Source organism: Streptomyces sp. NC-S4, from assembly GCF_054353315.1.
The window spans coordinates 559,906-675,248 of record NZ_CM135937.1; the positions used below are offsets into that span (position 1 = coordinate 559,906).

General features: G+C 73.7%; 38 protein-coding genes (1 of these 38 running past the window's edge). 18 read left to right on the forward strand and 20 right to left on the reverse strand.

All coding sequences use genetic code 11. The annotated features are described in order from the left end of the window. Positions 1 to 102 precede the first annotated feature (102 nt). From ACXNSR_RS02665 to ACXNSR_RS02680, 4 genes are all read left to right on the forward strand, one after another. Positions 103 to 732 carry a flavodoxin family protein gene (locus tag ACXNSR_RS02665; RefSeq protein ID WP_458640510.1) on the forward strand — a complete coding sequence of 210 codons (630 nt, stop codon included), beginning with the start codon at positions 103 to 105 and terminating at the stop codon, positions 730 to 732. Positions 733 to 765: 33 nt separating this feature from the next. Next, positions 766 to 1,659 carry an SDR family oxidoreductase gene (locus ACXNSR_RS02670; RefSeq protein ID WP_458640511.1) on the forward strand — a complete coding sequence of 298 codons (894 nt, stop codon included), beginning with the start codon at positions 766 to 768 and terminating at the stop codon, positions 1,657 to 1,659. A 337-nt stretch (positions 1,660 to 1,996) separates the two neighbouring features. Then, entirely contained in the window at positions 1,997 to 2,557 is a 561-nt protein-coding gene (locus tag ACXNSR_RS02675) for a hemerythrin domain-containing protein (RefSeq protein WP_458640512.1), read from the forward strand. Between the two features lie 192 nt (positions 2,558 to 2,749). Further along, positions 2,750 to 3,253, forward strand: a complete 504-nt coding sequence (locus ACXNSR_RS02680; RefSeq protein ID WP_458640513.1) for a hypothetical protein — start codon at positions 2,750 to 2,752, stop codon at positions 3,251 to 3,253. A 351-nt stretch (positions 3,254 to 3,604) separates the two neighbouring features. On the opposite strand, the gene ACXNSR_RS02685 is transcribed toward ACXNSR_RS02680, so the two are convergent. Together ACXNSR_RS02685 and ACXNSR_RS02690 are read right to left on the reverse strand one after the other, a co-directional pair. After that, positions 3,605 to 4,396 (reverse strand): anti-sigma factor antagonist, encoded by a 792-nt coding sequence (locus tag ACXNSR_RS02685; protein WP_458640514.1) that lies wholly within the window; start codon positions 4,394 to 4,396, stop codon positions 3,605 to 3,607. 92 nt (positions 4,397 to 4,488) lie between these two features. Further along, positions 4,489 to 4,851, reverse strand: a complete 363-nt coding sequence (locus ACXNSR_RS02690) for an AsnC family transcriptional regulator (protein ID WP_458640515.1) — start codon at positions 4,849 to 4,851, stop codon at positions 4,489 to 4,491. A 176-nt stretch (positions 4,852 to 5,027) separates the two neighbouring features. Between ACXNSR_RS02690 and ACXNSR_RS02695 the strand changes: the two genes are divergently transcribed. Beyond that, positions 5,028 to 7,010 (forward strand): SpoIIE family protein phosphatase, encoded by a 1,983-nt coding sequence (locus ACXNSR_RS02695; RefSeq protein WP_458640516.1) that lies wholly within the window; start codon positions 5,028 to 5,030, stop codon positions 7,008 to 7,010. A gap of 37 nt (positions 7,011 to 7,047) precedes the next feature. On the opposite strand, the gene ACXNSR_RS02700 is transcribed toward ACXNSR_RS02695, so the two are convergent. From ACXNSR_RS02700 to ACXNSR_RS02715, 4 genes are all read right to left on the reverse strand, one after another. Further along, the gene (locus ACXNSR_RS02700; protein WP_458640517.1) at positions 7,048 to 8,232 is read right to left on the reverse strand and encodes an alcohol dehydrogenase catalytic domain-containing protein; all 1,185 of its coding nucleotides are present in this window, start codon (positions 8,230 to 8,232) and stop codon (positions 7,048 to 7,050) included. Between the two features lie 14 nt (positions 8,233 to 8,246). Further along, positions 8,247 to 8,384, reverse strand: coding sequence for a hypothetical protein (locus ACXNSR_RS02705; protein WP_458640518.1), 138 nt, complete (start codon positions 8,382 to 8,384; stop codon positions 8,247 to 8,249). 292 nt (positions 8,385 to 8,676) lie between these two features. After that, entirely contained in the window at positions 8,677 to 9,318 is a 642-nt protein-coding gene (locus ACXNSR_RS02710) for an endonuclease (RefSeq protein ID WP_458640519.1), read from the reverse strand. 254 nt (positions 9,319 to 9,572) lie between these two features. Further along, positions 9,573 to 10,022, reverse strand: a complete 450-nt coding sequence (locus ACXNSR_RS02715; protein WP_458640520.1) for an SRPBCC family protein — start codon at positions 10,020 to 10,022, stop codon at positions 9,573 to 9,575. 396 nt (positions 10,023 to 10,418) lie between these two features. Between ACXNSR_RS02715 and ACXNSR_RS02720 the strand changes: the two genes are divergently transcribed. The 4 genes from ACXNSR_RS02720 (at position 10,419) to ACXNSR_RS02735 (ending at position 12,985) form a co-directional block, all read left to right on the forward strand. Next, the gene (locus tag ACXNSR_RS02720; RefSeq protein WP_458640521.1) at positions 10,419 to 10,736 is read left to right on the forward strand and encodes an STAS domain-containing protein; all 318 of its coding nucleotides are present in this window, start codon (positions 10,419 to 10,421) and stop codon (positions 10,734 to 10,736) included. A 299-nt stretch (positions 10,737 to 11,035) separates the two neighbouring features. After that, the gene (locus ACXNSR_RS02725; protein ID WP_458640522.1) at positions 11,036 to 11,731 is read left to right on the forward strand and encodes a HemK2/MTQ2 family protein methyltransferase; all 696 of its coding nucleotides are present in this window, start codon (positions 11,036 to 11,038) and stop codon (positions 11,729 to 11,731) included. 25 nt (positions 11,732 to 11,756) lie between these two features. After that, positions 11,757 to 11,945, forward strand: a complete 189-nt coding sequence (locus ACXNSR_RS02730) for a CDGSH iron-sulfur domain-containing protein (protein WP_458640523.1) — start codon at positions 11,757 to 11,759, stop codon at positions 11,943 to 11,945. Further along, positions 11,942 to 12,985: an iron-containing redox enzyme family protein gene (locus ACXNSR_RS02735; protein ID WP_458640524.1), complete on the forward strand. Its 1,044-nt coding sequence runs from the start codon at positions 11,942 to 11,944 to the stop codon at positions 12,983 to 12,985. Before ACXNSR_RS02730 ends, ACXNSR_RS02735 begins: the two co-directional genes overlap by 4 nt. Positions 12,986 to 13,171: 186 nt before the next feature. Here the strand turns inward: ACXNSR_RS02735 and ACXNSR_RS02740 are convergent, their stop codons facing one another. The 4 genes from ACXNSR_RS02740 to ACXNSR_RS02755 form a co-directional block, all read right to left on the reverse strand. Next, positions 13,172 to 14,152 (reverse strand): helix-turn-helix transcriptional regulator, encoded by a 981-nt coding sequence (locus ACXNSR_RS02740; RefSeq protein WP_458640525.1) that lies wholly within the window; start codon positions 14,150 to 14,152, stop codon positions 13,172 to 13,174. A gap of 344 nt (positions 14,153 to 14,496) precedes the next feature. Continuing rightward, positions 14,497 to 15,855, reverse strand: a complete 1,359-nt coding sequence (locus ACXNSR_RS02745) for an AI-2E family transporter (RefSeq protein ID WP_458640526.1) — start codon at positions 15,853 to 15,855, stop codon at positions 14,497 to 14,499. 182 nt (positions 15,856 to 16,037) lie between these two features. Further along, positions 16,038 to 16,511: a hypothetical protein gene (locus ACXNSR_RS02750; protein ID WP_458640527.1), complete on the reverse strand. Its 474-nt coding sequence runs from the start codon at positions 16,509 to 16,511 to the stop codon at positions 16,038 to 16,040. 284 nt (positions 16,512 to 16,795) lie between these two features. Next, positions 16,796 to 17,308, reverse strand: coding sequence for an AAA family ATPase (locus tag ACXNSR_RS02755; protein ID WP_458640528.1), 513 nt, complete (start codon positions 17,306 to 17,308; stop codon positions 16,796 to 16,798). Between the two features lie 569 nt (positions 17,309 to 17,877). On the opposite strand from ACXNSR_RS02755, the gene ACXNSR_RS02760 reads away from it, so the two are divergent. Then, positions 17,878 to 19,044 (forward strand): metallophosphoesterase, encoded by a 1,167-nt coding sequence (locus tag ACXNSR_RS02760; RefSeq protein WP_458640529.1) that lies wholly within the window; start codon positions 17,878 to 17,880, stop codon positions 19,042 to 19,044. A gap of 181 nt (positions 19,045 to 19,225) precedes the next feature. Then, entirely contained in the window at positions 19,226 to 20,317 is a 1,092-nt protein-coding gene (locus ACXNSR_RS02765) for a GNAT family N-acetyltransferase (RefSeq protein ID WP_458640530.1), read from the forward strand. Between the two features lie 400 nt (positions 20,318 to 20,717). Here the strand turns inward: ACXNSR_RS02765 and speB are convergent, their stop codons facing one another. Both speB and ACXNSR_RS02775 read right to left on the reverse strand, forming a co-directional pair. Beyond that, positions 20,718 to 21,707, reverse strand: coding sequence for an agmatinase (speB, locus tag ACXNSR_RS02770; protein WP_458640531.1), 990 nt, complete (start codon positions 21,705 to 21,707; stop codon positions 20,718 to 20,720). A 34-nt stretch (positions 21,708 to 21,741) separates the two neighbouring features. After that, positions 21,742 to 23,298: an acyl-CoA carboxylase subunit beta gene (locus ACXNSR_RS02775; protein WP_458640532.1), complete on the reverse strand. Its 1,557-nt coding sequence runs from the start codon at positions 23,296 to 23,298 to the stop codon at positions 21,742 to 21,744. 483 nt (positions 23,299 to 23,781) lie between these two features. Between ACXNSR_RS02775 and ACXNSR_RS02780 the strand changes: the two genes are divergently transcribed. From ACXNSR_RS02780 to ACXNSR_RS02795, 4 genes are all read left to right on the forward strand, one after another. Beyond that, positions 23,782 to 26,748 carry a helix-turn-helix transcriptional regulator gene (locus tag ACXNSR_RS02780; RefSeq protein WP_458640533.1) on the forward strand — a complete coding sequence of 989 codons (2,967 nt, stop codon included), beginning with the start codon at positions 23,782 to 23,784 and terminating at the stop codon, positions 26,746 to 26,748. Continuing rightward, a complete protein-coding gene (locus ACXNSR_RS02785; RefSeq protein ID WP_458640534.1) occupies positions 26,729 to 27,652 on the forward strand; it encodes a metallophosphoesterase family protein in 924 nt (307 codons plus the stop codon). The genes ACXNSR_RS02780 and ACXNSR_RS02785 overlap by 20 nt, the downstream gene beginning before the upstream one ends. Continuing rightward, positions 27,649 to 28,344, forward strand: coding sequence for a 4'-phosphopantetheinyl transferase family protein (locus ACXNSR_RS02790; protein WP_458640535.1), 696 nt, complete (start codon positions 27,649 to 27,651; stop codon positions 28,342 to 28,344). The genes ACXNSR_RS02785 and ACXNSR_RS02790 overlap by 4 nt, the downstream gene beginning before the upstream one ends. A gap of 222 nt (positions 28,345 to 28,566) precedes the next feature. Further along, positions 28,567 to 30,228, forward strand: coding sequence for a flavin monoamine oxidase family protein (locus tag ACXNSR_RS02795; protein ID WP_458640536.1), 1,662 nt, complete (start codon positions 28,567 to 28,569; stop codon positions 30,226 to 30,228). Positions 30,229 to 30,316: 88 nt separating this feature from the next. Here ACXNSR_RS02795 and ACXNSR_RS02800 read toward each other — a convergent pair whose 3' ends face one another. The 3 genes from ACXNSR_RS02800 to ACXNSR_RS02810 all read right to left on the reverse strand — a co-directional run bounded on the left by ACXNSR_RS02800 (position 30,317) and on the right by ACXNSR_RS02810 (position 33,276). Next, positions 30,317 to 31,729, reverse strand: coding sequence for a class I adenylate-forming enzyme family protein (locus tag ACXNSR_RS02800; RefSeq protein WP_458640537.1), 1,413 nt, complete (start codon positions 31,727 to 31,729; stop codon positions 30,317 to 30,319). A gap of 249 nt (positions 31,730 to 31,978) precedes the next feature. Next, positions 31,979 to 32,623, reverse strand: coding sequence for a thioesterase II family protein (locus ACXNSR_RS02805; protein WP_458640538.1), 645 nt, complete (start codon positions 32,621 to 32,623; stop codon positions 31,979 to 31,981). A gap of 80 nt (positions 32,624 to 32,703) precedes the next feature. Beyond that, on the reverse strand, positions 32,704 to 33,276 hold the full coding sequence (locus ACXNSR_RS02810) for a sugar phosphate nucleotidyltransferase (RefSeq protein ID WP_458640539.1): 573 nt from the start codon (positions 33,274 to 33,276) through the stop codon (positions 32,704 to 32,706). A 338-nt stretch (positions 33,277 to 33,614) separates the two neighbouring features. Between ACXNSR_RS02810 and ACXNSR_RS02815 the strand changes: the two genes are divergently transcribed. The 3 genes from ACXNSR_RS02815 to ACXNSR_RS02825 all read left to right on the forward strand — a co-directional run bounded on the left by ACXNSR_RS02815 (position 33,615) and on the right by ACXNSR_RS02825 (position 36,701). Further along, the gene (locus tag ACXNSR_RS02815) at positions 33,615 to 34,655 is read left to right on the forward strand and encodes an ABC transporter ATP-binding protein (protein WP_458640540.1); all 1,041 of its coding nucleotides are present in this window, start codon (positions 33,615 to 33,617) and stop codon (positions 34,653 to 34,655) included. Further along, a complete protein-coding gene (locus tag ACXNSR_RS02820; protein ID WP_458640541.1) occupies positions 34,652 to 35,512 on the forward strand; it encodes an ABC transporter permease in 861 nt (286 codons plus the stop codon). The genes ACXNSR_RS02815 and ACXNSR_RS02820 overlap by 4 nt, the downstream gene beginning before the upstream one ends. Before the next feature lie 268 nt (positions 35,513 to 35,780). Continuing rightward, positions 35,781 to 36,701, forward strand: coding sequence for an ACP S-malonyltransferase (locus ACXNSR_RS02825; protein ID WP_458640542.1), 921 nt, complete (start codon positions 35,781 to 35,783; stop codon positions 36,699 to 36,701). A 71-nt stretch (positions 36,702 to 36,772) separates the two neighbouring features. Here ACXNSR_RS02825 and ACXNSR_RS02830 read toward each other — a convergent pair whose 3' ends face one another. From ACXNSR_RS02830 to ACXNSR_RS02850, 5 genes are all read right to left on the reverse strand, one after another. Continuing rightward, positions 36,773 to 53,551 carry an SDR family NAD(P)-dependent oxidoreductase gene (locus tag ACXNSR_RS02830; RefSeq protein WP_458640543.1) on the reverse strand — a complete coding sequence of 5,593 codons (16,779 nt, stop codon included), beginning with the start codon at positions 53,549 to 53,551 and terminating at the stop codon, positions 36,773 to 36,775. 67 nt (positions 53,552 to 53,618) lie between these two features. Further along, positions 53,619 to 76,085: an SDR family NAD(P)-dependent oxidoreductase gene (locus tag ACXNSR_RS02835; protein ID WP_458640544.1), complete on the reverse strand. Its 22,467-nt coding sequence runs from the start codon at positions 76,083 to 76,085 to the stop codon at positions 53,619 to 53,621. Positions 76,086 to 76,124: 39 nt separating this feature from the next. Next, positions 76,125 to 85,742, reverse strand: coding sequence for a type I polyketide synthase (locus ACXNSR_RS02840; protein ID WP_458643543.1), 9,618 nt, complete (start codon positions 85,740 to 85,742; stop codon positions 76,125 to 76,127). 96 nt (positions 85,743 to 85,838) lie between these two features. After that, the gene (locus tag ACXNSR_RS02845) at positions 85,839 to 101,948 is read right to left on the reverse strand and encodes an SDR family NAD(P)-dependent oxidoreductase (protein ID WP_458643544.1); all 16,110 of its coding nucleotides are present in this window, start codon (positions 101,946 to 101,948) and stop codon (positions 85,839 to 85,841) included. Between the two features lie 61 nt (positions 101,949 to 102,009). Continuing rightward, positions 102,010 to 115,343: the 3' portion of a type I polyketide synthase gene (locus ACXNSR_RS02850; protein WP_458643545.1), read on the reverse strand. Its footprint extends 2,299 nt past the window's final position; only the last 13,334 of its 15,633 coding nucleotides appear in the window; its start codon lies beyond the right edge, outside the window — the gene reads right to left on this strand; it ends in the stop codon at positions 102,010 to 102,012.

The window sequence follows — 115,343 nt, forward strand, 5'->3', positions numbered from 1 at the left end:
CCGGTACGGACACCAGGAGCCCCTCGCACCGACCGGCCCCCGACAGGCGTGCACCACCACGGAACAAGGGATACGGCTTGACCATCGGGGTAGCCGGATCACATGGACACCACCACCGAAACCACGCCGCTGCGCGCTGTCGCGCTGGTCTGCACGCTGTCCCCGTCGCCGGAACGGTCCAGCTCGCAGTTGCTGGCCGAGCAGACCATGGCTGCCCTGGCCGATCACGGCGTCACCGGAAAGGTGGTCCGGATCGCCGACCACGACGTCAAGCCGGGCGTCGGGGTCGACATGGGAGACGGGGATGCCTGGCCGGAGATCCGGCAGACCATCCTGGGCTGCGACATCCTGGTCCTGTCCACGCCGATCTGGCTCGGCCACCCCTCCAGCATCGCCCAGCGCGTCCTGGAACGCCTCGACGCCGAACTCGGCGAGAGCGACGACGAGGGCCGCATGCTCACCTACGGCAAGGTCGCCGCGGTGTGCGTCGTCGGCAACGAGGACGGCGCCCACCACGTCAGCGCGGAACTCTTCCAGGGCCTGAACGACGTCGGCTTCTCCCTCGCACCGAACGCCGTCACCTACTGGGTGGGCGAAGCCATGCAGGGCACCGACTACCAGGACCTCGACAAGACCCCCGAGAAGACCGCCGCCACGACGGCCACGCTCGCCGCGAACACCGCGCACCTGGCGCGCCGCCTGAAGGCCGCGTCGTACCCGCCCTCTACCTGACACCCGCCACCGGCCGTGCCGAAGGAGACCGCGATGCCCTCCAACGAGCAGGCACATCTCACCGACCCCGTGGGGATGCACCCCCGGCCCCCGTTTCCCGAGCAGGATCAGGACCACCCCGGCTCGACCGAGGCGATGGATCCCCGCCCCGACCACGGCGAGGACACCTATCAGGGCCACGGCCTGCTGCACGGCCGCAGGGCGCTGGTCACCGGAGGGGACTCCGGGATCGGCCGGGCCGTCTGCCTGTCCTTCGCACGGGAGGGGGCCGACGTGGTCTTCACCCACCTGCCCGAGGAAACCGGCGAGGCCGAGGAGACCGCCCGCCTGATCCGCCGAACGGGCCGCACAGCGGTGGCCGTCGCCTGCGACATCCGCGACGAGGGCGAGTGCACCGCCCTCGTCGACAAGGCAGTGGGCGAGCTGGGCGGCATCGACCTGCTCGTCAACAACGCCGCCTACCAGATGGCCCAGCCCGACGGGATCGAGGCGATCACCACTGCCCAGTTCGACAGGGTGATGAAGACCAATCTGTACGGGATGTTCTGGATCACCAAGGCCGCGCTGGCGCACATGCCGCGTGGAGGCTCGGTCATCAACACTGCCTCCGTGCAGGGCTACCAGCCCAGCCCGCACCTCCTCGACTACGCCATGACCAAGTCCGCGATCATCTCCTTCACCCACGGCCTCGCCCAGATGCTCGCCGAGCGCGGCATCCGCGCCAACGCCGTGGCACCGGGACCGGTATGGACCCCGCTGATCCCGGCGACGATGCCCGATCCGACGAAGTTCGGCGAACAGTCGCCCCTGGGCCGGCCGGCCCAGCCTGCGGAAATGGCCCCCGCCTTCGTCTTCCTCGCCTCCGACCAGGCCTCCTACATCACCGGTGAGATCGTCAACGCCACCGGTGGAACGCCCCTGCCGTGACTCCTGGCCCCGAGTTCCGGCTGCTCGTCGGCATCGAGTGCGACATCCTCGAGGACGGCTCACGCGACCGGGACGCTGAGCAAGCCTCCGCCGCGGACTGCCGCTTCGCCGTGGATACCGACGCCCATGCCCCTGGAAGCAGACCGGTTGATCACGACCGGCCGCTCGGGCGGCTGCGGACCAGCAGAACCGGTCGGCCTCGAGGCGCCCGGCCGCACAGGGCGGCTGGCCCTCCATAGGGGTGAGTCGCCCCGTCCGGCCGGGCGCCTCGAGGTCCGGCGGGGAACCCATCGGGTCGGGCCGGAGCGGCCCGACCCCGAACACGCACGGAGACGGCATGGGACACGGTGGAAATGTGATCAACGAGCTGATGACCGACCACCGGGAGGTGGAGGAGATGTTCGGCCGTCTCCAGGCCATGACCGGCACCGGGCAGGAGCTCCGCGACCTCATCGACGAGATCACCATCGAGCTGGTGCGGCATTCGGTCGCCGAGGAGCAGTACCTCTACCCGGCGGTACGCGAGCACGTCCAAGGCGGCGACCGGATGGCGGACAAGGAGGTCGAGGACCACAGCCGCGTCGAGAAGATCCTCAAGCAGCTCGAGAAGATGAGCACCGACGACGCGCAGATGAGTCCGCTCCTGCAGCAGCTCATGGACGAGGTCGCCGCCCACCTGCAGGACGAGGAGAGCAACCTCTTCCCGATGCTGCAGCGCGCCTGCACGCCGGAGCAACTGGACGATCTCGGTGACAAGATCCGCCGCGCCAAGGCCATGGCGCCCACCCGCCCGCACCCCGCCGCACCGAGCAGCCCCACGGCCAGCAAACTCCTCGCACCCGGTGCCGGCCTGGTGGACCGGGCACGCGACTTCGTGACCGGCCGCGGCAAGTCCTGAACCCTCACCCGCGGCGGCGGGCCCGCACGTACGGGTGCGGGCCCGCCGCCCCGGACGGACGGTGACGTGCGTCATGCCGCACGCCCGCAGCATCCGGCTACCCTGGTCGCCCACGAGCGGAGCGGCGCAGCTTCGCGCCGCAGCTCGCAAACCCCCACGGGCCAGGGCGAGCACGCCCCCGAGGAAGCCGCCGTGTCCTCCGACCTCACACCCGTCATAGCCGCCGGCACCCGCTGGCTCCTGACCGCCTTCCCACCCGCACCGGGCGCGTTCAGCCGCGCCCTGGCCGAGGCCCAGGCCCGGCAGGCCGTCACCCTTGCCGCCGCCCTGCGGTACCCGACCCCGCTCGACGTGCAGCTCCTGCACCTCCTCGGCCCGGGCGGAAGCGCCCGGCTGGACTGGCTGACCGGCGCCGATCACGGCAGCGACGCCGACGCCGGCTGGCGGACCTGGGTGGACGAAACCGTCGTCAGCTGGGCCGCCTGTCTCCTCGCCGCCCCGTCCCTCGCCACGGACGCCCACCACCTGGTCGACCGTGGCCAGGCGGGCGAGATCACCCGCCTCACCCGCCCCGGCGACCACGAACACGACGCCGCACCCTTGCTGCGCCACCCCGACCTGCTCGAACCGGTCGCCGCTCTGCACCGGGAACCACTGCTGGACCTGCTGGACAAGGAGAACGCCACTCTGGGGTAGGGCAGGCTTTCACCACAGGGCACGTGGAAAGCCGCCGCCGGCCTCGCGCAGGTGTGCGGAATCCACGTCGGGGATCCCCGACGCCGACACGCCGGCAGCGCTGTGCAGAGCGTGCTTGAACCGACGGGCGGCACGGACGCGCGCCGGCTGGCCGGTCCTCGCCCAGCAGGCCGTCGGACTCGGATTACGGGCGGCGTTCTCGATCCCCCTGGACTCGGCCGCTGTGACGGTGGGGACGCTCGATCTCCACCGGGACCGCCCCGGCCCCTTCTCCGAACGCGTCCTTCGCCTTTCCCGCGGCCGACGCGATCACCACCGCCCTGCTCGCCATCTGCCGAGATCGGATCGGGCCTAACGAGGCGGGAGCGCGGTCCGACCTGGGACGTCCCTTCCGGCTCTGGCTGCGCCGGCCATCCGCGCGGCAGCGGCAAAGTCCTGCAGACGGCGGAGCAGTCGGGTGGGCCTGCCGCCGGTGTCGGCAGGCGGATCCCCTTCGTCGGCGAGGTCCAGGACCTGCCGGGGCTGGGGCTGCCAGTTGTAGGCGAAGAACGCGATGCCACGACCATCCAGACGGCGGACGAAATCGAGCAGGCCGTGCAGGCCCACCACGTCGAGGAAGGCCACGTCCCGCATGTCGCAAGCCACCACGTCGGCCCCGTCGAGAGCGGACTGCACCCCCTCAAGGGCGGATTGAGTGTCCGTGCAGAGGGCACCGGCGGGCGTGAGGTGCACGGTCGGCCCGTAGCGCCTCACCTTGATCTGCAACTCCAGTGCGTCAGCGGGCCAACCGTGGACCGTGAGCACCTCATCGGCCCCGGTGATCCGCAGCAGGCGTGCGACGGGGCGGCTGAGCGCCGTGAGAGCGAGTGATTTCCCTGCCTGCTGGGCCTGCCGGTCCAGGTCCAGCAGAACGTGCAGACCCGAGCTGTCACAGAAGGTGACAGCGGTCAGATCGACGTCAAGTCCGCTGGGGCCCTCGGACAACGCCGCGGTGAGTTCCTGACGCAGCCTGCCGGCGTCGTCCATGTCGATCTCACCGCTCACCCGGGCCAACACCCGCTGGGGTCCCGGTTCTACGACCACGGCAAGGACGCTGTCAGCGTGGTCCGCGCCCGTGGGCGGGAGTTCGGGATCAGAGGTCACGGCCTTACCCCTTGCAACATCCCGATGGAGAAGAGGCCTGGCAGGGCAAGGTACTGGACAGCGCGGACCGCGAGCCGCCTGCTGATCGCGGATCAGCCGCGCGGATCGCGCTCACTGCGGTCACCATGTGCGGGAGGTGGTCCGGTTGCCTGTGCCCTTCGGTCCAGGTCGACCAGTAGCTGCAGGAGGTCGGCAACCGGATGGTGCCCCTCGGCCGGATGACGGAAGAGGGTTCCGGAAGTCACCTCGTAATGATTCCGGCGGCCGTTGCGTACCCGTGTGAGGTATCCGGCGTTCTCCAGGTCCGCGACGATGGCCTGAGCCGCGCGTTCGGTGATGCGGCAGGTCCCGGCCATGTCTCGCAACCGCGTCTCCGAGTCCCCGAGGATCATGGCGAGGATCCGGGCGTGGTTCGTGACGAACGTCCAGTTGGTCCGATGTTCCATCGGCTCCATGTCGGAATTATACGATTCGCGATTCAGGATTCGCCAGACCGGAATCCCGGCACGTGTTTCCGTGCCGCACCGATGGAGGCCTCGCCCGTTGGTCTGCGTGCCTCGGTTGCCTCAACGCGGGGCCGTCCGGCCGGCCGTAGGTGCTTTCGCGACGGGGATCGTGCCATGCTCCTTGTGTGACGGAGGAACCGCAGGGTCCCCGGACAGGTGATGAGCTGCGGACGATGGCGAAGGTCGTGGCCCGGCTGAGCGCCGAGCTGACCCTTGTGAAGGACACCGTCGCGGCCGCTGCGGTGATCGAGCAGGCCAAGGGCGTACTGATGGTCACCCACCGGTCGAGCGCCGAACAAGCCGGCGAGGAGCTGGCCGAACGTGCCCGAGCGGGCAGCCGTTCCCTCGCCGAGGAGGCCCGGCTCGTCCTCGATCGTCTTTCCTCCGCCCTTCTGGACGGTCCGGACCCGGGCCACGCCGCGGAGCGGGTTGGGTCGGACCTTTTCTCCTCGGCCCGCTACCGCAACGGAAGCTCCCCGCCCCCGCCCTCTGCGCCTGCGCCGGAGGGCGGTCACGCCTGGTTTTTGGCGCCTCGGACAAGGCGGCGTCCTCCACTGCGGCGGCGACGGCCACACCTGCTCATGGCGCAGGAGTTCCTGGACGCGCTGTCCGGTTCGGTCACCCTGCTCACTCCCGTACGCGGCCGCGGCGGAAACGTGGAGGACTACCGCATCGACGCCGCTTCACCGGAGGCCGTCGACATCGCGGGGCGTACCGGAAGGGAACTGGTCGGGCTGCGCGTGCTGGAGGCGTACCCGACGGTGCTGGGCACCGAGCTGTGGGACGGCTACCGCAGCGCACTGGAGACGGGCACCGTCTGGACCGGCGCGCCGTTCGAGTACGAGGAGATCGTCGCCGGCATCCCTCGTCTGTCCCGCTTCCAGCTCCGGGCGGCGCCCTCGGGCGGACGGCTGGTCGTGTCGTGGGTGCGACTCGACGCCGGGGAACGCGAACAGCATCGCAACAGGGTCATGCAGCGGCTGGGCAACCTGGGCTGGGCCGACTGGGACCTGGTCACCGACACGATCACATGGTCCGAGCAGGTCTACACGATCTTCGGCCGGAACCCGGCCGAGGGCCCGATGACGCTGGAGGAACTCCCTCGCCACGTGCCCGCGGACGACCTGCCGGCGCTCGGGGCGAACGTGCAAAGGCTGCTCGGTGAGGGCCGGCCCATCGACCATGCCTTCCGTATCCTCACCCCGGCGGGCGTGCGGCACCTGCGGATCGTTGCCGAGGCCGAGCGCGACGCGGAAGGCAACCCCGTCGAGGTCCACGGCTTCTTCCAGGACACCACCGCCACCAGGAGCATCGAACACGAACTCCTCGAACGACAGCTCGCCGCCACGGCCCAGCGCATCCAGCTCAACGCCGAACGTGACCTGGCGGCGCGCCTGCGTCGCGCTCTTCTCCCCCTGCCGCAGCAGTCACTGCACGTGGCCGACGTCCACATCGATGTCGTCTACCAGCCCGTCCACCAGGGCCTGAACGTCGGCGGCGACTGGTACAGCGCCATCGAGCTCCCCGACGGCAGTCTCTTCGTAGTGGTCGGGGACGTCGCCGGCCACGGCATGGGTTCAGTGGGCACCATGGCGCAGCTACGGTTCACCGCCAAGGGTATGGCCGTCACCGGCACGCCGCTGACCGGCATCCTCAGCCGGCTGAACCTCCTGCTACTGCACTCCGGCGACAGCCTCACCGCCACCGCCACCGTGATCATGGCCCGCTACCAGCCTGAGACTCGTACCCTGACCTGGGCGCGGGCCGGCCATCTCCCGCCACTCCTGGTTCGCGGCGGCCGCGCCCGCTACCTGGACTCGCCGGACGGCGTACTCCTGGGCGCCACCCGCGATGCCCGGTACACCGAAGCCACCCTTGCTCTGGAAGAGAGCGACGAGCTGTTCCTCTACACGGACGGCCTGATCGAAAAGCCGGAAGAGGATCTCGGCGAGAGCCTCACTCGGCTCGTCGCCGCGGTCATGGCCACACCCGCACCGCGTCGTGACCTCGACGACCTGGTGACCGCCCTTGGCGTCCCAGGCGAGCCACGGGACGACGTGTGCGTGCTGCGGATCACCGCCGGCCGCTCCAGCGGGCAACCGCAGTGAGCCATCGGGGCTCGACGCTCCCTGCCCGGCTCGGTCGTCAGGGATGGAAGAGGACCTTCACCATGTGGTCCTGTTTCGTCTGGAAGTCCGCGTACGCCTGCGGGGCGTCGTCCAGGGACAGGTGGTGGGTGGCGAATCCTTCGTCACCGAGGGGGTCCCCGTCGGTCAGCAGCGGCAGGAGGTCGTCGACCCACCGGTGGACGTTGGCCTGTCCCATGCGCAGCTGGATCTGCTTGTCGAACATCGTGAGCAGCGGCAGCGGATCGGCGGCACCGCCGTAGACACCGGACAGGGAGATGGTGCCGCCGCGGCGTACGAGCTCGATGGCCAGTCTCAGGGCCGCCAGGCTGTCCACGCCGGTCTTCTTCATCAGCGCCGAGGCCATGGCGTCCGGAAGCAGGCCGGTCGCGGTCTGGGCCGCCCTGGCGCCGACACCGCCATGGGCCTCCATGCCGACAGCGTCGATCACGGCGTCCGGGCCGCGCCCGGCAGTAACGCCGCGAACCGCCTCGACGAGCTGATCTCCGTACGCGGACAAGTCGAAGACCTGTACGCCGTGTCCGGCCGCGCGGGCGAGCCGTTCGGGCACCAGGTCGATGCCGATCACTTTGCCGGCTCCTCGATGAGCGGCGATACGGGTGCACATGTCGCCGATGGGCCCGAGCCCCAGGACGGCCACGCTGCCGCCGGGCGGGACGTCGGCGTAGACCACGGCCTGCCAGGCTGTCGGCAGGACGTCCGACAGGTAGACGAACCGCTCGTCCGACGGCCCTTCAGGAACACGGATCGGGAGGGTGTCCGCGAAGGGGACGCGCAGGTACTCGGCCTGCCCGCCGGGCACCTGCCCGTAGAGCTTGGTGTAGCCGAAGAGGCTCGCACCGCTGCCGTGCTCGTGGACCTGGGTCGTCTCGCACTGCGAGTGCAGACCCCGCTCGCACATGAAGCAGGTACCGCAGGAGACGTTGAACGGCACGACGACCCTGTCGCCCACCCTCAGGTCCCGCGCCCGGGGCCCCACCTCGGCCACGACTCCCATCGGCTCGTGTCCCAGGATGTCCCCGGCGTCCAGGAACGGCCCGAGGACCTCGTACAGATGCAGGTCCGATCCGCACAGGCCCGTCGTCGTCACCTTGATCACGGCGTCAGTGGGTTCGACGATCTGTGGATCCGGAACAGTTGCCACCTCGATCTTGCGGCGGCCCTGCCAGGTCACGGCTTTCATCGTGCCTCCTCCGGTCACGCGGCATCGCGATGTCGCGGTCGGTGAGCATGCCCTTCAGAAGTTGATCGCTGCCGCTTGGCCGCGTCGAGGATGTTGTCGTCGGCACCGATGCAGGTGGCGTCCGGCGTCATGATCTCGCGTGCAGTAGTCACGGTGTCTCCCGGGGTTCGATCGGCCACGCGGTCGGGCCCGGCGGGCCTGGTATCCAAGCGCCTGCCCTCCGCCAGCCCCTCCAAGCAGCTCACGCCCGGCGAGGTCCGGGAGCGGGCCTTCCGCCGGGTGGGCCCCGAGCCGGTCGCGAAGGTCGCCTTCACCGAACGGACCACCGCCGCTACCTGGAACTGCGCGATGAGAGGCCGCGCACGAGGTGGTCCGCGAGCAACCGGCCGGGACGGCCCGCTGACCCCGAACCCGGGGCTACGGATGCACCCGAGCCACGTTCGGTCAGTCCGCTTCGCCCAGGTCGTCGGCGGCTTCTCCGGAGAGTTCTACCCGTACCAGGGCGGCTGCCAGCTGCGGCAGTTCCTCGGCGGTGACGAGCCCTGCCAGGCGCTCCGGCGTCGTGGGGAGCCCCAACCGACCGGCAGCGCGGCGCGCACGGCGGTCGAACGACGGGCGGAGCTCGGGCCACAGGCCCTGTGCCTCCCGGCAGAAGATGTCCGCCCCGACGGGCCCGATTCGCGGGACGTCCTGCAGCAGCTCGCGTACCCGGTCCGGGTCGCCGCCCGCTTCGTCGCGCAGCTGGCGCAGGTCTCCTCGGTATTGGTCGAGGATGAACTCGGCCCCCGATCCCAGCGCGGTCGCGGTGCTCTCGTCGTAGCGGCGGTAATGGGCGCGGCCCAGCGCGTCCACCCGGTCCTGCCACGAAGCGGCCTGCATGGCCCGCGGTGTCCGCATACCGGCCACGAACAGCTCTCGGGCTGCGGCCACGGCGATGTCGGCCTTGATCCGGACCGAGAACAGCACGCACAGGGTCAGCAGGCGGTACAGCGGCGCGGGGGTGTTCCGCAGCCGGATGCCCGCTTCCGCGGCGTAGGTGTATCCATACGCCTCCATCAGGCGCTTCGTCGTATCCGCGCGGGTCATCGACTTCTCCCGGATGTTTGTTCGCGGATCATCTGCCAACCGCCCCAAATCGCTCCCGCAGCAGCCGAGTCGGCGTCGCCGCACCAAGGTCCGGACCGTTCCCGGACCAGCGCCTCCGTCCCGTCCGGATCCGTCCTCAAGCCGTCGGTGGCCACGCGGGTCGGACGGCTGCGCGCGCGGGGCGCCGGCGCGGCGTGCCGACGGGGCCGTGCAGCATCGGCGGACGCTGTGTGCGCGGCCCCGCCGGTTCGATGTCAGACCTGGCCGCGCCATGCGCCGGTGGCGGATCCGCGGTCCTCGATGAAGTGCTTGAAGCGCTTCAGGTCGCCCTTGACCTGACGGTCGACGAAGCCGAGCTTGTCGCCGATGTTCTCCGCCATCCCTTCGGGGTCGAAGTCCATCATCAGGGTGACCTGCGTATGGGTCGGGTCGATGGGCTCGAAGGTCACCAGGCCCGACTGTTCGGTCTCGCCTCCCACGGAAACCCAGGCGACCTTGGTGTCGGGGATCTGCTCGGTGATCTCCGCGTCGAACTCGCGCTCCACACCGGAGATCTTCGTCACCCAGTGCGTGAGCGTGTCCGTGCGCTGCTCGATCCGCTCGACGCCGCCCATGAACCGCGGGAACGACTCGAACTGCGTCCACTGGTCGTAGGCGGTTCGGACCGGGACGTCGACCTCGATGGATTCCTTGACCTGCGACATGTTCAGCCTCCTGGGTGTCTGGTGTGCGAGTCCGAGCCAGCCCGTCGCTCGGCGGCGAGCGGTCACTGGGTCGGGCATTTCATCGGTGCCCCTCACCGACGCGCCTGCCCCACCCCACGAACGGCACACACCGAACGAGCCGTCTTGCTGGACCGCACGGTCCGCCCCGCCGGCCCGCTCTGCGGAATGCGTACGGGGCTGGAGCCGTGCGTCGACCCCGTCGGGCTGCGGGGCTCTGCGCGAACTGGCCGGGGGTTCGCGGACGGTGCGGGGAACGGCGGCCCCGGCCGGCGATGCCGCACGACGAACACGTGATCTTCGTTTCCCGGCTGTCGGCGGGCACACGGCGTCCCCTACGGTCGCTGTGAGCAATCCACTCGTGTGCTGGGAGACATCGTGATCACCCCCAAGGTGACGGTCGGGACCGACGCAGCCGGTGTGCGGCTGGTCGTCTGCTCCGGCGAGTTCGATCTGGACAGCGCGGGGCTGCTGGTGGAGGTCTGCGAAGAAGCCGCCCCGGCGGAGCGTCTGATCCTCGATGTCACCCAGGTGACGTTCGCGGATTCAAGCTTCCTCAACGCCTTGATCCGGCTGCGGAACGATCGCCCGTTGGCTCTCCGGGGTCCCCTGCCGAAGCAGTTGTACGGGGTGATGGAAATGACGGGCGCCCTGCCCTTGTTCGAGATCCGCGACAGCACCGGCCGTACTCGCTGACGCTCACGGCGGGTGTCGCCCGCGCCACTGTGGGCGACCGCTGACGTCGTCGGAGCTCGCCGTCGCGGTGGTGGCCCCGTCGGTCGATTCCGGCACGACAGATCGGCGGCGCGGTCCAGGTCGGGACGGCGAGGTCGTGCTGCCCGGGCGGCATGTCGGCGGACCGATCGAACCCATGGGAGGGGTCGCCCGGTCGTGGATAGCGCGCCGGTGTACGGGTAGCCGCCTCAGCGAACCACCAGCCACACCGTGCGCGCCGTCGGCACCGGCAGCGCACGGCCGACCCCGGGAGGTCACCCATGGCGTCCGCACTCATGGCGGCAGTGACGCCTCCGCCCGCCCGCCTGTACGTCCCGCCCGGCGTCTACCGCCCGCAGGCCGACACGGGGCTTCTCGCGCGGGCCCTCGCACACGAGGGCATCGGCCCGGCCACGGACGTCATGGACATCGGAACCGGATCCGGTGTCCTCGCGCTCCTCGCCGCCTCCAGGGGCGCCCGTGTCACCGCGGTGGACGTCTCCTGGAGGGCGGTGGCGGCAGCCCGCCTGAACGGCATCCGCCTCGGCCTGCCCCTGCGGGTCCTGCACGGCGACTTCGCCGCCGTGAGCCCCGGCAGGCGCTTCGACGTCGTCGTGGCCAACCCCCCGTACGTCCCCTCCCCCGTGGCCGGCCCGCCCGGTCCCGGCCCGGAACGTGCCTGGGACGGCGGCGACACCGGCCGCCGGATCATCGACAGGATCTGCGCGCGGGCAACGGCGCTGCTGCGCCCCAGTGGTGTCCTGCTGATGGTCCACTCCGCCCTGTGCGGTTCCCGCACGACGGTGGAGCGCCTGCGCCTGGCAGGGCTGTCGGCGCAGGTCACGATGCGGGCTGTCGTGCCGTGGGGGCCCGTGCTGCGTTCCCGTCGGGCCTGGCTGGAGGAGCAGGGACTCGTGGGCGCCGACGAGGACCGGGAAGGGCTGGTGGTCATCCGTGCCGAACGATCCTGCTCCTAGGCCGTCTGGGACGCGGCGGGTCCGCATGGAACGAGGGGGCCCGGTGGTGGTGGAGGGGCCCGTCGAGGTCGTGCTGGAGGACGGCACGGTGGCCCGTTCCGACCGGTTCGCGGTGGCACTGTGCACCTGCCGCCGCAGTCGCACCTTTCCGTGGTGCGACACCAGCCACCGCCGGCGGGAACACCGCGGCCCGGCCGAAGGAGACCGCCCGTGAACGCGAACCTTTCCGCCACGGCCCGCTCCGCACCGGTACTGGTCGGGGGACGGGGTGACCTCTCGTCCGCGGTGGTCGAGTCCCTGCGCACCGGACGGCCGCCCGTTCGCGACCCTGCCGCGCTCCTGAAGACCGACCCGTGGGCCGAGGACCTGCAGCTCGCCCTCCACCTGCTCTACGAGCTCCACTACCGCGGCTTCGCGGGCGTCGACGACGACCGCGAGTGGGATCCGGACCTGCTCCGGATGCGCCGGGCGCTGGAGACCCGCTTCCTGCACGCCCTGCGGACCGACCTCAAGGACGCGCCGCGCTCTGCCGAGGCGGCTTTCGCGCCCCTCCTCGTCGAGCCCGTCGACCTGTCGGGCAGCGTCAGCCGCCACCTGGAGACGGACGGCGAGCTGTGGCAGCTGCGCGAGTACGCTGCCCTGCGTTCGCTCTACCACCTGAAGGAGGCCGACCCCCACCTGTGGGTCGTCCCCCGGCTGACGGGCCGCGCGAAGGCGGCCATGGTGGCCGTCGAGTACGACGAGTTCGGCGCGGGACGGGCCGAACGCATCCACGCCCGGCTGTTCGCCGCGCTCATGACGGACCTCGGCCTGGACACCTCGTACGGTGCCCACCTCGACCGGGCGCCCGCGGTGCTGCTGGCCACCGTCAACCTGATGTCCCTCTTCGGCCTGCACCGCGCCCTGCGGGGGGCTCTGGTGGGGCACTTCGCCTGCGTCGAGATCACCTCGCCGCCCGGATCGCGCCGTCTCGCCGCGGCGATGCGCCGCTGCGGCGCCGGGCCGGCGGCCGAGCACTTCTACGCGGAACACGTCGAGGCCGACGCCTTGCACGAACAGGTGGTCCGCCACGACGTGGTCGGCGGCCTCCTCGCCGAGGAGCCCGAACTGGAGCCGGACGTGGCGTTCGGCTGCGCCGCGACCGTCATGCTGGAGGACCGCCTGAGCACGCACCTCCTCACGGCCTGGGCCGAGGGACGCTCGGCCCTGCGCTGCCCTGAGGGTGGCGGCGGTGGCACCTCATGCCCGGAGTGAGAGCCTTGAGGAAGACCTGGCCCGGTTGACCTCCCTGTCGGGCCTGCACGGGGTCCTCCGGACCGCGCTCGCGGTGATCCTGCGCGACGAGGGGCCGCGACACGGCCGCCCATGGGGACCGCCTCGTCGTGGTCCGAGCTCGGCCCGCTGTGGCCGACGGGGTCGCGGCAGCACAGGACTGATCCGTCAGCGGCCGACCAGCGTGTCCCGGGGCAGGACTCCGTACGCCGCGCGGTAGGCGGCGGCGAACCGGCTCTGGTGGTGGAAGCCCCAGCGGTGGGCGACGGCGGTCACCGTGTCCCGGGCGGGATCCGCCGCGATCAGCTCCTCGTGCGCCAAAGCCAGGCGCACGCGGCGCAGGTGGGCCGTCGGCGTGGTGCCGAGGTGGCGTCGGAAGGCGTACTGGAGTGCCCGGGGGGTGACGCCGGCGGCCGCGGCCATCTCGGTGAGTCCGATCTCGGCCTCGGGGTGCGACTCGATGAACGCGACGGCCCTGCGCACGGTTTCGGAGGTCGCGTCACGGCCGTCCGCGAGGACCCGCTCGGGGCCGGCGTCGGTGGGGAAGACCGTCAGGAGGGTCGCCGCGAGGAGCCTGGCGACTGCGTCGACCACCAGCGGCGCACCGTCCGCCGGGAGGGCCAGGACGCTCGTCTCCGCATAGTCGACGGTGCGTTTCCACTGGGCGGCCATGGCCGGGGAGACGGGTGTGAAGCGGGTGAAGCGCAGCGGGCGGGGCTGCTGCCCGGCCGGATGTCCCGCGAGTTCCCTCACCAGGGCGAGCGGTACGGTCACGGCCCGCAGCTCGGCGGCGTACACCCGGCCCGCGTAAGGGAGGTGTGGCTGGGAGATCGCCAGGACGTCTCCCGGGCCGGCGTCGGTGACGTCGTCCTTGCACTCACGCGTCATACGGCCTCCGACGACGTGCGTGACGGCGACGGCTCCGAGCGGGTCGGTGGCGTAGGAGTACTCGGTCGGCAGTGCCAGCGTGCTGAGCGACAGGGAGCCGACGCTGGTGCGCGCGTAGCTGAACGGGCTGTGGGGCGTGGGGCTGCTCATGCGCAGGCTCGTCCCGTACGAGGCCCTCAGCCAGTCGCGGGCGACGTCCACTTCGGTGGTACGGAAGCTGCTGCGCCGACTCGAGGCGGCGGTCTGCGGCTGCTGTGACACGGCGATGGGCGTCCTCTCGTGCGACGGGCGCGGCGGCGGAGGACCCACGCGGCTTCAGCCTATCCACCGGAACGGGCCCCGCGTGCGCGTCCGCTCACCGGAGCACGAACCGCCCGGCCCACGGCGTACGGGCAACAGCTCCGAACGCACGGGCAGCCGGGGTCCGCGGCCATGCGCGCACCGGCCACGACCGCTTCGGCCGGGCGGCGCAGGGACAGCGAGCCGGGCGCTGGGCGCGGCGGCGGCCGAGATGGTCCTACGCGGAACACGCCGGGGCCGACGCCCGCCGACGTTCGCTCCGTGGCGTCGAGCCGCCACTCGGGTACGTGGGCCTGCCCGGCGGGTTACCCGTCGGCGGCCGGGGGCCCGGGCGCGGGTTCTCCGGCGGCGACGGGAGCCTCCGGCCCCGCCGGCGTCACCGACGGCGTGGGCTGCCCCGGTTCCGGGTCCGGTGGCGCATCCGGTTCGGCTCCCTGTCCGGGCGCCGGCCCGTCGTCCTCGCCGGAATGGGACCGGAGGTGCGTGATCACCGTGTTCGCGACGGCCACCAGCGGGACGGCGACGACCGCTCCGCCGATGCCGGCGATGAGCCCTCCGGTGGCGACGGACAGGGCCACGGCCAGCGGATGGATCCGGACGGCCCGTCCCAGGATGAACGGTTGCAGGATGTGCCCTTCGATCTGTTGGACGAGGAGCACCACCAGCAAGGTCATCAAGGCGGTGAAGACGCCTTGGGTGACCAGCGCGACGATCACGGCGAGCGCACCGGAGGCGATGGCGCCGATGAGCGGTACGAAGGAGGCCAGGAAGATCACTACGGCGATGGGTACGGCGAGGGGGACTCCGAGGAAGTAGATCCCGACCCCGATGAACACCGCGTCGATCAGGGCGACGATCAGCGTGCCGCGGATGTAGGCGGTGAGCGTCCGCCAGGCCGGCCAGCCTGCTCCGGCGACTCGGGGCCGTACGGCGACCGGGAGCAGCCTCAGCGTCCACTCCCAGACGCGTCGGCCGTCGTACAGCAGGAAGAGCGTGACGAACATCGCCAGGAGCATGCCGGTGATGACCTCGATCAGGACGGTCACTCCCTGCAGACCGGTCGAGGTGATCTCGCCGGCGCTGGTGCCGATGGCGTCGCTCACGCGCTCGGTGACGTCATTGATCTGCTGCTCGGTCACGTGGAACGGGCTGTTGAGGAGCCAGCGTTTCAGTTCCTCGACGCCTTCCTGGAGCCGTTCGGACAGGCTGTCCAGATTGTCGAGCACCTGCCATACGACGAACCAGCCGATCAGTCCGAGCGCGAAGAACCCGCAGAGCGCCGTGGCGAGGGTGGCGAGCCCCTGAGGGAGTCCCCGGCGGCGCAGCCGGGCGACCGTCGGCTGGAGCAGCGCGGTGATCAGCAGCCCGGCGACGAAGGCCAGCGCAACGAGCCGAACGGATCCGATCACCCGCATGAGCACCCACACGGCGGCGGCGAGAACCAGGAACCGCCAGGCGATTTCGGCCGCGACCCGCATACTCCAGGGCACCACACGGGCAGGGTCCGGGGCGCGCTCCCGCACCTGGGCGGGGTAGAGGCGCGCCGTCCGTTGCCGTTCGGCCACCTCCTCGGCGTCGTGGCGGGCCAGCGCGCGTTCACGCTGCCTCTCCAGCTCGGTCGCGGCACCCTTCGCCCGGCTGAGCAGGTCACGGATCCTGGACATCCTGGGACCTCCCTCCGCCCCGATGGACCGTCTACCCGCGTTTCGGGGTGGTCAGACGACCGGTTCGGTGGAGGTGTTCCGGCGACGGCATCGCCCTGTGTCTGCCGTGACCAGCCACGAAGACGTCGACGGCGACGAAGCAGGCCCCGGCCGCGGGCATCCGTTGCCGGGCAGGACAGACCTCACGTGCCGGGCTCGGAGTCCCTCGGGGTTCCGGGCGGGCGGGCGGTGTGATCGGGGTGTCCGGCCGTGCGGCGCGCCTCCTTCATCTCCGCCTCGTACAGGTGGTCACGGCCTGCCACCAGGGTCTCCCGCGCCTGTCGTTCGAGGCTGCGGAACGGCTCGTAGTAGGTGCGGTTGTACTCCTCGACGATCTGGAAGGTCCAGTGGCCCGGAATCACGTTGCGCCCCAGAACCTCTTCCTCGACCCGGTCCGCCCATGCCGCCTGACCGGCTTCCCTGAGCAGGTGCACCGCCCGGTCCAGCTCGAGGTCCGCCGTCCCGGTCAGCTGGTGGAATCCATAGAGGTGTCCGCGCGCCCTCTCGACCGTCTCCAGCGCCTTCGACAGCGATCCCAACGCCTCCACGGTGGCATCGCCGACCCCTTCGGGCCGTTCGTGGGCGCGGTCCGGGCCGTCTGCATCGCTCGTGGGCATTCCGTGGACATGCCCCTCCGCGCCCGCCGGGTAAGCGCCGTCGGTGTCACGTCCGCCGAAAGGACCAGCGCCCCGGAAGCGGCGGGATCCCGAACGGGCCGAGATTCCGGGAAACGGTGCCACCTCGGACACTCTGAAGGCTTCCGGAACGCCCCGCCTGCCGACTACGCAGCGTTGGAGGTGATGCGTGCGTCCCGGTGCCCGGGCCCCCGGCCGTGTCCGTGGGCCGCGGAGCCTCCGCCGGGAAGCAGAGCATCACCGTCCTTTCCCACGCACCGGCGTGGTCACTTCCGCGGTCGGTCGAACTGTGCCCGGGGACCGCCGTCCCGGGAGGTGCGGTCGAGCAGGACGAGGGAGGTGAGTCCCTCCACTGCTGCCGATCCGTCGCCGTCCACCGAGGACAGGAGTCTCGCGAGACCTCTTCGGTGTGTGGCGAAGACCCGGCGTGAGGTCAGACGCCGTCGAGCGTGCTGGCCCGACAGGGCCTCCTGGAAGCCGACGTCGAGCAGAACCATGTGCAGGGGTCGCCCGGCTCGGTCGGCGTTGCCGGCGAGCCATCGGCGCATCCAGGGCCTGCTGCCGCAGTCATGGACCAGCAGCGGATGCTCGCGCCGGATCTCCGTACGTATCCAGTGCATGTGCCTCAGCCGGGCCCAGGGCTGGTACATCCGGTAGGGAAGCCAGGGGGGCATCACCGCCTGGTGCGCCGCGCGGGTGGCGCGGGGGTCGACCACCGTGGCGAGAGGCGCCCAGGCATTGAGCAGGGTGCTTTTGCCGCTGCCGGGAAGGCCGGCCACGACGACGACCGCGTTGTGCGGGAAGGACAGCCGGACGCCTGACTCTTCCTGGCCCCGCAGATCGACAATGCCTTTCGGACGTATGGGGTCAGCGGCGCGTCGCTCTCGGGCGACCGGGGCCGTCGTCCCCTTCCCGCTCGCGAGACGCGTGACAGGGGCCTGGTCCTCGCGGCGGGACCGTTCCCCGACCCGCTGCACGTCCGGCTGCCGTTCTATCGAGTACTTGATGGTGATGGGTGGCTCACTTTTTCGCGGCTGATGAGGGTGGGGACCCCGTGGAAGGTGCTGTTCTACCGCGACGGATCTTGGTGGGGCCGACCGGGCGAAATGGCTTCCTGCTGACGCTTCAGCATGCCTCACACGGTGGATCCCGGTGTTCAAAGGGGGGCAAAGAAGGTCACCGGCGGCCGGGCCGCGGGGCGGACTCACGACCGTCCGACCTCCATGCCGGGAGGGCCCGGACTCACTCGCCGTGATGCGTTCATCCCCAACTTCCCTGTCGACACCGTGCAGTCGAACGGACTTGCCACCGTGAGGCGACCGCCCGTTCGACGTCCACGGAGATGGTGATGACGCGTTTCAGGGCACGGATACTCGGCGTTGTCGCGGCTGCCTTGTCGGTCAGCCTCGTAGCGCTCCCCGCAGCCGCGGCCGACCGGTCCGCTCCAGAAGCGAAGGCGCTGGAGAACTTCAGCATCGTGGTCCTCCCCGACACGCAGTACTCGGCGGAGAGCTTCCCGCAGGCCTTCAACTCCCAGGGCAAGTGGATCAAGGAGAACACGGTCGCGCGGAACATCAAGTACGCGATCCACGAGGGCGACATGGTCGACGACTCCGATCAGCCCCATCAGTGGACCAACGCGACCAGTGCGATGGGACAGCTGAACGGCACGACCCCGTACATCCTCGGGGTGGGCAATCACGACATGGACGCGATGCCGAAAGGCCAGAACCCTGCCGTGGTGCGCGACGCGGTGGCCTTCAACCGCAACTTCCCGCGCAGCGCCTTCTCGAACCTTCCGTCGTTCGGCGGCACCTACCCGGCCGGGCAGAACGACAACAGCTTCCACATGTTCTCGGCCGGGGGCACGAACTGGCTGATCCTCGCGCTGAAGTACGCCCCCACCGATGACGAGATCGCCTGGGGCAACAAGGTGATCTCCGACCACCCGGACCGCCAGGTCATGATCGTGACCCACGCCTACCAGAACGGCACGGTGAAGGACTCCGTCGGCCAGAAGCTGTGGACCAGGATGGTCAGCAGGCACCCCAACGTGGCCATGGTGTTCTCCGGCCACTACGTGAACCAGGGGGTGATCGTGGAGAAGGGGGTGAACGGCAACACGGTCCACCAGATCCAGGCGGACTACCAGAACCCCAGCACGCTCGGACCGAACAGCTACCTGCGGATCCTCGAGTTCAACCCCACGGCCAAGACGGTCGGCGTGCAGACCTACTCGCCGTACCTCAACAAGAACCTGACCGATGGGAAGAACCGGTTCACGCTCCGGAACGTGAGCTTCCCGCGCGCAGGTCGCGGGGGCGCATCGGCGATGCTCGCTCTCTGCGGGAGCCCGGCAGGCGGGTGCGTCTCAGCAGTGGCTGCGTACGGCGCCGGCAGTCGAACACTCGGCGGAGCCGCTTCCCGCCGTTCCAGTGGGTCCTGCGAACCCCGTCGCAGTCACCCCCACGCGGCTGTGTCTCCGCCGCTGCCTGATACTCCGACAGTCGTTTAACACCGCAGGGCGCCATCACACACCTGGCCCGGCCGCGGCCAAAGCGGTCGGCAGGACCAGCCCCGAGGCTCGCAGAGACCTTCGGGGCCGGGTGGTGCGTCCCGGCGTGGCCGCAGCGCACGACTCGTGTGCTGGCAGTCGGTCAGGGCCCGGTGAGTTCTTCGACGTATCAGGAGCCGTAGTGACCGTTCAAAGCATCGACGTGATCCGCCCCACGGAGCTGACCCCGGCCGATCTGGAGTTGTGGGGCGAACTGCGGGCCAGTACGGCGCCCCATGCCAACCCCTTCATGAGTCCGGAGTTCTGCCGGACGGTCGGCCGTGTCAGGCAGGGTGCCAGGGTCGCGGTCGTGCGCCAGGACGGCGAGCCGGCCGGATTCTTCCCCTTCGAGCGGGGCAGGTGGGGCCGCGGCCGTGCCATCGGCCTGGGCGTGTCCGACTGCCAGGGGGCCGTGCTGCGCCCCGGTACGGTCGTGGACCCGCACCAGCTGCTGCGTGCCAGCTCACTGTCCGTCTGGGAGTTCAACCACCTCGAAAGCGGTCAGGACCTGTTCCTGCCGTTCGCCACGGGGCGGTTCGCCTCGCCCGTCATCGACCTCGCGGGCGGCTACGCCGACTACGAGACCCTGCTCCGGGCCGGTTCCCGCACCTTCCTGAAGGCGACCCGGGCACAGGAACGCCGCCTGGCCCGGCAGGCGGGGCCTCTGCGCTTCGTGTTCGACGAGCGCAGTCCGGCGGTGCTGCGGACGCTGATGGCGTGGAAGTCCGCCCAGTACCGCCGCACGGGCCGGCGCGACCGGTTCGCCCAGAACTGGATCAACAACCTGGTGACGACGCTCGCCACCACGCGGACACCGTCCTGCTCGGGCCTGCTGTCCGTCCTCTACGCGGGCGGACGGCCCGTCGCCGCACACTTCGGTCTGCGCTCGCGCACCGTGCTGTCGTGCTGGTTCCCCGCCTACGACCGGGACTTCGCCACGTTCAGTCCCGGACGCGTCCTCTACCTCCGGATGATCGAGGCGGCCGCCGCCGCCGGGATCGACATGCTCGATCTCGGCAGGGGCGACGCCCCCTACAAGGACTCCCTCAAGACACGGGAGCTGACCGTGCACGAGGGTGCGGTGCTCCGGGCCGGGGCCGGGGCAGCCCTGCACTGGCTCAGCCACGAGCCGCCACGCGCCGCCCGGGGGTTCGTGCGAGAGCGCCCGCACCTCAAAGCCGCAGCCCTGCGCACCTTGGCCACGGTCGGCAGGATGCGTGACCGCCACCCGTGAGCACAGCGCTGGAGGCTCCGGTCCGGAGCATGCTCTGGCCACCGAGCGGGAACGCCCGCACAGAGTCGCGACGCTCTGCGGCCGGTCCCCATGGAGCACGCGCCCGGCATGAACTCAATGAACGAAAGGATGACTTGAGCCCCCGCGGCGGGCATGGTCTGGGGACAGGCGTTCACCGATGCCGGAATCACTCGTTCACTGCCCGGATCCGGGCAGGGCATTGGCCTGGAATTCGGCGGCATGACCGCGCTGGTTCAATTTCCGTCTGCGCTCGGCACAAGATTTCTTGGAATTTTAGTAAACACTCCCTCATCCTGCATGACGCCCCGGGCAGGAATAGGGTAATGACCCGGCCGGCCAAACGGCCGGTCGGGTTAATTCACGCATGCGAGCGCGGCGGCTACTGCGTTACGCCCCAGCGGACCGGGGCGATCTGCTTGGACATGATGGTGATCAGCTCGTACGCGGCATGGGACGCCGCAATCGAGGTGATTCCCGCGTGGTCGTACGCCGGCGCGACCTCCACGATGTCGGCGGAAACCAGGTGGCAGTCCGACAGACCGCGCAGGATCTCCAGCAGCTCGCGCGAGGTCATGCCGCCGGCCTCGGGCGTGCCGGTGCCGGGCGCGTGCGCCGGGTCCAGGACGTCGATGTCGATGGAGACGTACAGGGGCCGGTCGCCGACCCGTTCGCGCAGCTGCTGGGCGATCTCGTCCACCCCGCGCCGCATCACGTCCGCCGAGGTGACGATGCCGAAGCCGAGCTTGGCGTCGTCGTCGAGGTCCTGCTTGCCGTAGATCGGGCCGCGCGTCCCGACGTGGCAGAGGGCCGAGGTGTCGACGACGCCCTCCTCCACGGCCCGGCGGAACGGCATGCCGTGGGTGTACTGCTGGCCGAAGTAGTCGTCCCAGGTGTCCAGGTGCGCGTCGAAGTGCAGGACCGCCACCGGACCGTGCTTCTTGGCCACGGAGCGCAGCAGCGGCAGCGCCACGGTGTGGTCGCCGCCCAGCGTCATCAGCCGGGCACCGCCCGAGAGCAGCTCGTCGGCGGCGGCCTCGATCGTCTCCACCGCCTCGGCCGCGTCGAACGGGTTGGCACTGATGTCACCGGCGTCCGCGACCTGGCTGAAGTGGTACGGGTAGACGTCCTGCGCCGGGTTGTAGGGGCGCAGGGTCCGCGAGGCCTCACGAATGGCGTTGCCGCCGAAGCGCGCTCCGGGGCGGTACGTGACGCCGCCGTCGTACGGGATCCCGACCACGGCGATGTCCGCCTTCTCCACCTGGTCCAGGCGGGGGACGCGGCCGAACGTGGCCTGACCGGCGAAGTGGAGCGTCCGGTCGGTCTCGGTCGGCGGCAGCGGCGGAGTCACTCCGTTGGGCTGGGCGGTCATGGTGCGATCAGTGCCTTTCCAGGGTACGGCGGGGTCACATCGGGGGGTTGCCGTGCTTGCGCTGCGGCAGATCGGCGTGCTTGTTGCGGAGCATCGCGAGGGCGCTGACGAGCACCTCGCGGGTCTCGGCGGGGTCGATGACGTCGTCGACGAGGCCGCGCTCGGCCGCGTAGTACGGGTGCATCAGCTCGGCCTTGTACTCCTTGACCATGCGTACGCGCATGGCCTCGGGGTCCTCGGCGTCCGCGATCTGCCTGCGGAAGATGACGTTGGCCGCGCCCTCGGCGCCCATCACGGCGATCTCGTTGGTCGGCCAGGCATAGGTGATGTCGGCACCGATGGACTGGGAGTCCATGACGATGTACGCGCCGCCGTAGGCCTTGCGCAGGATCAGCGAGATCCGCGGGACGGTGGCGTTGCAGTACGCGTACAGCAGCTTGGCGCCGTGGCGGATGATGCCGCCGTGCTCCTGGTCGACGCCCGGCAGGAAGCCGGGGACGTCCAGCAGCGTGATGATCGGGATGTTGAAGGCGTCGCACATCTGGACGAACCGCGCGGACTTCTCGGAGGCCTCGATGTCCAGGACGCCGGCGAGGTGGGCGGGCTGGTTGGCGACGATGCCGACGACCTGGCCGTCCATCCGCGCCAGCGCGCAGATGATGTTGCGGGCCCAGCGCTCGTGGATCTCCAGGACGTCGCCGTCGTCGACGAGTTCCTCGATGACCTTGTGCATGTCGTACGGGCGGTTGCCGTCGGCGGGCACCAGGTCCAGGAGGACCTCGCTGCGCCGGCCGGCCGGGTCGGACGTCTCGTGGACGGGCGGGTTCTCGCGGTTGTTGGAGGGGAGCATCGAGATGAGGTAGCGGACCTCGGAGATGCAGGTCTCCTCGTCGTCGTACGCGAAGTGCGCCACGCCCGAGGTCTCGGCGTGCACGTCGGCGCCGCCGAGGCCGTTCTGGGTGATCTCCTCGCCGGTCACCGCGCGGACCACGTCCGGGCCGGTGATGAACATCTGCGAGGTCTCCCGGACCATGAAGACGAAGTCCGTCAGCGCCGGCGAGTACGCGGCGCCGCCCGCGCACGGGCCGAGCATCACCGAGATCTGCGGGATGACGCCCGAGGCCCTGGTGTTGCGCTGGAAGATGCCGCCGTAGCCGGCGAGCGCGGAGACGCCCTCCTGGATACGGGCGCCGGCGCCGTCGTTGAGGGAGACCAGCGGGGCACCGGCCGCGATGGCCATGTCCATGATCTTGTGGATCTTCGTGGCGTGGGCCTCGCCCAGAGCGCCGCCGAAGATACGGAAGTCGTGCGCGTAGACGAAGACCGTCCGGCCCTCGACCGTGCCCCAGCCGGTGATGACACCGTCGGTGTAGGGCTTCTTGTTCTCGAGGCCGAAGCCGGTCGCCCGGTGGCGGCGCAGCTGCTCGACCTCCCTGAAGGAACCCTCGTCGAGGAGCAGCGCGATGCGCTCGCGCGCCGTCAGCTTGCCCTTCGCGTGCTGGGCCTCGGTCGCACGGTCACTCGGTCCACGCCGCGCCTGCTCGCGCAGCCCGCGCAACTCGGCCACTTTCCCGGTGAGGTTCGTCGTCATGTGCCCTCTCGACCCCGGCCCCGCGGATGCGGGCGTCATCGGTTCGCGCGGACCTCCAAAGGGCCGCTCCCCCGCCATTAAACGAGCGGCCGACGCGGCTTCTCCACCGCCTCCGACCCCTATTCTCCGCGCGGCCACCCCTAGAGCGGAAACAGCCGAATCCACACGCATTTGAGGTTTCCTTGAGGTTTCCGATCGTGACGAAACGGAAGGTGGCGGATTTAGTTGAACCGGCCACGTCCTGGTTCCGTGCGACAGGAGAAAGGACTGCAGGCGGGCGACCCGACCAAAGTTGGTACAGTTCAATCAACCTGCCGAACGGGAAGTATCGGTCTGCCGTTTGACCAACGGTGAGCGCTGAATTCCAGGCGCTCCTCGGGCACCGTCTTCCTGTAGGTGCGGCAACTCGAAGTGAATAGCCATGTCATGCCATGAGACCGACATGCGACGTTTCTTATCTCTCTCGGGGAGGCTTCCACAGCCATGTTGGTGGAGCGGGATGAACAGATCGCCAAGCTGACCTCCTGGGTGACCGGCGCCGCCCGGTCCCACGGAACCGGACACGGAGCCGCGTACGGAACCACACTCGCCGGCCCTCCCGACGACCTCACCACACCCGGCCGGACCGCCGTGATCAGCGGCCCGGTCGCCTCGGGCAAGACGGCTCTGCTGCACCGCGTGCTGGAGCGGACGGCCGACTCGGGCGTCCGGCTCCTCAGCGCGGTGACCTCCGCCGCCGAACAGGACATCCCCTTCGGCGTGGTGGAGGAACTGCTGCGCGACACCGCGGACACCGCGGGCCCCCTCCCGTTCCACGGGCCGGCCGGCACCGAGGACCTCGTCCCCACCCAGACCCTCATGGCGTTCCACGCCCGGCTCGCCGGCCTCGCGGCGCGCGGCCCCGTCCTGATCGCCGTCGACGACGTGCAGTACGCAGATCCGCATTCCCTGCACTGCCTGTTGTACGCCCTGCGCCGTGCTCGCAGCGCGGGGGTGGGCCTCTCGCTGATGGTCACCCGGGGCCCCGACGCGGGCGCGACCCCGCCGCGCGTCCTGGAGGAGCTGCTCCGTCAGATCGAGGGGCCGCGCATGCGGCTGCGCCCGCTCAGCGTCCGGGGAGTCGAGGTTCTGCTGGCCCACCGGGCCGCGGAGACGGACCGTTCGGCCGCCCACGCGAGCGCACCCGCGCCCACCGCCCGGCTGGCCGCCGCCCTGCACTCGGCCACCGGGGGCAACCCGTTGCTCGTGCGCAGCCTCCTGGACGACCACGACCCCAGACGGCGGGGCGCGGAATCGGACGAGAGACCGTTCCAGCCGGGCGACCGGTTCGTGCGGGACTCACTGATCTGCATCCACCGGACGGGCGTCGACGGCCTGCGGGTCGCACAGGGCATCGCACTGCTCGGCGGCTCGGGACCGCTGTCGTTACTGGCCCGGCTGGTGGAGGCCGAGGAGCGGACGGTGGAGGAGGTGGTGACCGCTCTCGGTGACGCGGGCGTCCTCCGGGGCTCGCGCTTCTGGCACGGCGCGGTACGGACGGCGGTCCTGGAGAGCCTGGACGACGACGCCGTGGCCCGGCTGCGCCGGCGCTCCGCTCGGCTGCTGTACGGGGCCGGGGCGGCGCCGATGGCCGTCGCCGCACACCTGCTGGACCTCGGGCCGGGCGTTCCCGACGAGGAGTGGGTGCCGGGGGTGCTGAGCGACGCCGCACACACGGCGCTGGCCTCGCAGCGCGTCGGATTCGCGGTGCGCTGCCTGCGGCTGGCCGAGGAATGCTCCTCGGACCAGCGGGAGCGGATCCAGCTCCGGTCGAGCATGGCCAAGTTCATATGGCGGGTCAACCCCTCCGCCTGGGCGCACGAACTGCGGCCGCTCAACGCGGCGTTGCACGAGGGTTCGCTCCCGGTCACGGAATCCCTGCGGCTGGTCGGCGACTTGCTGTGGAACGGCTGGATCGACGACGCGGCTACGGCGATCCAGCACGCCCTGGAGGGCTGGCCCGCGAACCCCGATCCCGCGATGACCGCCGAGCTGCGCAGCGTACGGCTCGTGCTGGCCTCCACGTACCCCACGCTGCTGGACCGGCTGGACGGCGCGCTCGGCCCGGCCTGGGACGGCGCGCTCGTCCCGGTCCGGGACGGCGCGGCGCAACCCACGGGTGCCGCCGAGGACGGCATCCTGGCCGCGATGGGGGCGTTGCACGGCGTCCTGAGCTCGGGCACCGGCGCCCCGGCGTCTCCCGGCGGCGCGGCCCCGGGCGTACGGGACCGGGCCGCGGCGGACGAGCGGCTCACCGAGAACGCCGAGCGGATCCTGTCCGGGACCCGCCTCACGGAGGAGACGCACGTCACCGTACGGGCGTGCCTTCTGGCCCTGCTGTACGCGGAGCGGCTGGGCGCGGCGACCCTGTGGACGGACCGGCTGCTGGAGGAGGCCGCCGAGCGCGGCGCGCCCGGGTGGACCGCGGTCATGCAGGCGATGCGCGCGCACATGGCGCTGCGCCGCGGCGAGCCGGCCCAGGCGCGCCGGCTGGCGGAGGAAGCCCTGGAGCAACTCCCGCCGCACGGCTGGGGCGTGGGCATCGGCATGCCGCTGTCCGCGCTCATCAAGGCGCGGACGGCGATGGGCGACCACGAGGCGGCGGCGGCCCTGGTGGACCACCCCGTGCCCGAGCAGATGCTGCTGACCCGCTACGGCCTCCACTTCGTCTACGCGCGTGGCAGACATCAGCTCGCCACCGGACGGCACCACGCGGCGCTCACGGACTTCATGACCTGCGGGCGGCTGATGCGCGAGTGGAACATGGACCGGGCGGGCATGGCGCCCTGGCGGGTCGGGGTCGCGGAGGCCTCGCTGGCCCTGGGCAACCGCGACCAGGCGGAGCGGTTCGCGAGGGAGCAGCTCGCCGAGGACCCCGGACCGCGGGTGCGCGGCCTGGCCCTGCGCGTCCTGGCGGGTACCCGGCCGCTGCCGGAACGGCCCGCCCTGCTGGACCGGGCCGTGGCCCTGCTCCAGGAGGAGGGCGACTCGTACGAGCTGGCCCGGGCGCTGACCGACCTCGGAACCGCCTACGAGCGGCTCGGTGACACGGCGCAGGGCAGGACCTGCACCCGGCGGGCGGGGCGGATCGCCGAGGCGGGCGGGGCCCGGGACCTGTCCCAGCTCCAGGCCGAGCAGCCCTCGCGGAGCGCGCCGCCGTGGCCCGCGGCCGCTCCGGCGCCGGGCCCCGTGCGGGCGCAGCCGGCCGCGGCGTCCACCCTGACGGACGCCGAGCGCCGGGTGGCGGCGCTCGCCGCGCACGGGTACACCAACCGGGAGATCGGCGCCCAGCTGTTCATCACGGTCAGCACGGTGGAGCAGCATCTGACACGGGTTTACAGGAAGATCAATATCACTCGTCGTCAAGACCTCCCGGTCAGTTGGGACATCGATGTCGCGCATACTGCCTGATCCCGCCGCCCAGCCCGCGCCCGCCACCGCCGGAGCCTCGCCCGCCACCGCCGCGGCCGGTCCCCGGTTGCTCGCGGTGAGCGATCTGCACATCGGGATGGCCGACAACCGGCCCATCACCGAATCCCTCGAGCCCACCCACCCGGAGGACTGGCTGCTCGTCGCCGGCGACGTCGGCGAGCTGACCGAGGACATCGAGTGGGCACTGCGCCTGCTGGCCGGGCGCTTCGCCAAGGTGGTGTGGGCTCCGGGCAACCACGAGCTGTGGACCCCGCGCGAGGACGCGGTCCAGGCCCGCGGCGAGGAGCGCTACCGGCACCTGGTGGAGCTGTGCCGCGGGCTGGGAGTGGTCACGCCCGAGGACCCGTGGCCGGTGTGGCGGGGACCCGGCGGCCCGGTGGCCGTCGCCCCGCTGTTCCTGCTCTACGACTACACGTTCCGGGTGGCGGGCACCACGACCAAGGAGGAGTCGCTGGCCCGGGCGCACGAGGCCGGCGTCGTCTGCACGGACGAGTTCCTCCTGCACCCCGACCCGTACCCGAGCCGGGACGCCTGGTGCCGGGCCCGGGTCGAGCTCACCCTGCGCCGGCTGGAGGCGCACGACCCGGCGGTGCCGCTGGTCCTGGTCAACCACTTCCCGCTGGTCCGCCAGCCCACCGACGTGCTGTGGCACCCGGAGTTCGCCCAGTGGTGCGGCACCGTGCTCACCGCCGACTGGCACCGCAGGTTCCGTACGGCCGCCGTGGTCTACGGCCACCTGCACATCCCCCGGACCACCTGGTACGACGGGGTGCGGTTCGAGGAGGTGTCGATCGGCTACCCCCGCGAGTGGCGCAAGCGCGGCCACCCCAAGGGCCTGCTGCGGCAGATCCTGCCCTACACCGAGGAAGAGCCCCGCACGTGATAGAGACCCTGCTGCCCGAAGAGGTGCGCGCGAGCGAGGCCTTCGGGCCGGACGGCTCGGCGGTGCTCCACCCCGAGGAGGCCGTTCTGGTCGCCTCGGCGACGGAGGAGCGGCGCGAGGAGTTCACCACCGTACGCGGCTGCGCCCGCCGCGCGCTGGCGGCGCTCGGGCTGCCGCCGACGCCCGTCCTGCCGGGCAGGCGCAACGTGCCGCAGTGGCCCGCGGGCGTGGTGGGCAGCATGACCCACTGCGCCGGCTACCGGGCCGCCGTCCTGGCCCGGGACACCGATCTGGTGGCGGTCGGCATCGACGCCGAGCCCGACCTGCCGCTGCCCCGGGGAGTCCTGGAGTCGATCGCCCTCCCCCAGGAGCTCGTCTGGGCCCGCACCCCGGTGACCGGTGCGGCCCGGCTGTGCCGGGACCGGCTGCTGTTCAGCGCCAAGGAGGCCGTGTACAAGACCTGGTACCCCCTGGTGGGCACCGAGCTGGACTTCGACGACGCGGCCCTGTCCTTCCGTACGGACGAACACCTCCCGGCCGGGGGTCCGCGGCGCGGCACGTTCCGGGCCCGGGTCCTGCGTCCGGGGACCGCTCCCGACGGGCGGCCGGTGACGGAGTTCACCGGCCGCTGGCTGGCGGAACGCGGCCTGGTCGTCACCGCGATCGCGGTGCCCGCCCGCCGGGCCGCGTAGGGCGGGGGGCGGGGCGGGGTGGGTCACCCGGGTCGGTAGGGGTTGTCCGGTTCCGGCGCCGCTGCGTAGCGTGCGAGGACCGGACCGACTGTGCACGGTGTACCAGGGCGCGTGGCTCTCCCCGCCCGCCGGGCCCGCTGCGTCGCCGCGTCGCCGGCCGCGCCCGGCTCGTCTCCGGTTCCCCCTGGAAGCGATGTCGAACCGGCTCGAGAGGTACTCCAGATGACATCAGCAAGCCCGGCCCCGACCACCATGCTCGTGCCGGACTTCCCGTTCTCCTACGACGGCTGGCTGCGCCACCCGGCGGGCCTGGGCTCCCTGCCGCCCGGGCGCGCCGGGACAAGCGTGGCCGTGGTGGGCGGCGGGATGGCCGGACTGACCGCCGCCCACGAGCTGATGCGGCTGGGCCTGCGCCCGGTCGTATACGAAGCGGACCAGCTGGGCGGCCGGATGCGATCGGTGCCGTTCCCGGGGCAGCCCGGCTGTGTGGCGGAGATGGGCGCGATGCGCTTCCCGGTGTCGGCCCGCGCGCTGTTCCACTACATCGACCTGCTGGGGCTTCGTACCGGCCCCTTCCCCAACCCGCTGGCGAAGCACACCCCGAGCACCGTCATCGACCTGGGCGGCGTCCGCCACACCGCCCGCGCCGCGGATCAGCTGCCCGACGTCTACCAGGAGGTGGCCGAGGCCTGGGAGAAGGCGCTCCAGGAGCGGGCGGAGCTGTCCACGATGCGCGACGCCGTCCGGCGGCGGGACGTGGAGACGCTCAAGCACGTCTGGAACCGGCTGGTCCGGGAGTTCGACGACCAGTCCTTCTACGGGTTCCTCGCCACCAGCGCGGCGTTCCGGTCCTTCCGGCACCGGGAGATCTTCGGGCAGGTGGGTTTCGGCACCGGCGGCTGGGACACCGATTTCCCCAACTCGCTGCTGGAGATCCTGCGCGTCGTCTACACCGAGGCCGACGACCACCAGGTGTCCATCCTCGGCGGCTCCCAGCAGGTGCCGCGCGGCCTGTGGGAACGCCGGCCGGGTGACTGCGCGCACTGGCCGGCGGGGACCTCGCTGGCCTCCCTGCACGGCGGGGCCGCCCGGCCCGGGGTCCGTTCCGTGCGGCGCGACGGGGCGGAGTTCACCGTCACCGACGCCGACGGGCGGCGGGACCGGTTCGCCGCCGTGGTCTACACGCCGCACGTGTGGACGCTGCTGAACCGCGTGGAGACCGATCCGGATCTGCTGAGCGCACCCCTGTGGACGGCGGTGGAGCGGACCCACTACATGGGCTCGTCCAAGCTGTTCGTGCTGACGGACCGGCCGTTCTGGCGTGATGTCGATCCGGGCACCGGGCTGCCGGTGATGAGCATGACGCTCACCGACCGGATGCCGCGCGGCGTCTACCTGTTCGACGACGGCCCGGACCGCCCGGGCGTGATGTGCCTGTCGTACACGTGGAACGACGACTCCCTGAAGATGGCGACGCTCAGCGCGCGGGAGCGGCTGGACGTCCTGCTGGGGAAGCTCGCGGCCATCTATCCGGGGCTGGACATCCGCTCGCACGTGATCGGTGAGCCGCTGACCATCACCTGGGAGACCGAGCCGCACTTCATGGGCGCGTTCAAGTCGAACCTGCCGGGCCAGTACCGCTACCAGCGCAGGCTGTTCACGCAGTTCATGCAGCGCGGGCTGCCGCAGGCGCAGCGGGGCTTCTTCCTGTGCGGCGACGACGTGTCGTGGACCGCCGGTTTCGCGGAGGGCGCCGTCACGACGGCCCTGAACGCGGTGTGGGGCGTACTGGACCACCTGGGCGGGACGACCCACCCGGACAACCCCGGCCCGGGTGACCGGTTCGAGGAGCTGGCGCCCGTCGAACTGCCCTACGACGGCTGACCGTCGCCACGGGCACGGCGCGCATGACGCGTGAAGGCGCCCCCGCCGCAGGGCGGGGGCGCCTTCACCGTGCCGTCGGGACGGCCGGTCAGGCCTGCTCGGCGGCGAGCGCCGTCAGCGCCTTCTTGTCGGGCTTGCCGTTGCGGTTGAGCGGGAACTGCTCCAGCACGACGACCTTGTTGGGCTGTTCGAAGGCGGGCAGCAGGGCGCACAGCCGCTCCCGCCAGTGGGCGGAGTCCCGCATCTCCTCGTCCTCGACGAAGAAGACCAGCTGCGAGCCGCGCAGTTCGTCCGGCAGGGGCACGATCCGGGTGGGGCAGCCCTGTGCGGCCACCTTCCGCTCGATGAGCTCGGGGTAGAGCGTGTAGCCCATGCGGTGCACGGCGAACTTCCGGCCCAGGACGTGCAGGTTGCCGCCGGCGTCGAGGTGGCCGAGGTCGCCGGTGGCCTGCCAGCCGGTGGCGTGGGCCGGTACGACGGTGCCGTCGTCGGACACCTGCCCCTCGAGGGCGTCGGGGGTGTCGACCTGGATCTCGCCCGTCTCCCCCGCAGGCAGCTCGCGACCGTCCTCGTCGACGATGCGCAGCCGGATGCCCTCCATGGCGCGGCCGCATGCGACCGGGTTGTCGAGGGTGGCGAAGGAGATGTTGCCGAGCTCCGTGGAGCCGTAGCTGTCGAGCAGCGGCAGCCCGAACTCGGCCACGTACTGGTCCACCAGCGGCGCGTCCAGTGGAGCGGCGCCGACGCAGAACATGCGGGTGTCGGCGAGGTGGGCGCGCAGCGCGGCCTTGCGGGTGACCAGGCCGAGGATGCTGCGGTAGCTGGACGGGGTCGCGTCGATGACCGTGACCCCGGCGTCGCGTGCCATGCGCAGGGCGCGGTCGAGACGGCGGTAGGGGGCGATCACCAGGGAGCAGCGGGTGAGCCAGGCGATGAGCACCATCGACAGGCCGTACTGGTGGGCGAACGGCAGCAGCGGCATCAGGACGTCGTCGGCCCGGTGCCCGACCTGGTCGGCGTTTCGCTGGAGGTTGCGCAGGAACGAGGCACCGGACTTCACCACGCCCTTGGGGGATCCGGTGGAGCCGGAGGTCCACATGATGAGGCCGTCGGGAAGCTCGCCCCAGGCGTCGAAGGACAGGGCCTCGGCGGTGGGCTCGTGGTCCGCGACGGCGACCATGAGCTCGTAGAGGTGGATGGGGTCGGCGTCGGGGTAGATGGGGGTCTCGTCGTCGACGAAGGTGACCTTGACGCCGGTGCGCAGGGCGATCCGGCGGGTCTCCTCCACGTGTTCCTGCTGGTCGACGAGGACGATCGAGGCGCCGACGTGCATGAGCGCGTACAGGACGCACACGTAGCCGGCCGAATTGCCGGCCTTGAGCATGACCCGGTCGCCGAGGCCGACGCCGCGTTCGCGGATCGCCTCGGCCACCCGGAGGGCGTCCTGTTCGAACTGGTCGACGGGCCGTACCGAGTCGGCTGAAAATATCTTCGCGGTCATCGGTCGCACAATGTCCTTCCTCTGGGCCGTGACACGGCCGGGCGGCGTGCGGTGCGCCGGGCCGGCGGTGGTTCGGGGCCCGTTCAGGGGTGGGTCGCGGGAATCGCGAACTTCACAAGGGATGTGGATTCGGCCGGTGCCGCCCCGTTGGGTTCGTGCGGTGGGGCCGCCTCGGACACAGGTCTCCACCCCCGCACGCTAGGCAGCCGTCCGGAGGGCGGGTACCCCTGAACGACCCCTGGGGGCCCCTCAGTCCGGGTCCGGTTCACCGAGCGAGATCAGCTGGTCGTGGACGATGTTGACCACCTCCCGGCGGTGCGACTTCAGATACCCCTGGGCGCCGGGGAACACCTCCAGGTCGAAGCTGCCGGACGTGCACCGCCGCCAGCCGCGGACGCCCGCCGGCGCGGCGCGCCGGTCGTGCTGGGCGGTCAGCGCGACGACCCGGCAGCTGAGGGCGGGCGGGCCGAGGCTGCCGCGGTGTCCGGGTGCCGTTCGCCCGGAGACGAACAGGGTCAGCGGGGCGCCGTACGTCTCCCGCTCCAGCCTGCATCCCACCGCGTAGGCCAGTTCGGCGCCCGTGCGGTGCCCGAAGAGGGCGAACGGGCGGTCGGTCCAGCCCCGTACCGCCTCGAAGACCTTGTCGGCCAGTGACTCGCATGCCGCCGGATCGAGTTCCTCCTCCGCCGACAGGAAGGGGTACTGCACGATGAGCAGTTCCACGGTGGGCAGCAACAGCTCGGCCATGGCGAGGTAGCAGAGCGGGGAGTTGCGGGAACTCGGGAAGCAGATCATGCGGTAGCTGCTCGGGAGCGCGGGCTGCCGGATCTGGATCAGGCCAACCTCGTCGGGGGTGGCCTCCCCGGCGGGGAGCCGGCCGTACGCATGGGTCATGCTCCCTGGAACTCCGCCTCGGGTGGCGCCTCTGACTCGCGGGTCGGGCGTGTGGCCGGCTCCTCCTGAGTAGAGGGCCTTCATGAACGGAACTGCGCCTCGTCGTGGCCGCCGGCGGTGCCTGAGACGACCTCCAGGCCCTGGCCGGCCAGCCACCGCAGGACGTCGGTGATCTCCACCTCGCCACCGGCGGAGGGCTGGACGGCCTCGACGGCCCGGTGCACGGCGTCCGTGAAGAAGTACACCCCGGCCCGGCCGGGCACGACCTGCGCCGCCGGGCGGCGGCTGCGGAACTCCTCCAGCTGCTCGCCGATCCCGCCGGGGACCAGGGTGTCGCCCGGGAACGTCACGAAGTCGTCGTCACCGAGCCAGTGCCGCGCGGTGCGCACGGCGTGGGCCAGGCCCGGCGGCCGGTGCTGCGGGAGGTAGGTGACGCTCACGCCGAAGCGGGCGCCGTCACCGACGGCCGCGCGGACCTCGTCGGCGGTGTCACCGAGGACGATGCCGACATCGGTGATGCCCGCGTCGGCGACGCCCTCGATGGCGTGGAAGAGAGCGGGCTTGTCCGCCGAGTGGTGCAACCGCTCGGCGGACGGGGTGGGCGGGGGCCGCAGACGGGTGCCGGATCCCCCCGACAGGACGAGTGCTTTCACGGGGTCTCCTCGTGAAATGGTGAGGCGGGCGGAGCTGATCCGGCGCAATCACCCGACGATGCTATGAGCATGTTCGCCGGGACCGCAATGCATGATCACCCCTATTCCCCCCTAAAGCCCTTCCGCTTCCCCCTAGGCCCGGGGTCGGGCAAACAATGGCGCAATCCCTTGTGTTAGAAATGGCGCAAGCACATCATTTCCGCGTCCCATTCAGTCGGCGCCCGACGCGCGGCCGGTCACGCGATATTCCCTGCGCGGACCCGCCGGACCGCCGTTGCCGCGTCCCACTTGATTCGCAGGCAAAAATGAAATCTGAAAGACTCGTGGATTCCGCCGTCGTGGTCGATGGACTGGTCAAGAAGTACCGGGACCGTGACCGTCCGGCGGTGGACGGCTTGAGTTTCTCGGTCCGACGGGGTGAGGTGTTCGGCTTCCTGGGGCCCAACGGAGCCGGCAAGACAACGACCATCGGCATCCTCACCACCCGCGTGGCTCCCACCGCGGGGCGCGCCTTCGTACAGGGCGTGGACGTCGTGGCCCACCCCGCGCAGGCCCGCCGGGCCTTCGCCGTCGTCCCCCAGCGCAACAACCTCGACCAGTCGCTCACACTGCGGCAGAACCTGACCTTCCATGCCGGATACCACGGCATGGGCCGTACCGAACGGCGCCGGCTCGCCGACGAGTGCCTGGAGTGGGTGGGGCTCGGCGACCGCGGCAAGGACCGCGGCGACCAGCTCTCCGGCGGCCAGGCCCAGCGCGTGATGATCGCCAGGGCCCTGATGCACCGGCCCGACGTGCTCTTCCTGGACGAGCCGGCCAACGGACTCGACCCCCAGGCACGCCTGTTCATCCACGAGCGGGTGGCCGAGCTGAGCGGGCGCGGTGTGACCACCGTGCTCACCACCCACGACATGGACGAGGCCGCCCGGCTCTGCGACCGCGTCGGGATCGTGGACCACGGGCGGCTGCTCGCCCTGGACACCCCGCAGGCGCTCATGCAGAGCCTGAGCGGCACCGCCCTGACCCTCAGCGTGCGCCCGGCGGAATCCGGCGCCGTGGAGGTCGTCCGCCTGCTGGAGAAGATCGAGGCGGTGACACGGGTCGAACGGATCGAGCCCGGCCGCCCGGAAGGCCCGGGCGACTCGGGCGACCCGGGTGACCCGGGCGATTCCGCGGACGGCACGGCGCCGGACGCCGGGGACCCGGCCTCGGACGCGCCCGTACGGCTGCGCCTCTACAGCGACGCGCCGTCCGGTGCGGTGCTTCCGGCCGCCATCACCACCCTGACGGCGGCGAACTGCGACATCAAGGACATCAAAGTGGGCACCGCGACACTGGAGGACGTCTTCATCGCGCTGACCGGCCGGGAGCTGAGATGAGCACCGTCACCGCACCCGCCGTCGCACCCGACCCGGTCGCCGACTTCCCGCAGGAGCTGAAGCCCGCTCCGGCCGGCGTCCGCTCGGTGACCCGTACGTTCTTCTTCATCCTGTGGCGGGACGTCTTCGTCACCGGGCGCGAACTGGGCACTTTCCTCGCCCAGATCCTCGTGGAACCGTTCTTCATCCTGTTCGTCTTCGGCAAGGTCCTCGGTGACCTCGGCTTCACCGGCGGCAGCTTCCAGGCGGTCCTGCTGCCCGGCGTGGTGGCGCTCAACGCCTTCCTGGTGAGCCTGCAGAACACGGCACTGCCGCTGATCATCGACTTCTCCTGGAGCAAGGAGATCGAGGACCGGCTGCTGGCCCCGATCCCCACCACCCTGGTGGCGGTCGAGAAGCTGGTCTTCGGCATGCTGCGCGGCATCGTCGCGTCGCTGCTGATGATCCCGATGGGCTTCCTGGTCCTGGAGAACGTGTCCTGGCCGATGGACCGGTTCCCGGCCACCCTGGGCGTGCTGCTGATGGGCGCGCTGGCCGGCAGCACGGTGGGCCTGACGATCGGCACCCTGGCCCCGGCGCGGCACATCAGCATCGTCTTCGCGGTGACGCTGACCCCGCTGATGTTCACGGGCTGCACCCAGTTCCCGTGGCACGGGCTGGCGGACATCCGCTGGTTCCAGGTGCTGTGCGCCTTCAACCCGCTGACCTACGTCAGCGAGGGGATCCGCGCCCTGCTGCTGCCGCCCGGCGGTCCCGGCTCGATCCCGCTGTGGGTGGACCTGATGGCGCTCACCGCGGCGATCCTGATCTTCGGCGCGATCGGCATCAAGGGATTCCACCGCAGGGCCCAGGACTGACCCTGTTCCTCCGCTTCTCCTCCGGCCTCGTGCCCGGACCGGCGCACCCGCGCCCGGCCGGGTGCGGGGCCCTTTCTCGTCATCACCACCTCACACAGCCTCCACAGCATGTCCACCATCCCGTAAGCAAAGGTGTTCACGGACCATGACTCATTCTGATGCGATTGCCGCGACCGCTGCGACAGACTCCTCCGATTCCCGGACCGGGACCGCGATCGTATTCCCCGGCATGGGCCCCGCGTCGTTTTCCGAAGTCGGCAAATTCCTGATGCTCGACCCGTATGCGCGGGTCCGGCTGGCGGAGGCCGACGAGGCGCTCGGATATTCGGTTTTCGACCGTTTCCGTGACGCCGAGGAAGACTATTCCGTCGATTTCCAGATCGCCTTCCTGGTGAACTCGATGGCGCTGGCGGACCGGGCCGTCGACGCCCTCGGCGTCTCCCCCACCGTCTGCGCGGGGCCGAGCTTCGGCCAGAAGGCGACCGCCGCCTTCACCGGGTCGCTCTCCTTCCCCGACGTCGTCCGGCTGACCGCCGAACTGGCCCGCTGCGAGGAGGAGTACTTCTCCGGGGCGTACGAGGACGTGGTCACCCACTGCTTCGTACGCACCCCGCAGGAGCGCCTGGACGAGATCCTCGCGGAGTTCGACGACCGGGGCGCCTGGTACGACCTCTCCGGCCGCCTCGACGCCGGCTTCCACATGCTCTCCGTGCGGGAGAAGGAGCTCGACGCCCTGAACGCCGGCATCAGCGCGGCGGGCGGCTACTCCATGTACTCGATGCGGCCGCCCGTGCACGCGGCGGCCTTCTCGGCGCTGCGGCGCAAGGCGGAGGAGGAGGTCTTCGGCGCGTACGAACTGGCCGACCCCTCCCTTCCGGTGGTCGTCGACCACGACGGCACGGTCGTGCGGGACGCCGCCGGGATGCGCGAGATGATGCTGGACACCTTCGACCGGCCGATCCACTGGCCGGCCATGGTGGAGTCCCTCAAGGGGCTCGGGGTCGGCACGCTGTACGTGACCGGCCCCGACAGCCTGTTCCACCGGCTGGACGTCACGAAGCAGAACTTCGAGGTCGTCCCGGTGGGCCTGCCGAAGAAGCGGGCCCGCGAACGCGAGCGGGAGCAGGCGCTGGAGCGGTCCCGGGCGACCCGGGCCCGGCGCGCCGCCCCGGGGCCCGTGACCGCCTGAGGACGTGAAAAGGGCCGGGCCCCACCCCCTGGGGGGTGGGGCCCGGCCCTTTTCACGTCACCGGACCGGCCTCACACGGTGGCGTCCAGCCACTCCTCGACGGCTCCCGCGGTCGTCGTGGCGTGCTGCTCCATCATGGTGAAGTGGTTGCCCTCCACGTCCACGGCCGTGTGCTCCAGGTCCCAGTACGAACGCCAGTCGCCGGTCGCCGACCGCTTCCAGTCGAAGAACTGCTCCTGCGCCCGGACCAGCAGCGTCGGCGCCTTCACGGCCTCCGGCTTCCAGCCGCCGAACAGCCGGAAGTACGCGCCCATCGCGAGCAGCCTGCTGTCGTCGACCGGGACGTAGCTGCCCTGCCGCTCGTCCACCCCTTCCGACAGCCCGGGCTGGATGCCGATGATGGCGTCGTCGTCGTGCGAGTAGATGTCGACGAGGACCACGGCCTCCGGGAAGACCCCGGCGCTCTCCAGCCGGCCCGCCACCGCGTGGGCGAGCATGCCTCCCGAGGAGTGCCCGAGCAGGACGAACGGCTCTCCCTCCGCGTGCCGCAGCACCGCCTCGGCCTGGGCTTCGATCACCGCTTCGGCGGTCGAGGGCAGCTGCTCCCCGCGCAGGAAGCCCGGCGCGGCCATCGCGTGGACGTCCCGCCGGCCACGGAACGCGGAGGCGAACCGGGCGTACTGGTGCGGGCCCGAGATCGACAGGATCGAGGAGAAGCAGACCAGTCCGGGCCGCGTCCCGCCGCGCGAGAGCCGCACCAGGCTCGGCGCCTTGCGCAGCTCGGCCGCCGAGGCGAACGACGGCCGGAACCGCGACGCCTGCATGAGCAGTTCCATGAACTGACCTGACGCACCCTGCGTCCCCGCCTCCCGGAGCATGGCACCGAAGACTCCGGCACCGTCCTCGCCGTCCTGCCCGGCCGCACCGTCGGACCCGGCCGGGCCGCCCGGGACCCCGGCGAGCTCGGCGCGCAGCCGGGCGGCGACCAGGAGCGGGGTCGGGTGGTCGAAGAGCAACGTGGCCGGCAGTCGCAGGCCCGTCGCCGCGTTCAGCTGGTTGCGCAGCTCGACGGCGGTCAGCGAGTCCAGGCCGAGCTCCAGGAACTCCTGGGACTCCCCCACCGCGTCGGGCGAGGGATAGGCGAGTACCGCGGCGGCCGTGGCACGCACCACCTCCAGCAGCACCCGCTCCTGCTCCTCCTCCGGCAGCGCCGACAGGCCCGCGAGCCGTCGTGCGGCGGCGGACGCCGCCGCGTCGGCGACCCCGTGGGCGGCGGCCCTGCGCAGGCCCCCGCGCACAAGTCCCCGGAAGAGCGGCGGGAGACCCCCGGCGTCCGCCTGGGCCCGCAGGGGTGCGGTGTCCAGCCGCATGGCGACGAAGACGGTGCCGGTGCCCGTGCCGGTCAGCTCGCTCACCGTGTCGAACAGGGCCAGGCCCTCCTCGGAGGAGAGCGGGGCCAGTCCGGCGCGCGCCATCCGCTGGACATCGGCGTCCGTGAGGTCGCCGGTCATCTCGCTGCGCTGCTCCCACAGCCCCCAGGCCAGTGACACCGCGGGCAGTCCCGCCGCGCGCCGGCGCTGGGCCAGGGCGTCGAGGAAGGCGTTCGCCGCCGCGTAGTTGGCCTGCCCGGGGCTGCCGAGCGTACCGGCCGCCGAGGAGAACAGGACGAACGCGGCGAGGTCCAGGTCACGGGTCAGCTCGTGCAGGTGGAGGGCCGCGTCGACCTTCGGCCGCATGACCGCGTCGATGCGCTCCGGGGTCAGGGACGGTACGAGCCCGTCGTCGAGGTGGCCCGCCGTGTGGACGACGGCGGTGAGCGGGTGCTCGGCCGGGATGCCGGCCAGCAGCGCGGCCAGCGCCTCCCGGTCGGACGCGTCACAGGCGACGACGGCCGCCTCGGCGCCCAGCGCGGCGAGTTCCGCGACGAGTTCCGCGGCGCCGGCGGCGGCGGGACCGCGCCGGCTGGTCAGCAGCAGGTGCCGCACACCGCGTTCGGTCACGAGGTGCCGGGCCAGCAGGCTGCCGAGCACTCCGGTGCCGCCGGTGATCAGGACGGTGCCGTCCGCGTCGAGCGCGGCGGCGACCGGAACCTGGACCCCGGCGTCCGTCTCCGGGCGGGTGGCGGGGACCCTGGCCAGCCTGGCGGCGTGCAGGGTTCCCGCCCGGACGGCGAGCTGGGGTTCTCCGCTCGTCAGGGCGGCCGTGAGCAGCGGGGCGAGCTCCGCCGCGCCGTCGTCGTCGAGGTCGAGCAGCAGGAACCGGCCGGGGTTCTCCGACTGCGCGGACCGCAGCAGGCCCCACACCGAAGCGTGGGCCGGATCCGCCACGCCCTCGCCCGGCCGGGCCTCGACCGCGCCGCGGGTGACCACCGCCAGGCGGGCCCCGGCGAGGGTCTCGTCGGCCAGCCAGCTCTGGACGAGGCCCAGGGCGTCGTGGGCGGCCTGCCGGGCGGCTCCGGCGATGCCGGCCGCCGTGTCCTCCGTACGGTCCGTGCCGGTCGCGGCGTACGAGACGAGCACGGTGTCCGGCAGCGGCTTGCCGGCCGCCACCACGGCCGCGAGCACGTCCAGGTCCGTGTAGACGTCGGCGGTGATGCCCGCACCCCGCAACGTCGCCTCCAGCCCCAGGGTGTCGGTCCCGACCACGGCCCAGCGCCCGCTCGTGGGGGCGGGGGTCACGGCCAGCGCGGGCCACTCCAGCCGGAAGAGCGACTCGTGGAAGGTCGGCAGGGCCGAACGCAGCCGGGTCGGGTCGAGCTCCCGCAGCAGCAGGGACTCCACCGACACGACCGGCTCACCCTGCTCGTCGAAGGCCGCGAGGGACACGGCTCCGGATCCCGCGGGGGCCAGCCGCACGCGCAGCGCGCCCGCCCCGACCGCGTGCAGGCCGACGCCGGTGAAGGAGAACGGCAGCCGGATCCGGTCGCCGTCGCCCGGCGCGTCGTCCCCGGTGGCGAGGAAGGAGCCGAGCGCGAGGCCGTGCAGCCCCGCGTCGAGCAGCGCCGGGTGCACACCGAAGTGCGCGGCGTCGGCCTGCGGGCCCTCGGACAGCGCGAGTTCGGCGAACAGTTCGTCGCCGCTGCGCCAGGCCGCCCGCAGGTTGCGGAAGGCCGGGCCGTACGCGTACCCGATGGCGGCGAACTGCTCGTACAGGTCGGCCACCTCGAGCGGTTCGGCTCCTGCGGGAGGCCAGACCTCGGGCCCCGACACCCGCGGCGCGGTCGGCGCGTCCGCCGCTCCGAGCACACCGCCGGCGTGCCGCGTCCACGGCACCTCCTGGCCCCGCGCCCCGTCGTCGTCGCCGGTCTCGGGTCGCGAGTGGACGTGCAGCGTGCGCCGTCCCGCCTCGTCGGGCGCGGCCACCGACAGGCGGAGCTGGAGCGCGCCCTGCTCGGGCAGCACCAGCGGAGCCTCCAGGGTCAGCTCCTCGACGTAGTCGGCGCCCGCCCGCCGGGCGGCGTGCAGCGCGAGCTCCACGAAGGCAGTGCCGGGCAGCATGACGGTGTCCGCCGCACGGTGGTCGGCCAGCCAGGGGTGGCTCTGGAGCGACAGGCGCCCCGTGAACAGGAAACCGTCCGAGTCGGGCAGTTCCACGGCCGCACCGAGCAGCGGGTGCCCGGCCGACCCCAGCCCGGCCGAGGCCACGTCGCCGACCTGGCCGGCGGGCACGTCGATCCAGTAGCGGTCGCGCTGGAAGGCGTAGGTGGGGAGGTCGACGCGCTGGGCGCCGGTACCTGCGAAGACGGCGTCCCAGTCGACGGTCACGCCGTGGACGTAGGCCTCGCCGAGGGAGAGCCAGAAGCGTTCCAGGCCGCCCTCGTTGCGGCGCAGGGAACCGAGCACGGCGGCCTCGCGGCCGGCGTCCTCGGCCGTCTCCTGCATGCCGACGGTCAGCACCGGATGCGGGCTCGACTCGACGAACACACCGAAGCCCTGGTCGAGGAGGGTGCGGGTGGCCTGTTCCAGCTCGACGGTCCGGCGCAGGTTGCGGAACCAGTAGCCGGCGTCCAGCTCCGGCCCCTCGACCCACTCACCGGTGACGGTCGACAGGAACGGAACTTCGGCGGTGCGCGGGGCGATCGGGGCGAGGAGCTCGGCCAGCTCGTCCCGGAGCAGTTCCACCTGCGCGGAGTGCGAGGCGTAGTCCACGGCGATCCGCTTGGCACGGATCCCGTCGGCCTCGCACGCGGCGAGCAGCTCGTCCAGCGCCTGGACCTCACCGGACACCACGACCGAGGAGGGACCGTTGGCCGCGGCGACCGAGATCCGCTGCTCGCCCCAGGGGGCGATGCGTTCACGGACCGCGGCGGCCGGCAGGGGCACGGAGACCATGCCGCCCAGACCTGCCAGCACACGGCCGATGGCCTGACTGCGCAGGGCCACGACCCGGGCCGCGTCCTCGAGGGAGAGGATCCCGGCGACGCAGGCGGCCGCGATCTCGCCCTGCGAGTGCCCGATCACCGCGGCCGGACGCACGCCCGCCGCACGCCACACCTCGGCCAGCGACACCATCACCGCGAACAAGGCCGGCTGGACCACGTCCACCCGGTCGAGGGTGGGCGCGCCCTCGAGGCCGCGCAGGACGTCGGTCAGCGACCAGTCGGTGAAGGGCTCCAGTGCCTTCGCGCACTCGTCGATCCGCGAGGCGAACGCCGGGGACGACTCCAGCAGGCCCACCGCCATGCCGACCCACTGCGAGCCCTGACCGGGGAAGACGAACGCCGTCTTCCCGGTGCCCGCCGCGCCGCGCGTCACTCCGGCGGCCGCGGCCCCGTCCTCCAGCGCGGTCAGACCGCGCAGCAGCTCCTGCCGGTCACCGGCCACGACCACCGCGCGGTGGTCGAAGACGGCCCGCGTGGTGGCCAGGGAGAGCGCCACATCGGCGGACCTGAGCCCGGCCGCGCCCTCCAGGTACGTGCGCAGGCGGGCCGCCTGTCCGCCCACGGCATCCGCCGACTTCGCGGACAGCACGTACGGCAGCACCGGCACCGTACCGGTCTCGGCCGCGGTCACCACGGCCTCGTCCGGGGCCTGCTCGATGATCGTGTGCGCGTTGGTGCCGCCGATACCGAAGGACGAGACGGCCGCGCGGCGCGGGCGCCCGGTCTCCGGCCAGGGGGTGGCCGTTTCCAGGAGCGAGACCGCTCCCGCCGACCAGTCGACGTGCGGGGTGGGCTCGTCGACGTGGAGGGACTTCGGCAGGACGCCGTGCCGTATCGCCTGGACCATCTTGATGACGCCCGCGACACCGGCGGCGGCCTGCGTGTGGCCCACGTTGGACTTGATCGAGCCGAGCCACAGCGGCTGCTCGTCCGTGTGCTCCTGGCCGTAGGTGGCCAGCAGCGCCTGCGCCTCGATGGGGTCGCCGAGCGTGGTACCGGTGCCGTGCGCCTCGACGGCGTCGACCTCTGCGGCGGACAGACCGGCGTTGGCCAGGGCCTGGCGGATGACGCGCTGCTGCGAGGGGCCGTTGGGGGCCGTGAGGCCGTTGGAGGCGCCGTCCTGGTTGACCGCCGAGCCGCGGACCACGGCGAGGACCGGGTGGCCCTTGGCGCGGGCGTCCGAGAGCCGTTCGACGAGCAGCATGCCGACGCCCTCGCCCCACGCGGTGCCGTCCGCGGCGGCTGCGAACGGCTTGCAGCGCCCGTCGGAGGCCAGGCCGCGCTGGATGCTGAAGGCGATGAAGGTGCCGGGCGTGGCCATGACGGTCACGCCGCCGGCGAGCGCCATGTCGCATTCGCCGTTGCGCAGCGCCTGGACGGCGAGGTGGAGGGTCACGAGCGAGGAGGAGCAGGCCGTGTCCACGGTGACCGCCGGGCCCTCCAGGCCGAACGTGTACGAGACGCGGCCCGAGGCGACACTGCCCGAGCTCGACGTCCCCATGTAGCCCTCCAGGCCCTCCGGGGCCCGGTGCAGCAGGGTGCCGTAGTCGTTGTACATCACGCCCGCGAACACGCCCGTGCGGCTGCCCCGCATCGATGCCGGGTCGATGCCGGCCCGCTCGAACGCCTCCCAGGAGGTCTCCAGCAGCAGGCGCTGCTGCGGGTCGGTGGCCAGGGCCTCGCGCGGTGAGATCCCGAAGAACGTCGGGTCGAAGTGGTGCGCGTCGTGCAGGAACCCGCCGGTCGGGCTGTAGTCGGCGCCCGGCTGGCCGGGGTCGAGGATTCCGGCGAGGTCCCAGCCGCGGTCGTCCGGCATGGCGGAGATGGCGTCCCGGCCGTCCGCGACGAGCCGCCACAGGTCCTCGGGCGAGCGGACGTCACCGGGGAAGCGGCAGGCCATCGCCACGATGGCGATCGGCTCGTCGTCATGAACGGAGGCCGCGACCGTGGCCACGTCCGCTCCCTGGCCGCCGAGCAGTTCGACGTGCAGGTACTCCGCCAGGACCGTCGGATTCGGGTAGTCGAAGACGAGGGTGGCGGACAGGCGCACGCCCGTCGCCGCCGCGAGGCGGTTGCGCAGCTCCACCGCGGTCAGCGAGTCGAAGCCGACCTCGCTGAACGACCGCGCCGGGTCCACCGCTTCGGGGCCCGCGAAGCCGAGTACCGCGGCCACCTGGCCGCGGACCAGCTCCAGCAGGGCTCCCGGCCGCTGGTCCTGCGGCAGCGCGGCGAGCTTGCGCGCGAAGGCACCGCCGGCGGCCGTGCCGCCCCGGGCCGCACGGCGCGAGGGCATGCGGACGAGACCGGAGAGCAGGGGCGGGAGCAGTCCACCGCGTGCGGCGGTGCGCAGCGCGGCCAGGTCCAGCCCGACCGGCACCAGCAGGGCCTGCCCGGAGGCGCACGCGCTGTCGAACAGGGCCACGCCTTCGGCGGCGGTCAGGGCGACCACGCCGCCGCGGCCCATGCGCGAGACGTCGCCGGCGTCCAGGGTGTCCCCCATGCCGCCCACCTCGTCCCACAGGCCCCAGGCGAGGGACGTCGCTACCAGGCCCTGGGCCCGGCGGTGGGCCGCGAGGGCGTCCAGGAAGGTGTTGGCGGCGGCGTAGTTGGCCTGACCGGCACCGCCGAAGACACCGGCGGCGGAGGAGAACAGGACGAACGCGGCCAGGTCGAGGCCGGCCGTCAGCTCGTGCAGGTTCCACGCGGCGTCCACCTTCGGACGCAGTACCGCCGACAGACGGTCGGCGGTCAGCGAACCGACCACACCGTCGTCCAGGACACCGGCCGTGTGCACGACCGCCGTCAGCGGGTGCTCAGCGGGGATGCCGGCCAGTACGGCCGCCAGCGCGTCACGGTCGGCCACGTCACAAGCGGCCCACGACGCCTCGGCACCCAGCCCGGCGAGCTCCGCCGACAGGTCGGCGGCACCCTCGGCGGCGTCGCCACGGCGGCTGACCAGCAGCAGGCGCCGTACCCCGTGCTCGGTGACCAGGTGACGGGCGAACAGCCCGCCCAGCGAACCGCTCGCACCCGTCACCAGCACCGTGCCGCCGGCCGCCCACTCCGGATCGGAGCCGGCGACCGACGCACGCGCCAGCCGCGGCACCAGCAGCACGCCCCCGCGCACCGCCACCTCGGACTCGCCCGAGGCCAGGGCCGCCGAGAGCGCGTGCTCCACGTCGCCGTCGGCGTCGACGTCCACCAGGACGATCCGGCCCGGGTTCTCCGACTGCGCCGAACGCACCAGGCCCCACACCGAGGCGTGCACCAGGTCGGCCGGACCGTCATCCGGGGCGACGGTCACGGCGCCGCGGGTCAGGAACGCCAGACGCGCGTCGGCGAAGCGGTCGTCGGACAGCCACCGCTGGAGCAGCGTCAGCACCCGGCCCGCCTCGGCGTGCACCGCGTCGGCGACGTCCGTACCGGCGGGCTCCCGGCACGACAGCACCAGCGCACCCGGAATCGCGTCGAGATCGTCGAGGACCTGCGCGTCGGCCTCGTCCCGCATGACCCAGTCGCCGAAAAGCGCGTCCGACGGCATCAGTTCGCGCCACTCGACGCGGAACAGCGCGTCGCCGTGGCCACCGACCTGCCGGCCGAGCTGCTCGGGCGAGAAGGCGCGCAGGGCGAGGCTGTCAACCGAGGCGACGGGGACGCCTTCGGCGTCGGCGATCTCCAGACGCACCGCTTCCCGACCGGCCCGTGAGAGCCGTACGCGCAGGGTGTCCGCTCCGGTGGAGTGGACCGCGACCCCGGACCAGGAGAACGGCAGCCGCGGCTGGCCGGTGTCCTCCACGAGGGAGCCGAGCCCGATGGCGTGCAGAACGGAGTCGAGGAGCGCCGGGTGGATGGTGAACTGTTCGGCGTCCGGGCCCTGCTCGTCGCCGAGGCCGACCTCGGCGAACACCTCGTCGCCCTTGCGCCAGGCGGCGCGCAGGCCCTGGAACACCGGCCCGTAGCCGAAGCCGGATTCCGCGAAGCCCTCGTACAGCTCCTCGACGTCGACGGGCTCCGCGCCGACCGGCGGCCAGGCCGCGAGGTCGAACACCGGGGCCTCCTCCGCACCCGTGGCGAGGGTCGCGGTGGCGTTCCGGAGCCAGAAGGCGTCGTCCGCCGCCAGGCCGTCGCGCGAGTGGAAGGCGAGGGGCCGGCGGCCCGCCTCGTCGCGCGCCCCGACGGCGATCTGGAGCTCGACGGCGCCGTCCTCGGAGAGGACGAGGGGGGCGGCCAGGGTCAGCTCTTCCACCAGGTCGCAGCCGACCTGCTCACCGGCGCGCAGCGCCAGTTCGACGAACGCCGTACCGGGCAGCGTGACCGCGCCCATGACCACATGGTCCGCGAGCCACGGGTGGGTGGCGACGGACAGCCGCCCGGTGAGGAGCAGGCCGTCGGCGTCGGCCAGCATCACCGAGGCACCGAGCAGGGGGTGGTCGGCGGGCCGCAGGCCCGCGGCGGTCGCGTCGGCGGAGGACCCGACGGGGAGGTCGATCCAGTACCGCTCGTGCTGGAAGGCGTAGGTCGGCAGGTCGATGCTCCGGACACCGGTGCCCGCGAAGTACGACTCCCAGTCGACGGGGGCCCCGTGGGCGTGGGCCTCGGCGACGGCGGCCGTGAGGGCGGCCGTCTCGGGACGCTCCTTGCGCAGGACGGGGGCGAACGCCGCACCACGGGTGTCGTCGGTCAGGCAGGCCTGCGCCATGGCGCAGAGGACGCCGTCGGGGCCCAGTTCGAGGTACGTGGTCACCCCGGCCTCTTCGAGGGCGCGGACGCCGTCGAGGAAGCGGACCGCCTCGCGGGCGTGCCGGACCCAGAAGTCCGCCGAGCCCATCTCGTCGGTGACGAGGTCGCCGGTCAGGTTCGAGACGACCGGGATGCGCGGGGCGGCGAAGGTGAGCCCCTCCACCACCTGGCGGAAGGCGTCGAGCATGCCGTCCATGTGCGGCGAGTGGAACGCGTGGCTCACGGAGAGGCGCTTGGACTTGCGGTCCGGGAAGGCTTCCAGGACGGCGGTCGCGGCGTGCTCGTCACCGGCGACCACGACCGAGCGCGGACCGTTGATCGCGGCAATGGCCACCCGGTCGGTCAGCAGCGGCAGGACCTCGTCCTCGGAGGCTTCGAGTGCGATCATCACGCCGCCGCCGGGCAGGGCCTGCATCAGCCGGCCACGGGCCGCCACCAGCGTGCAGGCGTCGTCCAGGGTCAGCACCCCGGCCACGTGCGCGGCCGCGATCTCGCCGATCGAGTGCCCGGACAGGAAGTCCGGCTTCACACCCCACGACTCCAGCAGCCGGAACAGCGCCACCTCGACCGCGAACAGCGCCGGCTGCGCGTACTCCGTACGGTCCAGCAGGTCTGCGTCCGTACCGAAGAGGGCCTTGCCGAGGGGCAGTTGGATGCGTTCGCACACCGCGTCCAGCGCGGCGGCGAACACCGGGTGGGCCTCGTACAGCTCGCGCCCCATCCCGAGGCGCTGGCTGCCCTGGCCGGTGAACAGGAAGGCCAGCTTCCCGGCTCCGGCGGCGCCCACGGTGCCGCTCGTGATCCCGGCGGCGGACAGGTCGCCGTCCGCCAGCGCGGCCAGCGCGCCGAGCAGCTCCTCACGGGCTCCGGCGACGACCACCGCCCGGTGGGCGAAGGCCGCGCGACGGGTGGCCAACGAATAGGCCGTGTCGGCCGCTCCGGCCTCCGGCGTGTCCCGCAGGTGGGTCCGCAGTCGGGCCGCCTGGGCGCTCAGTGCGTCCGCCGACTTCGCGGACAGCACGTACGGCAGCAGCGGCTCCGTACCGGTCTCGGCGGCGGTCACCGCGGCCTCGTCCGGGGCCTGCTCGATGATCGTGTGCGCGTTCGTACCGCTGATGCCGAAGGACGAGACGGCCGCGCGGCGCGGACGTCCGGTCTCCGGCCAGGCCACCGGCTCCGTCAGCAGCTCGACGGCGCCCTCGGACCAGTCGACGTGCGGGGACGGCTCGTCCACGTGCAGCGTCTTCGGCACGGTCCCGTGACGCATGGCCTGGACCATCTTGATGATGCCCGCGACACCGGCGGCGGCCTGTGTGTGGCCCATGTTCGACTTGATGGAGCCGAGCAGGAGCGGCCGGTCATCCGGCCGGTCCTGCCCGTACGTGGCCAGCAGCGCCTGGGCTTCGATCGGGTCTCCGAGGGTCGTGCCCGTGCCGTGCGCCTCGACCACGTCGACATCGGTGGAGGCCAGGCCCGCGTTGGCCAGGGCCTGGCGGATGACGCGCTGCTGGGAGGGGCCGTTGGGGGCGGTCAGCCCGTTGGAGGCGCCGTCCTGGTTGACCGCCGAGCCGCGGACCACGGCGAGGACCGGGTGGCCCTTGGCGCGGGCGTCCGAGAGCCGTTCGACGAGCAGCATGCCGACGCCCTCGCCCCACGCGGTGCCGTCGGCGGCAGCGGCGAACGGCTTGCAGCGGCCGTCCGTCGCAAGTCCGCGCTGACGGCTGAAGGCGATGAAGGTGCCGGGCGTGGCCATGACGGTCACGCCGCCGGCGAGCGCCATGTCGCATTCGCCGTTGCGCAGCGCCTGGACGGCGAGGTGGAGGGTGACGAGCGAGGAGGAGCAGGCCGTGTCGACCGTGACCGCCGGGCCCTCCAGGCCGAACGTGTACGAGACGCGGCCCGAGGCGACACTGCCCGAGCTGGACGTCCCCATGTAGCCCTCCAGGCCCTCCGGGGCCCGGTGCAGCAGGGTGCCGTAGTCGTTGTACATCACGCCCGCGAACACGCCGGTCCGGCTGCCCCGCATGGACGCGGGGTCGATGCCGGCCCGCTCGAAGGCCTCCCAGGAGGTCTCCAGCAGCAGGCGCTGCTGCGGGTCGGTGGCCAGGGCCTCGCGCGGCGAGATCCCGAAGAACGTCGGGTCGAAGTGGTGCGCGTCGTGCAGGAACCCGCCGGCCGTGCTGTAGCTGGTGCCCTGCCGGTCCGGGTCGGCGTCGAAGAGGGCTTCGAGGTCCCAGCCCCGGTCGGCGGGCATGTCCGAGATCGCGTCCCGCCCGTCGCGGACGAGCCGCCACAGGTCCTCGGGCGAGCGGACGTCACCGGGGAAGCGGCAGGCCATCGAAACGATGGCGATCGGCTCGTCGTCGTGATCGGCGACGGCGACCGTGGCCGCGTCCGCTTCCTGACCGCCGAGCAGCTCGGCGTGCAGGTACTCCGCCAGGACGGTGGGCGTCGGGTAGTCGAAGACGAGGGTGGCGGGCAGCCGGACGCCGGTGGCGGCGCCGAGGCGGTTACGGAGTTCGACGGCGGTCAGCGAGTCGAAGCCGACCTCGCTGAACGACCGCGCCGGGTCCACCGCCTCCGGCCCGGCGAAGCCGAGCACGGCCGCGACCTGGCCGCGGACCAGCCCGAGGACGGCGCCGGCCTGCTGGTCCTGCGGCAGGGCGGCGAGCTGCCGGGCGAACGCGCCGCCGGCTCCCCGGGCTGCCCGGCGGGCCGGCATCCGGACGAGGCCGGACAGCAGCGGCGGGAGCATGCCGCCGCTCGCCGCGGCGCGCAGGGCTGCCATGTCCAGCTTCACCGGCACGAGCAGCGGCTGCTCGGCGGCGCAGGCCGCGTCGAAGAGGGCGAGGCCGGCCTCCGGCGCGAGGGCGCCCACGCCGCCGCGGTTCATGCGGTCGCGGTCGCCGTCGGCCAGGTCACCGCCCATGCCACCGACGCCGGTCCACAGGCCCCAGGCGAGGGACGTGGCAGCCAGACCCTGCGCCATGCGGTGGGCGGCGAGGGCGTCCAGGAACGTGTTGCCGGCGGCGTAGTTGGCCTGTCCGGCGCCGCCGAACACACCGGCGGCCGACGAGAACAGTACGAACGCGGAGAGGTTCAGATCCCGGGTGAGTTCGTGCAGGTTCCAGGCCGCGTCCACCTTCGGCCGCAGCACGGCCGACAGCCGCTCGGCGGTCAGCGAGCCGACCACACCGTCATCCAGGACACCGGCCGTGTGCACGACCGCCGTCAGCGGGTGCTCCGCGGGGATGCCCGCCAGTACGGCCGCCAGCGCCTCCCGGTCGGCGACGTCACACGCCGCCCACGACACCTCGGCACCCAGCCCGGCGAGCTCCGCCGACAGCTCGGCCGCCTCACCCCGGCGGCTCACCAGCAGCAGACGCCGCACACCGTGCCCGGTCACCAGGTGACGGGCGAACAGCCCGCCCAGCGAACCACTCGCTCCCGTCACCAGCACCGTGCCCTCAGTGGCCCACCCCGCGGTCGCGACCGCGGCCAGCGACGCACGCACCAGCTTCGGCGCCAGCAGCGCGCCACCCCGTACCGCCACCTCGGACTCGCCCGAGGCCAGCGCCGCCGACAGCCCTGCCTCGACGTCACCCCCGGCGTCGACGTCGACCAGGACGAACCGGCCCGGGTTCTCCGACTGCGCGGAACGCACCAGACCCCACACCGAGGCGTGCACCAGGTCCGACACGCCCTCGCCCGGTACGGCCTCCACCGCACCCCGCGTCAGGAACACCAGACGCGCATCCGCGAACCGCCCGTCGGCCAGCCACCCCTGCACCAGCTCCAGCACCCGACCCGTCGCCGCGTGCACCGCGCCCGCCAGGTCCTCGGCGGCCGCCTCCAGGCACGGCACGACCAGCGCCGCCGGAATCTCACCGCCCTCGGCCACGGCCACGGCCAGCCCGGCGAGATCCGCGAACACCTGCGGACCCTCGCCCAGCATCAGCCAGTCACCGGACGACTCGCCGGACGCCACCTCCGTCCAGGCCACGCGGTACAGCGAGTCCCCGAGAGCGCCGGTCTGCCGGCCGAGCTGCTCCGGCGAGAACGTGCGCAGCGCCAGACTGTCCACCGACGCGACGGGCGCACCCTCCGCGTCGGCGATCTCCAGCCGCACCGCTTCCCGCCCGGCCCGCGAGAGCCGCACCCGCACGGTGTCCGCACCGACGGAATGCACCACCACACCGGACCACGAGAACGGCAGCCGACCCTGGCCGGTGTCCTCCACCAGCGCACCCAGCCCGATGCCGTGCAGAACCGCGTCCAGCAGCGCCGGGTGGATCGTGAACGACTCCGCACCCGGCTCGGTCTCGTCGTCGAGGCTGACCTCGGCGAACACGTCCTCATCACGGCGCCAGGCGGCCCGCAGCCCCTGGAAGGCCGGCCCGTACCCGAAACCGGAGTCGGAGAGGCCCTCGTACAGGCCCTCCACGGGGACGGCTTCCGCCCCGGCCGGCGGCCACTCGGTGAGGTCGAAGCCGGGGGTGTCGCCCGCGCCTTCGGCCAGGAGCGCGGTCGCGTTCCGGATCCACGGCTCGTGGTCGGCCGCGCGGTCGTCGCGGGAGTGGAAGACGACCGATCGTCGGCCGGACGCGTCAGGTGCCGCGACGGAGATCTGGAGCTCGACGCCGCCCTCCTCGGGCAGCACCAGCGGAGCGGCGAGCGTGAGGTCGTCGACCAGGTCGCAGCCGACCTGCTCACCCGCCCGCAGGGCCAGCTCGACGAATGCCGTTCCCGGCAGCAGGACGGAGCCCATGACCCGGTGGTCGCCGAGCCAGGGGTGCGTCGTCAGCGACAGGCGCCCGGTGAGCAGCAGCCCGTCGGCGTCCGCCAGGGAGACCGAGGCGCCCAGCAACGGGTGGTCGGCGGACCTGAGGCCCACGGTGGTCACGTCCCCGCCGAGGGATCCGGCGTCGAGCCAGTAGTGCTCGCGCTGGAAGGCGTACGTGGGCAGGTCCACCTGCTCGGCGCCGGTGTCGGAGTGGAAGGCGTGCCAGTCGACGGCGATCCCGCGTACGTGGACCTCGGCGAGGGCGGTGGTGAGGGTTGCCGCCTCGGAGCGGCCCTTGCGCAGGGCCGGGACGAAGGCGACCGGGCCGGTGCCGTCGGCCAGGCAGGACTGCGCCATCGCGGACAGCACACCGGCGGGGCCGAGTTCGACGTACGTCGTGGCTCCGGCGGCCTCCAGGGCGCGGATGCCGTCGAGGAAGCGGACCGCCTCGCGGACGTGGCGGACCCAGAACTCCGCCGAACCCATCTCGTCCGAGACGAGCGCGCCGGTGAGGTTCGAGACGATCGGGATGCGCGGGGTCTCGAAGGTCAGCCCGGCGACCACCTGGCGGAAGGCGTCGAGCATGCCGTCCATGTGGGGCGAGTGGAACGCGTGGCTGACGGTGAGGCGCTTGGTCTTGCGGTCGGCGAACGACTCCGCGACGGCGGCCGCCGCGTCCTCGTCACCCGCGACGACCACCGAGCGCGGGCCGTTGACGGCGGCGATGCTCACCCGGTCGGTGAGCAGCGGCAGGACCTCGTCCTCCGAGGCCCCCAGCGCGATCATGACCCCGCCCGCGGGGAGGGCCTGCATCAGGCGGCCGCGGGCCGCCACCAGCGTGCACGCGTCCTCCAGCGAGAGGACGCCCGCGACGTGCGCGGCGGCGATCTCACCGATGGAGTGACCGGACAGGAAGTCGGGCTTCACACCCCAGGACTCGACGAGCCGGAACAGGGCCACCTCCACGGCGAACAGCGCCGGCTGGGTGAACCGCGTCTCGTCCAGCAGCGCCGCGTCATCCCCGAACAGGACTTTTTTCAGAGGCAGTTCGAGGTGCGGGTCCAGCTGGGCGCACACCGCGTCCAGCGCATCCGCGAACACCGGATAGGCCTCGTGCAGCTCTCGCCCCATCCCGAGGCGCTGGCTGCCCTGCCCCGTGAAGAGGAACGCCGTCTTGCCGCGCGCCCCGGCCACACCGCGTACGGCCTGGGCCGTGGCGGTGTCGCCCGACGCGAGCGCGGCGAGGTGGGCGAGGGCCTGATCCCGGTCGCCGGCCACGACGACGGCGCGGTGTTCGAGCGCGGCGCGGCCGGTGGCCAGGGTGCGGCTGACGTCCTGCGCCCGCTGGTCGGGGTGGGCGCGCAGGTGGGTGAGCAGGCGCTCGGCCTGTGCCCGCAGCGCGTCTTCGGTGCGGGCCGAGACGAGCCACGGCACGACGGGCGGCACGACGGCGCGGCGCCGCGCCTCCTGGCCGCCGGGCTCCTCGGTGGCGGTGTCGATGCCGGTGGCGGAATCGGCGGGCTCGGTCGAATCGGCGGGCTCAGCGACCTCGGCGGGCGCCGCTACCGGGGCCTGCTCGATGATCGTGTGCGCGTTGGTGCCGCTGATGCCGAACGACGACACGGCGGCGCGGCGCGGGCGGCCGGTCTCCGGCCACTCCACGGTCCGGTCCAGCAGCGACACGGCGCCCGCGGACCAGTCGACCTTGGTCGACGGCGCGTCCACGTGCAGCGTCTTCGGGATCCGGCCGTTCCGGATCGCCATGACCATCTTGATGACGCCGGCGACCCCGGCGGCCGCCTGCGTGTGCCCGATGTTGGACTTGACCGAGCCGAGCCACAGCGGCCGGTCCTCGGTGTGCTCCCGGCCGTACGTCGCCAGCAGCGCCTGTGCCTCGATCGGGTCGCCCAGGGTCGTACCCGTGCCGTGCGCCTCGACGACGTCGATGTCGGCGGCGGTGAGCCGCGCGTCGGCCAGGGCCTGGCGGATGACGCGCTGCTGCGAAGGACCGTTCGGGGCGGTCAGGCCGTTCGAGGCACCGTCCTGGTTGACGGCGGAACCACGGACGACGGCCAGCACGCGGTGACCGTTGCGCTGGGCGTCGGACAGCCGCTCCACGAGCAGCATGCCCGCGCCCTCGCCCCACCCGGTGCCGTCGGCGGCGTCCGCGAAGGACTTGCAGCGGCCGTCGAAGGACAGGCCTCGCTGCTTGCTGAACTCGGTGAAGGTGCCGGGGGTCGGCATGACGGTGACGCCACCCGCGAGGGCGAGCGAGCACTCGCCCTTGCGGAGGGCCTGCATGGCCAGGTGCAGCGTGACGAGGGAGGAGGAACAGGCCGTGTCGACGGTGAGCGCCGGACCTTCGAGACCGAAGGTGTACGAGACGCGGCCGGACGCGATGCTGCTGGAGCCGCCGGTGCCGAGGTAGCCCTCGACCTCCGGGGGTACGGCGCGCAGACGCGACGCGTAGTCGTGGTACATGACGCCCGTGAACACACCGGTCCGGCTGCCGCGCACGGAGGTCGGGTCGATGCCGGCCCGCTCGAGCGCCTCCCAGGAGGTCTCCAGCAGCAGGCGCTGCTGCGGGTCCATCGCCACGGCCTCGCGCGGCGAGATCCCGAAGAACTCCGGATCGAACCGGTTGGCCGAATGCAGGAAGCCGCCTTCCTGCACGTAGCTGGTTCCCCGCCCGTCCGGGTCCGCGTCGAAGAGCTGCCCCGTGTCCCAACCCCGGTCCGTCGGGAACGGGGAGATCGCGTCGGTCTCCTCGGACACCAGCCGCCACAGGTCCTCGGGCGACTCGACGTCCCCCGGGTAGCGGCAGCTCATCCCGATGATCGCGATCGGCTCCTGCTCCTCCGACTCGACCTCCTGGAGCCGACGGCGCGTCTCGTGGAGATCGGCCGTCACCCGCTTCAGGAAGTACCGGAGCTTTTCCTCGTTCATGCGTGCATCCCTTGTACAGAAGCCAGAAAGTCAGAGTCGTTGGAGGGGGCGGGGCGAAGTCGCCTCGTCATGAGATGCCGAACTCCTTGCCGATGAAGTCGAAGAGGTCGTCGTCGGTCGCGCTCTCCAGGGCCTCGGCCACGTCGGGACCGTCGGAGTCCGGGGCGGCCGTGGCCTGTTCACCGGCTTCGCTCCAGGCGGCCAGCAGCGCCTGCAGCCGCTCGGTGATGCGGTCTCGGCCGGCGTCGTCGGGCGTCGAGGTGACGAGCGACTTCTCCAGTCGGTCCAGTTCGGCGAGCAGCGGAGGTACGGCCGCCGCGCCGTCCTGCCAGAGTTCGTCCTTCAGGAACTCCACCAGCGCCGTGGGCGTCGGGTAGTCGAAGACGAGGGTGGCGGGCAGCCGGACGCCGGTGGCGGCGCCGAGGCGGTTGCGGAGTTCGACGGCGGTCAGCGAGTCGAAGCCGACCTCGTTGAACGACCTTGCCGGGTCGACCGCTTCGGGTCCGGCGAAGCCGAGGACCCCGGCGACGTAGGTGCAGACCAGCTCCAGCAGCGCCTCGTCCCGCGCGGCCGGCGAGAGCCCGGTGAGGCGCTCGCGCAGCTCGGCTCCACCGTCCGTATTGGCGGCGGTGGCTCCGGCGGCGCGGCGTGCGGGCGTGCGGACCAGGCCGGAGAGCAGCGGCGGGAGCATGCCGCCGCTCGCCGCGGCGCGCAGGGCGGCGAGGTCCAGCTTGACCGGCACCAGGAGCGGCTGCCCGGTGGCGGTGGCGGCGTCGAACAGTGCCACGCCTTCGGCGGCGGTGAGGGCGTTGACGCCACCACGGCCGAGCCGGGACACGTCCTCGGTGTCCAGGGTGCCGCCCATGCCGCCCGCTTCGGCCCACAGGCCCCAGGCGAGGGAGGTGGCTGCCAGACTCTGGGCCCGACGTTGGGCCGCCAGGGCGTCCAGGAACACGTTCCCGGCCGCGTAGTTCGCCTGACCGGCACCACCGAACACACCCGCGGCCGACGAGAACAGCACGAACGCGGACAGGCCCAGATCCCGGGTGAGCTCGTGCAGGTTCCACGCCGCATCCACCTTCGGACGCAGCACGGCCGACAGACGCTCGGCGGTCAGCGAACCGACCACACCGTCATCCAGGACACCGGCCGTATGCACGACCGCCGTCAACGGGTGCTCCGCGGGAACCGCCTTGAGTACGGCGGCCAGAGCCTCCCGGTCGGCCACGTCGCACGCCGCCCACGACACCTCGGCGCCCAGGCCCGTGAGCTCGGCCGACAGTTCAGCGGCCTCGCCCCGGCGGCTCACCAGCAGCAGACGCCGCACACCGTGCTCGGCGACCAGGTGACGCGCGAACAGCCCGCCCAGCGAACCACTCGCACCCGTCACCAGCACCGTGCCATCGGCATCCCACTCGGTGGCCGCGTCGGCAGCGACCGCCGCCCGCGCCAGCCTCGGCACCAGCACCGCACCACCCCGTACCGCGACCTCGGACTCGCCCGAAGCCACTACGGCGGGCAGAGCGCGGTAGGCGGCGTCCGTGCCGTCGGTGTCGGCCAGGACGAACCGGCCCGGGTTCTCCGACTGCGCGGAACGCACCAGACCCCACACCGCGGCGTGCACCAGATCGGACACGCCCTCACCCGGTACGGCAGGCACCGCGCCCCGCGTCAGGAACAGCAGGCGCGCGTCCGCGAACCGGTCGTCGGCCAGCCACTCCTTGAGCAACGCCAGCACCCGGCCGGTCGCCGCGTGCACCGCGTCCGCCACCTCGTCCTCACCGGTCACCGGGACCAGCGGGACACACACCAGCGCCGCGTCCGCGAGCGTGGCGAGCGCGCCGTCGTGGGCCTCGTAACGCACGCCCACCGCGTCGAGACCGGAGTGGCCGTCGCCGAGGAGGGCCCAGGGGCGCTGCTCCGACGCGGACACCGGGGTGAGCGGCACAGCCGTCCACTCGACTTCGAACAGCGACTCCGGACGACCGCCGCGCGCCGCGCCGATCTGCTCGGGCGAAACCGCCCGCAGCACGAGCGAGTCGACCGAGGCGACCGGTGCGCCCGCCGGGTCGGCGAGCTCCAGCGCGACGGCGTCGCGGCCGGCCGGGGCCAGGCGGACCCGTACTGCGGACGCGCCGGCCGCGTGCAGCCGGATACCGCTCCAGGCGAACGGGAGCCGTCCCTGGCCGGTCTTCTCGACGAGCTCGCCGAGACCGGCCGCGTGGAGGGTGGCGTCCAGGAGCGCCGGGTGGAGACCGAACCCATCGGCTGCCTCCGCGGTCTCCTCGTCCAGGCTCACCTCGGCGTACACCGCGTCGCCGTGGAGCCACGCCGAGCGCAGGCCCTGGAAGGCGGGGCCGTAGTCGAATCCGGCCGCGGCGAGGCCTTCGTAGAGGCCGTCGATGTCGACCGGTTCGGCTCCGGCCGGCGGCCAGACCGTGAGGTCGGCCGCGGGGGCCGGGGCGTCGCCGGTGGTGAGGACGCCGGTGGCGTGCCGCGTCCACGGCTCATCCGCGGGGCTGTCCTCGTCACGGGAGTGCAGCGACAGGGAGCGTCGGCCGGAGTCGTCGGCTCCGGCGACGGACAGCCGCAGCTGTACTCCGCCGCGCTCGGGGAGGACCAGCGGGGCCTCCAGGGTCAGCTCCTCCAGGACGTCGCAGCCGACCTGGTCGCCGGCGCGGATCGCCAGCTCCACGAAGGCCGTGCCCGGCAGGAGGACCGAGCCGAGGACTGCGTGGTCCGCGAGCCAGGGCTGGGTGGCCGAGGAGAGCCGGCCGGTGAAGAGGTACCCGTCCGAGTCGGGCAGTTCGACGGCCGCGCCCAGCAGCGGGTGGTCCGTCGTACCGAGGCCGAAGCCGGCGGCGTCGCCCGGGGTGTTCTGCGCGGTGGGTGCCGAGTCGAGCCAGTACCAGTCGCGCTGGAAGGCGTACGTGGGCAGCTCGACCTGGCGGGCACCGGTCGGGGCGAAGTACGCCGCCCAGTCCACCGCCGCGCCGTGGGTGTGGACGAGGGCGAGGGCGGTGCTCAGCGTCTCGGGCTCGGGGCGTCCGGTGCGCAGGGCGGGGGCGAAGCGGGCCCCGTCCTCGGTCAGGCAGTCCTGAGCCATCGCGGAGAGCACGCCGTCGGGACCGAGTTCGAGGTACGTCGTGACCCCGGCGTCCTCCAGGGCGCGGACACCGTCCAGGAAGCGCACCGCCTCGCGGACGTGCCGGACCCAGAACTCCGCCGATCCCATCTCGTCGGTGACGAGGGCGCCGGTCAGGTTCGACACCACCGGGATGCGCGGAGCGCCGAACGACAGCCCCTCCACCACCTGGCGGAAGTCGGCCAGCATGCCGTCCATGTGCGGCGAGTGGAACGCGTGGCTGACGGTGAGCCGCTTGGACTTGCGGTCCGGGAACGCCTCCACGACCGCCGTCGCAGCGTCCTCGTCACCCGCGATGACCACCGAGCGCGGACCGTTGACGGCCGCGATGCTGACGCGGCCGGTCAGCAGCGGCAGGACCTCGTCCTCCGACGCCTGGACGGCGATCATCACGCCACCGGCGGGCAGCTCCTGCATCAGCCGGCCGCGAGCGGCCACGAGTGCGCACGCGTCGTCCAGTGAGAGCACCCCGGCGACGTGCGCGGCGGCGATCTCACCGATCGAGTGACCGGCCAGGAAGTCCGGCTTCACACCCCATGACTCGACGAGGCGGAACAGGGCCACCTCGACGGCGAACAGGGCCGGCTGCGTGTACTCCGTCCGGTCCAGGACAGCGGCGTCGTCCCCGAACAGAACCTCCTTCAGCGGCAGTTCCATCCGCTCGCACACGGCGTCCAGCGCGGCCGCGAACACCGGGTGGATCTCGTAGAGCTCACGTCCCATCCCCAGGCGCTGGCTGCCCTGCCCGGTGAAGAGGAAGGCGAGCTTCCCAGCTCCGGCGGCGCTCACGCTGCCGCGCGTCACCGCGCTGTTGGCCAGGTCGCCGTTCTCCAACGCCTGCAGGCCGCGCAGCAGTTCCTCACGGTCACCCGCAACGACCGCCGCGCGGTGGTCAAACGCGGCGCGGCGGGTCGCCAGCGAGTAGGCCACGTCGGAGGCGTTCAGCTCGGCCGAGTCCTCCAGGTGCGCCCGCAGACGGGCCGTCTGGCCGCGCAGCGCGTCCGCCGACCTCGCGGACAGTACGAACGGCAGCACCGGCACACCATTACTCTCGGCGGCGGTCACGGCCGCCTCGTCCGGAGCCTGCTCGATGATCGTGTGCGCGTTGGTGCCACTGATGCCGAACGACGACACACCGGCCCGGCGGGGGCGGCCCGTCTCCGGCCACGGCATGTTCTCGGTGAGCAGCGTGACGGCGCCGTCCTCCCACTCCACGTGCGGGGTCGGCTCGTCGACGTGCAGCGTCTTGGGCAGGACCCCGTGCCGCATCGCCATGATCATCTTGATGATGCCCGCGACACCGGCGGCGGCCTGCGTGTGGCCCATGTTGGACTTGATCGAGCCCAGCCACAGCGGCTCGTCCGCCGCGCGCTCCCGGCCGTACGTCGCCAGCAGCGCCTGCGCTTCGATCGGGTCGCCCAGGGTCGTGCCCGTGCCGTGCGCCTCGACCACGTCGATCTGCTCGCTGGTCAGCCCGCCGGAGGCCAGGGCCTGGCGGATGACGCGCTGCTGGGACGGGCCGTTCGGGGCGGTGAGGCCGTTGCTCGCACCGTCCTGGTTGATCGCGGAGCCACGGACCACGGCGAGCACCGGGTGTCCGTTGCGGCGGGCGTCCGACAGACGCTCGACGAGCAGCATGCCCGCGCCTTCGGCCCAGCTGGTGCCGTCGGCGGCCGCGGCGAAGGACTTGATGCGGCCGTCGGCGGCCAGCCCGCGCTGGCGGCTGAACTCGGTGAAGGTGCCCGGCGTCGACATGACGGTGACACCGCCGGCCAGGGCCATGGTGCACTCGCCGCCGCGCAGCGCCTGGATCGCCCAGTGCAGCGCGACGAGGGAGGAGGAGCAGGCCGTGTCGACGGTGACCGCCGGGCCCTCCAGGCCGAAGGCGTACGAGACGCGGCCCGAGGCGATGCTGCCCGAGTTGCCGGTGCCGAGGTACCCCTCGACGCCGTCGGGCACGGAGGTGATCCGGGTGGCGTAGTCGTGGTACATCACGCCGGCGAAGACGCCGGTGCGGCTGCCGCGCATGGTGGCCGGGTCAATACCGGCCCGCTCGAACGCCTCCCAGGAGGTCTCCAGCAGCAGGCGCTGCTGCGGGTCCATCGCCACGGCCTCGCGCGGCGAGATCCCGAAGAACGCCGGGTCGAACCGGCCCGCGTCGTGGAGGAAGCCGCCGGAGCGGGTGTAGCTGGTGCCCTTGCCGTCCGGGTCCGGGTCGTACAGGGACTCCAGGTCCCAGCCGCGGCCCTGCGGGAACTCCGAGATGGCGTCGACGCCACCCACCACCAAGCGCCACAGGTCCTCCGGGGTTTCGACCCCGCCGGGGTAGCGGCAGCTCATGCCGACGATCGCGATGGGGTCGTCGTGGAGCGCGGCGCCGAGGGACGCGGGAGTGGCGCCGGCCGCGGCGGCCGCGGCCTCGTCCGCGGCCAGGGACAGGCCCAGTACCTCGGTCCTCAGGTACGCGGCGAGCGCGCCCGGCGTGGGGTAGTCGAAGACGAGCGTGGCGGGCAGCCGTTCGCCGATCGCGGCGCCGAGGCGGTTGCGCAGTTCGACGGAGGTCAGGGAGTCGAAGCCGAGCTCCTTGAACGCCCGGTCGGCCGGCACCTCGTCGGTCGAGGTGTGGCCGAGTACCGCGGCCACCTCGGCCCGGACCGTCTCCAGCAGGGTGGCTTCCCGCTCCTCGGCGGGCAGCGCGGACAGCCGTGTGCGGAGCGCGGACCCGTCGGCCGTGGCCCCCTGGCCCGCCGCCCGCCGCGCCGGTACGCGGACCAGGCCGCGCAGCAGGTCGGGAACCGGGCCGGTGCGCGCCTGGGCGCGGAGGGCGGCCAGGTCGAGCGGGAGGGGCACGAGCAGCGGCTCGTCCGTGCGGCGGGCCGCGTCGAAGAGGGCGAGGCCGGTCTCCGGTGCGAGGGCGCCGATGCCACCGCGGTTCATGCGGTCGCGGTCGCCGTCGGCCAGGTCACCGCCCATGCCGCCGACGCCGGTCCACAGGCCCCAGGCGAAGGACGTCGCGGCCAGACCCTCCGCGCGGCGGTGCGCGGCCAGGGCGTCCAGGAAGGTGTTGGCGGCGGCGTAGTTGGCCTGACCGGCACCACCGAACACACCGGCGGCGGAGGAGAACAGCACGAACGCGGACAGGTCCAGATCCCGGGTGAGCTCGTGCAGGTTCCACGCGGCGTCCACCTTCGGCCGCAGCACGGCCGACAGACGCTCGGCGGTCAGCGAACCGACCACACCGTCATCCAGGACACCGGCCGTGTGCACGACCGCCGTCAGCGGGTGCTCAGCGGGGATGCCGGCCAGCACGGCCGCCAGCGCGTCGCGGTCGGCGACGTCGCACGCCGCCCACGACACCTCGGCACCCAGACCCGCAAGCTCCGCCGACAACTCCGCGGCCTCGCCCCGGCGGCTCACCAGCAGCAGACGCCGCACACCGTGCCCGGCGACCAGGTGACGCGCGAACAGCCCGCCCAGCGAACCACTCGCACCCGTCACCAGCACCGTGCCATCGGCATCCCACTCGCTGGCCGCGTCGGCAGCGACCGCCGCCCGCGCCAGCCTCGGCACCAGCACCGCGCCACCCCGTACCGCGACCTCGGACTCACCCGAAGCCAGCGCCGCCGACAGTCCGTCCGCCAGGTCGCTCTCGGCGTCGATGTCGACCAGGACGAACCGGCCCGGGTTCTCCGACTGCGCCGAACGCACCAGGCCCCACACCGGAGCGTGCGCCAGATCGGACACGCCCTCGCCGGGTACGGCGGCCAGCGCGCCACGCGTCAGGAACACCAGACGCGCGTCCTCGGACCGCTCGTCGGCCGGCCAGTCCTTCAGGAGGGCCAGCACCCGGGCCGTCTCCGCGTGGACCGTGCCGGCCACGTCGCCGGCGGTCGGCTCCACGCACGGCACCACCAGCGCCGCGGGAGTCCCGTCGGCTTGGTCCAGCATCTGCCAGTCGTCGAAGGATCCGCCCCCGGCCGTCTCCGTCCACTCCAAGCGGAACAGGGCGTCACGCGTCAGGTCCGGCGCGGTGTCGAGCTGGTCGCGGCTGACGGAGCGCAGGGCCAGGCCTGCGACCGAGGCGACCGGTGCCCCGGTGGCGTCGGCGATCGTGAGGGCCACCTCGCCGTTGCGGGCGGTGGTCAGGCGCACCCGGAGCGCGGAGGCGCCGACGGCGTGCAGGGAGACTCCGGACCAGGAGAACGGGAGTCGTCCTTCGGTGCTGGCGGCGTCCTCGGTGCGCAGTCCGAGCGCGTGCAGGGCAGCGTCGAGGAGAGCGGGGTGCAGCCCGAACCGTGCGGCGTCGTCCTCGGCCCCCTCGGGGAGTGCGACCTCGACGTAGTGGGCGTCGCCTTGGCGCCAGGCGGCCCGCAGGCCCTGGAACACCGGCCCGTAGCCGAACCCGGAGTCCGCCAGGCCCTCGTACAGGCCCTCGACGGGGACGGCCACCGCTCCGGCCGGCGGCCACTCGGTGAGGCCCTGCGGGGCAGGGTCGGCCCCGGTGGCGAGCGCACCGACGGCGTGCCGCGTCCACGGCGCGTCCGGGTCCACGCCCTCGTGGCGGGAGTGGAGGGTCAGGCCGCGGCGCCGGCCCGACGAGTCGGCCGCCGTGACGGAGAGCCGCAGCTGCACGCCGCCGTGCTCGGGCAGCACGAGGGGGGCTTCCAGGGTGAGTTCGTCGACCATGTCGCACCCGACGTGCTCGCCGGCCCGCAGCGCGAGCTCGACGAAAGCCGTGCCGGGCAGGAGGGCGGAACCCATGACCCGGTGGTCGCCGAGCCAGGGGTGGGTGGTCAGCGACAGCCGTCCGGTGAAGAGGTGGCCGTCGGAATCGGGCAGTTGGACCTCGGCGCCGAGCAGCGGATGGTCTGCGGTGCCGAGGCCGGCCGCCGTGACATCGCCGTCCGCGCGGCCGGCGTCGAGCCAGTAGACGCTGCGCTGGAACGCGTACGTCGGCAGGTCGACGCGTCGGCCCCCGAGCGGGGCGTAGAACGCGGGCCAGTCGACATCGGTGCCGCGAACGTACGCGGTGGACAGCGCGGAGAGCAGGGTCTCGGCCTCGGGGCGTCCCGCGCGCAGGGCGGGGGCGAAGGCGGCGGAGCCGGTGTCGTCGGTCAGGCAGGCCTGCGCCATCGCGGAGAGGACGCCGTCGGGGCCGAGTTCGACGTAGGTCGTCACGCCGACGGCTTCGAGGGCCCGGATGCCGTCGAGGAAGCGGACGGCGTCGCGGACGTGGCGGACCCAGAAGTCGGGCGCGGCCATTTCGTCGGTGACGAGGGCACCGGTCAGGTTGGAGACGACCGGGATTCGGGGGGCCTCGAAGGACAGCCCCTCCACGACCTGGCGGAAGTCGGCCAGCATGCCGTCCATGTGGGGCGAGTGGAACGCGTGGCTGACGGTGAGGCGCTTGGACTTCCGGTCCGGGAAGGCCTCCGCGACCGCGACCGCCGCGTCCTCGTCACCGGCGACGACCACCGAGCGCGGGCCGTTGACGGCCGCGATGCTCACCCGGTCGGTCAACAGCGGGAGGACCTCGTCCTCCGAGGCCTGCACGGCGATCATCACGCCACCGGACGGCAGCGCCTGCATCAGCCGGCCGCGGGCCGCCACCAGCACGCACGCGTCCTCCAGTGAGAGCACCCCGGCGACGTGCGCGGCCGCGATCTCACCGATCGAGTGACCGGACAGGAAGTCCGGCTTCACACCCCACGACTCGACGAGGCGGAACAGGGCCACCTCGACGGCGAACAGGGCCGGCTGCGTGTACTCCGTCCGGTCCAGGACAGGGGCGTCGTCCCCGAACAGGACCTCCTTCAGCGGAAGTTCCATCCGCTCGCACACCGCGTCCAGCGCGGACGCGAACACCGGGAAGGCGTCGTACAGCTCACGCCCCGTCCCGAGCCGCTGGCTCCCCTGCCCCGTGAACAGGAAGGCGAGCTTCCCGGCCCCGGTGGAACCCTGGACCAGGCCCGTCGCCGAGCGGCCCGCGGCGAGGGCGGCCAGGCCGGTACGGAAGCCGTCGAGGTCTTCGGCGACCACGGTCGCGCGGTGCTCGAACACGGCCCGGCCGGTCGCCAGCGAGTGGCCGATGTCGGTGGGCGGCGTGTGCGGGTGTGCCTCCACGTGGGACAGGAGCCGCTCGCCCTGGGCCCGCAGGGCCTCGGGGGTGCGGGCGCTCAGGTGCCACGGCAGCGCCGCCGCGGCGGCCGGGACGGCCGCGGTGACGGGGACCTCGGGGAGCTCGACGATGGCGTGCGCGTTCGTACCGCTCATGCCGAAGGAGGAGATTCCGGCACGGCGCGGGCGGCCGGTCTCGGGCCACGGGCGCTGCTCGGTGAGCAGCGAGACCGCGCCCGCCGACCAGTCGACGTGCGGGGACGGCTCGTCCACGTGCAGGGTCTCGGGCAGGATGCCGTGGCGCATCGCCTGGACCATCTTGATGATGCCGGCGACGCCCGCCGCGGCCTGCGTGTGGCCGAAGTTGGACTTGACGGAGCCCAGCCACAGCGGCCGGTCCGCGGGGCGGTCCTGGCCGTAGGTGGCGAGCAGGGCCTGCGCCTCGATGGGGTCACCGAGCCGGGTGCCGGTGCCGTGGGCCTCGACGGCGTCGACGTCGGCGGAGGCCAGGCCGGCGTTGGCGAGGGCCTGGCGGATGACGCGCTGCTGGGACGGCCCGTTGGGGGCGGTGAGGCCGTTGCTCGCGCCGTCCTGGTTGACGGCGGTGCCGCGGACGACGGCCAGGACCGGATGGCCGTTGCGGCGGGCGTCGGAGAGCCGCTCGACGAGCAGCATGCCGGCGCCCTCGCCCCACGCGGTGCCGTCGGCGGCGGCCGCGAAGGGCTTGCAGCGGCCGTCGGCGGCCAGCCCGCGCTGGCGGCTGAACTCGGTGAACACGTCGGGGGTGGTGATGATGGTGACGCCGCCCGCCAGGGCGAGGGAGCACTCGCCGGCCCGCAGGGCCTGCGCCGCGAGGTGCAGGGCGACCAGCGAGGAGGAGCACGCGGTGTCGACGGTGACGGCCGGGCCCTCGAAGCCGAGGGTGTAGGACACACGACCGGAGGCGATGCTGCTGGAGCCGCCGGTGCCGAGGTAGCCCTCGACGCCTTCGGGGACGGTGTTCAGGCGGGACACGTAGTCGTTGTGCATCTGGCCGACGAACACGCCGACCTGTGCGCCGCGCAGGCCCGTGGGGTCGATCCCGGCGCGTTCGAAGGCCTCCCAGGAGGTCTCCAGCAGCAGGCGCTGCTGCGGGTCCATGGCGAGGGCCTCGCGCGGGTTGATCCCGAAGAACGCCGGGTCGAAGTGGTGGGCGTCGTAGAAGAAGCCGCCTTCGCGGGCGTACGAGGTGCCGGGGTTGTCCGGGTCGGGGTCGTAGAGCGCCTCGGTGTCCCAGCCGCGGTCCTCGGGGAGGTGGGCGATGCCGTCGCGGCCTTCGGCGAGCAGCTCCCACAAATCCTCGGGGCTGCGGACGCCGCCGGGGAAGCGGCAGCTCATGGCGACGATGGCGATGGGGTCGTCGGCCTCGGCGGCCGCCGACCGGACGGTGAGGGCGGCGGCAGCGGCCTCGGAGCCGAGGAGTTCGTCCTTGAGGTAGCCGGCGAGGACCGTGGGGGTGGGGTAGTCGAAGACGAGGGTGGCGGGCAGCCGGACCCCGGCGGTGGCGCCGAGGCGGTTGCGGAACTCGACTGCGGTCAGCGAGTCGAAGCCGAGGTCCTTGAAGGCGCGGCCGGGTTCGACGGCGTCGGGGGTGGCGTGGCCGAGGACGGCGGCCACCTGGTCGCGTACGAGGTCGAGCAGGAGCGCGTCGCGCTCGTTCCCGGGAAGGCGTACGAGCTGCTCCACCAGCGGGGTTCCGGTCCCGGCGGCGGTGGCCGGCGCGGCCCGGCGGGCGGGGGCGCGGACGAGGCCGCGCAGCAGCGCGGGCACCATGTCGGCGTCGGCCTGGCGCAGCGGCGCGAGGTCGAGCTGCATGGGGACGAGGTGAGCGTCGCCGGTGTGGTGGGCGGTGTCGAGGAGGGCGAGGCCCTCCTCGGAGGAGAGGCCGAGGACGCCGGAGCGCGTCATGCGGTCCTTGTCGGCGGTGTCGAGCTCGCCGGTCATGCCGCTGGCTTCGGCCCACAGGCCCCAGCCGAGGGAGGTGCCGGGCAGGCCGTGTGCCTGGCGGTGGCGGGCGAGGGCGTCGAGGAAGACGTTCGCGGCCGCGTAGTTGGCCTGGCCGGCGCCGCCGAAGGTGCCGGCGGCGGAGGAGAAGAGGACGAAGTCGGCCAGGTCGTGGTGGCGGGTCAGCTCGTGCAGGTGGAGGGCCGCGTCGGCCTTGGGCCGCAGGACGTGGTCGATCCGCTGCGGGGTGAGGGCCTCGGCGATGCCGTCGTCGAGGACGCCGGCGGTGTGGACGACGGCGGTCAGCGGGTGTTCGGCCGGTACGGAGGCCAGCAGCGCGGCGAGGGCCTCGCGGTCGGCGGCGTCGCAGGCGGCGACGGTGACGTGGGCACCGAGGGCGCGCAGCTCCGCGGCGAGTTCGGCGGCGCCGGCGGCGGCCTCGCCACGGCGGCTGGTCAGGATCAGGCGGCGGGCGCCTCGGACGGTGACGGCGTGGCGGGCGACGAGCGCGCCGAGGGTGCCGGTGCCGCCGGTGATGAGGACGGTGCCGTCGGGGTTCCAGTCGGCGGGCACGGTGAGCACGATCTTGCCGACGTGGCGTGCCTGGCTGAGGTAGCGGAAGGCCTCGGGGGCCTGGCGCAGGTCCCAGGCGGAGACGGGGATGGGGTTCAGCGCGCCGGTCTCGAAGAGGCCGAGGAGCTCGGTGAGCATCTCCTGGATGCGGTCGAGGCCGGCCTCGGTGAGGTCGAACGCCTGGTAGCTGACGCCGGGGTGGGCGGCGGCGACGTCGCGGGGGTCGCGGACGTCGGTCTTGCCCATCTCGACGAAGCGTCCGCCGCGCGGCAGGAGCCGCAGGGAGGCGTCGACGAACTCGCGGGCGAGGGAGTCGAGGACGACGTCGACGCCGCGTCCGTCGGTGGCGGTGCGGAAGGTCTCCTCGAAGTCGAGGGTGCGGGAGGAGGCGATCCGGTCGTCGGTCAGGCCGAGTCCGCGCAGGGTGTCCCACTTGGCGGGGCTGGCGGTGGCGTAGACGTCGGCGCCCCAGTGGCGGGCCAGCTGGACGGCGGCCATGCCGACGCCGCCGGCGGCGGCGTGCACGAGGAGGGTTTCGCCCTCGCGCAGGCCGCCGAGGTCGCTGAGCGCGTAGTACGCCGTCATGAAGACGATCGGTACGGCGGCGGCCTCGGCGAACGTCCAGCCCTCGGGCATCGGGGCGATCATGCGGCGGTCGACGACGGCCAGCGGGCCGAAGGCGCCGGGGAGCATGCCCATGACGCGGTCGCCCGGGGCGAGGTCGGTGACGCCGGGGCCGGTCTCGACGACGGTGCCGGCGCCTTCGCTACCCATGAGGCCGGGGTCGCCGGGGTACATGCCGAGGGCGTTGAGCACGTCGCGGAAGTTGAGGCCGGCGGCGCGTACGGCGACGCGGACCTGCCCGGGTTCCAGGGGTGCCTCGGACTCGGGGCTGGGGACCAGGGTGAGGTGGTCGAGGGTGCCCTTGTCCTCGATGTCCATGCGCCAGGCGGTGCCGTCCGCGGGCGGGGTCAGCGGCGTGGTGGCGGGGACCCGGGCGAGGCGGGGCGCGTGGACGGTGCCGCGGCGGATCGCGAGCTGCGGTTCGCCGCCGGCGAGGGCGGCGGCGAGGGTCTCCGCCGGGGTGTCGCCGTCGAGGTCGGCCAGGACGAAGCGGTCGGGGTTCTCCGACTGCGCGGAGCGGACCAGGCCCCAGACGGGGGCGTGGACCGGGTCGGCGAGGTCCCAGTCGCCCTGGGTGGCGACGGCGCCGCGGGTGACGAAGACCAGGCGGGACGCGGCGAACCGGTCGTCGGCGAGCCAGCCCTGGACGAGGGCGAGGGCCCGGTGCGTGGCGGCGCGTACGGCGTCCGGGGTGAGCGCCCGCGCCGGGGCGGACGGGCAGGGAGCGAGGACGTACGCGGGGGCGGGGGCGCCCGCGTCGAGGGCCGCGCCGAGGGCGACGAGGTCGGCGTGGACCGGGCCGGGCAGCGCGGCGGCGGAGCCGGTGCCGGAGGCCGGGCCGGCGTCGATGACGGCCCACGGGGTCGCGGGGTCGTCGGCGGCGCCGGGCGGGAGCGGGACGGTCGCCCACTCGATCCGGAACAGCGACTCGTGGTACGCGGCGCGGGAGGCGCCGGCGAGCCGGTCGGCGGAGACGGGCCGGACGATCAGGTGGTCGACGGTGGCGACGGGCGCGCCGGTCGTGTCGGCCAGCTGGAGGCGGAGGGTGTCGTCGCCGTCCGCGGTGAGGCGGACGCGCAGCGCGGACGCGCCGACGGCGTGCAGGGACACGCCGCGCCAGGAGAACGGCAGTCCGGCCTGCCGGTCGCCGTCGGTGGAGACGAACGTGGCGTGCAGGGCGGCGTCGAGGAGCGCCGGGTGCAGGCCGAAGCGGGTGGCCTCGGCGTGGCGGTCGTCGGGCAGGGCCACCTCGGCGTAGACGTCCCCGCCGAGGGTCCAGGCGGCCCGCAGGCCCTGGAAGACGGGCCCGTAGGCGAAGCCGCCCCGGCCGAGGTGCTCGTACAGGCCGTCGACGGCGACGGCCTCGGCGCCGGGCGGCGGCCAGGCGGTGAGGTCGAAGGCGGGGCGCGGCGCGCCGGAGGCCAGGACGCCCGCGGCGTGCCGGGTCCAGGGCTCGTCGTCGGCGGCGTCGGGGTCGCCGGAGTACAGGTCGAGGGTGCGTCGGCCGTCCTGATCGGGGGCGCCGACCACGATCTGGACGCGCACCGCCGAGTGCGGGGTGAGGACCAGCGGGGCCTCGAGGGTGAGTTCCTCCAGGACGTCGCAGCCGGCCTGGTCGCCGGCGCGGACGGCGAGTTCGACGAAGGCGGTGCCGGGCAGCAGGACCGTACCCATGACGGCGTGGTCGGCGAGCCAGGGGTGGGTGTCGAGGGAGAGCCGGCCGGTGAACAGGAAGCCCTCGCCGTCGGCGAGCGGGACGGCGGCGCCCAGCAGCGGGTGGTGGGCGGCGCCCAGACCGGCCGATTCCACGTCCCCGACGTATCCGGCGGGGGCTTCGAGCCAGAACCGGCGGCGCTGGAAGGCGTACGTGGGCAGGGCGGTGCGGCGGGCGCCGGTCGCGGCGAAGTAGGCGGGCCAGTCGAGGGGGACGGCGCGGGTGTGGAGGGCGGCCACGGCGGCGGCGACGGCCTCCGCTTCGCCGCGGTCGCGGCGCAGGGCCGGTACGAACACGGCGTCGGTGTCGCCGCTGGTGCCGTTGCCGCTCTCGCCGTCGGTCTCGGTGAGGCAGTCGCGGCCGAGGCCGGACAGTACGCCCTGCGGGCCGAGTTCGAGGTACGTGGTGACGTGCTCGGCTTCCAGGGTGCGGATGCCGTCCAGGAAGCGGACGGCTTCGCGGACGTGGGAGACCCAGTGCTGGGGGGTGCGCAGTTCGTCGCCCGCCACGGCTCCGGTGAGGTGGGTGACGACGGGGATGGCGGGGGCGTGGTAGGTGAGGGAGGCGGCGACGTCGCGGAAGGCGTCGAGCATGCCGTCCATGAGCGGGGAGTGGAAGGCGTGGCTGACGGTGAGCCGCTTGGTCCGGCGGCCGCGCCGCTCGAACTCGGCGGCGATCTCCAGCGCGAGGGTCTCCTCGCCGGAGATGACGACGGCGGAGGCGGAGTTGACGGCGGCGATGCCGATCCGGTCCTCGTGACCGGCGAGCAGCGGCCGGACCTCGTCCTCGGTGGCGGTCAGCGCGATCATCGCGCCGCCCTGGGGCAGCTCCTCCATGAGGCGGCCGCGGGCGGCGACGAGGGCGGCCGCGTCGGGCAGCGAGAGGACGCCCGCGACGTGCGCGGCGGTGATCTCGCCGATGGAGTGGCCGGCGACGAAGTCGGGGCGCACGCCCCAGGTCTCGACGAGGCGGTAGAGCGCGGTCTCCAGCGCGAACAGGGCGGGCTGGGTGTGGCCGGTCCGGTTCAGGAGGGTGTCGTCCTCGTCGAACAGGACGTCCTTGAGGGGCTGGCCGAGGTGCGGGTCCAGTGCGGCGCACACCTCGTCGAGGGCTGCGGCGAACGCGGGGTAGGCGGCGTACAGTTCGCGGCCCATGCCGGGGCGCTGGCTGCCCTGTCCGGTGAAGAGGACGGCGAGGCGGCCGTCGGCGGCGTCGTGGCGGACGAGCCGGGCGCTGTCGCGGCCCTCGGCGAGGGCGGCGAGCCCGGTGAGGAGCCCGTCGCGGTCGGGGGCGACGACGGCGGCCCTGCGGTCCAGGGCGGTACGGGTGGTGGCGAGGGAGAGCGCCACGTCGGCCGGGGCCGCTTCGGGGTGCTGCGCGAGGTGGTCGGCGAGCCGGGCGGCCTGGGCGCGCAGCGCGTCGGGGGTCCGGCCGGAGAGGAGGAACGGCAGCGGGGTGCCCGCGGGGACGCCGGCGGCGTCCGCCGGACCGGCGTCGGCGTGCGCGGCCGCGTCCGTGTCCTGATCGGCGGCCGGCGCTTCGATGATGACGTGCGCGTTGGTGCCGCTGACTCCGAAGGAGGAGATGCCCGCGCGGCGGGGGCGGCCCGTCTCGGGCCAGGCGGCGGATTCCGTCAGGAGTTCGACGGCGCCGGCGCTCCAGTCGATGTGCGGGGACGGCTCGCCGATGTGCAGCGACGCGGGCAGGACGCCGTGCCGCATGGCCTGGACCATCTTGATGATGCCGGCGGCGCCCGCCGCGGCCTGGGTGTGGCCGATGTTGGACTTGATGGAGCCCAGGCGCAGCGGCCGGTCCGCGGGCCGGTTCTGGCCGTAGGTGGCGAGCAGGGCCTGGGCCTCGATGGGGTCACCGAGGGTGGTACCGGTGCCGTGCGCCTCGACGGCGTCGACGTCGGCGGTGGTCAGGCCGGCGTGGGCGAGGGCCTCGCGGATGACGCGCTGCTGGGAGGGCCCGTTGGGGGCGGTGAGGCCGTTGCTCGCGCCGTCCTGGTTGACGGCGGTGCCGCGGACGACGGCCAGGACCGGATGGCCGTTGCGGCGGGCGTCGGAGAGCCGCTCGACGAGGATCATGCCGGCGCCCTCGGCCCAGCCGGTGCCGTCGGCGTCGGCGGAGAAGGACTTGCAGCGGCCGTCGGTGGACAGGCCGCGCTGGCGGCTGAAGTCGATGAAGGTGTCCGGGGTGGACATGACGGTGACGCCGCCGGCGAGCGCCATGTCGCACTCGCCGCTGCGCAGGGCCTGCGCGGCGAGGTGCAGGGCGACGAGGGAGGAGGAGCAGGCCGTGTCGATGGTGACGGCCGGGCCCTCCAGGCCGAAGGTGTAGGAGATGCGGCCGGAGGCGACGCTTCCGGCGGTGCCGGTGCCGAGGTAGCCCTCCAGGCCCTCGGGGACGGCCGGGAGCCGGGTCAGGTAGTCGTGGTACATGACACCGGCGAAGACGCCGGTGCGGCTGCCGCGCATCGCGGCGGGGTCGATGCCTGCGCGTTCGAAGGCCTCCCAGGAGGTCTCCAGCAGGAGCCGCTGGTGCGGGTCCATGGCGAGGGCCTCGCGCGGGTTGATGCCGAAGACGTCCGGGTCGAAGTCGGCGGCGTCGTGAAGGAAGCCGCCCTCGCGGGTGTACGAGGTGCCGGCGCGGCCGGGGTCGGAGTCGTAGAGCGCGTCGAGGTTCCAGCCGCGGTCGGTGGGGAACGGCGAGATCGCGTCGGCGGAGCCGGCGACGAGCTGCCACAGCTCCTCGGGGGTGCTGACACCGCCGGGGTAGCGGCAGCTCATGGCGACGATGGCGATGGGCTCGTCGGCGACGGCCCGGGCGGTGGCGGCGGTGGCGGTGGCCGGGGCCTGGGCGGCCTGGTCGCCGAGGAGTTCGGTGCGCAGGAACGCGGCGAGCGCGTTCGGGGTGGGGTAGTCGAAGACGAGGGTGGCGGGCAGCCGGACGCCGGTGGCGGAGCCGAGGCGGTTGCGCAGTTCGACGGCCGTGAGCGAGTCGAAGCCGAGTTCCTTGAAGGCACGGCCGGGGTCGACGGCGTCGGGGCCGGGGAAACCGAGGACGGCGGCGACCTGGACGCGGACGGTGGCCAGCAGCAGCCGGTCGCGTTCGGCGGCGGTCAGCGGCAGCAGCCGCTCGGTGAGGCCGTCGGCGGGGGCCGCGCCCTGGGCGGCGGCGGCGCGGCGCGCGGCGGGCCGGACGAGTCCGCGCAGCAGCGGGGGGACCATGCTCGCGTCGGCCTGGCGCAGGGCGGCCAGGTCGAGGTGCATGGGGACGGCGGTGGCGTCGCCGGTGGCGCGGGCGGTGTCCATGAGGGCGAGGCCCTCGGCGGAGGACAGTGCGGCGACTCCGGCGCGGGAGATCCGCTCCAGGTCGGTGTCGGCGAGGTCGCCGGTCATGCCGCTGCGCTCGGCCCACAGGCCCCAGGCGAGCGCGGTGGCGGGCAGGCCTTCGGCCCGGCGGCGGTGGGCGAGGGCGTCGAGGAAGGTGTTGGCGGCGGCGTAGTTGGCCTGTCCGGCGGCGCCGAGGGTGCCGGCGGCGGCGGAGAACAGGACGAACGCCGCGAGGTCGGCGTCGCGGGTCAGTTCGTGCAGGTGGACGGCAGCGTCGACCTTGGCGGGCAGGACGCGGTCGAGCCGCTCGGGGGTGAGCGCTTCGAGGATGCCGTCGTCGAGGACGCCGGCGGTGTGGACGACGGCGGTCAGCGGGTGCTCGGCCGGTATGCCGTCCAGCAGCGCGGCGAGTGCCTCGCGGTCGGCGGCGTCGCAGGCGGCGAGGGTCACCTCGGCGCCCAGGGCGCGCAGTTGCGCGAGGAGTTCACCGGCTCCGGCGGCGGCCTCGCCGCGGCGGCTGGTCAGCAGCAGGCGGCGGACGCCGTGCTCGGTGACCAGGTGGCGGGCGACGAGCCCGCCGAGGGTGCCGGTGGCGCCGGTGACGAGTGCGGTGCCGTCCGCGTCGAGCGGGCGGGCCTGCTGTCCCTCGGCGGCGGGCAGGGCGGGGACGCGTCCGAGCCGGGGGACGACCGCACGGCCCTCGCGCAGGGCGAGCTGCGCTTCGGCGGTGGCGAGCGCGGCGGGCAGGGCGCGCAGGGATTCCTCGCGGTCGTCCAGGTCGAGCAGGACGAACCGGTCGGGGTGCTCGGACTGCGCCGAGCGCAGCAGGCCCCACAGCGGGGCGTGCGCCAGGTCGGCCACGTCGGATCCGGCGGTGGTGGCGACGGCGCCCTCGGTGACGAACACCAGCCGGGAGCCGTCGAAGCGGGCGTCGGCGAGCCAGGCCCGGGCCAGGTCCAGGGCGTGGTGCAGCGCGTCCCGGACGGCGCCGGACAGCGCGGCGTCGACGGTGGCCCGCGCGGGCCCGGCCACGGCGGGGACGGGGACGACGACGGCCTGCGGTACGGGGCCGCCGGCCTCGATGGCCGCGGCGAGCGCGGCGAGGTCGCCGTACGCGGCGGCGGTGGGCAGCACGGTGGTGAACCGGGGGCCGGCCCCGGCCTCGCCGAGCAGGGCCCACTGGCCGGGGGCGACGGTGGTGGCGGCCGGCAGGGCCAGCGGGCTCCACTCGACGCGGAACAGCGAGTCGTGGAAGGCGGTGCGGGCCGCCCGTACCTGGTCGGGGGTGACGGGGCGCAGCAGCAGGGCTTCGACGGTGGCGACGGGCGCGCCGGACTCGTCGGCGAGGTCGACGCGGACGGTGTCCTGGCCGGCGGGCGCGAGGCGCACGCGCAGGGCGCGGGCGCCGACGGCGCGCAGGCTGACGCCGCTCCAGGAGAACGGCAGTCTGCCGTGCTCGGTGTCCTCCAGCAGGGAGCCCATGCCGACGGCGTGCAGCGCGGCGTCGAGCAGGGCGGGGTGCAGGCCGAACAGGGCGGCCTCGGCGTGCGCCTGCTCGGGCAGGCGGACCTCGGCGAAGACCTCGTCGGCGCGCTGCCAGGCGGCGGTCAGGCCCTGGAATACGGGTCCGTAGGCGAAGCCGGAGGCGGTGAGGTGCTCGTAGAGGCCCTCGACGGGGACGGCGGTGGCGCCCTGCGGCGGCCAGGTGGCGAGGTCGGAGCCGGGGTGCGGGGCGGGGCGCGCGGCGGCGGGGGCGAGGAAGCCGGTGGCGTGCCGGGTCCAGGCGCCTTCGCCCCACGTGTCGTCGGCGGCGTCCTCGGGCCGGGAGTGCAGGGTCAGGGCGCGCCGTCCGTCGGTGTCGGGGGCGCCGACGGCGAGCTGGATCTGGACGCCGCCGTGCGGGGGCAGGGCCAGGGGGGCCTGGAGGGTGAGCTCGTCGAGGAGTTCGCAACCGGTGTGCTCGCCGGCCTGGAGGGCGAGTTCGACGAAGGCGGTGCCGGGCAGCAGCACGGTGTCCATGACCGTGTGGTCGGCGAGCCAGGGGTGGGTGGCCAGGGAGAGCCGGCCGGTGAAGAGGTAGCCGTCGCCGTCGGCCAGGGCGATGGCGGCGCCGAGGAGGGGGTGGTCGGCGGAGCCGATGCCGGCGGCGGTGACGTCGCCGGTCCAGGCGGTGGGCTGTTCGGGCCAGTAGTGGCCCCGCTGGAAGGCGTACGTGGGCAGGTCGACGCGGGTGGCGCCGCGCCCGGCGAAGACGGCGGACCAGTCGGCCCGGACGCCGTGCGCGTGGGCCCGGGCGACGGCGGCGGCGAACGCGGCCGGCTCGGGACGGTCGGCGCGCAGGGCGGGGACGAAGACGGCGTCGTCACGGTCGTCGTCGCCGGCGAGGCAGTCCTGTGCGAGGGCGGTGAGGACCCCGCCCGGGCCGACCTCGACGAAGGTGGTGACGCCGAGCGCGGCCAGGCCGCGCACCCCGTCGTGGAAGCGGACGGCCTCGCGGACGTGGCGGACCCAGTAGTCGGCGGTGCAGATCTCCTCGGCGGTGACGGAGGCGCCCGTGAGGTTGGAGACGATCGGGATGACGGGCGGCGCGTAGGAGACGGCCTCGGCGGCCTCCCGGAACGCGTCGAGCATGCCGTCCATGAGCGGCGAGTGGAAGGCGTGGCTGACGGTGAGCCGCTTGGCGCGGCGGCCGCGGGCGCGCAGGGCGTCGGCGATCTCCTCGGCGGCGTCCGCGTCGCCGGAGACGACCACGGAGCGGGGGCCGTTGACGGCGGCGATGGACACCCGGTCGGTGAGGAGCGGGGTGACCTCGTCCTCGGTGGCCTCGACGGCGATCATCGCGCCGCCGGCGGGCAGGGCCTGCATGAGGCGGCCGCGGGCGGCCACGAGGGCGGCCGCGTCGGGGAGGGTGAGGACGCCGGAGACATGGGCGGCGGCGAGTTCGCCGATGGAGTGCCCGATGAGGAAGTCGGCGGTGACGCCCCACTGTTCGAGCTGGCGGTAGAGGGCGACCTCGATGGCGAACAGGGCGGCCTGGGTGTGGGCGGTGGCGTCGAGGAGCGCCGCCTCGGGGGTGCCCTCGGCGGCGAACAGCACGTCGTACAGGGGGCGTTCGAGGTGCCGGTCGAGTTCGTCGCGGACCGCGTCGAGGGCGCGGGCGAAGCCGGGGTGGGTGGCGTACAGCTCGCGTCCCATGCCGGGGCGCTGGCTGCCCTGGCCGGTGAAGAGGAAGGCGGTGTTGCCGTCGCCGGGGGCGCCGAGGACGGCGGTCGCGGGCTGCTCGCCCGCGGCGAGCGCGTCGAGGTCGGCGAGGAGCTGCTCGCGGTCGGCGGCGAACAGGACGGCGCGGCGGTCGAGGGCGGAGCGGCTGGTGGCGAGGGAGAAACCGAGGTCGGTCAGGGACGCGGGGTCCGCCGCGAGTGCCGGGTGGGCCCGCAGGTGGGCGGCCAGGCGGGCGGCCTGGGCGCGCAGCGCGTCGTCGCCCTGGCCGGAGACCAGCAGCGGCACCGGCCCGGTGGCGCCCTCCGCGGCGGCTTCGGCGTCGTTGCCGCCGCCGCTGCCGGCGGCCGTGGTGCCCGTGCCCTCGGTCTTCGCGTCCGCGTCGGGTGCCTCGGCGGGCGGGGCCTGCTCGATGACGGTGTGGGCGTTGGTGCCGCTGACGCCGAAGGAGGAGATGCCGGCGCGGCGCGGCTGGCCGGTCTCGGGCCACGGCACGGCCCTCGTCAGCAGTTCGACGTCACCGGTGCTCCAGTCGACGGCGCTGGAGGGCTGGTCGATGTGGAGCGACTCGGGCAGCACGCCGTGCCGCATCGCCTCGACCATCTTGATGATGCCCGCGACACCGGCGGCGGCCTGGGTGTGTCCGATGTTCGACTTGATGGAGCCCAGCCACAGCGGCCGGCCCTCGGGCCGGTTCTGGCCGTACGTGGCCAGGATGGCCTGCGCCTCGATGGGGTCGCCGAGGGTGGTGCCGGTGCCGTGCGCCTCGATGACGTCGACCTGCGCCGGGGTGAGCCCGGCGTTGGTCAGCGCCTGGCGGATGACGCGCTGCTGCGAGGGGCCGTTGGGCGCCGTCAGGCCGTTGCTCGCGCCGTCCTGGTTGATCGCGGAGCCGCGGACCACGGCGAGTACGGGGTGCCCGAGGCGGCGGGCGTCGGAGAGCTTCTCGACGAGGAGCATGCCGACGCCCTCGCCCCAGCCGGTGCCGTCGGCGCCGTCGGCGAACGGCTTGCACCGCCCGTCGGGGGCGAGTCCGCGCTGCCGGCTGAACTGCACGAAGGCGCGCGGGCTCGACATGACCGTGACACCGCCCGCCAGTGCGAGGGAGCACTCCCCGCCCCGCAGCGCCTGCACCGCGAGGTGGAGGGCGACGAGCGAGGCCGAGCAGGCGGTGTCGACGGTGACGGCGGGGCCTTCGAGGCCGAAGGTGTAGGAGAGGCGGCCGGAGACGACGCTGGCCGCGTTCCCGGTGAGGAGGTACTGCTCGACGCCCTGGGGGACGCCGTCGCGGAGCAGGTCGGGGTAGTCCTGGCCGTTGGTGCCGATGAACACGCCGGCCTTGCTGCCGCGCAGCGTCGCCGGGTCGATCCCGGCGCGCTCGAAGGTCTCCCAGGACGTTTCGAGCAGCAGGCGCTGCTGCGGGTCCATGCCGAGGGTCTCGCGCGGGCTGATCCCGAAGAACGCGGCGTCGAACTCGCCGACCCCGTCGAGGAAACCTCCCTCGCGGGTGTACGAGGTGCCCCGCCGGTCGGGGTCGGCGTCGTACAGGGACTCGATGTCCCAGCCGCGGTCGGTGGGGAAGTCGGTGATGGCGTCCCGGCCACCCGCGACCAGGTCCCACAGGTCCTCCGGCGACTGGATGCCGCCGGGGAACCTGCAGGCCATGCCGACGATGGCGATCGGCTCCGGCTCCTGGGCCTCGACCTCGCGCAGGCGCTGCCGTGTCTGGTGCAGATCGGCCGTCACCCGCTTCAAGTAGCCGATGATCTTGTCCTGATCCGCTACCTGATCCGCCATTGGAACCTCACCCATGTTCGTCACAAACCCTTGCGCTGCTACTGCCTGCTGTCCGCTGTGCTGCTAGATACCGAGCTCGTTCTCGATGAAGTCGAAGAGCTCGTCGGTCGTGGCTTCCTGGAGCTTCTCGGCCACGGCCCCGCCGCTCGAAGGGGCTTGCGGTTCACCCCATTTCGCGAGGAGGGCCTGCAGGCGCGAGGCGATGCCGGCCCGCGTCTCCCCGTCCGGATCGAGGACGGACAGCGCGGATTCGAGCTTTTCCAGTTCCGCGATGCCGGGGGCTGCCGCGGTGCTGCCGTCCTGGACGATCTCGGCGCGCAGGAACTCGGCCAGGACCGCGGGGGTCGGGTGGTCGAAGACCAGCGTCGCCGGGAGCTTCAGCCCGGTGGCCGCGTTCAGGCGGTTGCGGAGCTCCAGCGCGATCAGGGAGTCGAAGCCGAGCTCCTTGAACGCGCGGCCCGCGCCCACCTCGTCGGTGGTGGGGTGCCCGAGCGCGGTCGCCGCGTGCGAGCGCACCAGTTCCAGTACGGCCAGGGCCTGCTCGGCCTGCGGCATCACCGACAGCCGCCGCCGCAGCGCCTCGGCCGGGGAGTCCTCCCCGGCCGCGCCGGTCGCGTCACCGGCGGCCGCCGCGGCCCGTACGAGCGCACGTACCTCGGGCAGGTCGACGAGGAACGGGCTGGGCCGTACGGCGGTGTAGCCCGGCGTGAACCGCTCCCACTGGATGTCGGCGACGGCGACGGCCGGTTCGCCGTGGTCGAGGGCCTGCTGGAGCGCCCGGATCGCGGCGCGCGGCGCCATGGCCGGCACACCGCCGCGGTCGAGCCGCTCCCCGATGGCGCCGCCCGCGGCGAGCCCGCTGTCACCCCAGCGGCCCCAGGCCACCGAGGTGGCGGGCAGGCCGTCGGCGTGCCGCTGTTCGGCGAGGGCGTCCAGGTAGGAGTTGGCGGCCGAGTAGTTGCCCTGCCCGGCGTCGCCCAGGGTGCCGGCGACTCCGGAGAAGAGCACGAACGCGGACAGGCCGAGGTCGCGGGTCAGCTCGTGGAGGGTGAGCGCCGCGTCCGCCTTGGGGGCGAGCACGGTCGCGAACCGCTCGGGGGTCAGCCCGTCGATGACGCCGTCGTCGAGGACGCCGGCGGTGTGCACGACGGCGGTGAGCGGCTGGTCGGCGGGGACGGAGGCGAGGAGGGCCGCTACCGCGTCCCGGTCGGCCATGTCGCAGGCGGCGAGCGTGACCCGGGCGCCGAGCGCGGTCAGTTCGTCGCGCAGCCCGTCCGCGCCGGGCGCGTCGGCCCCGCGGCGGCTGGTCAGGATCAGGTGCTCGGCGCCGTTCTCGGCGAGCCACCGGGCCACGTGCGCGCCGAGCGCGCCCGTACCGCCGGTCACCAGCGTCGTCCCCGCAGGACGCCACTCGGGCGCGGTCGGCGCGTCGGCGAGCGGGGCGTGCACCAGCCGCCGGCCGAACAGGCCGGAAGCGCGGAGCGCCACCTGGTCCTCGGATCCGTCACCGGCCAGTACGCCCACGAGCCGCCCGAGGGTCCGGTCGTCGGCCTGCGCGGGCAGGTCGAGCAGACCGCCCCAGCGGTCGGGGAACTCCAGTGCGGCGGTGCGGCCGAAGCCCCACAGGAGGGCCTGCGCCGGATCCTGGAGCCGCTCGGAGCGGGAGACGGACACGGCGCCGCGGGTGACGCACCACAGCGGCGCGGACACGTCGGCGTCCCCGAGGGCCTGGACGAGCGCGGCGGTGCCCAGGAGCCCGGGGTGCGTGCGCAGCGCGGCCCCGTCGTCGCCGAGGGCGAGGAGGGACAGCACCCCGGCGGGGGCGGGCGCCCCGTCCGTGGCGGCCTTGAGGGCGTCGGTCAGCGCGTCCCGGGAGGCCGCGTCGGCGGCGACGGTGACGGTACGGACCTCCGCGCCGCGGTCGGCGAGCGTGCGAAGGACAGCGGCGGCCGTGTCACCGGCCGGGCCGGATACCGCCTCGGGCACGACGACCAGCCAGGTGCCGGAGAGCCGGGTGCCGGTGGCTTCGGCGAGGGCCTTCCAGGTGACCCGGTAGCGCCAGCCGTCAACCGTGGACTGCTCGCGGCTCTGCCGCCGCCACGAGGAGAGCGCGGGGAGCAGGGCGGTCAGGGGCTGGTCGCCTTCGATCCGCAGTTCGGCGGTGAGCGCGGCAAGGTCCTCGCGTTCGACGGCGTCCCAGAAGCGGGCGTCCATCACGCTCTCGCCGGTCACTTCACCGACTTCTGCCGGCGCGGCCTCGGGCCAGAACCGCTGCGACTGGAAGGCGTAGGTGGGCAGGTCCACGCGCCGGGCGCCGGTGCCCGCGAAGACGGCGTCCCAGTCGACGGCCACACCACGGACATACGCCTCGCCCAGGGAGATCCAGAACCGCTCCAGACCGCCCTCGTCACGCCGCAGGGAACCGAGTACCGCGGCCTCGCGGCCGGCGTCCTCGACGGTCTCCTGCATACCCACGGTCAGCACCGGGTGCGGACTCGACTCGATCAACACACCGAAGCCCTGCTCGAGGAGGGTACGGGTCGCCCGCTCCAGCTCGACCGTCCGACGCAGGTTGCGGAACCAGTAACCGGCGTCCAGCTCGGTACCGCTGACCCACTCCCCGGTGACCGTGGACAGGAACGGAACCTCCGCCGACCGCGGCACGATCGGGGCGAGAAGGGTCTCGAGCTCCTCACGGAGCAGCTCCACCTGGGCGGAGTGCGAGGCGTAGTCCACGGCGATCCGCCTGGCACGAACCCCGTCCGCCTCACAAGAGGCCAACAGCTCGTCCAGAGCCTGGACCTCGCCCGAAACCACCACGGAAGAGGGGCCGTTGACGGCGGCCACGGAGATCCGCGCCTCACCCCACGGCGCGATCCGCTCCCGGACCTCGGCAGCGGGTAGCGGCACGGAGACCATTCCGCCCAGACCCGCCAGCACCCGGCCGATGGCCTGACTCCGCAGAGCCACCACCCGGGCCGCATCCTCCAGGGACAGGATCCCCGCCACACACGCAGCCGCGATCTCACCCTGCGAATGCCCGATCACCGCACCCGGACGCACACCAGCCGACCGCCACACCTCCGCGAGGGACACCATCACCGCGAACAGCGCCGGCTGCACCACATCCACCCGGTCGAGCGAGGGCGCGCCATCGGCGGCCCGGAGCACATCCACCAACGACCAGTCGGTGAAGGGCTCCAGCGCCTTCGCACACTCATCCACCCGGGCAGCAAACACGGGTGAAGCGTCCAACAGCTCCACCGCCATGCCCACCCATTGCGACCCCTGTCCGGGGAACACGAACGCGGTCTTGCCCCCGATGACCGACCCCTGGACGAGCAGGGGTGCGGTGCCTCCGGCGGCCAGGGCGGCCAGGCCCGCGAGGTGTTCCTCGGGCCCCCGGCCGATCAGTACCGCGCGCCGGTCGTGCGCCGTGCGGGTGGTGGCCAGCGAGTGGCCGACATCGACGCGTCGCAGGTCAGGGCGGGTGGCGAGGTGGTTCAGCAGGCGTTCCGCCTGGCCGCGCAGCGCCTTCTCGGTCTTGGCCGTCAGCGGCCACGGCAGCGGGGTCCGCCGGTCGGAACCGGGGTCCTGCGGGGTCGTCGCGGTCAGTAGGGGGTGGGGGGTCTGCGACGCAGGGGTCCCCGGCTCGTCGGACCCCTGTTCCTCGGGGGCCTGCTCGATGATGGCATGGGCGTTGGTCCCGCTGAACCCGAACGACGACACTCCCGCGCGCCAGGGCCGGCCACCGGTCTCGGGCCAGGCTCGCTGTTCGGTCAGCAGGGCGACCTCGCCCGCGCTCCAGTCCACGTGCGGGGTCGGCTCGGCGATGTGGATGCTCTGGGGCAGCACACCGTGCTGCATGGCCAGCACCATCTTCATCACACCGGCTACGCCGGCGGCCGCCTGGGCGTGGCCGATGTTGGACTTGACGGAGCCGAGCAGCAGCGGCCGGTCCGCCGGCCGGTCCTGGCCGTAGGTGGCCAGCAGTGCCTGTGCCTCGATCGGGTCACCCAGCGACGTGCCCGTGCCGTGCGCCTCCACCACGTCAACCTCGGCCGTCGTCAGACGGGCGTTGGCCAGGGCCTGGCGGATCACGCGCTGCTGGGACGGCCCGTTCGGCGCCGTCAGGCCGTTGCTCGCACCGTCCTGGTTGATCGCCGTACCCCGGACCACGGCCAGCACCGGGTGCCCGTTGCGCCGCGCGTCCGACAGCCGCTCCACGAGCAGCATGCCGACGCCCTCGGCCGGACTGAAGCCGTCCGCGTCGGCGGAGAACGCCTTGCAGCGGCCGTCGGTGGACAGTCCGCGCTGGCGGCTGAACTCGATGAAGGTGCCGGGCGTGGACATGACCGTCACACCGCCGGCCAGGGCCATGGAGCACTCGCCGCCGCGCAGCGCCTGCACCGCGAGGTGCAGGGCGACCAGCGAAGCCGAGCAGGCCGTGTCGACGGTGACCGCCGGGCCCTCCAGGCCGAAGGTGTACGAGAGGCGGCCGGAGACGACACTGCCCGCGCTGCCGGTGGCCAGGTGGCCTTCGAGGCCCTCGGTGGCGGCGCCGCGTACGAGGTGGGAGTAGTCGGAGCCGTTGGTTCCGACGAACACTCCGGACTGGCTGCCGCGGAGGGTCTCCGGGTCGATCCCGGCCCGCTCGAAGACCTCCCACGAGGTCTCCAGCAGCAGCCGCTGCTGGGGGTCCATGGCGAGCGCCTCCCGCGGGGAGATCCCGAAGAACGCCGGGTCGAACGCGGCCGCGTCGGAGAGGAACCCTCCCTCGCGCGTGTACGAGGTGCCCTGCGCGTCGGGGTCGGGGTCGTACAGCGCCTCGACGTCCCAGCCGCGGTCGGCGGGGAACTGCGAGAGGGCGTCACCGCCGGAGGCGAGCAGCTGCCACAGCTCCTCGGGGCTTCGGACACCGCCGGGGAAGCGGCAGCTCATCGCGACGACGGCGATCGGCTCGGCGTCGGCCACGGAGGCGGAAGCCGCCGGTACGAGCGTGGCGGCGGCCGCGCCCTGCCCGGCGAGCTCGGCCCGCAGGTGGCGCGCGAGGACGGTGGGCGTGGGGTAGTCGAAGACGAGGGTGGGCGGCAGCTTGAGGCCGGCGGCGGCGCTCAGGCGGTTGCGCAGCTCGACGGAGGTGAGGGAGTCGAAGCCCAGCTCCTTGAAGGCCCGGCCGGCCTCGACGGCGTCGGGCCCGGCATAGCCGAGGACGGCGGCGACGGCCGTACGGACGAGCTCCAGCAGCAGCCGTTCCTGCTCGGCCTCGGGCTGCCCGGCGAGCTGCCGGGTGAGCACGGCGGCGCTGCCGCTGTCCTCGGACGCGTCGGGACGGGCGTGCTCCATGGCCTGTCGCGCCTCGGGCAGGTCGTGCAGCAGCGGCCGGGCGCGGCCGGAGGTGAAGGCCAGGACGAACCGCTTCCACTCCATGTCCGCGACGGTCAGGGTGGTCTCGTCGCGGTCCAGGGCGTGCCGGAGCGCGCTGACGGCCCGCTCGGGGGCCATCTCGATGACGCCGTGGCGGCGCATCCGGTCACCGACGGCGCCTTCGGCCATGCCTCCGTCGCCCCAGGGGCCCCAGGCGAGGGAGGTGGCGGGCAGCCCGGCAGCACGCCGGTACTCGGCGAAGGCGTCGAGGAACGCGTTGCCCGGCGCGTAGTTGCCCTGGCCGGGGGCACCGAAGGTGGCGGCGAAGGAGGAGAAGAGGACGAACGCCGACAGGTCGAGGTCGCGGGTCAGCTCGTGCAGGTGCAGCGTGGCGTCGACCTTGACCCGGAAGACCCGCTCGACCTGCTCGGGCGTAAGTGCCTCGATGACACCGTCGTCGAGGACGGCGGCGGTGTGCACGACGGCGGTGAGCGGCTGGTCGGCGGGGACGGAGGCGAGGAGGGCCGCTACCGCGTCCCGGTCGGCCATGTCGCAGGCGGCGAGCGTGACCCGGGCGCCGAGCGCGGTCAGTTCGTCGCGCAGCCCGTCCGCGCCGGGCGCGTCGGCCCCGCGGCGGCTGGTCAGGATCAGGTGCTCGGCGCCGTTCTCGGCGAGCCACCGGGCCACGTGCGCGCCGAGCGCGCCCGTACCGCCAGTCACCAGCGTCGTCCCCGCCGGACGCCACTCGCGCACCGCCGGGGTCTCGGCGAGCCCGGCTCGGACGAGACGTCGTACGAACAGGCCCGAGGCGCGCACTGCCACCTGGTCCTCGGCGGCGTCCCCGGCCAGCACGCCGACGAGTCGTCCGAGCGTGCGGGAGTCGGCCTGCGCGGGCAGGTCGACGAGCCCGCCCCAGCGCTCGCCGTGCTCCAGGGCCGTGACGCGGCCGAGTCCCCAGATCGGGGCCTGCGCGGGATCGGCCTGCTGTTCGGAACGGCCCACGGAGACCGCCCCACGGGTGACGCACCAGAGCGGGGCGGCGACGTCGGCGTCACCGAGGGCCTGGACCAGGGAGAGGGTGGCGATGACCCCGGCGGGCGCGGCGGAGCCGATCGGCTCCGCCTCGGCCCCGGCGGGGGTCAGGAGGGACAGCACACCCGAGACGTCGGGGCCGTCGGCGAGCACCTCACGGATCCGCTCGACCAGTTCGGCCCGTGCGTCGTGGGTACGGGGAACCGCGATCGGCCGTACGTCGGCACCGTGTTCGGCGAGCGCGCGCACGACGGCGTCGGCCCCCTCACCGGCCTCGGGGAGCGCGACGAGCCAGGTGCCGGTGAGACGGGTGGCGGCGGGTTCGGGAGCCGGCTTCCAGGTGATCCGGTAGCGCCAGCCGTCGACCGTGGAGCGCTCCTGCCGCCTGCGCCGCCAGGAGGACAGGGCGGGCAGGAGGGCGGTGAGCGTCTCGTCCCCGTCGATGGCCAGCTCGGCGGTGAGGGCAGCCACGTCCTGGCGCTCCACGGCTTCCCAGAAGTGGGCGTCGGCGGCGTCGGACGGGGACATGGCGGGTTCGGCGTCCGGGGCGGTGCCGCTCTCCAGCCAGAAGTGCTCCTGCTGGAAGGCGTAGGTGGGGAGGTCCACGCGCTGAGCGCCAGTGCCCGCGAAGACGGCGTCCCAGTCCACGACCACACCACGGACGTACGCCTCGCCGAGGGACAGCCAGAAACGTTCCAGTCCACCCTCGTTACGGCGCAGGGAACCCAGGATCGCGGCCTCGCGACCCGCGTCCTCGACGGTCTCCTGCATGCCGACCGTCAGCACCGGATGCGGACTCGACTCGACGAACACACCGAAGCCCTGGTCGAGGAGGGTACGGGTCGCCTGCTCCAGCTCGACCGTCTGACGCAGGTTGCGGAACCAATAACCGGCATCCAGCTCGGTACCACTGATCCACTCCCCGGTGACCGTGGACAGGAACGGAACCTCCGCCGCCCGCGGGACGATCGGGGCGAGGAGGGCGTCGAGCTCCTCACGGAGCAGCTCCACCTGCGCGGAGTGCGAGGCGTAGTCCACGGCGATCCGCCTGGCACGAACACCATCCACCTCACAAGAGGCCAGCAGCTCGTCCAGGGCCTGGACCTCACCGGAGACCACGACCGAGGAGGGGCCGTTGACGGCAGCGACGGAGATCCGCTCCTCACCCCACGCCGCTATCCGCTCACGCACCTCAGCGGCAGGCAGCGGGACGGACACCATGCCGCCCAGACCCGCCAGCACCCGGCCGATGGCCTGGCTCCGCAGAGCCACGACACGCGCCGCGTCCTCCAGGGACAGGATCCCGGCCACACACGCAGCCGCGATCTCACCCTGCGAATGCCCGATCACCGCACCCGGACGTACACCCGCCGACCGCCACACCTCGGCGAGGGACACCATCACCGCGAACAGCGCCGGCTGCACCACATCCACCCGGTCGAGGGAAGGCGCACCCTCGACACCGCGCAGAACGTCGGTCAACGACCAGTCGGTGAAGGGCTCCAGCGCCTTCGCACACTCAGCCACCCGGGCGGCGAACACCGGCGAGGACTCCAGCAGCTCAGCTGCCATGCCCAGCCACTGCGAGCCCTGACCCGGGAACACGAACGCCGTCTTGCCACCGACGGCAGCCCCGGTGACCACACCGGCCGCCAGCGAACCCGACGCCACCGCGGCCACACCAGCCGCGTGATCACCGAAGACCACCGCCCGGTGGTCCAGCCCCGCACGTGTAGACGCCAACGACCAGCCCACGTCCAGCGGATCAACGTCCGCCGTGCCCGCCAGCCAGCCCGACAGCCGCTCCGCCTGCCCCCGCAACGCCCCCGCACTCTTGCCCGACAGCACCCACGGCACCACCGGCATCCCCGAACCGGTCTCCGTCTCAGCCGACTCCGGCTCCGGGGCCTGCTCCACGATCACATGTGCGTTCGTCCCGCTGAACCCGAACGACGACACACCCGCACGACGCGGGGCGCCGGTCTGCGGCCAGGGCACGGTCTCGCCGATCAGGGAGACGGCACCCGCCTCCCAGTCCACGTGCGGGGTCGGCTCGTCGAGGTGGAGGGTCTTCGGTACGACGCCGTGGCGCATCGCCTCGACCATCTTGATGATGCTCGCCACACCGGCCGCGGCCTGGGTGTGACCGATGTTGGATTTGATCGAGCCGAGCAGCAGCGGCCGGTCCGCCGGCCGGTCCTGGCCGTAGGTCGCAAGCAGAGCCTGCGCCTCGATCGGGTCACCCAGGGTCGTGCCCGTGCCGTGCGCCTCCACGACGTCCACCTCGGCCGTCGTCAGACGGGCGTTGGTGAGCGCCTGGTGGATGACGCGCTGCTGGGACGGCCCGTTCGGCGCGGTCAGGCCATTGCTCGCACCGTCCTGGTTGATCGCGGAACCGCGGATCACGGCGAGCACCGGGTGCCCGTTGCGCCGCGCGTCCGACAGCCGCTCCACGAGCAGCATGCCGACGCCCTCGCCCCAGCCGGTGCCGTCGGCGGCGGCCGCGAAGGGCTTGCAGCGGCCGTCGGCGGCCAGCCCGCGCTGGCGGCTGAACTCGGTGAAGGTGGCCGGGGTGGCCATCACGGTGACACCGCCGGCGAGGGCCATGGTGCACTCCCCCGCCCGCAGGGCCTGCACGGCCAGGTGCAGGGTGACGAGGGAGGAGGAGCAGGCGGTGTCGACGGTGACGGCGGGGCCTTCGAGGCCGAAGGTGTACGCCACGCGGCCGGAGGCGATGCTGCCGGAGCTGCCGGTGCCGAGGAAGCCCTCGACGCCCTCGGGGACGGAGTCCAGGCGGGCGGTGTAGTCGTGGTACATCACGCCGGCGAAGACGGCGGTCCGACTGCCGCGCAGGGACGTCGGGTCGATGCCGGCCCGCTCGAACGCCTCCCAGGAGGTCTCCAGGAGCAGCCGCTGGTGCGGGTCCATCGCGAGTGCCTCGCGCGGGGAGATGCCGAAGGGAGCGGGGTCGAATCGGGCTGCGTCGTAGAGGAATCCGCCCTCGCTGACGTAGCTGGATCCGGCGCTGTCGGGATCGGCGTCGTAGAGCGACTCCACGTCCCAGCCGCGGTCGACGGGGAACCCGGAGATGGCGTCGTCGCCGTTGGCGACGAGCCGCCACAGGTCCTCGGGGGTGCGGACGCCGCCGGGGTAGCGGCAGCTCATCGCGACGATCGCGATGGGTTCCTGGTTCTGCTCCTCTACCTCGCGCAACCGCCTGCGGGCCTGGCGCAGATCGGCGGTCGCCCGCTTGAGGTAGTCGCGAAGCTTGTCCTCGTTCACCATGTGCGTGGGCTCCATGCCAGAGAGGCGGTCGTACGGGTCTGTCCGTGGGGTGTTCGGGTGGCCGGGCGGGGCGGGGTGCCCCGCCCGGCGTGCTCAGGCGCCGAGTTCGTCGTCGAGCAGGTCGAAGAGCTCGTCGTCGGTCACCGCGTCGAGGTCGTCGTCGGTGTCCTCGTCGGCGCCGGTGTGCCGTCCGGTGTCCTGGCCGGCGTTCCACTTGGCCACGAGGGCCTGGAGGCGCATCGTGATCCGCGAGCGGGTGACGACGTCCGCATCCGTCGCGTCGACCGCGCCCAGCGCGGTCTCCAGCCGGTCGAGTTCGCCGAAGACGGTGGGTCCGTCGGCGTCGAGGGGCAGGGCGGAACGCAGGTATCCGCTGAGCTGCTCCGGGGTCGGGTAGTCGAAGATGAGCGTGGCCGGGAGCCGGAGTCCGGTGGCCGCGCCGAGCCGGTTGCGCAGTTCGACCGCGGTGAGCGAGTCGAAGCCCAGCTCCTTGAACGCGCTGCCCGGTTCGATGGCGGCAGCGCCGTTGTGGCCCAGTACCTGGGCGACGTGGGTGCAGACCGTGTCGAGCAGCACCCGGTCCCTTTCGGCGGGCGGGAGTTGGGCCAGCCGCTCCGCGAGCGTCCCCGGGGCGTCCGCCAGGGCGCCGCCGCTCGTCCTGCGCCGTACGGGCGTACGGAGCAGGCCGCGCAGCAGCGGGGCGACGGTGTCGCCCACCTGGGCCTGGAGGGCGGCCAGGTCGATCCGGGCGGGCACGAGCAGGCTCTCCGCCGGGGCGCCCAGAGCGGCGTCGAAGAGGGCCAGGCCGTCGGCGGCGGACAGCGCGTCCATGCTGCCTCGCCGGAGGCGTCGCCGGTCCTGCTCGTCGAGGGTCGCGGCCATGCCGGCCTCGTCGTCCCACAGGCCCCAGGCGAGCGAGAGGCCCGCCAGGTCCTGTGCGCGTCGGTGCTGGGCGAGCGCGTCGAGGAAGGTGTTGCCCGCGGCGTAGTTGGCCTGACCGGCGTTGCCGAACACGCCGGCCGCCGAGGAGAACAGGACGAACGCCGCCAGGTCGAGGTCCCGGGTCAGCTCGTGCAGGTTCCATGCCGCGTCGGCCTTGGGCCGCAGCACCCGCGCGACCCGCTCGGGGGTGAGCGAGGTGAGCGTGCCGTCGTCGAGCACACCGGCGGTGTGGACGACGGCCGTCAGCGGGTGCTCGGCCGGTACGGAGGCCAGCAGCGCGGCCAGGGCGTCCCGGTCGGCGGCGTCGCAGGCGGCCCAGGTGACCCGGGCATCCAGCGCGGCCAGCTCGTCGGCGAGTTCGCCGGCGCCGGCCGCGGCGGCTCCGCGGCGGCTGGTGAGCAGCAGGTGCCGTACGCCGTGCTCGGTGACGAGGTGACGGGCGAGGAGGCCGCCCAGGGTGCCGGTGGCTCCGGTGATCAGGACGGTGCCGTCGGGGTCGATGGCACGGATGCCGTCCTCCGTCGGCGTCGCGGGCGGTGTGAGGGACGCGCGGGCCAGCCGGGGCACCCGTACGGCACCGTCGCGCAGGGCGAGCTGGGTCTCGTCGGTGGCGAGCGCGGCGGGCAGGGCCCGGTACGAGGGGTCCTCACCGTCGAGGTCGACGAGGACGAACCGGTCCGGGTGCTCGGCCTGCGCGGAACGCACCAGCCCCCACACCGTGGCGTGCGCCAGGTCCGTGACGTCCTCGTCGGGGCCCGCGGCGATGGCGCCGCGGGTGACGACGGCGAGCCGGGCGGCCGCGAAGCGGTCGTCCGCCAGCCACCCCTGGAGGAGCTCCAGGGCGTTCCGGGCCGCGGTGTGTGCCGCCGAGGCCGCGGCCGGCGCCGCGAGGTCGGGCGCCAGGGAGACGAGGACCGTCTCCGGTGCCGGCTCCCCCAGGGCCTCGGCCAGGTCGAAGGACTCGCCCAGCGCGTCGAGGTCCGGGTGGGTCGATGCGGACGGGTCGTCGAGGAGCCCGGCCCGTTCCAGGCCGGCGCCCGTCTTGAGCGGGTCCGCGCCGAGCAGCGCCCAGCCGCTGCCGGATGCCGGCGGCACCTCGGGCAGCGTCAGGGCGGCCCAGTCGATCCGGAAGAGCGCCTGCGCCACGGGTCCGGTACCGGCGGCGGCGATGGCTTCGGCGGCCAGGGGGCGCAGGACGAGCGAGTCGACGGTCAGGACCGGCTGTCCCGTCCCGTCCCACAGGGTCAGCGCCACCGCGTCGCGGCCGGCCGGTGCCATCCGTACGCGCAGCGCTTCGGCGCCGGCGGCGTACAGCCGGACGCCGTCGAAGGAGAAGGGCAGCCGCGCGCCGGGCGGGCCGTCGGGGAAGAACTCCCCGAGTCCGACGGCGTGCAGGGCTGCGTCGAGCAGCGCCGGGTGGAGGCCGTACGGGGCGGCTTCCGCGAGGCGGTCCTCGTCGAGGGCGACCTCGGCGAACACCTCGTCGCCGAGCCGGTAGGCCCGGCGCAGGTTGCGGAAGGCGGGACCGTAGCCGAGCCCGATGGCGTCGAAGCCGGGGTACAGCTCGTCCACGGCGCAGTCGACGGCTCCGGCCGGCGGCCACTCCCCCAGCACCGCCCCGGTGTCGGGGTCGTCGGTGTCGGGGGCGAGGACGCCTTCGGCGTGCCGGGTCCACGGCGCGTCGGGAGCGTTCTGCTCGGGACGGGAGTAGACCTGGAAGGCCCGGCGTCCGTCCGCGTCCGGCTCCGCCACGGCGAGCCTCAGCTGCGTCCCGCCCGTCTCCGTCAGCACCAGGGGCGCTTCGAGGGTGAGGTCGTCCACGTGGCCGCAGCCCGCGTGGTCGCCGGCCCGGACGGCCAGTTCCACCAGTGCGGCACCCGGCAGCAGGGCGGTGCCCGCGACGCGGTGGTCGGCCAGCCAGGGGTGGGTGCGCAGGGAGAGGCGCCCGGTGAAGAGGAAACCGTCCGAGTCGGGCAGGTCGACCGCCGCCCCGAGGAGCGGGTGCGCGGTCGGGCCGAGCCCGGCGGAGGCGACGTCGCCCGTGAGGGTGTGGGCGGGTGCCTCCAGCCAGTAGCGCTGCCGCTGGAAGGCGTAGGTGGGCAGGTCCGCCCTGCGGGCGCCGGTACCTGTGTAGTAGGCGTCCCAGTCGACGGCGATGCCCCGCAGGTGCGTCTGGGCGAGGGCCGCACCGAGGGTGGCTTCCTCGGGGCGGTCCGCGCGTAGGACGGGGACGAAGGCCGCGCCGTCTCGCGTGAGGCACTCCTGAGCGAGTGCGGAGAGGACGCCTTCGGGGCCGAGTTCGACGTACGTCGTCACCCCGGCGTTCTCCAGGGCCCGGATGCCGTCGAGGAAGCGGACGGTCTCGCGGACGTGGCGGACCCAGAAGTCGGGCGCGGCCATCTCGTCGGTGACGAGGGCGCCCGTCAGGTTGGAGACGACCGGGATACGGGGGGCCTCGAAGGACAGCCCTTCCACGACCCGGCGGAAGGCGTCGAGCATGCCGTCCATGTGCGGCGAGTGGAACGCGTGGCTGACCGTCAGGCGCTTGGTCTTGCGGTCGGCGAACGCCTCCGCGACGGCGACCGCCGCGTCCTCGTCACCCGCGATGACCACCGAGCGCGGACCGTTGACCGCCGCAATGCTCACCCGGTCCGTCAGCAGCGGCAGCACCTCGTCCTCCGACGCCTGCACCGCGATCATCACGCCACCGGACGGCAGCGCCTGCATCAGCCGGCCGCGCGCCGCCACCAGCGTGCACGCATCCTCCAGCGAGAGCACCCCGGCGACGTGCGCGGCGGCGATCTCGCCGATGGAGTGACCGGACAGGAAGTCCGGCTTCACACCCCACGATTCGAGGAGCCGGAACAGCGCCACCTCGACCGCGAACAGCGCGGGCTGGGTGTACTCCGTACGGTCCAACTGCGCCGCGTTCTCCCCGAACAGGACTTCCTTCAGGGGCAGTTCGAGGTCCAGCCGCTCGTCCACCGCGTCCAGCGCGGCCGCGAACACCGGGTGGGCCGCGTACAGCTCACGCCCCATGCCCAGGCGCTGGCTGCCCTGCCCGGTGAACAGGAAGGCCAGTTTCCCGGGCGTCGGCGAGCCTTCCAGCAGGCCGGCCGTCCAGTCGCCGTCGGCGAGCGCGGCGAGACCGGCGAGGAAGCCCTCACGGTCCTCCGCGACCACCGCGGCCCGCCGGTCGAGAGCGGTCCTGCTCGTGGCCAGGGCGTAGCCGACGTCCACGGTGGACAGCCCGGGGTGCTCGGCCACGTGCGCGGCCAGGCGCGCGGCCTGCTCGCGCAGGGCCTGCGGGTCCTTCGCCGAGAGGAGCCACGGCAGGCTGCCGGGCACGCGGACCGGCTCGGGCCGTGCCTCGGGCTCTGCCGGCTCGGGGGCCTGCTCGATGACGGCGTGGGCGTTGGTGCCGCTGAAGCCGAAGGAGGAGACGGCGGCCCGGCGCGGACGGCCGGTCTCCGGCCAGTCCGTGGCCGACGCCAGGAGGGTCACGGCTCCCGCCGCCCAGTCGACGTGCGGGGTCGGCTGGTCCACGTACAGGGTCTTGGGCAGGATTCCGTGCCGCATCGCCATGACCATCTTGATGATCCCGGCGACACCTGCGGCGGCCTGCGTGTGGCCCATGTTGGACTTGACGGAGCCGAGGAGCAACGGCCGGTCCGCCGGCCGGTCCTGGCCGTAGGTGGCCAGCAGCGCCTGTGCCTCGATCGGGTCACCCAGCGACGTGCCCGTGCCGTGCGCCTCCACGGCGTCCACCTCGGCGGCGGACAGACCGGCGTTGGAGAGCGCCTGACGGATGACGCGCTGCTGGGACGGCCCGTTGGGCGCCGTCAGGCCGTTGCTCGCACCGTCCTGGTTGATCGCCGTACCCCGGACCACTGCCAGCACCGGGTGCCCGTTGCGCCGCGCGTCCGACAGCCGCTCCACCAGAAGCACACCGGCACCCTCGGACCAGCCCGTGCCGTCGGCGTCGGCGGAGAACGCCTTGCAGCGGCCGTCGGCCGCAAGGCCCCGCTGCCTGCTGAACTCCACGAACGCCGCGGGCGTCGCCATCACGGTCACGCCGCCCGCCAGGGCGAGCGAGCACTCCCCGCTGCGCAGGGCCTGCACCGCGAGGTGCAGGGCCACCAGGGAGGAGGAGCAGGCGGTGTCGACGGTGACCGCCGGGCCTTCCAGACCGAACGTGTACGAGAGGCGGCCGGAGATGACGCTGGCCGCGTTGCCCGTGCCGAGGAAGCCCTCGACACCCTCGGGCAGCGCCGCGAGCCGGGAGGCGTAGTCGTGGTACATGACACCCGCGAACACGCCGGTCCGGCTGCCGCGCAGGGTCCGCGGGTCGATGCCGGCCCGTTCGAAGGCCTCCCAGGAGGTCTCCAGCAGCAGCCGCTGCTGCGGGTCCATCGCGACGGCCTCGCGCGGCGAGATCCCGAAGAACGCCGGGTCGAAGGCGGAGGCGTCGGAGAGGAAACCGCCCTCGCGGGCGTAGCTCGTGCCCTCGCGGCCGGGGTCGGTGTCGAAGAGACCGTCGACGTCCCAGCCGCGGTCGTCGGGGAAGCCGGAGATGACGTCCCGGCCTTCCATGACGAGCCGCCACAGCTCGTCCGGGCTCTCGACGCCTCCGGGGTACCGGCAGCCCAGACCCACGATCGCGATCGGCTCGTCGTCGCGGGCGGCGACGGTGCCCGGTGCGGGCGGCGCGGCGGGTACGGCTCCGAGCAGCTCGGCCCGCAGGTGGTCGGCCAGGACCGTGGAGGTCGGGTAGTCGAAGACGAGGGTGGCGGGCAGGCGCAGCCCGGTGGCGGCGGCGATCAGGTTGCGCAGCTCGACGGCGGTCAGGGAGTCGAATCCCAGCTCGCGGAAGGAGCGGTCGGCCTCGACCGCCTCGGGCCCGGCGTAGCCGAGCACCGCGGCGACCTGGGTGCGTACCAAGTCCAGTACGAGGAGCTGCTGTTCGGCGTCCGTCAGGCCGACGAGGCGTGCCGCCGGTCCGGATGCGTCGAGGGCGGTGGCTCCGGCGGTGGCCCGGCGTGCGGGAGTCCGGACCAGGCCCGACAGCAGCGGCGGGAGCATCCCGCTGCCCGCCTGGGTGCGGAGGGCGGCGAGGTCCAGCTTGACCGGCACCAGGAGCGGCTGCCCGCTGGCGGTGGCGGCATCGAACAGCGCGGTGCCTTCGGCGGCGGTGAGCGCGCTGACGCCACCACGGCCGAGCCGGGACACGTCCTCGGTGTCCAGGCTGCCGCCCATGCCGCCAGCCTCGGCCCACAGGCCCCAGGCGAGGGAGGTGGCCGCCAGGCCCTGGGCCCGACGCTGGGCCGCCAGGGCGTCCAGGAACACGTTCCCGGCCGCGTAGTTGGCCTGACCGGCGCCGCCGAACACACCGGCGGCCGACGAGAACAGCACGAACGCGGACAGGTCCAGATCCCGGGTGAGCTCGTGCAGGTTCCACCCCGCATCGACCTTCGGCCGCAGTACCGCCGACAGACGCTCGGCGGTCAGCGAACCGACCACACCGTCATCCAGGACACCGGCCGTATGCACGACCGCCGTCAACGGGTGCTCCGCGGGAACCGTCTTGAGCGCGGCCGCCAGTGCCTCGCGGTCGGCGACGTCACACGCCGCCCACGACACCTCGGCACCCAAACCCGCAAGCTCCGCCGACAACTCCGGAACCTCACCCCGCCGGCTCACCAGCAGCAGACGCCGCACACCGTGCCCGGTCACCAGGTGACGGGCGAACAGCCCGCCCAGCGAACCACTCGCACCCGTCACCAGCACCGTGCCATCGGCATCCCACTCGGTGGCCGCGTCGGCAGCGCCCGCCGCCCGCGCCAGCCTCGGCACCAGCACCGCACCGCCCCGTACCGCGACCTCGGACTCACCCGAAGCCAGCGCCGCCGACAGCCCCTCGTTCAGATCGGCATCGACGTCGGTGTCGGCATCGAGGTCGACCAGGACGAACCGGCCCGGGTTCTCCGACTGCGCCGAACGCACCAGACCCCACACCGCGGCATGCACCAGGTCGGGCACGCCCTCACCGGGCACGGCTTCCACCGCACCCCGCGTCACGAACACCAGACGCGCGTCCGTGGCAGACCGGTCCTCCGACAGCCGTTCCTGCACCAGCCGCAGCACCCGTGCCGTTTCGGCGTGCACCGCTTCCGGCACCGCGGGGCCGCCGTCCGTGCGCAGGCAGGTGACGACGACATCGGCCCCGTCAGCCGGTGCCGCGGCCGTCCGATCGGCGGGGAGCGCCGTCCAGTCCACCCGGAACACGGAGTCGGTGCGGCCGTCGCGTCGCGCCGCGCCGATCTGCTCGGGCGAAACCGCCCTCAGGGCCAGCGAGTCCACCGAGGCGACCGGCTGACCGGCCGAGTCGGCGAGTTCCAGCGACACCGCGCCGTGTCGGGCCGGGGCCAGGCGGACCCGCGCCGCCGAGGCGCCGGCCGCGTGCAGCCGTACGCCGTTCCACGCGAAGGGCAGTCGGGCGCCTTCGCCGGTGTCGACGTCCGGGCCCGCGGTCAGGGCGCCGTCGAGCGCCAGGGTGTGCAGCGCGGAGTCGAGCAGGGCGGGGTGGAGCCCGAACGCGGCTGCGTCCGCCTGGGCACGTCCGGTCAGGGCGAGTTCGGCGAACAGTCCGCCGTCGTGCCGCCAGGCGGCCCGGAGGCCCTGGAACAGGGGTCCGTAGCGGAGTCCGGAGGCATCGAGCAGCTCGTACGCGTCGTCCACCGGGACGGGGACCGCTCCCGTGGGCGGCCAGACGCTGAGGTCTGCGGTGGTGGCACGGACGTCGCCCACCAGCAGTCCGGAGGCGTGCCGGAGCCACGGTTCGTCGTCGACGTCCGAGTCGGCGTCCGCGTCGGCCGCGCGGGAGTACACGGCTACCGCACGGCGGCCCGCGGCGTCCGGCGCTCCGACCGTGACCTGTACCTGGACGGCGTCGCCCGCGTCCGACAGGACCAGCGGCGCCTGGAGCGTCAGCTCGTCGAGGGCCGGGGCTCCGACCCGTTCGCCCGCGTGCAGGGCCAGCTCGACGAAGGCCGTCCCCGGGACGAGGACGGAACCCATGACGGCGTGGTCCGCCAGCCAGGGGTGGGTGCGCAGCGAGAGCCGGCCCGTGAGGACGCATCCGTCGGCGTCCGCGAGGGACACCGCCGCGCCCAGCAGGGGGTGGCCGGCTGCCGCGAGGCCGAGGCCGGTGGCGTCGCCGGGCAGCGGGGTGCCGGTCTCCGGCCAGAAGCGCTCACGCTGGAACGGATAGGTGGGGAGGTCGACGCGTCGCGCGCCCGTCCCGGCGAACCAGGCGTGCCAGTCGGCTTCGACGCCGCGCACGTGTGCCCGGGCGAAGGCAGTGGCGACGGTCTCCGCTTCGGGGCGGTCCGCACGCAGCGTCGGGGCGAAGTCGGCGCCGGTCGCGTGGGTGGCGCAGTCCTGGGCGAGGGCGGACAGCACGCCCTCCGGGCCGAGTTCGACGTAGGTGGTGACTCCGGCGGCCTCCAGGGCGCGGACGCCGTCGAGGAAGCGGACGGCGTCGCGGACGTGGCGGACCCAGAAGTCGGGCGAGGCCATTTCGTCGGTGACGAGGGCACCGGTCAGGTTGGAGACGACCGGGATTCGGGGGGCCTCGAAGGACAGCCCCTCCACGACCTGGCGGAAGTCGGCCAGCATGCCGTCCATGTGCGGCGAGTGGAACGCGTGGCTCACCGTGAGGCGCTTGGACTTCCGTTCCGGGAAGGCTTCCGCTACGGCGGTCGCCGCGTCCTCGTCACCGGCGACGACCACCGAGCGCGGGCCGTTGACGGCCGCGATGCTCACCCGGTCGGTGAGCAGCGGCAGGACCTCGTCCTCCGACGCCTGGACGGCGATCATGACCCCGCCCTCGGGCAGCGCCTGCATCAGACGGCCGCGGGCCGCCACCAGCGTGCACGCGTCCTCCAGTGAGAGCACCCCTGCGACGTGCGCGGCCGCGATCTCACCGATCGAGTGACCGGACAGGAAGTCCGGCCGCACACCCCAGCTCTCCAGGAGCCGGAACAGCGCCACCTCGACCGCGAACAGCGCGGGCTGGGTGTACTCCGTACGGTCCAGCAGCGCCGCGTCGTCCCCGAACAGGACGTCCTTCAGCGGCAGTTCGAGGTCGAACCGCTCGCACACCGCGTCCAGCGCGGCCGCGAAGGCCGGGAAGGCGTCGTAGAGCTCACGCCCCATCCCGAGCCGCTGGCTCCCCTGCCCGGTGAACAGGAACGCGGTGCGGCCGCCCTTGGCGACCGTGCCCCGGACCAGACCGGGCGCCGTCCGCCCGTCGGCTAGTGCGGCCAGGGCGGTGACGGCCTCGGCGCGGTCCCTGGCCACGATCACCGCGCGGTGGTCGAACCCGGCGCGGGTCGTGGCCAGGGAGTGGGCGAGGTCCGTGAGCGCGAGCTCCGGGCGGGTCTCCAGGTGGGCGCCCAGGGTACGGGCCTGCGCGGACAGGGCGTCCGTGCTGCGGCCCGAAAGGCGCAGCGGGAGCACGTCGGGCGTGGTGACGCCCTCCGCTTCGGCCGGGGCGGCCTCGGCCGGCGGCTGCTCGATGATCGTGTGGGCGTTGGTGCCGCTGATGCCGAACGACGACACACCCGCCCGGCGCGGGCGGCCCGTCTCCGGCCACGGAACCGGCTCCGTCAGCAGGCTGACGGCGCCTTCCGACCAGTCCACGTGGGGCGACGGCTGCTCCGCGTGCAGGGTGCGGGGCAGTACGCCGTGCCGCATCGCGAGCACCATCTTGATGACGCCCGCCACACCGGCCGCGGCCTGGGTGTGTCCGAGGTTGGACTTGATGGAGCCGAGCAGGAGCGGCTGGTCGGCCGGGCGGTCCTGACCGTAGGTGGCCAGCAGGGCCTGTGCCTCGATGGGGTCGCCGAGGGTCGTGCCCGTGCCGTGGGCCTCGACCGCGTCGACCTCGCCGGCCGACAGACCCGCACTCGCGAGGGCGGCGCGGATGACCCGCTGCTGGGAGGGGCCGTTGGGCGCGGTCAGACCGTTGCTCGCACCATCCTGGTTGATCGCCGAACCCCGCACGACGGCCAGCACCGGGTGACCGTTGCGGCGCGCGTCCGACAGCCGCTCCACCAGCAGCATGCCGACACCCTCACCCCACCCCGTACCGTCCGCGTCGGCCGAGAAGGCGCGGCAGCGGCCGTCGGCGGAGAGGCCGCGCTGGCGGCTGAAGCCGACGAACGTGCCCGGGGTGGCCATGACGGTGACACCGCCGGCGAGGGCCAGGTCGCACTCGCGGGTGCGCAGGGCCTGGATCGCCATGTGCAGGGCGACCAGGGAGGAGGAGCACGCGGTGTCGATGGTGACGGCGGGGCCTTCGAGTCCGAAGGTGTACGAGATGCGTCCCGAGGCGATGCTGCCCGTGCTGCCGGAGCCGAGCGAGCCGTCCGCGCCGTCGGCCGAGCGCTCCAGCAGGGCGGCGTAGTCGTGGTACATCACGCCGGCGAAGACGCCGGTGCGGCTGCCGCGCAGCGTGGCCGGGTCGATGCCGGCGCGTTCGAAGGCCTCCCAGGTGGTCTCCAGCAGCAGCCGCTGCTGCGGGTCGGTGCCGACCGCCTCGCGCGGGCTGATCCCGAAGAACGTCGGGTCGAATCCGGCGGCGTCGTGCAGGAAGCCGCCGTGGCGGGTGTAGGAGGTGCCGGGGTGGTCGGGGTCGGGGTGGTAGAGCGACTCGACGTCCCAGCCCCGGTCGGCCGGGAAGCCGGTGATGGCGTCGCCGCCGCTCTCCAGCAGCCGCCACAGCTCCTCCGGGGTGGTCACTCCACCCGGGTAGCGGCAGCTCATCGCCACAATCGCGATCGGGTCGTCGTCGGCGCCGGTGGCGCCGGAGCCGGGCCCGGCGGCCGCGTCCTGGGACGCGGGGCGGTCCCCGCCGAGTTCGGTGGAGAGGTGACGGGCCAGGGTGAGCGAGGTCGGATAGTCGAAGACCAGGGTGGCGGGCAGCCGGCGGCCGACGGCCGCGCCGAGCCGGTTGCGCAGTTCGACGGCCGTGAGGGAGTCGAAGCCCAGCTCGTTGAAGGCGTGTCCGGGTTCGATGGCGTCCGGGGTGCCGTGGCCGAGCACGTCGGCGACGTGGCCGCGGACGAGGTCGAGCAGCAGCCGCTCCCGTCCGGGGGCGTCGAGGCCGAGGAGGCTCCGTTCCAGGGCGGACTGCTGCGTCCCGGCCCGCCCGCCGCCGGTCCCGGTCGCGGCGGTGCGCCGTACGGGGGTGCGGACCAGCCCGCGCAGCAGCGGGGCCACGCCCGCCCCGGCGGGGGGCAGCGTCAGCCGCATCGGCACGAGCAGGGCCTGACCGGCGCGGTCGGAGCCGGCCTCCGGGCCGGCCGCGGCCAGGGCGTCGGCCAGGTCGAGGAGCGCGAGGCCGTCGGCCGCGGTGAGGCCGTGCACGCCGCCGCGCTTCATCCGGTCGAGGTCGGCCCGGTCCAGCGCGCCGGCCATCCCGTCGGCGTCCTCCCACAGGCCCCAGGCCAGGGAGACGGCCGGCAGGCCCCGGGCCCGGCGGTGCTGGGCGAGGGCGTCCAGGAAGGAGTTGGCGGCGGCGTAGTTGCCCTGGCCGGGGGCCCCGAACACACCGGCGGCCGAGGAGAACAGGACGAACGCCGACAGGCCGAGGTCGCGGGTCAGCTCGTGGAGGTGGAGAGCGGCGTCGGCCTTGGGCCGCAGGACGGCGTCGAGGCGTTCGGGCGTGAGCGAGTCGATGACGCCGTCGTCGAGGACACCGGCGGTGTGGACGACCGCGCGCAGCGGACGCGCGGCGGGTATCGCCGCCAGGGCGGCGCCGAGCGCCTCCCGGTCCGCCGCGTCACACGCGGTCCAGGTCACGTCGGCGCCGAGCTCGTTGAGCTCGCGCGTCAGCTCAGCCGCGCCGGGCGCCGTGTCGCCACGTCGGCTCAGCAGCAGCAGGTGGCGTACGCCGCGTTCGGCGACGAGGTGCCGTGCGACGAGCCGGCCGAGGGTGCCGGCGGCCCCGGTGACGAGGACGGTGCCTTCGGGGTCGTACGAGGGGGCCTCGGCCGCGGTGCCGGAGTCGACCCTGGCCAGCCGCGGAGCGTGCGCGGCGCCCTCGCGCAGGGCGAGCTGCGGCTCCTGCGCGGCGAGGACGGCGTCGAGGTCGGCCCCGGACACCTCGGCGGGCGGTACGTCGGTGTCCACGAGGACGAAACGGCCCGGGTGCTCGGACTGCGCGGAGCGCACCAGGCCCCAGACGGCCGCCTGAACGGGGTCGGGTACTCGGTCGCCGGTGCGGACGGCGACCGAGCCCCGGGTCAGGAGGACGAGCCGGCTGTCGGTGAGCCGGTCGTCGGCGAGCCAGCGCCGCAACAGGCGGAGCGTGCCGTGCGTGGCCGTGCGGACGGCCTCGGGGGTGAGTTCCGGCGCGGCGGGCAGGTGTACGAGGACGGTGCCCGGGACGGGCGCCCCGGTGTCGAGGGCCGCATCCAGCGCGTCGGCGGCGGACGGCCCGTCAAGGACCAGCCGCTGCTCGTCGGCCGTGTCCGGGGCGTCGGCCGGGGCGGGGAGCGGCAGCAGGTTCCACTCCACCTGGAACAGGGAGTCGTGGGGGCCGCCCGCCCCGGTGTCGAACTGTCCGGCGGACACGGTGCGCAGCGTGAGCGCGGCGATGTCCGCTACGGGCGCTCCGGCGCCGTCGGCGAGCGCGAGCGACACCGTGTCCGGGCCGGCCTTGGACAGCCGGACGCGCAACGTCGAGGCGCCGACGGCGTGCAGGGACACTCCGGTCCAGGAGAACGGCAGCCGGCCGCGGCCGGTGTCCTCGACGAGTCCGGCGATGCCGATGGTGTGCAGGGCGGCGTCGAGGAGGGCGGGGTGCAGCCCGAACAGGGAGGCGTCGGTGCGCTGTTCGTCCGAGGTGTCGATCTCCACGTAGGCCGCTTCCCCGGTCACCCAGGCGGCGCGGACGCCCTGGAAGGCGGGGCCGTAGTGGAGTCCGGCCTCCGCGAGCCCGGAGTAGAGCTCCTCGACGGGCAGCGGCGTGGCGTCGGCCGGGGGCCAGGTCTCGGGGGCGAAGGACGGCTGCGGGGCGCCGACGGCGAGGACACCGTCGGCGTGCCGGGTCCACGGCCGTTCGGCCGCGTCGTGGTCGGCTGCGGGGGCGTCATCCGACGGCTCGGGGCGGGAGTGCACGCCGAGGGGGCGACGGCCCGTGGCGTCGGGGGCACCGACCCACAGCTGGAGCTGGACGCCGCCGTCCTGGGGCAGGACGAGCGGGGCGTGCAGGGTGAGTTCCTCCAGGAGGTCGCAGCCGACCTGGTCGCCGGCCCGGACGGCCAGCTCCACGAAGGCGCTGCCGGGCAGCACGACCGAGCCCATGACGGTGTGGTCCGCGAGCCAGGCGTGGGTGTCCAGCGAGAGCCGGCCGGTGCAGAGGAAGCCGTCGAGGCCCGCGAGGGCGACGGCGGCGCCGAGCAGTGGATGGCCGGCGGTTCCCAGACCGGCCGCGGAGACGTCTCCAGGGGGGCGTCCGGCGTCGAGCCAGAAGGGCTCGCGCTGGAAGGCGTACGTGGGCAGGTCGACGCGCTCCACGCCGGTCCCGGCGTAGTAGGCGGCCCAGTCGACGGCGGTGCCGCGGACGTGCAGGCGGGCGAGGGCGCCGGTCAGGGTGCCGGTCTCGGGGCGGCCGGAGCGCAGTACGGGTACGAAGACGGCCGTGTCGGCTTCGTCGGCCAGGCAGTCCTGGGCGAGGGCCGAGAGGACGGCGTCGGGGCCGATCTCGACGAAGTGGACGACGTTGCGGGTGGAGAGGGCGCGGACGCCGTCGAGGAAGCGGACGGTCTCGCGGACGTGGCGGACCCAGAAGTCGGGCGCGGCCATCTCGTCGGTGACGAGGGCGCCCGTCAGGTTGGAGACGATCGGAATGCGGGGGGCCTCGAAGGACAGCCCTTCCACGACCTGGCGGAAAGCCTCGAGCATGCCGTCCATGTTCGGCGAGTGGAACGCGTGGCTGACCGTGAGGCGCTTGCTCTTCCGGTCGGGGAACGACTCCGCGACGGCGACCGCCGCGTCCTCGTCACCCGCGATGACCACCGAGCGCGGGCCGTTGACGGCCGCGATGCTCACCCGGTCCGTCAGCAGCGGCAACACCTCGTCCTCCGACGCCTGCACCGCGATCATCACACCACCGGACGGCAGCGCCTGCATCAGCCGGCCGCGCGCCGCCACCAGCGTGCACGCGTCGTCCAGCGAGAGCACCCCGGCGACGTGCGCGGCGGCGATCTCACCGATGGAATGCCCGGACAGGAAGTCCGGCTTCACACCCCACGATTCGAGGAGCCGGTACAGCGCCACCTCGACCGCGAACAGCGCGGGCTGCGCGTACTCGGTCCGGTCCAGCACCGCCGCATCCGTCCCGAACAGGACCTCCTTCAGCGGCAGTTCGAGATCCAGCCGCTCACCCACCGCGTCCAGCGCGGCCGCGAAGGCCGGGAAGGCGTCGTAGAGCTCACGCCCCATGCCCAGGTGCTGGCTGCCCTGCCCGGTGAACAGGAAGGCGACCTTCCCGCCGACCGGGCGGCCGAGGGTGACGCCCGGGGCGGAGCCGTCCGGGTCGAGGGCGGCGAGGGATTCCAGTGCGCGGACGAGACCGGGCCCGTCGGCGGCGCTGAGGACCGCACGGTGCTCGAAGTCGGAGCGCCCGCTCACGAGCGAGTGCGCGACGTCCCCGGCGTGCAGGCCGGGGTGGGCGGTCAGGTGCGCGCGCAGCTTCGCGGCCTGGGCGCGCAGGGCCGCCGGTGACTTGGCGGAGAGGTTCCACAGCGGCGGTACGGGGGCCGCGGCGGCCGGCGGCTCGTCGGCGGCCCGCTCGGGCGCGGGGGCCTGCTCGGGGGCCTGCTCGATGACGGTGTGGGCGTTGGTGCCGCTGATGCCGAACGAGGAGACGCCCGCGCGACGGGGTGCGCCGGTCTCGGGCCACGGTACGGACTCGGTGAGCAGCCGCACGGCGCCCTCCGACCAGTCGACGTTCGGCGTGGGCTCGTCGACGTGCAGGGTCTTGGGCAGGACGCCGTGGCGCATCGCCATGACCATCTTGATGATCCCGGCGACGCCTGCGGCGGCCTGGGTGTGGCCGATGTTGGACTTGACCGAGCCGAGCAGCAACGGCCGGTCGTCCGGGCGGTCCTGCCCGTAGGTGGCCAGCAGTGCCTGTGCCTCGATCGGGTCGCCGAGGGTCGTGCCGGTGCCGTGTGCCTCCACGGCGTCGATCTGGGCGGGCGAGAGCCGGGCCCCGGCGAGCGCCTCGCGGATGACCCGCTGCTGGGAGGGACCGTTGGGCGCGGTCAGGCCGCTGCTGGCGCCGTCCTGGTTGACGGCTGTCCCGCGGATCACGGCGAGGACGGGGTGGCCGTTCTCGCGGGCGACGGAGAGCCGTTCGAGGACGAGCATGCCGGCGCCCTCGCCCCAGCCGGTGCCGTCGGCGGCGGCGGCGAAGGACTTGCAGCGCCCGTCCCCGGCCAGTCCGCGGTGGCGGCTGAACTCGGTGAAGGTGCCGGGCGTCGACATGACGGTGACGCCGCCCGCGAGGGCGAGGGTGCACTCGCCGCTGCGCAGGGCCTGGGCGGCGAGGTGGACGGCGACGAGCGAGGAGGAGCACGCGGTGTCGACGGTGACGGCCGGGCCCTCCAGGCCGAGCGTGTAGGCGATGCGGCCGGAGGCGATGCTGCCGGAGCTGCCGTTGCCGAGGAAGCCCTCGATCTCCTCGGGGACGCTGAACAGCCGGGCGGCGTAGTCGTGGTACATCAGGCCCGCGAAGACGCCGGTGCGGCTGCCGCGCAGCGTGGCCGGGTCGATGCCGGCGCGTTCGAAGGCCTCCCAGGAGGTCTCCAGCAGGAGCCGCTGCTGCGGGTCCATGGCGAGCGCCTCGCGCGGGGAGATCCCGAAGAACGCCGGGTCGAAGTGGTGGGCGTCGTGGAGAAATCCGCCGACCTGCTCGTAGGCCTCGATGCCGCTGTCGGGGTCGGGGTCGAAGAGGACCTCGGCGGGCCATCCCCGGTCGGCGGGGTACGGCGAGACGGCGTCGGCGCCGTCGGCGACGAGCTCCCACAGCCGTTCGGGGGTGTCGATGCCTCCGGGGTAGCGGCAGCTCATCGCGACGACCGCGATCGGCTCCTGGTCCCGCTCCTCCACCTCGCGCAGCTTGCGTCGCGCCTCGCGGAGGTCGGCCGTCGCCCGCTTGAGGTAATCGAGGTACTTCTCCTCGTTCACCATTGTTTACGCCATCCCCGTCGTCGAAGTGGTCAAGGTCGTCTCGGTCGTCCCGGTCATCTCAGGAGAGGCCGAGTTCGTCATCGAGGAGGTCGAAGAGCTCGTCGGCCGTGGCGGCCTGGATGTCCCGCTCTTCGGCGGCGTTGTCCTGTGCACCGTGCGTGTCGTTCCACTTCGCCAGTAGGTCTCGCAGCCGGGCGGTGATGCCCGCGCGTTCGGCGTCGTCGGGGGCGACCGCCGAGAGGATCGATTCGAGCTTGTCGAGCTCCGCGTGGACGGGCTTGCGGGCGGTGTCGTCCCGGCCGAGCTTCTCCCCGATGTACGTGGCGAGCGCCGCGGGTGACGGGTAGTCGAAGATCAGCGTGACGGGCAGCCGCAGCCCGGAGGCGGCGGTGAGCCGGTTGCGCAGGTCGACGGCGGTCAGCGAGTCGAAGCCCAGGTCGAGGAAGCCGCGGGCGGCGTCGACGTCGTCGGCCGTGCCGTGGCCGAGTACGGCGGCCACCTGGGTACGGACCAGGTCCCGCAGCGCCTGGTCGCGTTCGGCGGGCGACAGGCCCGCCAGCCGATCCCGGAGGGTGCCCACCGGTTCGGCGGCGGAGCGGGAGCCGGAGGCGGTCCGGGCCGCGGGGGCGGCGGCCCGGCGCGCGGGGGTGCGTACGAGTCCGCGCAGGAGCGGCGGCAGGGTGCCGTCGGCGGCCTGGGCGCGCAGTACGGCCGGGTCGATCCGCATGGGGACGAGGACGGGGTCGTCCAGGGTCCGGGAGGTGTCGAACAGGGCCAGCCCCTCCTCGGGGGCGAGCGCGCCGACGCCCGAGCGGGCCATCCGGGTCAGGTCGGCCTCGTCGAGGGCGCCCGCCATGCCGTCCGCGGCCGCCCACAGGCCCCAGGCGAGCGAGCTCGCGGCCAGGCCGCGGGCCGCACGGTGCTGGGCGAGGGCGTCGAGGAAGGCGTTCGCCGCGGCGTAGTTGGCCTGACCGGCCGCGCCGAAGCAGCCGGCGACGGAGGAGAAGAGCACGAACGCGGAGAGCTGGTGGCCCTCGGTGAGCTCGTGCAGGTTCCAGGCCGCGTCGACCTTGGGGCGCAGGACGGTGTCGAGGCGTTCGGGCGTGAGGGAGTCGATGATCCCGTCGTCCAGGACGCCGGCCGTGTGGACGACCGCGGTCAGCGGCCGGTCGGCGGGGACCGAGGCCAGTACGGCGGCCAGCGCGTCCCGGTCGGCCGCGTCGCAGGCCGCCCAGGTGACGGCAGCGCCCCGCTCGGTCAGCTCGCGCGTCAGGTCCGCCGCGCCGGGCGCCGCGTCGCCGCGGCGGCTGAGCAGCAGCAGGTTCCGTACGCCGTGGGCGTCGGCGAGGTGGCGGGCGAAGAGCCGCCCGAGGGTGCCTCCGGCGCCGGTGACGAGGACGGTGCCGGCGGTGTCGATCTCCAGCGGGCCGGTCTCGGTGCGGCCGGCCTCGGTGGCGCCGGTCTCCGGGCGGCCGGTCCCGGCGGCGGTCCGGGCGATGCGGCTCAGCCGGAAGGCGTACGCCTCGCCCGCCCGCAGGGCGAGCTGCGGTTCGTCGCCCGCCAGCGCGGCGGCCAGCGCCCCGAGGGAGGCGTCGGAGCCGTCGGTGTCGGCGAGGACGAACCGACCGGGGTTCTCCGACTGCGCCGACCGCACCAGGCCCCACACCGGGGCGTGGGCGAGGTCGGTGACGTGTTCGCCCGGAACGGCGGCCACCGCACCCGAGGTGAGCAGTACCAGCCGGGAGCCGTCGAGGTGTTCCTCGGCCAGCCACTCCTTGACGAGGGCGAGCGCGTGGTGCGCGGCGCCGCGGGCGGCGGGCGCCCGGCCGGCGGGGGCCGCGGCGGACAGCGGGACGACCACCACGTCGGGTGCCGGGGCGCCGGAGGCGAGTGCCCGGCGCAGCGCGGTGAGGCCGGGATGCCGTTCGAGCGGTTCGCCGCCGACGCGGAAGTCGGCGCCCTCCTCGCCCAGTACGGCCCACCGCTGCCCGGCGGGGACGGCGGCGGCGGTGAGGGGCAGCTTGGCCCACTCCACGCCGAACAGGGACTCGTGGTGCGCGGCGCGGTCGCCGCCGAGCTGGGCGGCGGAAACCGGGCGCAGGATCAGGGAGTCGACCGAGGCCACCGGGGCGCCGGTGAAGTCGGCGGCGTCCAGGGCCACGCCGCCGGAGGCTCCGGCGGTGATCCGGACCCGCAGGGCGGCCGCGCCGCTCGCGTGGAGGCGTACGCCGGTCCAGGCGAAGGGCAGTCGGGCGCCTTCGGCGGAGTCGTCGGAGGAGGAGCCGGGCACCCCGAGGCCGATGGCCTGCAGGGCGGCGTCGAGGAGCGCGGGGTGCACGCCGTAGGCGTCGGCGTCGCTCTCGTACGCCTCGTCGAGCGCGACCTCGGCGAAGAGCTCGCCGTCGCGGCGCCAGGCGGCGCGCAGCCCCTGGAACACCGGCCCGTATCCGAGGCCTGCCGCAGCCGCTGCCGGGTAGAAGCCGTCGGTGGGGACGGGTTCGGCGCCGGCCGGCGGCCACTGGGCCAGGTCGAAGGCGCGGGCCGGGGCGGCCGGGGCGAGTACGCCCGTGACGTGGCGCGTCCACGGCTCCCCCGCCGGGGCGTCGGCCGGGCGGGAGTGCAGCGTCAGGGTGCGCCGGCCCTCCTCGTCGGCCGCGTCCACGGCCAGCTGGAGCTGTACGGCGCCCTGGTCGCCGAGGGTGAGCGGGGCCTCGATGGCCAGCTCCTCGACGGTGTCGCAGCCGGTCTCCGCGCCGGCCCGCAGGGCCAGTTCGACGAAGGCGGTGCCGGGCAGCAGGACGGTGTCCATGACCGTGTGGTCGGTCAGCCAGGGGTGGGTGGAGAGGGCGAGGCGGCCGGTGAGGACCACCCCGTCGGAGGCGGGCAGCGGGAGGGTGGCGCCGAGCAGCGGGTGTCCGGCGGTGTCGAGGCCGGCCGCGAGGACGTCCTCGACGGAGACGCCGACGTCGAGCCAGTAGCGCTTGCGCTGGAAGGCGTACGTCGGGAGCTCCACGCGGCGGGCGCCGGTGCCGGCGAAGCAGGCCGTCCAGTCGACGCCGACGCCGTGCGTGTGGGCCTGGGCGAGGGCGGCGGCGAGGGCCTCGGCCTCGGGGCGGCCCTTGCGCAGCACGGGCACGCAGACGGCGGCCGCGGCAGGCTCGGGAGCCTCGGCGGTGTCGGTCAGACAGTCCTGGACGAGCGCCGACAGGGTCCCGTCGGGGCCGAGTTCGACGTAGGTCGTGACTCCGGCGGCCTCCAGGGCGCGAACGCCGTCGAGGAAGCGGACGCCCTCACGGACGTGCCGCACCCAGAACTCCGCCGAGGCCATCTCGTCGGTGACGAGGGCGCCGGTCAGGTTGGAGACGACCGGAATGCGCGGAGCCCCGTACACCAGGCCCTCGGCGACCTTGCGGAAGTCGGCGAGCATGCCGTCCATGTGCGGCGAGTGGAAGGCGTGGCTGACCGTGAGCCGCTTGGTCCTGCGGCCCATGGCCTCGAAGACCTCGGCGACCTCGACGGCCGCGTCCTCGTCACCGGCCACGACGACGGCCTGCGGGCCGTTGACCGCGGCGATGCTCACTGCGCCGGTCAGGAACGGCAGGACCTCGTCCTCCGCCGCCTGGACGGCGATCATCACGCCGCCGGCGGGCAGCTCCTGCATCAGCCGGCCCCGGGCGGCGACCAGTTCGGCCGCGTCCTGGAGGGAGAGCACACCCGCGACGTGGGCGGCGGCGATCTCGCCGATGGAGTGGCCCGACAGGACGTCGGGCCGCACTCCCCACGCGTCCAGCAACCGGAACAGCGCCACTTCGACCGCGAAGAGGGCGGGCTGGGTGTACCCGGTCCGGTCCAGCAGGGCGGCGTCCGATCCGAACATCACGTCCTTCAGCGGAAGTTCGAGGTGCCGGTCGAGTTCGGCGCAGATCTCGTCCAGCGCGGCCGCGAAGACGGGGTACGCGTCGTGGAGTTCGCGTCCCATGCCGAGGCGCTGGCTGCCCTGCCCGGTGAACAGGAACGCCACCTGGCCCTCGCGCGCGGCTCCCCGTACGAGTCCGGCCGCGCTCTCGCCCCGGGCCAGCGCGTCCAGGCCGCGCAGCAGCTCCGCGCGATCGGCCGTGACGAGGGCGGCGCGCTGTTCCAGGGCCGAGCGGGTGGTGGCCAGGGACAGGGCGAGGTCGGCGGGGCGCAGGCCCTCGTCGCCGTGGACACGGGTGTGGAGCCGGCGGGCCTGGGCGCGCAGCGCGCCCTCGCCGCGGGCCGACAGCACCACGGGCACGAACGGCGTACGGGTCTCCTCCGGCTCCGGCGCGGCCCCGGGGGCCGGCTGGGGTGCGGGGTCCGGCTGCGGGGCCTGCTCGATGATGGCGTGCGCGTTCGTCCCGCTGATGCCGAAGGAGGAGACGCCCGCGCGGCGGGGGCGGCCGGTGTCGGGCCAGGCCACCTGGTCGGTGAGGAGGGACACCGCGCCCGCCGTCCAGTCCACGTGCGGGGTCGGCTCGTCGACGTGGAGGGTCTTGGGCAGGACGCCGTGGCGCATCGCCATGACCATCTTGATGACGCCGGCGACACCGGCGGCGGCCTGGGTGTGCCCGAGGTTCGACTTCACCGAGCCGAGCAGCAGCGGCTGTTCGTCGCTGTGCTCGCGGCCGTAGGTGGCCAGCAGCGCCTGCGCCTCGATCGGGTCACCGAGGGTCGTACCGGTGCCGTGTGCCTCGACGGCGTCGACCTCGGCGGCGCTCAGGCGGGCACTGGCGAGGGCCTGGCGGATGACGCGCTGCTGCGAGGGGCCGTTGGGGGCGGTGAGACCGTTGCTGGCGCCGTCCTGGTTGACGGCGGAGCCGCGGACCACCGCGAGGACCTGGTGGCCGTTGCGGCGGGCGTCGGAGAGCCGCTCCAGCAGGAGCATGCCCGCGCCCTCGCCCCAGCCGGTGCCGTCGGCGGCGGCCGCGAAGGACTTGCAGCGGCCGTCGGCGGCGAGCCCGCGCTGGCGGCTGAATTCGATGAAGGTGCCCGGTGTGAACATCACGGTGACACCGCCCGCCAGGGCGAGCGAGCACTCGCCGTTGCGCAGCGCCTGCGCGGCGAGGTGCAGGGCGACCAGCGAGGAGGAGCAGGCCGTGTCGACGGTGACCGCCGGGCCCTCCAGGCCGAACGTGTAGGCGACGCGGCCCGAGACGATGCTGCTGGAGCTGCCCGTGCCGAGGTAGCCCTCGACACCGTCGGGCACGGCGTGCAGGCGCGCCCCGTAGTCGTGGTACATGACGCCCGCGAAGACGCCCGTACGGCTGCCGCGCACCGAGGACGGGGCGATCCCGGCCCGTTCGAATACCTCCCAGGTGGTCTCCAGCAGCAGGCGCTGCTGGGGGTCCATGGCGAGGGCCTCGCGCGGGGAGATCCCGAAGAAGGAGGCGTCGAACTCCGCGGCATCGTGCAGGAAGCCGCCCTCGCGGGCGTACGAGGTGCCCGGGTGCTCGGGGTCGGGGTGATAGAGGGCCTCGGTGTCCCAGCCCCGGTTCTCGGGCAGGCGGGTGACACCGTCCTCGCCGGCGGTCAGGAGCTGCCAGAGGTCCTCGGGGGTGCGGACGTCACCGGGGTAGCGGCAGCTCATGGCGACGATGGCGATGGGCTCGTCGTCGGCCGCCGCGGTGGCCGCTGGCGTCGCGGACCCGGCGGCGAGGGCGCCCGTGGTGTCCTGGTCCGTGTCGTCGATCAGCTCGCTTCGCAGGTGGCGGGCCAGGAGGGTGGGGTCCGGGTAGTCGAAGACGAGGGTGGCGGGCAGGCGCAGGGCGGTGGCCCGGTTCAGCCGGTTGCGGAGCTCCACCGCGGTGAGCGAGTCGAAGCCGAGCTCCTTGAAGGCCCGCCCGGACTCGACGGCGGCGGGGCCGGCGTGTCCGAGTACGGCCGCGACCTGCGTACGGACCAGGTCCAGCAGGGCGCGGTCCTGTTCGGCGGCGGACAGCCCGGCCAGGCGGGCCCGCAGCTCCGGCTCGGAACCGGTGGCCGCCGCGGCCACCGACCGGCGGGCGACGCCCCGTACCAGGCCGCGCAGCAGCGGCGCGAGGGTGCCGACGGCCGCGAGCGGACGCAGCGCGTCGGTGTCCACGCGCATCAGGGCCACGGCGGCGTCGTCGAGGCGGACGGCGGTGTCGAACAGCCCGAGGCCGTCGGCGGCCGTCAGCGGCGGCAGTCCGGCGCGGCGCATGCGGTTGACGTCGGCGGCGTCCAGGGCGCCGGCCATGCCGTCGGCCACGGACCACAGGCCCCAGGCCGGCGCGGACGCCGGGAGGCCCTGGGCGCGGCGGTGCTGCGCGAGGGCGTCCAGGAAGGAGTTGGCGGCGGCGTAGTTGCCCTGGCCGGGGCCGCCGAACATGCCGGAGGTGGAGGAGAACAGCACGAACGCGGAGAGGTCCAGCTCCCGGGTCAGCTCGTGCAGGTTCCAGGCCGCGTCCACCTTGGGCCGCAGCACCGCCGACAGCCGGTCGGGGGTCAGCGAGGTGAGGATCCCGTCGTCGAGGACGCCGGCGGTGTGGACGACCGCGGTGAGCGGGTGGTCGGCGGGGATCTCCGCCAGCAGGGCGGCGAGGGCGTCCCGGTCGGCCACGTCACAGGCCGCCCAGGTGGCGATGGCACCCGACTCGGCGAGTTCCCGGGCGAGTTCGGCCGCGCCCGGCGCGTCGGCGCCGCGCCGGCCCACGAGGAGCAGGCGGCGCACCCCGTACGCGGTGGCCAGGTGCCGGGCGACGAGCCCGCCCAGCGCGCCGGTGGCGCCGGTGATCAGCACCGTGCCGTCGGGGCCGAAGGCCGGGGTGCGGCCGTCGTCCTCCCCGCCGGTCTCGACGCGGGCGAGGCGGGGGACGAGCACGGCGTCCGCGCGCAGCGCGAAACGCTCCTCGTCGGAGGCGAGCGCGGCGCGCAGGGCGCCGTGGCCGCCGTCCGCGGCGGTGTCGGCGTCGACGAGCGCGAACCTGCCGGGGTTCTCCGTCTGCGCGGACCGCATCAGGCCCCAGACGGTGGCGGCGGCCAGGTCGGTCACGTCCTCGTCCGGGGTCGCGGCCACCGCGCCGCGGGTGACGAACACCAGCCGGGCGGCGGCGAACCGGTCGTCCGCGAGCCAGGCCTGGGCGAGGGCGAGCGCGGCGTGCGCGGCGTCGTGCACGGCGGGCGCGGACGGGGCGGCGGGCGCCGGGGCGAGGTGGACGACCACCTCGTCCGGGACGGCCGCTCCGGCGTCGACGGCGGCGGCCAGCGCCGCCAGATCGGCGTAGTGGGCGGCGTAGCGGTCCTGGTCCCGCGGGGCCCCCGCCGCGGCGGCACCGAGCAGGGCGTACCGGACCGTGGCGGCCGCGTCCGGGCCGGCGGGGCCGCCGAGCTCGGTCCACTGCTGGCGGAACACCGACTCGTGGTAGGAGGTGCGCGCGCCGTGCAGCCGGCCGGCGGTCACCGGCCGCAGCCCGAGCGAGCCGACGGCCGCGACGGGGGCGCCGGACGTGTCGGCGATCTCCAGCCGGACGCCCTCGGCTCCGGCCGGGGTGAGGCGGACGCGCAGTGCGCTCGCCCCTCCGGCGTACAGCGACACCCCGGACCAGGCGAAGGGCAGCCGGCCCTGGCCGTCGTCGGCTCCGATGCCGTCGAGTCCGATGGCGTGCAGCGCGGCGTCGAGCAGCGCGGGGTGCAGGCCGAAGCGGCCCGCCTGGTCCTCGGCGCCCTCGGGCAGCGCGACCTCGGCGTACACCGCGCCGTCGAGCTGCCATGCCGTGCGCAGGCCGCGGAAGGTGGGGCCGTAGGCGAAGCCGATCGTGTCGAGTGCCTCGTAGCGGCCGTCGAGCGGCAGCTCCGTGGCTCCGGCCGGCGGCCAGGCCGTCAGGTCGAAGTCGGCGGCGGGACGGGCCTCTTCGGCCAGGACACCGGCGGCGTGCCGCGTCCAGGGTTCCTCGGCCGCCAGGCCCTCGGCGCGGGAGTGCAGGGCGAACGGCCTGCGGCCGGCCTCGTCGGCGGCGCCGACCCAGACGCGCAGCCGCACGCCCCCGCGCTCGGGCAGGACGAGGGGCGCTTCGAGGGTGAGCTCTTCGAGGTGGTCGCAGCCGAGCTGGTCACCGGCGCGGGTCGCGAGCTCCACGAAGGCCGTTCCGGGCAGCAGGACACTGCCGAGGATGGCGTGGTCGGCCAGCCAGGGGTGGGTGGACAGGGCGAGCCGTCCGGCGAACACCATGCCGTCCGACTCGGGCAGGGCGACACCGGCGCTCAGGAGCGGGTGGGCCGTGTCGTCGAGGCCGATCGCCTCGACGTCCCCGAGGTGGAGGGAGGAGATGGCCGGCCAGTAGCGCTGCCGCTGGAAGGGGTAGGTGGGCAGGTCGACGCGCTGGGCGCCGGTGCCGGCGAAGTACGCCGCCCAGTCGGCGGTGACGCCGTGGGCGTGGGCCTGGGCGAGGGCCGTGGTGACGGCCTCGGCCTCGGCGCGGCCCTTGCGGAGGGTGGGGACGAAGACGGCCTCGTCCTCGGTGCAGTCCTGGGCAAGGGCCGACAGGACCCCGTCGGGGCCGAGCTCGACGTACGTCGTGACCCCGGCCGCTTCCAGGGCGCGGACGCCGTCGAGGAATCTGACCGCCTCGCGCACGTGCCGCACCCAGAAGTCCGCCGAGCCCATCTCGTCGGTGACGAGGGCGCCGGTCAGGTTCGAGACGACCGGAATACGGGGGCTCGCGCAGGTCAGGCCCTCCACCACCCGGCGGAAGTCGGCCAGCATGCCGTCCATGTGCGGCGAGTGGAACGCGTGGCTGACGGTCAGGCGCTTGGACTTCCGGTCCGGGAAGGCTTCCGTGACCGCGACCGCCGCGTCCTCGTCACCGGCGACGACCACCGAGCGCGGGCCGTTGACGGCCGCGATGCTCACCCGGTCGGTCAACAGCGGGAGGACCTCGTCCTCCGAGGCTTCGAGTGCGATCATCACGCCACCGCCCGGCAACGCCTGCATCAGCCGGCCACGCGCCGCCACCAGCGTGCAGGCGTCGTCCAGGGAGAGCACCCCGGCGACGTGCGCGGCCGCGATCTCGCCGATCGAGTGCCCGGACAGGAAGTCCGGCTTCACACCCCACGACTCCAGCAGCCGGAACAGCGCCACCTCGACCGCGAACAGCGCCGGCTGGGTGAACCGCGTCTCGTCCAGCAGAGCGGCATCGGATCCGAACAGCACCTCCCGCAGCGGGAGTTCGAGGTCGATCCGGGCACACACCGCATCCAGCGCGTCCGCGAACACCGGGAAGGCGTCGTACAGCTCACGACCCGTCCCGAGCCGCTGGCTGCCCTGGCCGGTGAACAGGAACGCGAGTTTGCCCGCGGCCGGCGAACCGGTCACGAGCCCGGCGGCCGGGTTCCCCTCGGCCAGTGCCTGCAGTCCCGCGAGCAGGGCGGAGCGGTCCGGGGCCACCACGGCGGCGCGGTGCTCGAACGCGGACCGGCCGAGGGCCAGGGAGAGTCCGAGGTCCGCGGGGCGCAGGTCGGGGTGCCGTTCGGCGTGGGCGTGCAGGTGGCGGGCCTGGTCGCGCAGGGCGTCCTGGCTCTTGCCGGAGAGGATCCAGGGCAGCGGGGCGTCCGCCGGGACGAGCGCCGGTGCGGCGGGTTCGGTCTCCGGGGCCTGCTCGATGATGGTGTGGGCGTTGGTGCCGCTGATGCCGAACGAGGAGACGCCCGCACGGCGCGGACGGCCGGTCTCCGGCCACTGCACCGCCTCCGTCAGCAGGGCGACGTCACCCGCCGTCCAGTCGACGTGCGGGGTCGGCTCGTCGACGTGCAGGGTCGGGGGCAGCACGCCGTGCCGCATGGCGAGCACCATCTTCATCACACCGGCGACACCCGCGGCGGCCTGGGTGTGCCCGAGGTTGGACTTGATGGAGCCGAGCAGCAGCGGCCGGCCCTCGGGGCGGTCCTGCCCGTACGTGGCCAGCAGGGCCTGCGCCTCGATCGGGTCGCCGAGCCGGGTACCCGTACCGTGCGCCTCGACCGCGTCCACGTCGGTGGCCGCCAGGCCCGCGCCGGCGAGGGCCTGGCGGATCACCCGCTGCTGCGAGGGCCCGTTCGGGGCGGTGAGGCCGTTGCTGGCACCGTCCTGGTTGACGGCCGACCCGCGGACCAGTGCCAGGACCGGGTGGCCGTTGCGGCGGGCGTCGGAGAGCCGCTCGACGAGCAGCATGCCGAGCCCCTCGCCCCAGCCGGTGCCGTCGGCGGCGGCGGCGAAGGCCTTGATGCGGCCGTCGGCGGCCAGCCCGCGCTGACGGCTGAAGTCGATGAAGGAGGCCGGGGTGGACATGACGGTCACGCCGCCCGCGAGCGCCATCGTGCACTCGCCCTGGCGCAGCGCCTGGATCGCCCAGTGCAGGGCGACCAGCGACGACGAGCACGCCGTGTCGACGGTGACGGCCGGGCCCTCGAGGCCGAGGACGTAGCTGACGCGGCCGGAGACGACGCTCGCCGCGTTGCCGGTGCCGAGGAATCCCTCGCTGCCGTCGGGGGCGGCGAGGATGACGTCGAGGTAGTCCTGCCCGTTGGTGCCGGTGAAGACGCCGATCCGCTCCCCGCGCACGGTGGCGGGGTCGATGCCGGCCCGCTCGAAGGCCTCCCAGGAGGTCTCCAGGAGCAGCCGCTGCTGCGGGTCCATGGCGAGGGCCTCGCGCGGGGAGATCCCGAAGAACCCGGGGTCGAAGCGGGTGGCGTCGGCGAGGAAGCCACCCTCGCGGACGTAGGTGGTGTTCTCGGTGACGGACTCCGGGTCGTACAGCCCGTCGAGGTCCCAGCCGCGGTCCGTCGGGAAGCCGTCGATGGCGTCGCGGCCCGTGACGAGGAGCTGCCACAGCTCCTCCGGGGTGCTCACCCCGCCGGGGAAGCGGCAGCTCATGGCGACGATCGCGATGGGGTCGTCGTCGGTGGCGCCACGGGTGCCCGTATCGGCGCCCGCACCGGTGGCGAGTGTCTGGCCGGTGGCCGGCCGGGCGCCGAGGAGCTCCCCCTGGAGGAAGGCGGCCAGCGAGAGGGAGTTGGGGTAGTCGAAGATCAGGGTCGCGGGCAAGCGCAGCCCGGTCCGGGAGGCGAGGAGGTTGCGGATCTCCACCGCGGTCAGGGAGTCGAAGCCGAGGTCCCTGAAGGCGATGGCCGGGTCCACGGACCCGGGACCGGGGTAGCCGAGTACGGCGGCCACCTGAGTACGGACGAACTCCACGGCGAGCGCGTCGCGTTCGCCGCCCGCTGCCCGGGCGAGCTGCCGGGCGAACGTATCGGCGCTCCCGGCGTCGGGGGCGGGCGCGTCGGCGGCGGCGAGGGCGTGCACGGCCTCGGGGAGGTCGGCGATCAGCGGACACGGCCGTACGGCGGTGAGGCCCGGCGCCAGGCGGTCCCAGTCGATGTCCGCAACGAGCGAGGCGGTCTCGTCCAGGGTGAGCGCCGCGTGCAGGGCCGACAGGGCCAGTTCGGGGGCGAGGCCCGGGAGTCCGGCGAGGCGCAGGCGCTCCGCCACGAGCTCGTCGGTGGCCATGCCCGCCTCGGCCCAGGCGCCCCAGGAGATCACGGTGGCGGGCAGGCCGTCGGCGCGGCGCTGCTCGGCGAGGGCGTCGAGGGAGGCGTTCGCGGCGGCGTAGTTGGCTTGTCCGGCGGCGCCGAAGGCGGCGGCGAGGGAGGAGAAGAGGACGAACGCGTCGAGGTCCAGGTCGCGGGTCAGCTCGTGCAGGACCTGCGCCGCGTGGGCCTTGGGGCGCATGACGTCCGCCAGGCGCCTCGGCGTCTGCGCGTCGAGGACGCCGTCGTCGAGCACGCCGGCGGCGTGGACGACGGTCGTCAGGGGGAAGGCTGCCGGGACGGTGGCGAGGAGCTCGGCCACGGCGTCCCGGTCGGCCACGTCGCAGGCCGCGAGGGTGACCCGGGTGCCCAGTTCGCGCAGTTCGGCGGCGAGTTCCGGCGCGCCGTCGGCGTCGGGGCCGCGCCGGCTCACCAGCAGCAGGTGCTCGGCGCCGCTACGGGCGAGCCAGCGGGCCACGTGCCGGCCGAGCGCACCGGTGCCGCCGGTGACGAGAGCGGTGCCGGAGGTGGACCACTCGGTGTCGGGGGCCTGCTCCTGAGGGGCGCGGGTCAGCCTGCGGACGAACACGCCGGTGGAGCGCACGGCGAGGTGGTCCTCGGTGCCGAGGCCGCCCAGGACGTCGGCGAGCCGGCCCGCTGTGCGCTCGTCGGGGGTCGCGGGCAGGTCGACCAGGCCGCCCCAGCGAGCGGGCAGTTCGAGGGAGGCGGTGCGGCCGAGGCCCCAGAGCGGCGCCTGGGCGAGGCCGGTGAGCTGGTCGGAACGGCCCGTCGACACCGCGCCGCGGGTGGCGGCCCACAGCGGGGCGTCCACGTCCGCGTCGCCCAGTGCCTGGACGAGGGCGAGGGTGGCGGCGAGCCCGGCGGGCAGCGCCGCGTCCTCGGGATGCGGCCGCTCGTCGAAGGCGAGCAGCGACAGCACGCCGGCGGGGGCACCGGCCTCCGCGGCGCCGGTGACGGCCTCGGTGACCCTGCGGGCGAGGGCGGCCCGGTCGTCGGCCGCCGCGTCGACGGTCACGCTGCTCACGGTGACACCGCGCGCGGCCAGGACCTGGGCGGCGGCAACGGTCCACGGGGCGTCGGTGTGCCCCGCGGGCACCACGAGGAGCCAGTGCCCGGCCGGCGGGGCGGGCGCGGTGTCGGTGAGCGGCTTCCAGGTGATGCGGTAGCGCCAGCCGCCCACGGTGTCGCGGTCGCGGTTGCGGCGGTGCCAGGCGGAGAGCGCGGGCAGCACGCCGCTGAGCGGTTCGTCGCCGTCGACGCCGAGGGTCTCGGCGAGGGCGGCCAGGTCCTCGCTGTCGACGACCTCCCAGAACTTGGCGTCGGTGAGGCCGAGTTCGCGGCCGTCGGCGGGCTCGCTCAGGTCGGTGAAGGGGTCGCGGGGCCAGTAGAGGTCGCGCTGGAAGGCGTACGTCGGCAGCTCGGCGCGGCGCGCGCCGGTCCCGGCGAAGCGCGTGGCCCAGTCCGGGGAGAGCCCGCGGACGTGGGCGCCGGCGACGGCGGCGGTCAGGGAGCGCGCTTCGGGACGGCCGGTGCGCAGCGCGGGCAGGAAGGCCGCGGCGCGGGGGCCGGTAGCGGTCTGGCAGTCCTGGCCGAGGGCGGACAGGACGCCGCCCGGGCCGATCTCGACGTAGGCGGTGACCCCGCGGCTCTCCAGCCAGCGGATGCCGTCGAGGAAGCGGACGGCCTCGCGGACGTGGCGGACCCAGAAGTCGGGCGAGGCCATCTCGTCGGTGACGAGGGCACCGGTCAGGTTGGAGACGACCGGGATACGGGGGGCCTCGAAGGTCAGCCCCTCCACGACCTGGCGGAAGGCGTCGAGCATGCCGTCCA

Excerpts from the sequence above, each read along its gene's own strand:
- ACXNSR_RS02700 (WP_458640517.1), bottom strand. The coding sequence starts at position 8,232 with ATGAAAGCCGTGACCTGGCAGGGCCGCCGCAAGATCGAGGTGGCAACT.
- ACXNSR_RS02820 (WP_458640541.1), top strand. The coding sequence starts at position 34,652 with ATGAGCACCGTCACCGCACCCGCCGTCGCACCCGACCCGGTCGCCGAC.
- ACXNSR_RS02780 (WP_458640533.1), top strand. The coding sequence starts at position 23,782 with ATGTTGGTGGAGCGGGATGAACAGATCGCCAAGCTGACCTCCTGGGTG.
- ACXNSR_RS02785 (WP_458640534.1), top strand. The coding sequence starts at position 26,729 with ATGTCGCGCATACTGCCTGATCCCGCCGCCCAGCCCGCGCCCGCCACC.
- ACXNSR_RS02690 (WP_458640515.1), bottom strand. The coding sequence starts at position 4,851 with ATGGAGCCGATGGAACATCGGACCAACTGGACGTTCGTCACGAACCAC.
- ACXNSR_RS02830 (WP_458640543.1), bottom strand. The coding sequence starts at position 53,551 with ATGAACGAGGAAAAGCTCCGGTACTTCCTGAAGCGGGTGACGGCCGAT.
- ACXNSR_RS02825 (WP_458640542.1), top strand. The coding sequence starts at position 35,781 with ATGCTCGACCCGTATGCGCGGGTCCGGCTGGCGGAGGCCGACGAGGCG.
- ACXNSR_RS02665 (WP_458640510.1), top strand. The coding sequence starts at position 103 with ATGGACACCACCACCGAAACCACGCCGCTGCGCGCTGTCGCGCTGGTC.
- ACXNSR_RS02775 (WP_458640532.1), bottom strand. The coding sequence starts at position 23,298 with ATGACGACGAACCTCACCGGGAAAGTGGCCGAGTTGCGCGGGCTGCGC.
- ACXNSR_RS02675 (WP_458640512.1), top strand. The coding sequence starts at position 1,997 with ATGGGACACGGTGGAAATGTGATCAACGAGCTGATGACCGACCACCGG.
- ACXNSR_RS02805 (WP_458640538.1), bottom strand. The coding sequence starts at position 32,623 with ATGACCCATGCGTACGGCCGGCTCCCCGCCGGGGAGGCCACCCCCGAC.
- ACXNSR_RS02760 (WP_458640529.1), top strand. The coding sequence starts at position 17,878 with ATGACGCGTTTCAGGGCACGGATACTCGGCGTTGTCGCGGCTGCCTTG.
- ACXNSR_RS02670 (WP_458640511.1), top strand. The coding sequence starts at position 766 with ATGCCCTCCAACGAGCAGGCACATCTCACCGACCCCGTGGGGATGCAC.
- ACXNSR_RS02795 (WP_458640536.1), top strand. The coding sequence starts at position 28,567 with ATGACATCAGCAAGCCCGGCCCCGACCACCATGCTCGTGCCGGACTTC.
- ACXNSR_RS02725 (WP_458640522.1), top strand. The coding sequence starts at position 11,036 with ATGGCGTCCGCACTCATGGCGGCAGTGACGCCTCCGCCCGCCCGCCTG.
- ACXNSR_RS02710 (WP_458640519.1), bottom strand. The coding sequence starts at position 9,318 with ATGACCCGCGCGGATACGACGAAGCGCCTGATGGAGGCGTATGGATAC.
- ACXNSR_RS02750 (WP_458640527.1), bottom strand. The coding sequence starts at position 16,511 with ATGCCCACGAGCGATGCAGACGGCCCGGACCGCGCCCACGAACGGCCC.
- ACXNSR_RS02745 (WP_458640526.1), bottom strand. The coding sequence starts at position 15,855 with ATGTCCAGGATCCGTGACCTGCTCAGCCGGGCGAAGGGTGCCGCGACC.
- speB (WP_458640531.1), bottom strand. The coding sequence starts at position 21,707 with ATGACCGCCCAGCCCAACGGAGTGACTCCGCCGCTGCCGCCGACCGAG.
- ACXNSR_RS02715 (WP_458640520.1), bottom strand. The coding sequence starts at position 10,022 with ATGTCGCAGGTCAAGGAATCCATCGAGGTCGACGTCCCGGTCCGAACC.
- ACXNSR_RS02730 (WP_458640523.1), top strand. The coding sequence starts at position 11,757 with ATGGAACGAGGGGGCCCGGTGGTGGTGGAGGGGCCCGTCGAGGTCGTG.
- ACXNSR_RS02800 (WP_458640537.1), bottom strand. The coding sequence starts at position 31,729 with ATGACCGCGAAGATATTTTCAGCCGACTCGGTACGGCCCGTCGACCAG.